The sequence below is a fragment of the Streptomyces sp. PKA51 genome (assembly GCF_057552455.1).
Genome location: NZ_BAAJPZ010000003.1, coordinates 56,575 through 171,917 on the forward strand (window position 1 = coordinate 56,575; position 115,343 = coordinate 171,917).

Annotated in this window: 99 protein-coding genes, 1 tRNA gene and 2 pseudogenes (1 of these 102 running past the window's edge); 62 read left to right on the forward strand and 40 right to left on the reverse strand. The window is 72.6% G+C overall.

Annotated elements, in window-relative coordinates:
• Positions 1–356: 356 nt before the first annotated feature.
• Positions 357–1,397 (reverse strand): YhgE/Pip domain-containing protein, encoded by a 1,041-nt coding sequence (locus AC27L3_RS05320; protein WP_487232859.1) that lies wholly within the window; start codon positions 1,395–1,397, stop codon positions 357–359.
• Positions 1,398–1,664: 267 nt separating this feature from the next.
• On the opposite strand from AC27L3_RS05320, the gene AC27L3_RS05325 reads away from it, so the two are divergent.
• From AC27L3_RS05325 to AC27L3_RS05385, 13 genes are all read left to right on the forward strand, one after another.
• On the forward strand, positions 1,665–5,090 hold the full coding sequence (locus AC27L3_RS05325; protein WP_487233167.1) for a DNA polymerase III subunit alpha: 3,426 nt from the start codon (positions 1,665–1,667) through the stop codon (positions 5,088–5,090).
• An 89-nt stretch (positions 5,091–5,179) separates the two neighbouring features.
• Positions 5,180–6,235 (forward strand): DNA polymerase Y family protein, encoded by a 1,056-nt coding sequence (locus AC27L3_RS05330; protein ID WP_487232860.1) that lies wholly within the window; start codon positions 5,180–5,182, stop codon positions 6,233–6,235.
• A gap of 181 nt (positions 6,236–6,416) precedes the next feature.
• Positions 6,417–7,316 (forward strand): esterase/lipase family protein, encoded by a 900-nt coding sequence (locus AC27L3_RS05335; RefSeq protein ID WP_487232861.1) that lies wholly within the window; start codon positions 6,417–6,419, stop codon positions 7,314–7,316.
• A 78-nt stretch (positions 7,317–7,394) separates the two neighbouring features.
• Positions 7,395–7,913, forward strand: coding sequence for a ribonuclease FAU-1 family protein (locus AC27L3_RS05340; protein WP_487232862.1), 519 nt, complete (start codon positions 7,395–7,397; stop codon positions 7,911–7,913).
• Positions 7,914–7,917: 4 nt separating this feature from the next.
• Positions 7,918–9,432, forward strand: coding sequence for a carboxyl transferase domain-containing protein (locus tag AC27L3_RS05345; protein ID WP_487232863.1), 1,515 nt, complete (start codon positions 7,918–7,920; stop codon positions 9,430–9,432).
• A 112-nt stretch (positions 9,433–9,544) separates the two neighbouring features.
• The gene (locus AC27L3_RS05350) at positions 9,545–10,765 is read left to right on the forward strand and encodes an ATP-grasp domain-containing protein (protein WP_487232864.1); all 1,221 of its coding nucleotides are present in this window, start codon (positions 9,545–9,547) and stop codon (positions 10,763–10,765) included.
• 173 nt (positions 10,766–10,938) lie between these two features.
• Positions 10,939–12,651: an IucA/IucC family protein gene (locus AC27L3_RS05355; RefSeq protein ID WP_487232865.1), complete on the forward strand. Its 1,713-nt coding sequence runs from the start codon at positions 10,939–10,941 to the stop codon at positions 12,649–12,651.
• Positions 12,648–13,799 (forward strand): type III PLP-dependent enzyme, encoded by a 1,152-nt coding sequence (locus AC27L3_RS05360; protein ID WP_487232866.1) that lies wholly within the window; start codon positions 12,648–12,650, stop codon positions 13,797–13,799. The genes AC27L3_RS05355 and AC27L3_RS05360 overlap by 4 nt, the downstream gene beginning before the upstream one ends.
• Before the next feature lie 96 nt (positions 13,800–13,895).
• A complete protein-coding gene (gene asnB, locus AC27L3_RS05365; protein ID WP_487232867.1) occupies positions 13,896–15,746 on the forward strand; it encodes an asparagine synthase (glutamine-hydrolyzing) in 1,851 nt (616 codons plus the stop codon).
• 9 nt (positions 15,747–15,755) lie between these two features.
• Positions 15,756–16,130, forward strand: a complete 375-nt coding sequence (locus AC27L3_RS05370; RefSeq protein ID WP_487232868.1) for a GntR family transcriptional regulator — start codon at positions 15,756–15,758, stop codon at positions 16,128–16,130.
• 97 nt (positions 16,131–16,227) lie between these two features.
• Positions 16,228–17,628: a xylan 1,4-beta-xylosidase gene (locus AC27L3_RS05375; RefSeq protein WP_487232869.1), complete on the forward strand. Its 1,401-nt coding sequence runs from the start codon at positions 16,228–16,230 to the stop codon at positions 17,626–17,628.
• An 84-nt stretch (positions 17,629–17,712) separates the two neighbouring features.
• Positions 17,713–17,967 carry a hypothetical protein gene (locus AC27L3_RS05380; RefSeq protein ID WP_365969716.1) on the forward strand — a complete coding sequence of 85 codons (255 nt, stop codon included), beginning with the start codon at positions 17,713–17,715 and terminating at the stop codon, positions 17,965–17,967.
• 1 nt (position 17,968) lies between these two features.
• Positions 17,969–18,616 (forward strand): hypothetical protein, encoded by a 648-nt coding sequence (locus tag AC27L3_RS05385; RefSeq protein WP_487232870.1) that lies wholly within the window; start codon positions 17,969–17,971, stop codon positions 18,614–18,616.
• 226 nt (positions 18,617–18,842) lie between these two features.
• Here AC27L3_RS05385 and AC27L3_RS05390 read toward each other — a convergent pair whose 3' ends face one another.
• The 6 genes from AC27L3_RS05390 to AC27L3_RS05415 form a co-directional block, all read right to left on the reverse strand.
• Positions 18,843–22,448, reverse strand: coding sequence for a lipopolysaccharide biosynthesis protein (locus AC27L3_RS05390; protein WP_487232871.1), 3,606 nt, complete (start codon positions 22,446–22,448; stop codon positions 18,843–18,845).
• Positions 22,441–23,301, reverse strand: a complete 861-nt coding sequence (locus AC27L3_RS05395) for a polysaccharide deacetylase family protein (RefSeq protein WP_487232872.1) — start codon at positions 23,299–23,301, stop codon at positions 22,441–22,443. Before AC27L3_RS05395 ends, AC27L3_RS05390 begins: the two co-directional genes overlap by 8 nt.
• Positions 23,298–24,374, reverse strand: coding sequence for a glycosyltransferase family 2 protein (locus tag AC27L3_RS05400; RefSeq protein WP_487232873.1), 1,077 nt, complete (start codon positions 24,372–24,374; stop codon positions 23,298–23,300). The genes AC27L3_RS05395 and AC27L3_RS05400 overlap by 4 nt, the downstream gene beginning before the upstream one ends.
• Complete coding sequence (locus AC27L3_RS05405) at positions 24,371–25,192, reverse strand: glycosyltransferase family 2 protein (RefSeq protein WP_344438016.1); 822 nt, start codon at positions 25,190–25,192, stop codon at positions 24,371–24,373. Before AC27L3_RS05405 ends, AC27L3_RS05400 begins: the two co-directional genes overlap by 4 nt.
• Before the next feature lie 418 nt (positions 25,193–25,610).
• A complete protein-coding gene (locus AC27L3_RS05410) occupies positions 25,611–26,705 on the reverse strand; it encodes a GNAT family N-acetyltransferase (protein WP_487233168.1) in 1,095 nt (364 codons plus the stop codon).
• Positions 26,706–26,707: 2 nt separating this feature from the next.
• Positions 26,708–27,160: a hypothetical protein gene (locus tag AC27L3_RS05415; RefSeq protein WP_487232874.1), complete on the reverse strand. Its 453-nt coding sequence runs from the start codon at positions 27,158–27,160 to the stop codon at positions 26,708–26,710.
• A gap of 316 nt (positions 27,161–27,476) precedes the next feature.
• On the opposite strand from AC27L3_RS05415, the gene AC27L3_RS05420 reads away from it, so the two are divergent.
• Together AC27L3_RS05420 and AC27L3_RS05425 are read left to right on the forward strand one after the other, a co-directional pair.
• A complete protein-coding gene (locus AC27L3_RS05420; protein WP_487232875.1) occupies positions 27,477–28,313 on the forward strand; it encodes an SGNH/GDSL hydrolase family protein in 837 nt (278 codons plus the stop codon).
• 218 nt (positions 28,314–28,531) lie between these two features.
• Entirely contained in the window at positions 28,532–28,822 is a 291-nt protein-coding gene (locus tag AC27L3_RS05425) for a hypothetical protein (RefSeq protein WP_487232876.1), read from the forward strand.
• An 81-nt stretch (positions 28,823–28,903) separates the two neighbouring features.
• Here AC27L3_RS05425 and AC27L3_RS05430 read toward each other — a convergent pair whose 3' ends face one another.
• From AC27L3_RS05430 to AC27L3_RS05440, 3 genes are read right to left on the reverse strand one after another with little or no spacing between them, the layout of a single operon-like run.
• Entirely contained in the window at positions 28,904–29,653 is a 750-nt protein-coding gene (locus AC27L3_RS05430) for a GntR family transcriptional regulator (protein WP_487232877.1), read from the reverse strand.
• A gap of 28 nt (positions 29,654–29,681) precedes the next feature.
• Positions 29,682–31,019: a homogentisate 1,2-dioxygenase gene (hmgA, locus tag AC27L3_RS05435; RefSeq protein WP_487232878.1), complete on the reverse strand. Its 1,338-nt coding sequence runs from the start codon at positions 31,017–31,019 to the stop codon at positions 29,682–29,684.
• 60 nt (positions 31,020–31,079) lie between these two features.
• Entirely contained in the window at positions 31,080–31,598 is a 519-nt protein-coding gene (locus AC27L3_RS05440; RefSeq protein WP_487232879.1) for a DUF2165 domain-containing protein, read from the reverse strand.
• Positions 31,599–31,720: 122 nt separating this feature from the next.
• On the opposite strand from AC27L3_RS05440, the gene AC27L3_RS05445 reads away from it, so the two are divergent.
• Both AC27L3_RS05445 and soxR read left to right on the forward strand, forming a co-directional pair.
• A complete protein-coding gene (locus tag AC27L3_RS05445; RefSeq protein WP_487232880.1) occupies positions 31,721–32,335 on the forward strand; it encodes a TetR/AcrR family transcriptional regulator in 615 nt (204 codons plus the stop codon).
• 15 nt (positions 32,336–32,350) lie between these two features.
• Positions 32,351–32,800, forward strand: coding sequence for a redox-sensitive transcriptional activator SoxR (gene soxR, locus AC27L3_RS05450; RefSeq protein WP_487232881.1), 450 nt, complete (start codon positions 32,351–32,353; stop codon positions 32,798–32,800).
• Between the two features lie 66 nt (positions 32,801–32,866).
• On the opposite strand, the gene AC27L3_RS05455 is transcribed toward soxR, so the two are convergent.
• Positions 32,867–33,478 carry a hypothetical protein gene (locus AC27L3_RS05455; protein WP_487232882.1) on the reverse strand — a complete coding sequence of 204 codons (612 nt, stop codon included), beginning with the start codon at positions 33,476–33,478 and terminating at the stop codon, positions 32,867–32,869.
• 180 nt (positions 33,479–33,658) lie between these two features.
• Positions 33,659–35,005 carry a serine-threonine protein kinase gene (locus AC27L3_RS05460; RefSeq protein WP_487232883.1) on the reverse strand — a complete coding sequence of 449 codons (1,347 nt, stop codon included), beginning with the start codon at positions 35,003–35,005 and terminating at the stop codon, positions 33,659–33,661.
• A gap of 238 nt (positions 35,006–35,243) precedes the next feature.
• On the opposite strand from AC27L3_RS05460, the gene AC27L3_RS05465 reads away from it, so the two are divergent.
• On the forward strand, positions 35,244–35,855 hold the full coding sequence (locus AC27L3_RS05465; protein WP_487232884.1) for a TetR/AcrR family transcriptional regulator: 612 nt from the start codon (positions 35,244–35,246) through the stop codon (positions 35,853–35,855).
• 4 nt (positions 35,856–35,859) lie between these two features.
• Here the strand turns inward: AC27L3_RS05465 and AC27L3_RS05470 are convergent, their stop codons facing one another.
• The 4 genes from AC27L3_RS05470 to AC27L3_RS05485 form a co-directional block, all read right to left on the reverse strand.
• Complete coding sequence (locus tag AC27L3_RS05470; protein WP_487232885.1) at positions 35,860–37,140, reverse strand: acyl-CoA dehydrogenase family protein; 1,281 nt, start codon at positions 37,138–37,140, stop codon at positions 35,860–35,862.
• A 9-nt stretch (positions 37,141–37,149) separates the two neighbouring features.
• Positions 37,150–38,178: a phosphotransferase family protein gene (locus AC27L3_RS05475; protein WP_487232886.1), complete on the reverse strand. Its 1,029-nt coding sequence runs from the start codon at positions 38,176–38,178 to the stop codon at positions 37,150–37,152.
• Positions 38,179–38,294: 116 nt separating this feature from the next.
• On the reverse strand, positions 38,295–39,236 hold the full coding sequence (locus tag AC27L3_RS05480) for an MBL fold metallo-hydrolase (RefSeq protein ID WP_487232887.1): 942 nt from the start codon (positions 39,234–39,236) through the stop codon (positions 38,295–38,297).
• A 91-nt stretch (positions 39,237–39,327) separates the two neighbouring features.
• Positions 39,328–39,780 (reverse strand): MarR family winged helix-turn-helix transcriptional regulator, encoded by a 453-nt coding sequence (locus AC27L3_RS05485; RefSeq protein ID WP_487232888.1) that lies wholly within the window; start codon positions 39,778–39,780, stop codon positions 39,328–39,330.
• Between the two features lie 139 nt (positions 39,781–39,919).
• Between AC27L3_RS05485 and AC27L3_RS05490 the strand changes: the two genes are divergently transcribed.
• Together AC27L3_RS05490 and AC27L3_RS05495 are read left to right on the forward strand one after the other, a co-directional pair.
• Positions 39,920–41,419: an MFS transporter gene (locus AC27L3_RS05490; protein WP_487232889.1), complete on the forward strand. Its 1,500-nt coding sequence runs from the start codon at positions 39,920–39,922 to the stop codon at positions 41,417–41,419.
• Positions 41,420–41,457: 38 nt separating this feature from the next.
• The gene (locus AC27L3_RS05495) at positions 41,458–42,384 is read left to right on the forward strand and encodes an NADP-dependent oxidoreductase (protein ID WP_487232890.1); all 927 of its coding nucleotides are present in this window, start codon (positions 41,458–41,460) and stop codon (positions 42,382–42,384) included.
• 138 nt (positions 42,385–42,522) lie between these two features.
• Here AC27L3_RS05495 and AC27L3_RS05500 read toward each other — a convergent pair whose 3' ends face one another.
• Both AC27L3_RS05500 and AC27L3_RS05505 read right to left on the reverse strand, forming a co-directional pair.
• On the reverse strand, positions 42,523–42,762 hold the full coding sequence (locus AC27L3_RS05500; RefSeq protein WP_487233169.1) for an Imm1 family immunity protein: 240 nt from the start codon (positions 42,760–42,762) through the stop codon (positions 42,523–42,525).
• A gap of 34 nt (positions 42,763–42,796) precedes the next feature.
• Positions 42,797–43,373: pseudogene (locus tag AC27L3_RS05505) on the reverse strand (transposase).
• Positions 43,374–43,460: 87 nt separating this feature from the next.
• Here AC27L3_RS05505 and AC27L3_RS05510 point away from each other — a divergent pair.
• Positions 43,461–43,949, forward strand: a complete 489-nt coding sequence (locus tag AC27L3_RS05510) for a hypothetical protein (RefSeq protein ID WP_487232891.1) — start codon at positions 43,461–43,463, stop codon at positions 43,947–43,949.
• A gap of 72 nt (positions 43,950–44,021) precedes the next feature.
• Here AC27L3_RS05510 and AC27L3_RS05515 read toward each other — a convergent pair whose 3' ends face one another.
• The 3 genes from AC27L3_RS05515 to AC27L3_RS05525 form a co-directional block, all read right to left on the reverse strand.
• Positions 44,022–44,351 carry a hypothetical protein gene (locus tag AC27L3_RS05515; protein WP_487232892.1) on the reverse strand — a complete coding sequence of 110 codons (330 nt, stop codon included), beginning with the start codon at positions 44,349–44,351 and terminating at the stop codon, positions 44,022–44,024.
• Between the two features lie 141 nt (positions 44,352–44,492).
• On the reverse strand, positions 44,493–45,014 hold the full coding sequence (locus AC27L3_RS05520) for an NUDIX domain-containing protein (protein WP_487232893.1): 522 nt from the start codon (positions 45,012–45,014) through the stop codon (positions 44,493–44,495).
• A gap of 38 nt (positions 45,015–45,052) precedes the next feature.
• Positions 45,053–45,937: a DMT family transporter gene (locus AC27L3_RS05525; RefSeq protein WP_487233170.1), complete on the reverse strand. Its 885-nt coding sequence runs from the start codon at positions 45,935–45,937 to the stop codon at positions 45,053–45,055.
• A gap of 350 nt (positions 45,938–46,287) precedes the next feature.
• On the opposite strand from AC27L3_RS05525, the gene AC27L3_RS05530 reads away from it, so the two are divergent.
• The 3 genes from AC27L3_RS05530 to AC27L3_RS05540 all read left to right on the forward strand — a co-directional run bounded on the left by AC27L3_RS05530 (position 46,288) and on the right by AC27L3_RS05540 (position 50,831).
• Entirely contained in the window at positions 46,288–47,262 is a 975-nt protein-coding gene (locus tag AC27L3_RS05530; protein ID WP_487232894.1) for a hypothetical protein, read from the forward strand.
• A 69-nt stretch (positions 47,263–47,331) separates the two neighbouring features.
• Positions 47,332–48,882 (forward strand): APC family permease, encoded by a 1,551-nt coding sequence (locus tag AC27L3_RS05535; protein WP_487232895.1) that lies wholly within the window; start codon positions 47,332–47,334, stop codon positions 48,880–48,882.
• Positions 48,879–50,831, forward strand: a complete 1,953-nt coding sequence (locus AC27L3_RS05540) for a primary-amine oxidase (RefSeq protein WP_487232896.1) — start codon at positions 48,879–48,881, stop codon at positions 50,829–50,831. Before AC27L3_RS05535 ends, AC27L3_RS05540 begins: the two co-directional genes overlap by 4 nt.
• A gap of 344 nt (positions 50,832–51,175) precedes the next feature.
• Here the strand turns inward: AC27L3_RS05540 and AC27L3_RS05545 are convergent, their stop codons facing one another.
• The 3 genes from AC27L3_RS05545 to AC27L3_RS05555 all read right to left on the reverse strand — a co-directional run bounded on the left by AC27L3_RS05545 (position 51,176) and on the right by AC27L3_RS05555 (position 53,253).
• On the reverse strand, positions 51,176–51,574 hold the full coding sequence (locus tag AC27L3_RS05545) for a (2Fe-2S) ferredoxin domain-containing protein (protein ID WP_487232897.1): 399 nt from the start codon (positions 51,572–51,574) through the stop codon (positions 51,176–51,178).
• A gap of 40 nt (positions 51,575–51,614) precedes the next feature.
• Entirely contained in the window at positions 51,615–53,075 is a 1,461-nt protein-coding gene (uriT, locus tag AC27L3_RS05550; protein ID WP_487232898.1) for a uridine transporter UriT, read from the reverse strand.
• Between the two features lie 93 nt (positions 53,076–53,168).
• Positions 53,169–53,253: transfer RNA gene (locus AC27L3_RS05555), tRNA-Leu, on the reverse strand.
• 236 nt (positions 53,254–53,489) lie between these two features.
• Here AC27L3_RS05555 and AC27L3_RS05560 point away from each other — a divergent pair.
• The 3 genes from AC27L3_RS05560 (at position 53,490) to AC27L3_RS05570 (ending at position 56,181) form a co-directional block, all read left to right on the forward strand.
• The gene (locus tag AC27L3_RS05560; protein WP_365983827.1) at positions 53,490–54,821 is read left to right on the forward strand and encodes a M20/M25/M40 family metallo-hydrolase; all 1,332 of its coding nucleotides are present in this window, start codon (positions 53,490–53,492) and stop codon (positions 54,819–54,821) included.
• Between the two features lie 141 nt (positions 54,822–54,962).
• Positions 54,963–55,196: a chaplin family protein gene (locus AC27L3_RS05565; protein WP_344437963.1), complete on the forward strand. Its 234-nt coding sequence runs from the start codon at positions 54,963–54,965 to the stop codon at positions 55,194–55,196.
• A 151-nt stretch (positions 55,197–55,347) separates the two neighbouring features.
• Positions 55,348–56,181, forward strand: a complete 834-nt coding sequence (locus tag AC27L3_RS05570; RefSeq protein ID WP_487232899.1) for a chaplin — start codon at positions 55,348–55,350, stop codon at positions 56,179–56,181.
• 168 nt (positions 56,182–56,349) lie between these two features.
• Here the strand turns inward: AC27L3_RS05570 and AC27L3_RS05575 are convergent, their stop codons facing one another.
• Entirely contained in the window at positions 56,350–56,538 is a 189-nt protein-coding gene (locus AC27L3_RS05575) for a DUF5703 family protein (RefSeq protein ID WP_487232900.1), read from the reverse strand.
• Positions 56,539–56,585: 47 nt separating this feature from the next.
• On the opposite strand from AC27L3_RS05575, the gene AC27L3_RS05580 reads away from it, so the two are divergent.
• Positions 56,586–57,323 carry a hypothetical protein gene (locus AC27L3_RS05580; RefSeq protein ID WP_487232901.1) on the forward strand — a complete coding sequence of 246 codons (738 nt, stop codon included), beginning with the start codon at positions 56,586–56,588 and terminating at the stop codon, positions 57,321–57,323.
• A gap of 31 nt (positions 57,324–57,354) precedes the next feature.
• Here the strand turns inward: AC27L3_RS05580 and AC27L3_RS05585 are convergent, their stop codons facing one another.
• Together AC27L3_RS05585 and AC27L3_RS05590 are read right to left on the reverse strand one after the other, a co-directional pair.
• Positions 57,355–59,601 carry a helix-hairpin-helix domain-containing protein gene (locus tag AC27L3_RS05585; protein ID WP_487232902.1) on the reverse strand — a complete coding sequence of 749 codons (2,247 nt, stop codon included), beginning with the start codon at positions 59,599–59,601 and terminating at the stop codon, positions 57,355–57,357.
• Positions 59,598–60,581 carry an aldo/keto reductase gene (locus AC27L3_RS05590; RefSeq protein WP_487232903.1) on the reverse strand — a complete coding sequence of 328 codons (984 nt, stop codon included), beginning with the start codon at positions 60,579–60,581 and terminating at the stop codon, positions 59,598–59,600. Before AC27L3_RS05590 ends, AC27L3_RS05585 begins: the two co-directional genes overlap by 4 nt.
• An 87-nt stretch (positions 60,582–60,668) precedes the next feature.
• On the opposite strand from AC27L3_RS05590, the gene AC27L3_RS05595 reads away from it, so the two are divergent.
• Both AC27L3_RS05595 and AC27L3_RS05600 read left to right on the forward strand, forming a co-directional pair.
• Positions 60,669–61,718: an LLM class F420-dependent oxidoreductase gene (locus AC27L3_RS05595; protein ID WP_487232904.1), complete on the forward strand. Its 1,050-nt coding sequence runs from the start codon at positions 60,669–60,671 to the stop codon at positions 61,716–61,718.
• A 233-nt stretch (positions 61,719–61,951) separates the two neighbouring features.
• A complete protein-coding gene (locus AC27L3_RS05600) occupies positions 61,952–62,740 on the forward strand; it encodes a ferritin-like domain-containing protein (protein WP_487232905.1) in 789 nt (262 codons plus the stop codon).
• 29 nt (positions 62,741–62,769) lie between these two features.
• On the opposite strand, the gene corA is transcribed toward AC27L3_RS05600, so the two are convergent.
• Positions 62,770–63,762: a magnesium/cobalt transporter CorA gene (gene corA, locus AC27L3_RS05605; RefSeq protein ID WP_487233171.1), complete on the reverse strand. Its 993-nt coding sequence runs from the start codon at positions 63,760–63,762 to the stop codon at positions 62,770–62,772.
• Between the two features lie 74 nt (positions 63,763–63,836).
• Here corA and AC27L3_RS05610 point away from each other — a divergent pair, with 74 nt between their 5' ends.
• The 5 genes and pseudogenes from AC27L3_RS05610 to AC27L3_RS05630 all read left to right on the forward strand — a co-directional run.
• Positions 63,837–64,535: a histidine phosphatase family protein gene (locus AC27L3_RS05610; protein WP_487232906.1), complete on the forward strand. Its 699-nt coding sequence runs from the start codon at positions 63,837–63,839 to the stop codon at positions 64,533–64,535.
• A gap of 100 nt (positions 64,536–64,635) precedes the next feature.
• Positions 64,636–65,226, forward strand: coding sequence for a DUF3090 domain-containing protein (locus AC27L3_RS05615; protein WP_365966362.1), 591 nt, complete (start codon positions 64,636–64,638; stop codon positions 65,224–65,226).
• Positions 65,190–66,017 (forward strand): SCO1664 family protein, encoded by an 828-nt coding sequence (locus AC27L3_RS05620; RefSeq protein WP_487232907.1) that lies wholly within the window; start codon positions 65,190–65,192, stop codon positions 66,015–66,017. Before AC27L3_RS05615 ends, AC27L3_RS05620 begins: the two co-directional genes overlap by 37 nt.
• Before the next feature lie 297 nt (positions 66,018–66,314).
• Positions 66,315–67,544 carry a cysteine--1-D-myo-inosityl 2-amino-2-deoxy-alpha-D-glucopyranoside ligase gene (gene mshC, locus AC27L3_RS05625; RefSeq protein ID WP_487232908.1) on the forward strand — a complete coding sequence of 410 codons (1,230 nt, stop codon included), beginning with the start codon at positions 66,315–66,317 and terminating at the stop codon, positions 67,542–67,544.
• Between the two features lie 132 nt (positions 67,545–67,676).
• A pseudogene (locus AC27L3_RS05630) lies at positions 67,677–69,959 on the forward strand (glycoside hydrolase family 31 protein); the annotation flags it as partial.
• 10 nt (positions 69,960–69,969) lie between these two features.
• Here the strand turns inward: AC27L3_RS05630 and AC27L3_RS05635 are convergent.
• The 6 genes from AC27L3_RS05635 to AC27L3_RS05660 form a co-directional block, all read right to left on the reverse strand.
• On the reverse strand, positions 69,970–71,319 hold the full coding sequence (locus AC27L3_RS05635) for a caspase family protein (RefSeq protein ID WP_487232909.1): 1,350 nt from the start codon (positions 71,317–71,319) through the stop codon (positions 69,970–69,972).
• A 9-nt stretch (positions 71,320–71,328) separates the two neighbouring features.
• Positions 71,329–71,664, reverse strand: a complete 336-nt coding sequence (locus tag AC27L3_RS05640) for a Pepco domain-containing protein (RefSeq protein WP_487232910.1) — start codon at positions 71,662–71,664, stop codon at positions 71,329–71,331.
• 179 nt (positions 71,665–71,843) lie between these two features.
• On the reverse strand, positions 71,844–72,428 hold the full coding sequence (locus tag AC27L3_RS05645; protein WP_487232911.1) for a hypothetical protein: 585 nt from the start codon (positions 72,426–72,428) through the stop codon (positions 71,844–71,846).
• Positions 72,429–72,542: 114 nt separating this feature from the next.
• Positions 72,543–72,974 (reverse strand): GNAT family N-acetyltransferase, encoded by a 432-nt coding sequence (locus AC27L3_RS05650; protein WP_487232912.1) that lies wholly within the window; start codon positions 72,972–72,974, stop codon positions 72,543–72,545.
• A 9-nt stretch (positions 72,975–72,983) separates the two neighbouring features.
• Entirely contained in the window at positions 72,984–73,439 is a 456-nt protein-coding gene (locus tag AC27L3_RS05655; RefSeq protein ID WP_487232913.1) for a hypothetical protein, read from the reverse strand.
• 100 nt (positions 73,440–73,539) lie between these two features.
• On the reverse strand, positions 73,540–74,790 hold the full coding sequence (locus AC27L3_RS05660) for a helix-turn-helix domain-containing protein (RefSeq protein ID WP_487232914.1): 1,251 nt from the start codon (positions 74,788–74,790) through the stop codon (positions 73,540–73,542).
• Between the two features lie 388 nt (positions 74,791–75,178).
• Between AC27L3_RS05660 and AC27L3_RS05665 the strand changes: the two genes are divergently transcribed.
• The 5 genes from AC27L3_RS05665 to AC27L3_RS05685 all read left to right on the forward strand — a co-directional run bounded on the left by AC27L3_RS05665 (position 75,179) and on the right by AC27L3_RS05685 (position 80,036).
• On the forward strand, positions 75,179–76,432 hold the full coding sequence (locus AC27L3_RS05665) for a globin domain-containing protein (protein ID WP_487232915.1): 1,254 nt from the start codon (positions 75,179–75,181) through the stop codon (positions 76,430–76,432).
• 60 nt (positions 76,433–76,492) lie between these two features.
• The gene (locus tag AC27L3_RS05670; RefSeq protein WP_487233172.1) at positions 76,493–77,080 is read left to right on the forward strand and encodes a pyridoxamine 5'-phosphate oxidase family protein; all 588 of its coding nucleotides are present in this window, start codon (positions 76,493–76,495) and stop codon (positions 77,078–77,080) included.
• A 146-nt stretch (positions 77,081–77,226) separates the two neighbouring features.
• Positions 77,227–77,832 carry a TetR family transcriptional regulator gene (locus tag AC27L3_RS05675; RefSeq protein ID WP_487232916.1) on the forward strand — a complete coding sequence of 202 codons (606 nt, stop codon included), beginning with the start codon at positions 77,227–77,229 and terminating at the stop codon, positions 77,830–77,832.
• A 36-nt stretch (positions 77,833–77,868) separates the two neighbouring features.
• Positions 77,869–78,537, forward strand: a complete 669-nt coding sequence (locus AC27L3_RS05680) for a VC0807 family protein (protein WP_487232917.1) — start codon at positions 77,869–77,871, stop codon at positions 78,535–78,537.
• Positions 78,538–78,563: 26 nt separating this feature from the next.
• On the forward strand, positions 78,564–80,036 hold the full coding sequence (locus tag AC27L3_RS05685; protein ID WP_487232918.1) for an FAD-dependent monooxygenase: 1,473 nt from the start codon (positions 78,564–78,566) through the stop codon (positions 80,034–80,036).
• A 15-nt stretch (positions 80,037–80,051) separates the two neighbouring features.
• On the opposite strand, the gene AC27L3_RS05690 is transcribed toward AC27L3_RS05685, so the two are convergent.
• On the reverse strand, positions 80,052–81,578 hold the full coding sequence (locus tag AC27L3_RS05690) for a N,N-dimethylformamidase beta subunit family domain-containing protein (protein WP_487232919.1): 1,527 nt from the start codon (positions 81,576–81,578) through the stop codon (positions 80,052–80,054).
• Between the two features lie 61 nt (positions 81,579–81,639).
• Positions 81,640–85,149, reverse strand: a complete 3,510-nt coding sequence (gene metH, locus AC27L3_RS05695) for a methionine synthase (protein ID WP_487232920.1) — start codon at positions 85,147–85,149, stop codon at positions 81,640–81,642.
• Between the two features lie 335 nt (positions 85,150–85,484).
• On the opposite strand from metH, the gene AC27L3_RS05700 reads away from it, so the two are divergent.
• The 9 genes from AC27L3_RS05700 to AC27L3_RS05740 all read left to right on the forward strand — a co-directional run bounded on the left by AC27L3_RS05700 (position 85,485) and on the right by AC27L3_RS05740 (position 97,605).
• The gene (locus tag AC27L3_RS05700) at positions 85,485–86,249 is read left to right on the forward strand and encodes an IclR family transcriptional regulator (RefSeq protein WP_344434273.1); all 765 of its coding nucleotides are present in this window, start codon (positions 85,485–85,487) and stop codon (positions 86,247–86,249) included.
• 359 nt (positions 86,250–86,608) lie between these two features.
• A complete protein-coding gene (locus AC27L3_RS05705) occupies positions 86,609–87,391 on the forward strand; it encodes an MIP/aquaporin family protein (protein ID WP_365966378.1) in 783 nt (260 codons plus the stop codon).
• A 43-nt stretch (positions 87,392–87,434) separates the two neighbouring features.
• Complete coding sequence (glpK, locus tag AC27L3_RS05710; RefSeq protein WP_487232921.1) at positions 87,435–88,961, forward strand: glycerol kinase GlpK; 1,527 nt, start codon at positions 87,435–87,437, stop codon at positions 88,959–88,961.
• A gap of 13 nt (positions 88,962–88,974) precedes the next feature.
• Positions 88,975–90,582, forward strand: a complete 1,608-nt coding sequence (locus AC27L3_RS05715) for a glycerol-3-phosphate dehydrogenase/oxidase (protein WP_487232922.1) — start codon at positions 88,975–88,977, stop codon at positions 90,580–90,582.
• Between the two features lie 146 nt (positions 90,583–90,728).
• Complete coding sequence (locus tag AC27L3_RS05720) at positions 90,729–91,769, forward strand: glycoside hydrolase family 18 protein (RefSeq protein ID WP_487232923.1); 1,041 nt, start codon at positions 90,729–90,731, stop codon at positions 91,767–91,769.
• 143 nt (positions 91,770–91,912) lie between these two features.
• Positions 91,913–92,971, forward strand: a complete 1,059-nt coding sequence (locus tag AC27L3_RS05725; protein WP_487232924.1) for a PAC2 family protein — start codon at positions 91,913–91,915, stop codon at positions 92,969–92,971.
• Between the two features lie 172 nt (positions 92,972–93,143).
• Positions 93,144–93,839, forward strand: coding sequence for an HAD family hydrolase (locus tag AC27L3_RS05730; RefSeq protein ID WP_487232925.1), 696 nt, complete (start codon positions 93,144–93,146; stop codon positions 93,837–93,839).
• A 436-nt stretch (positions 93,840–94,275) separates the two neighbouring features.
• Entirely contained in the window at positions 94,276–95,868 is a 1,593-nt protein-coding gene (locus AC27L3_RS05735) for an ABC transporter substrate-binding protein (protein ID WP_487232926.1), read from the forward strand.
• Positions 95,869–96,012: 144 nt separating this feature from the next.
• The gene (locus tag AC27L3_RS05740; protein ID WP_487232927.1) at positions 96,013–97,605 is read left to right on the forward strand and encodes an ABC transporter substrate-binding protein; all 1,593 of its coding nucleotides are present in this window, start codon (positions 96,013–96,015) and stop codon (positions 97,603–97,605) included.
• A gap of 86 nt (positions 97,606–97,691) precedes the next feature.
• On the opposite strand, the gene AC27L3_RS05745 is transcribed toward AC27L3_RS05740, so the two are convergent.
• Positions 97,692–98,363, reverse strand: a complete 672-nt coding sequence (locus AC27L3_RS05745) for a response regulator (RefSeq protein WP_344434263.1) — start codon at positions 98,361–98,363, stop codon at positions 97,692–97,694.
• Between the two features lie 15 nt (positions 98,364–98,378).
• Complete coding sequence (locus AC27L3_RS05750; protein WP_487232928.1) at positions 98,379–99,317, reverse strand: RecB family exonuclease; 939 nt, start codon at positions 99,315–99,317, stop codon at positions 98,379–98,381.
• 130 nt (positions 99,318–99,447) lie between these two features.
• Between AC27L3_RS05750 and AC27L3_RS05755 the strand changes: the two genes are divergently transcribed.
• The 3 genes from AC27L3_RS05755 (at position 99,448) to AC27L3_RS05765 (ending at position 102,545) form a co-directional block, all read left to right on the forward strand.
• Positions 99,448–100,677: a site-2 protease family protein gene (locus tag AC27L3_RS05755; protein WP_487232929.1), complete on the forward strand. Its 1,230-nt coding sequence runs from the start codon at positions 99,448–99,450 to the stop codon at positions 100,675–100,677.
• Positions 100,678–100,896: 219 nt separating this feature from the next.
• Positions 100,897–101,784, forward strand: coding sequence for a tRNA (adenine-N1)-methyltransferase (locus AC27L3_RS05760; protein WP_344434260.1), 888 nt, complete (start codon positions 100,897–100,899; stop codon positions 101,782–101,784).
• A gap of 185 nt (positions 101,785–101,969) precedes the next feature.
• Positions 101,970–102,545, forward strand: coding sequence for a hypothetical protein (locus tag AC27L3_RS05765; protein WP_487232930.1), 576 nt, complete (start codon positions 101,970–101,972; stop codon positions 102,543–102,545).
• Positions 102,546–102,580: 35 nt separating this feature from the next.
• Here the strand turns inward: AC27L3_RS05765 and AC27L3_RS05770 are convergent, their stop codons facing one another.
• On the reverse strand, positions 102,581–102,877 hold the full coding sequence (locus tag AC27L3_RS05770) for a ferredoxin (RefSeq protein WP_344434258.1): 297 nt from the start codon (positions 102,875–102,877) through the stop codon (positions 102,581–102,583).
• Between the two features lie 242 nt (positions 102,878–103,119).
• Between AC27L3_RS05770 and arc the strand changes: the two genes are divergently transcribed.
• From arc to prcA, 5 genes are all read left to right on the forward strand, one after another.
• Positions 103,120–104,886, forward strand: coding sequence for a proteasome ATPase (arc, locus tag AC27L3_RS05775; protein WP_344434257.1), 1,767 nt, complete (start codon positions 103,120–103,122; stop codon positions 104,884–104,886).
• A gap of 401 nt (positions 104,887–105,287) precedes the next feature.
• Positions 105,288–106,799, forward strand: a complete 1,512-nt coding sequence (gene dop / locus AC27L3_RS05780) for a depupylase/deamidase Dop (RefSeq protein WP_487232931.1) — start codon at positions 105,288–105,290, stop codon at positions 106,797–106,799.
• Positions 106,800–106,942: 143 nt separating this feature from the next.
• Complete coding sequence (locus AC27L3_RS05785) at positions 106,943–107,161, forward strand: ubiquitin-like protein Pup (protein ID WP_126913432.1); 219 nt, start codon at positions 106,943–106,945, stop codon at positions 107,159–107,161.
• Between the two features lie 103 nt (positions 107,162–107,264).
• Positions 107,265–108,107 (forward strand): proteasome subunit beta, encoded by an 843-nt coding sequence (gene prcB, locus AC27L3_RS05790; protein ID WP_487232932.1) that lies wholly within the window; start codon positions 107,265–107,267, stop codon positions 108,105–108,107.
• A 55-nt stretch (positions 108,108–108,162) separates the two neighbouring features.
• Complete coding sequence (prcA, locus tag AC27L3_RS05795; protein ID WP_487232933.1) at positions 108,163–108,897, forward strand: proteasome subunit alpha; 735 nt, start codon at positions 108,163–108,165, stop codon at positions 108,895–108,897.
• Between the two features lie 209 nt (positions 108,898–109,106).
• Here prcA and AC27L3_RS05800 read toward each other — a convergent pair whose 3' ends face one another.
• Complete coding sequence (locus AC27L3_RS05800) at positions 109,107–110,138, reverse strand: LacI family DNA-binding transcriptional regulator (RefSeq protein WP_487232934.1); 1,032 nt, start codon at positions 110,136–110,138, stop codon at positions 109,107–109,109.
• A gap of 124 nt (positions 110,139–110,262) precedes the next feature.
• On the opposite strand from AC27L3_RS05800, the gene AC27L3_RS05805 reads away from it, so the two are divergent.
• From AC27L3_RS05805 to AC27L3_RS05825, 5 genes are all read left to right on the forward strand, one after another.
• Positions 110,263–111,531: an MFS transporter gene (locus AC27L3_RS05805; protein WP_487232935.1), complete on the forward strand. Its 1,269-nt coding sequence runs from the start codon at positions 110,263–110,265 to the stop codon at positions 111,529–111,531.
• Between the two features lie 9 nt (positions 111,532–111,540).
• Positions 111,541–112,902 (forward strand): Pup--protein ligase, encoded by a 1,362-nt coding sequence (gene pafA, locus AC27L3_RS05810; RefSeq protein ID WP_344434250.1) that lies wholly within the window; start codon positions 111,541–111,543, stop codon positions 112,900–112,902.
• Positions 112,903–113,051: 149 nt separating this feature from the next.
• Entirely contained in the window at positions 113,052–114,044 is a 993-nt protein-coding gene (locus AC27L3_RS05815) for an FKBP-type peptidyl-prolyl cis-trans isomerase (protein ID WP_487232936.1), read from the forward strand.
• A 96-nt stretch (positions 114,045–114,140) separates the two neighbouring features.
• The gene (locus AC27L3_RS05820) at positions 114,141–114,515 is read left to right on the forward strand and encodes an FKBP-type peptidyl-prolyl cis-trans isomerase (protein WP_487232937.1); all 375 of its coding nucleotides are present in this window, start codon (positions 114,141–114,143) and stop codon (positions 114,513–114,515) included.
• Between the two features lie 117 nt (positions 114,516–114,632).
• Positions 114,633–115,343 carry the 5' portion of a helix-turn-helix transcriptional regulator gene (locus tag AC27L3_RS05825; protein WP_487232938.1) on the forward strand. The gene runs 267 nt beyond the window's last position, so 711 of the gene's 978 nt are visible here — the first part of the coding sequence; it begins with the start codon at positions 114,633–114,635; its stop codon lies beyond the right edge, outside the window.

Below are 115,343 nucleotides of genomic sequence, written 5' to 3' on the forward strand. Positions count from 1 at the left end.
GTCCGAGGACCCTGTGTAGTGGAGTGGCATGGCTGGATTCCTGCCCGCTCCTGTGGCCGGACGATCTCCCCGGGGCGTCGCGCGAGTGCTGGGGGTGCGCTCGCGCCCGGCTTGGGAGGGAAGCGGGGGAAGCAATGTTTCAGGCGTGTTGACCTGCAAGGATTCCTTGAAATCTCTGACGGATTATCAAATGAACCTGAGAAAACATGACTTCTGGCGGCGTTGACCATTGGATCCAAAGCTCTGCGCGTCGGCCCGCGGCGACCTCGCGCGCTCCGGCCGAAAAGGGCGCGCCCGGTTGCCCGTGCGACGGCCGGGGTGGTCGTGGCGTGCCCCAGCAATGACCGAAGACCGCTCTAACCGACCGTTCGGTCTGTCGTTCCGCGCGAGCGCCGCACGGCGAGGCCCAGGGCGACCAGCGTGCCCGCCACCGCCCATCCGGACAGCACCAGCAGCGGGCAGGTCAGCCCGTTGCCGTGGAAGTACGCGACGGAGCGCGCCGACCAGGTGCCGGCGCCCGGGGGCAGCGCCGGGCCGATGGCCCGCCAGAACGGCGGCAGCAGGGGGTAGGGGTAGGCGCCGCCCGCGCTGGGATTGCCCAGCACCACCACCAGCGCGATCGCCAGCCCGATGCCCACCACCCCCGCCAGTCCCTGCAGGGCGAGGGTGAGCGCACCGACCGCGAAGACCGTCAGGGCGCCCAGCCCCCACAGCCCCGGCAGGCTGCCGGGCAGCGCGTCCAGCACCGGCCCGGCGATCACCGCGCCCAGCAGCCCCGCCACGAGGGCGTAGAGGGCGAGGACGCCGAGCCGGATCAGTGCGCGGTGGGTGTTGGCGGGCCGCGCCCCGGCGCTGATGGCGAGGATCGCGGCGCACAGGTAGCCGCCCACGCACCAGCCCACCGCCAGGTAGAACGAGGTCAGCCCCCGGGCGTCGCCGGCCGCCGCCGGGGCCACGTCGACCACCTTCAGCGCGCGCTGCTGGGCCTGCTCGACCCGGGTGAGCACCGCCTCGGTGGCCTGGGCGAGCGAGGCCCCGGCCCCGCCGGCGACCAGGAGGGTGTCGGTGGTGCCGCGCGGTTCGACGACCAGCGCGGCGTCCAGCTCCCGCTCGCCGATCCGGCGGCGCGCCGTCGCCTCGTCGGGCACCGCGGTGGGCTCCAGCGGGTGTCCGGGCAGCGCCCCCAGCTGCTGCACCACCTGTGCCGCCACCGGGGCGGGCGCGACCACGCCGAGGGAGACGTCCGCCGGCTTCGGCCGGTGGAAGGCGCCGACGTAGGAGGCGATGAACGCCAGCTGCAGCACCAGGGTGCCGATCACCAGGGCGGCCGCCCGGCCCGTGACCGCGCTGCGGACCTCCCCGAGGAACCGGGGGGTGCCGCCGGGGTCGTGGACCATGCGCCGCTCCTTGCTCGCTGCCGTCGCTCCCGCCGCCCAGCCTGCGATCGCGGGCGGCCGTGCGCAGGCCGGGCGGGCCGTTCGGGTGGCCGGAGGCGGTCGAAGGCAGGCCGCACACGGGATTCGTACGAACGTTCGAGAAGTGGTTTATGGTGGTGACAGGGAGGGCGAAAGGATTCGGCCATGGAGTGAGCGCGAGCGGCAGGAGGTGCGACGGCTGTGGCGGTCCCCGCGTTCACACACCTGCACACCGCCTCGGGCTTCTCGATGCGCTACGGCGCCACCCACCCCGAGCGGCTGGCCGAGCGCGCCGCCGAGCGCGGCCTGGACGCGCTCGCCCTGACCGACCGCGACTCCCTGGCCGGCGCCGTGCGCTTCGCCCGGGCCGCGGCCCGGGCCGGGGTGCGCCCGCTGTTCGGCGTGGACCTCGCCGTACCCGACCCGCTGCCCGAGCCCGGACCGGCCGGAACGCGCCGCCGCACCCCCGCACGCGGCGGGGCCTTCGTCGACGAGTCCGCCCCCCGCGCCGTCTTCCTCGCCCGCGACGGCGCCCGCGGCTGGGCCGCCCTGTGCGGCCTGGTCTCCGCCGCCCACGCCGGCGCCGCCGAACGCCCCGCGCTGACCCGCACCGACCTGGCCGGCGCCGCCGCCGGCCTGCGCACCCCGCTGACCGTGCTGCTCGGCCCCGGCTCCGAGGTCGGCCGCGCCCTGGCCGCCGGCCGCCCCGACCGCGCCGCCCGGCTGCTCGCACCCTGGCGGGAAATGTTCGGTGACGCCCTGCGGCTGGAGGCCGTCTGGCACGGTCGCACCGGCACCGGCCCCGGCTCCCTGCGGCTCGCCGCCCGCACCGTCGGCTTCGCCGCCGACCAGGGGGTCCGCGCCGTCCTGACCAACGCCGTCCGCTACGCCGACCCCGGCCAGGGACCCGTCGCCGACGTCCTGGACTCCGCCCGCCTCCTGGTGCCCGTCGACCCCCGCCGGCCCGAGCACCACGACGGCGGCGAACGCTGGCTCAAGGACGGCGCCCGCATGGCCGACGTGGCCGTCCGCATCGCCGAGGCCGCCGGCCAGGGCCGCACCGGCGCCCACCGGCTGCTCGCCGCCACCGAGGAGAGCGCCGCCGCCTGCCTGGTCGACCCCGAGGACGACCTGGGCCTGGGCTCCGTCCACTTCCCCGAGCCCCACCTCGTCGGCGCCGACCGCCGCACCGCCGCCCGCGTGCTGCGCTCCCGCTGCGCCGCCGCCATGGTCCGCCGCGGCCATGACCGCGACCGCCGCTACTGGGACCGGCTGGAGGAGGAGCTCGCCATCATCGAGCAGCGCGGCTTCCCCTCGTACTTCCTGACCGTCGCCCGGGTCGTCGACGACACCCGCGCCCTCGGCATCCGCGTCACCGCGCGCGGCTCCGGCGCCGGCTCCCTCGTCAACCACCTGCTCGGCATCGCCCACGCCGACCCCGTCGCCCACCACCTGCTGATGGAGCGCTTCCTGTCCACCCGGCGGGCCGCGCTGCCCGACATCGACATCGACGTCGAGTCCGCCCGCCGCCTGGAGGTCTACCGCGCGATCTTCGAACGCTTCGGCGAGGACCGCGTCGCCACCGTCTCCATGCCCGAGACCTACCGCATCCGGCACGCGATCCGCGACGTCGGTGCGGCCCTCGGCATGGCGCCGGCCGAGGTCGACCGGCTCGCCAAGGCCTTCCCCCACATCCGCGCCCGCGACGCCCGCGCCGCCCTGGCCGAACTGCCCGAACTGCGCGCCGTCGCCGCCGAGGACCACGGGCGGCTGTGGGAACTCGTCGAGGCCCTCGACGGGCTGCCCCGCGGCATCGCCATGCACCCCTGCGGCGTTCTGCTCTCCGACGCCTCGCTGCGGGCCCGCACCCCCGTCGTGCCGACCAGCGGCGAGGGATTTGCGATGTCGCAGTTCGACAAGGACGACGTCGAGGACCTCGGACTGCTCAAGCTCGACGTCCTGGGCGTGCGGATGCAGTCCGCCATGGCCCACGCCGTCGCCGAGATCCACCGCGCCACCGGCCGCCGCATCGACCTCGACGACCCCGCGCAGGTGCCGCCGGGCGACCCGCGGACCTACCGGCTCATCCGCTCCGCCGAGACACTCGGCTGCTTCCAGATCGAATCGCCCGGCCAGCGGGACCTGATCGGCCGGCTCCAGCCCGAGAGCTTCCACGACCTCGTGGTCGACATCTCCCTCTTCCGGCCCGGCCCCGTCGCGGCCGACATGGTCCGCCCCTTCATCGCCGCCCGGCACGGCCGCGCCCCCGCCCGCTACCCGCACCCCGACCTCGCCGAGACCCTCGGCGAGACCCACGGCGTGGTCGTCTTCCACGAGCAGATCATCGAGATCCTGCGCATCATGACCGGCTGCGACCGCGGCTTCGCCGACGAGAGCCGCCGCGCCCTGTCCGACCCCCGTCTGCAGGGCCGGGTACGGGCCTGGTTCGAGGCCAGGGCCAAGGAGCGCGGCTACACCGACGAGGTCGTCCGGCGCACCTGGGAGATCGTCGAGGCGTTCGGGGCGTACGGCTTCTGCAAGGCCCACGCCGTGGCCTTCGCCGTGCCCACCTACCAGTCCGCCTGGCTCAAGGCCCACCACCCCGCGGCCTTCTACGCCGGACTGCTCACCCACGACCCCGGCATGTACCCCAAGCGGCTGCTGCTCGCCGACGCGCGGCGGCACGGAGTGCCGATCCTGCCGCTGGACGTGAACCGCTCGGGCACGGCCTATTCGATCGAACTGATGTCCGATGGGAAGTGGGGGCTCCGGCTCGCCCTGTCCGAGGTCCAGGGCATCGCCAAGGCCGAGGCCGAACGCATCGCGGCCGGCCGCCCCTACACCTCCCTGCCCGACCTGTGGCAACGGGCCCGGCCCGCCCGCCCCGTCGCCGAACGCCTCGCCCGCGTCGGCGCGCTCGACGCCTTCGGCACCAACCGGCGCGACCTGCTGCTGCACATCGCCGAACTCCACCACGGCGGACGGCACGCGGGCGCCGGCGCGGCCCAGCCCACCCTCGTCGACAGCGCCCGGGCCGAACCCATCGGCCTGCCCGACCTCGACGCCCGCGAACGCCTCGGCGCCGAACTCGACATCCTCGGCATGGACACCTCGCGCCACCTGATGACCGACCACCGGCAGTTCCTCACCGAGCTCGGCGTCACCCCGGCCCGACGGCTGCGCGACGCCCGCCACGGCGAAACCGTGCTGGTCGCCGGGGCCAAGGCCGCCACCCAGACCCCACCGGTACGCTCCGGCCGACGCGTCATCTTCACCACCCTCGACGACGGCACCGGCCTCGTCGACTGCGCCTTCTTCGACGACAGCCACGCGACGTGCGCCCACACCGTCTTCCACTCCTGGCTGCTGCTCGTCCGCGGCGTGGTGCAGCGGCGGGGACCGCGCAGCCTGAGCGTGGTGGGGGCGGCGGCGTGGGACCTCTCCGCGCTGCTGCGCGTGCGGAAGGAAGGGGGCCTGGGGGCGGTGGCCGAGCTCCTCGCCGCCCCCGCGGACGCCACGGACGAGGCCCGGGCCGCCGGGCGCGGATCCGAGCGGCGCATCGAGATGCCCACCGGCTACGAGATGCACCCGTGGGCCGACCTCCGCCCGCCGGGCGAAGGCGCGCCCACGGGGCGCAAGCTGTGGCATGCGAGCCAGGGGAGTGCGGGCCGATGACTGCGCGCCGGCTTTCCGTGGTCCCGGCTGCCGGCGCGGAGCCCCGGCAGCCGGGACCGGGGGCGAAGCTCCCCCCGCGGCGCAGCCGCATGCCGATACCGCCGGGAAGGGGCGGGGCGGGGGAGGAGACCGCCACCCCCACCACTCTCTACGTGCACTTCCACCCCGCCCGGGCCCGCAGCGTCCTCGACGAGGAGACGTTCGACGGGCTGGTCGGGCTGCTCGCCGAGGTCACGCCCGTCGTGCAGGTCGTGCCCCCCGACGCCGCCCTCATGGACGTCCGCGGCGCCGTGCGCTACTTCGGGCACGATCCGGTCGAGCTGGCCGATCTGGTGCGCGTGCGCACCCTCGCCCGTTACGGCGTCGACTGCACGATCGGCATCGCGGCCAACCCCATGCTCGCCCGCATGGCGGCGCAGGACGGCCCCGCGGGGGCCGTGCGCGCCCTTGCGGAGGGGGATGCGGCGGCCGCCGCGTTCCTGGCGGACAAGCCCGTCGCCGCCCTGTACGGCGTGGGCCCGGCCACCGCCCGTACCCTGCGCACGTACGGCCTGGACACGGTCGGCCGGGTCGCGGCCGCCCCGGTGTCCGCCCTGCAGCGCATCCTCGGCGCGGCCGCCGGGCGGCGGTTGCACGAGCGGGCGCGCGGCATCGATCCGACGCCCGTGACGCCCGACGCCCGTGCCGTCTCCCTCGGTGCCGAGCACCGTTTCCGCGCCGACGAGCTGGATCCGGAGCACCGGCGCCGTGCGCTGCTGGCGCTCGCGGACGGGCTGGGTGCCCGGATGCGGGCGGGCGGGCAGGTGGCGCGGGCCCTGAAGCTGACCGTGCGGTACGCGGACGGCTCGTCCAGCACGCGGTCCCGGGCGTTCGCCGAGCCGACCGCGCACGGTCCGGAGCTGATCGCCGCGGCGTACGCGCTGCACGAGGCGCTGGCCCTGCAGCGGGCCCGGGTGCGGGCGGTGGCGCTGCGGGCGGAGGGGGTGGGCGACGGGCGGTCGGCCGCGCATCAGCTGACGTTCGATCCGGCCGACGAGAAGGCGCGCCGGGTGGAGGCGGCGATGGACCGGGCGCGGGCGCGCTTCGGTGCGGGGGCGGTGGGGCCGGCCGCGGCGCTGGACGTGCGGGAGCCGGGCGCGGCGTAGCCGTTCCGGCAGGGCCGTCCTTTTCCGGCCATGGCCGGAAAAGATCAACTCCTGGGCCGATTGCTGGAATTCCTGTCCTTTTTCTTGACGTCCACGTGAACGGCCCGCACCCTACTCGAAAGTAAGTTTACGCCCCCGTAACTTAACGGGGGTAACTCCTCCTGCCGAAAAAGGAGTTCCCGTGCGCCTTCGCCATGCCCGATGGAGATGTGCCGCCCCCCTCCGGGCCCTTCTCGCCGCCCTCGCCCTGACCCTGGCCGTCGTCGCGACACCGCAGGTCGCAACGGCCGCCCCGGCCGGCACCCGCACGGCCGGCGCGGTCGGCAGCGGCTGGAACGACTACACGTGCAAACCGTCCGCCGCCCATCCCCGCCCCGTCGTCCTCTCCCACGGAACCCTCGGGAACTCCGTCGACAACTGGCTCGCGCTCGCCCCGTATCTGACCGCCCGGGGCTATTGCGTCTTCTCCCTCGACTACGGCCAGCTCCCCGGCGTCCCGCTCTTCCACGGCCTGGGCCCCGTCGCGGATTCGGCCGGTCAACTGGCCCGGTACGTCGACAAGGTGCTCGCCGCCACCGGCGCGAAGAAGGTCGACATCGTCGGCCACTCGCAGGGCGGCATGATGCCCCGCTACTACCTGAAGTTCCTCGGCGGCGCCCCCAAGGTCAATTCCCTGACCGCCGTGGCCCCCACCAACCACGGCACCACCCTCAGCGGCCTGACCAAGCTCATGGACGCCGTCCCCGGCGCCCGCGCCGCCATCGGCGGCACCGCACCGGGCCTGACCGACCAGGCCGTCGGCTCGGACTTCCTGCGCCGGCTCAACGAGGGCGGCGACACCGTCCCGGGCGTGCACTACACCGTCATCGCCACCCGCTACGACGAGGTCGTCACGCCCTACACCTCCGGCTTCCTCAGCGGCCCCGACGTGCGCAACGTGCTCCTGCAGGACCTGTGCCCGATCGACATCTCGATGCATGTGACCATCGGCACGATCGACCGGGTGGTCTTCCACGAGATCACCAACACCCTCGATCCCGCCCGTGCCACGCCCTCGACCTGCGCGTCGATGCTGAGCTGAGCACTGCTGACACGCCGGCGTAAATCGCTGGCCCCTTCGCCCGGCGCGGGAGAGGCTGCCCCCGTGAACACACCTCCCATGAACACGCACCCCTCTCTCGCCCCGGGCACCACCGCGACCATCGTGCTGACCAAGGCCGGCAAGGAGAAGGTCCGCTACCCGGCACAGGTCCTCCACGACGACGGCACCCATCTCGCCGTACGCGCCCCGTGGGCCGGGCCGCCCGTGCGGGACTTCGGCTTCGTCCGCTTCGAGCAGGGCGACGTCTTCACCGAGCACTACTGGCGCGACCGCTGGTTCTCCGTCAAGGAGGTGCGGCAGGCCGACGGCTCGCTCAAGGGCTGGTACTGCGACATCACGCGCCCCGCCGGCGTCACGGTCGGCCAGGTCGTCGTCGAGGACCTCGACCTGGACCTGTGGGTCTCCGCCGACCGGGCCACCGTACTGCGGCTGGACGAGGACGAGTTCGCCGCCAGCGGCCTGGCCGAGCGGGATCCGCAGGCGGCGGACGCGGCCGCGCGGACGCTGGACGAACTGGAGGCCCTGGTGCGCGCCGGCGACCTCGACGACCTGCTCGGCGGGCCCGTGGCAGGCTGACCGCATGACCGAGCGCAGCAGACCGGCACCCGTGCCCGCCCTCGACCTGATCCGCGCCGCCGTGGACCCCGGCAGCTGGCGGCCCTGGGACGAGCCCGTCGACGTCACCACCGAGGACCCCGCCTACCGCGCCGACCTGCTCGCCGCCCGCGAGCGCACCGGCCTGGACGAGTCCGTCGTCACCGGCGAGGGGCGGGTGCACGGCCGCCGGGTGGCCGTCGTGGCCTGCGAGTTCCGCTTCCTGGCGGGATCGATCGGGGTCGCGGCGGGGGAGCGGCTGGTACGGGCCGTGGAACGGGCGACGGCCGAGCGGCTGCCGCTGCTGGCCGCACCCGCCTCCGGCGGCACCCGCATGCAGGAGGGCACCGTCGCCTTCCTGCAGATGGTCAAGGTGGCCGCCGCCATCACCGACCACAAGGCCGCCGGGCTGCCCTACCTGGTCTACCTGCGCCACCCCACCACCGGCGGAGTGCTGGCCTCCTGGGGATCCCTCGGCCACCTCACCGCGGCCGAACCCGGCGCCCTCATCGGCTTCCTGGGCCCGCGGGTGCACCAGGCCCTGTACGGCGAGGAGTTCCCGCCCGGCGTGCAGGTCGCCGAGAACCTGCTGGCCAACGGCCTGGTGGACGCCGTGCTGCCGCCCGCGGAGCTGCCGGCGACCGCGGCCCGGGCCCTGGCCGTCCTGTGCGACCGGGACACCCCCGCCGTCACCGCGCCGCCCGCGGCGGCCGGCACCGGCGGCCCCGTCCCGTCCACCGAGGAGTCGATCCGGCGCTCGCGCGAGAGCGGGCGCCCCGGCGTACGGGAACTGCTGAAGGCCGCCGCCACCGACGTCACCCTGCTCAGCGGCACCGGAGCCGGGGAGCGCGACCCCGGCCTGCTGCTGGCCCTCGCCCGCATCGGCGGCACCCCCTGCGTCGTCCTCGGCCACGACCGCGGCACCCGCACCACCCCGACGGCCCCCGGGCAGGCCCTGGGCCCCGCCGGGCTGCGCGCCGCCCGGCGCGGCATGCGCATCGCCGCCGAACTCGACCTGCCCCTGCTCAGCGTCGTCGACACGGCCGGCGCCGCGCTGTCGAAGGAGGCCGAGGAGGGCGGGCTCGCCGGCGAGATCGCCCGCTGCCTGGCCGACCTGGTCAACCTCCCCGCACCCACCCTGTGCCTGCTGCTCGGCCAGGGCGCCGGCGGTGCCGCACTCGCCCTGCTGCCCGCCGACCGCGTGGTGGCCGCCCGGCACGCCTGGCTCTCGCCGCTGCCGCCCGAGGGCGCCTCGGCGATCCTGCACCGCACCACCGACCGGGCCCACGAGGTCGCCGCCCGCCAGGGCGTGCGCTCCGCGGACCTCTTGGCGAACGGGATCGTGGACCGCATCGTGGAGGAGGACGCAGAGGGCGCGGACTTCCTTTCGGACCTCGGCCGGGTGATCGGAGCGGACATGGCTGCTCTCAGGGCGGGCGACCGGCACGACCGGCTGCGGGCACGGCGCGCCCGCTACCGGCGGCTCGGCACCACCGGCTGACCCGCCGGGCCCCCGCCGCCCCGCCCCGCCGCGCGCCCGCGCACCCCGCCCCGCGCCGGCCCCTCGGACGTACGCGCCCTCGTACCCCGTCGGCCGACCGAAAGGTGCCCCCGTGCGGCTGCATCTTCTCGCGCTCAACCCCACCGACTCCGTCACCGAGGGCTACCTGCCCGCCGCCGCCCGCCTCGGGCTCGCCGTCACCGTGCTCACCGACCGGCCCGAGGCGCACCGGCGCGCCCACGCCCGGCACACGGCGGCGGGCCGCGCCCCGCTGCCCCCGCTCGACGTCCTCGCCTGCGACGTCACCGACTTCCGCGCCTGCATCGCGGCCATCGCCGCCCTCGGCCGGCCCGACGCCGTCTTCACCAACAGCGACCACCTCCAGGTGCAGGCCGCCCTCGCCGCCGCCTACTTCGGCCTGCCCGGCAAGGACTGGCGCGCCGCCCTGCGCGCCAAGAACAAGGCCGAGCTGCGCCGCGCCCTGGCCGCGGGCGGCCTGGACGCCGTCCGCTGCGCCGAACTGCCGCCCGGCCGGGACCCGCGCACGCTCACCGGCCTGCCCTTCCCCTGCGTGCTCAAGCCGCGCGAGGGCGTGGCCAGCGAGGACGTCGTCCTGGTGGGCGACGCCGCCGAACTGGCCGCCCGGGTGCACGAGATACGCGCCCGCCGCCCCGGGGACACCCTCGTCGCCGAGGAGTACCTGACCGGCCCCCTGCAGAGCCTGGAGACCCTCGGCGACGGCACCGCCCTGCACCTGCTCGCCGCCTTCCGCGCCACCCTCTCCCCGCCGCCCCACTTCGTCGAGGAGCGCATGGACCTGCTGCCGGCGCTCCCGCAGCCGCACAGCGCCCACGTCGCGGCGCAACTGCAGGCGCTGGGCATCGGCTTCGGCGCCTGCCACACCGAGTACGTCGCCCAGGGCGGGCGTGCCCGCATCATCGAGGTCAACTACCGCTCCATCGGCGACCATTGCGACCTCGCCCTCGCCGAGGCCCTCGACCTGCCCTACTTCGACCTCGTCCTGCGCGTGCATCTCGGCGAGATGCCGCCCCTGCCCGCGGGTGCGGCGGGGTGCGCAAGGCGGGTACGTATCGAGTACGTGTGCGCCGGGCGCGGCGGCACCCTCAAGGCCGCGCCCGGGCCGAGCGAGACCGAGCGCGACGGCGTCCGGCTGGTCTACCGGCCGCTGCGCGAGGTCGGCGAGGAGCACCCGCATCACCGCACGAACCGCGACTACCTGGGGGTGCTGCGGGCGACCGGTACCGACGAGGACCGGATCGACCGCGCCGTCGCGGCATTCCTGGCCGCACGGCGATGGGAGATCGTCCCATGAGCACCGCCACCACGCCCGCCCGGTGCACGGCCTGCGCCCTCGCCTTCGAACGCGCCCGCTTCGGCCGCGGAACGCCCGGCGGACGGCTCGGGCTCCTGCGCCCCGCCGCGCGCTGACCGCCCGCGCACCGACGGCCCGCCCCCGCACGTCCGCCACCTCCTGGAGTCGCCGAGATGACCTCAGCCCCCTACGCCGCCGCCTCCGCCGTGCCCGCGGCCGTCCCCGCCGCCCTGCCCGAGGCCGGCCACGTCGTCGCCCACACCCTGCTCAACTGCCTGCTGCGCGAGGTCTGCGGCCCCGGGCACCACACCGCCGTCAGCGACGGCCACCTGCTGCTGCGCCTGCCCCGCAGCGGGACCCTGCTGCGGGTCCGGCTGCGCCGCGCCTCCCTGATCGGCGCCCACCGCCTGGCCGGACCCGTCGCCGAGGAACGGGGCGGCACCTTCGGCGAGCTGTCCTGGCAGGGCCTGGCCGAGCGCATCCACCACGAACTGCTGCTGCGCACCGGGGTGCGCAACGACGAATTCCCCGAACAGGTCGCGGCCACCCACGCCGGCGTCCGCGCCGCCCTGGCCGCCCACCGGTCCGGCGCCGTCCCGGCGGCCGCCGCGGACCGCTACCGCAACTCCGAGCAGTCCCTGCTCTTCGGCCACCGCTTCCACCCCACCCCCAAGGCCCGCACCGGCTCCGGCGCCCACTGGGCCCGCTACGCCCCCGAGGCCGGCGCCCGCTTCGCCCTGCGCCACCTGGCCGTACGCCCCGAGCACATCCGCCAGGAGAGCACCGGAGCACACGCCCTGAGCGCCCTCGACCGGCTCGGCCGCGTACCGCCCGGCCACCTCCTGCTGCCCGTCCACCCCTGGCAGTACGCCATGCTGCGCCGCCACCCCGCCCTGCGGGCCGCACTGCGCCGCGGCGCCGTGCTCGACCTGGGGCCGCGCGGCCCGCGGTTCTGGCCGACCGCCTCGGTGCGCACGCTCTACGACGGCCGCGACTTCCTCAAGTGCAGCCTCAACATCCGCATCACCAACTGCCTGCGCAAGAACGCCGAGTACGAGCTGGCCGGCGCCGTCGCCCTCACCCGGCTGCTGGAGCCCGTGGCCGCCGACCTGACCGCCCGCTTCCCCGGCACGGTGCTGCTGCGCGAACCCGCCTACCGCACCCTCGACATCGGCAGCCGCGACCTCGCCGAGGGCTTCGGCGTCATCGTCCGCGAGGGCCTGGGCACCCGGCTCGCCCCGGGACTGACCGCCCTGCTGGCCGCCGCCGTCGCCGACGAGTACCCCACCGGGCCCGCCCAGCTCGACCACCTGCTCGCCGGCGCCGGCGAACAGCAGGCACTCACCTGGTGGGAGACCTACCTCCGGCTGCTCGTACCACCGGTCCTGGCCGCCTTCTTCGACCACGGCGTCGTCCTCGAACCGCACCTGCAGAACGTCGTCATCGGCGTCGACGCGGCCGGCACCCCCCGCCAGGTGCTGCTGCGCGACCTCGAAGGCACCAAACTCCTGGCCGGGCACCACGCCCGGGCCCTGGCCGCCCTGGATCCGGGCGTCGCCGGGCCGCTGACCTACGACGCCCGGCGCGGCTGGGACCGCGTCGTGTACTGCCTGGTCGTCAACCACCTCGCCGAGATGCTCGCCGCCCTCGCCGACCGCCACCCCCACCTGGAGGCGCGGCTGTGGTGCGCCGTGCGCCGCGCCCTCGCCGGCTGCGCCGCCGCCCACGGCCACCCCCGCCCGCTGCGCGCCCTGATCGCGGGCGCGCCCCTGCCGGCCAAGGCCAACCTGCTCACCCGCTGGGAGCGCAAGGCCGACCGGGACGCGGGCTACGTGCGCATCGGCTCGCCCCTGGGCTCCGGACTGCTCAAGGCCCTCTCGTCGTGACCACGCCGCTGATCACGCCACGCGCCGCGGCCTGCGCCGAGGCACTGCCGGACGACGCCCTGCCCGCCTACGTCCACGACGTCGCCGCTCTCGCCGACCACGTCCGGGCGGTGCGGGCGGCACTGCCGACGGACGTCGAGCTGTACTACGCGACCAAGGCCAACCCCGAGGCGGCCGTCCTGCGCACCCTCGCACCGCACGTCGACGGCTACGAGGTCTCCTCCGGCGGCGAACTCCTGCACGTCCGGCGCGTCCTGCCCGGACGGCCACGCCTGGCCTTCGGCGGCCCCGGAAAGACCCCCCAGGAACTGCACCTGGCCGTGAGCGAGGGCGTCGAACGCCTCCACGTCGAGAGCGAGCGGGAACTCGGCCTGCTCGCCACCACCGCCACCGACGTCCTGCTGCGGGTCAACCTGCCGGTGCGCGACGGCAGCCTGGGCGGCGCCGCCCTCGCCATGGGCGGCCGCCCCGGCCCCTTCGGCCTCGACCCCGCCGCGGCCGAACGCTGCATGACCCTGCTGCGCACCTCCCCCCTCCGGCTGCGCGGCCTCCACGCCCACCTGGCCAGCGGCCTCGACGCCCCCGCCCAGCTGGCCGTGGCGCAGCAGGTCGCCGCCTGGGCGGCCGCACGCCTGCCGGCCGGCGAACTCAACCTGGGCGGCGGCATGGCCGTCGACTACCGCCACCCCGAGGCACGCTTCGACTGGGCCGCGTACGGGGCCGGCCTGCGGCGGCTGTCACGGCAATACCCCTCCTTCACGCTGCGCGTGGAGCCGGGACGGGCGCTGGCGGCGTACTGCGGGTGGTACGTGACGGAGGTGCTGGACCTCAAGCGCAGCTACGGCGAGGCGTTCGCGGTGGTGCGCGGGGGCACGCACCACCTGCGCACACCGGTCACGAAGGGGCACGACCAGCCCTTCGTGGTCCTGCCGCGCGGGCGGGGGCCGGCGGTGGCCGACGAACCGGTGACGGTGGTCGGCCAACTGTGCACGCCGAAGGACGTCCTGGCGACGCGGGTGCGCGTCGAGCGGCTGGGGGTGGGGGACCGCATCGCTTTCGCGATGGCGGGGGCGTATGCGTGGAACATCTCGCACCACGACTTCCTGATGCATCCGAAGCCGACATTCCACGTGGTGGGCACCCCGTAGGGGCGCGGAGCCGGCCACCTTTGCCGAAAGTGGATGGTGCGTACACGCAACTGCGCGTAGCCTCGCACACGCCACCCCGACGAAGGGAGAAGCACCATGTGCGGTATCACCGGATGGGTCGCCTTCGACCACGACCTGACCACCCGTCGAGAGACCCTCGACACCATGACCGCCACCATGATCTGCCGCGGCCCCGACGCCGGCGGCGTCTGGATCGACGCGCACGCCGCGTTAGGGCACCGCCGGCTCGCCGTCATCGACATCGAGGGCGGCCGGCAGCCGATGCTGCTGGAGCGTGAGGGGCGTACGCTGCTCGCCCTGACCTACAGCGGCGAGGTGTACAACTACCGGGAGCTGCGGGCCGAGCTGGAGTCCCACGGTCACGCCTTCCGTACGAGCAGCGACACCGAGGTCGTGCTGCACGCCTACCTGCAGTGGGGCGAGGCGTTCACCGAGCGCCTGAACGGCATGTACGCCTTCGCCCTGTGGGACGCCCGTACCGAGGAACTCCTCCTCGTGCGCGACCGCATGGGCATCAAGCCGCTCTACTACTACCCGACCCCCGACGGCGTGCTCTTCGGTTCCGAGCCCAAGGCGATCCTCGCGCATCCCGCCGTGCGGGCCGTCGTGGACGCCGAGGGGCTCGCCGAGGCCCTGGCCTTCACCAAGACGCCGGGGCACGCCGTCTACAGGGGCATGTACGAGCTGCTGCCCGGGCACACCGCCCGCGTACGCCGTCAGGGACTGACCGTGCGCCGGTACTGGGGGCTGGAGGCCCGCGAGCACACCGACGACACCGACACCACCGTGCGGCACGTGCGCGAGCTGCTCGACGACATCGTCGCCCGCCAGCTCGTCGCCGACGTCCCGCTGTGCAGCCTGCTCTCCGGCGGCCTGGACTCCTCGGCGATCACCGCCCTGGCGGCCCGGGGGCTGGCGGAGGCGGGGCGCGGGCCGGTGCGGTCCTTCTCCGTCGACTTCGCCGGCCACACCGAGAACTTCACGCCGGACAGCCTGCGCGGCACGCCCGACGGCCCGTACGCCCACGCGCTGGCCGAGCACGTGCGCTCCGACCACCGCGACATCGTCCTGGACACCGCGGCCCTGATGGAGCGGGCCAACCGCGAGGCCGTGCTGCGGGCGCGCGACATGCCGACCGCCGGCTTCGGCGACGGCGACGTCTCGCTGTACCTGCTCTTCAAGGCCATTCGCGAGCAGTCGACGGTCGCCCTGTCGGGCGAGTCCGCGGACGAGGTCTTCGGCGGCTACCGCTGGTTCCACGACCCGCAGAGCGTGTGGGCCGACACCTTCCCCTGGATCGCCGCCGGCGTCGCCGACCAGTTCTCCGGGCCCGGCAGCGGCGGCCGCGTCGCCCTGCTCGACAAGGGGCTGCTCGCCAAGCTGGACCTGCCCGGCTACCAGCGGGCCCGCTACCAGGAGGCTCTGAGCCGGGTGCCGGTGCTGCCGGGGGAGAGCGGCCTGCAGCTGCGCATGCGCCAGATCAGCCACCTGCACCTGACCCACTTCGTGCAGCAGCTGCTCGACCGCAAGGACCGCATGAGCATGGCCGTCGGACTGGAGGTGCGCGTGCCCTTCTGCGACCACCGGCTCGTGGAGTACGTCTTCAACACGCCCTGGGAGATGAAGACCTTCGACGGGCGCGAGAAGTCCCTGCTGCGGGCCGCCGTGCGCGACGTGCTGCCCGACGCCGTCGCCGACCGCGTCAAGAGCCCCTACCCCAGCACCCAGGACCCCCGCTACGCCGCCGCCCTGCGCACCGCGCTGCAGGACCTGGGGGCCGACGCGCCGGTCCGGCCGCTGCTGGACTCCGCCGCGGTCGCCGAGGCCCTGGCCGAGGGCGCGGGCGAGTCCTTCCGCACCGCCACCGAGGTGGTCCTCAACCTCAACGGCTGGCTGGCCGGCCAAGGGGCCGAGCTCGCGCTCTAGCATGGGGTCATGGCCCTGCACCTGACCGTCGACCCCGACGCGCCCGAACCCCCGTACGAGCAGATCCGTGCCCGCATCGCCGAGCGCGCCCGCTCCGGTGCGCTGCCCGTCGGCTACAAGCTGCCCACCGTGCGCGGGTTCGCCGAGGAGCTGGGCCTGGCCGCCAACACGGTCGCCAAGGCGTACCGCGCCCTGGAGGCCGACGGGGTCGTCGAGACCCGCGGCCGCCACGGCACCTTCGTCGCCGCCCCCGGCGACACCGCCGAGCGCGAGACCGCGGCCGCCGCCCGGGCCTACGCCGAGCGGGCCCACCGCCTCGGCGCGGACCGCGCGGCGGCCCTGGCGGCCGTCACCGACGCCCTGCGAGCGGTCTACGGCGACTGAGGCGGTCCTTCGGGGCGGCCCCTGAGCCGGCCCTGTCCGCGCCGGCGTTGCCCCGAAGCCACCGCACTGCGTTTCCTCCCCGGTTACCCTTTCCGTGATGGGACGTCATCGTGGATGGCCCGCGCCGCCCCGGGCACGGTCGCGGGTACGGGGGTGGTGGTCGTGGCCGCCCCGGGGGCGCACGGCCGGACTGCTCGCCGGGGCGCTGCTCGCCCTCGCGGTCCTCGTGGCCGCGACGGTCGCGGCCTGGCAGTCGGGCGGCGGCCCGCCGGACAGGCCCGGCGGCGCGGCCGCCACCGTGGGATGGGGCTTCACCCACACCCAGTACAGCGCCGACCTCGGCCAGGACGGCGCCGTGAAGACGGCCGAACGGACCCTGGGCGCCGCCCCCCTCGCGCAGAACCAGCACATCATGGGCTGGGGCGTGGACAACCCCGAACCCCGCCCAGGGAAGTACAACTTCACCGACCTCGACCGCCGGATCGCCCTGATGCGCAGGACCGGCACCACGCCCGTGCTCACCCTGTGCTGCGCCCCCGACTGGATGAAGGGCGGCGGGGAGCGGACGGACTGGTCGCAGAAGGCCCTGGAGAAGGCCCCCGACCGCGCCCACTACAAGGACTTCGCCCGCCTCGCCGGCGTCATCGCCCAACGCTACCCGGACGTACGGCACTTCGTCGTGTGGAACGAGTTCAAGGGCTTCTACGACGAATCACGCAACCGCTGGGACTACGAGGGGTACACCGAGCTGTACAACCTCGTCTACAAGCAGATCAAGCAACACAACAGGAGAGCCCTCGTCGGCGGCCCCTACGTCGTCATGGACAGCGAGGCGCCGGGAACCGGTTCCTATGCCTCACGGGTGAGCGGCGACTGGGGCGCCGTGGACCAACGGGCCGTCGACGCCCTGGAGTACTGGGACAGGCACAAGGACGGAGCCGACTTCGTCGTCGTCGACGGCGCCAGCTACACCCGCACGGGCAACAGGTCCGTCCCCGACGAGTTCGGCGCCACCCGCAAGTTCGCCGACGTCACCGCCTGGCTGCAGCGCACGACCAGGCTGCCGGTGTGGTGGGCCGAGTGGTACGTCGAACCCGCCGACGAACACGACAGCCGCCGGACGTGGACCGAGGAGCACCGCCTCGCCGTCCAGGCGAGCGCCATGATGCAGCTGGCCGCCTCCGGCGTGGCCGGCGCCTTCTACTGGAACCCCGAGGAGGAGGGCGCCGACTGCCCCGGCTGCCTGTGGCGCAGCACCCAACTGGCCGACGGCGGAAGCGGCTTGCCCATGCTCGACCTCCTCACCCGCTTCGCCCGCGCCTTCCCGCCCGGCACCCCCCTGCGCACCCCCGACGTCGCCGAGCAGGACCGCGCACGCGTCAGGGTGCTCGCCGCCGGCTCCGCCGTGCTCGTCGTCAACACGCAGAACGTCCCGGTCACCGCCCACGTGGACGGCCGGGCCCTGGACCTGCGGCCTTACGAAGTGCGCTGGCTGTGACGGTTTCCCCGGTCACCGCGCGGCAACACTGCGAACAGGTGTCACCAGGACCCGAGTGTCGAACCCTGCGAAAGAAGGGCCACCATGCCCGAACACACCAGTCAGGCGCTGGTCATCGTCGATGCGGAGCACAACTACTACGTGCTGCCGCGGGAGGTCGTCGAGACCGCGAAGGCGGCGCCGGAGGCCAGAGCGGCCATCGAGGCCCACCTGGGCGGGGCCGCCCGCGTCCCCCTGGCCGGCGGATACTCCTTCGCCGGCGTGCTCAGCCTCGCGCCCGAAGCCGAACTGGCCCACTACACACCCGAGGTGTCCTGGCCCGCCCCCACCGCGACCTGAGATGAGCACGCGCCCCGCGCCGGACGCCCCGCCCCCGCTGCTGCGCACCACGGCCACCCGTGCCGAGCGCGGCTCCTTCGCCGCCCACGGCCACGCCCGGCTGCCCGGGCTGTGGGGCCACGCCCTGGCCGGGGGCCTGGCGGCCGAGGGCCGCGAGCAGTGGGCCCGGGCGGCGCCACCGCCCCGCGGGCCGCGCACACCCGTGCCGGCCGGCCGGCGCGCCCGCCGCGCCACCCCCGCCGCGGGCGGGCCGCTGCTGGCCCGGCTGCACCTGGCCCTGACGGGCCTGGGCCGGGGCCTGACCGGACGGCTGCTGGTGCCCACCTTCGCCGCGTACGGCTATTACGAGGACGACGACGAGGTGCTGCTGCACGTGGACACCGAGCAGTGCGACCTGACCCTGCTCACCACCGCGTTCGGCGCCGTCGGGCCGCTGCACGTCCACCCCGCCCTGCGGGGCAGCTCCATGGAGCGGCTCGGCGCGCTGGAGCGCGACCCGGCCTGGGACCGCGCCGGCGGGGTGCGGCTGACCTACCCGGCCACGGGCGTGGCCGCCCTCGACGGCCGGACCCTGCCGCACCACCGGCCCGCCGGACCGCTGCCGGGCCCCAGCGCGGTGGCGGCCCTGTGCTACCGGTCGCTGTTCTAGGCGGGTGCATTTTCGTCGCGGTGCGGTGCGTCGACTGCGGGCCGTCGGTGGCTGATCGCGCAGTTCCCCGCGCCCCTGACGGGGCACTGCACCAGCCCACGGCGCCCCGCAAGGGGCGCGGGGAACTGCGCGACAAGCCACGACGCGCCCGCAGACGGGGCGCCGTGTCGCGCCCACGTGGCGGCAGCGACACCGCCCCGCGCCCCTGACGGGGCGTACCCGTCGGTCAGGAGAGTGTCACCAGGCGCCACGCCAGGGATCCGGCGACCACCAGGAGCAGGGGCAGCGCGAACCAGAAGGAGCCCTGCAGCAGCCGCAGGTGCCGTACGCCGGGCGAGGCGCCCACCCGTACCAGCTCGCGCGCCGTCAGCAGCACCAGCAGGGCCAGCGCGGCCAGGGCGCCGACGACGGACACCGGTGTCCAGGTCACCCGGGGGCCCGGCGGGCCCGGTCGCGGGGCGGCGGCGGTGCCGGCGGGTTTGTCCTTCAGCTCGTACAGCACGGCGTCGTCGTTGGCCAGCACCCGGCGCAGCTCCGGCCGCCCGTCGAGGGTCCGCAGCAGCTGCTGCCGCCAGCCGGGGGCGTAACCCGCGCTGAGTTCGAGGTACTCCGACTGCCCGCGGCTGACGATCAGGTAGGCGTTGCCGCCGGCCGCGCCCAAGGCGCCCACGAGGTCGCCGGGCCGTGCCGGGTCGCGGGGGGCGAGCACCGGCTGGTACAGCACCCGCTCCATCTCGCGCGCCCCCCAGGGGATGGCGGGCGTGACGTCGTCGGCGGTGTTGCTGCTCGGCCACAGCAGGCGGACGGTCGGCGTGTCGTGCCGGTAGACGTAGTCCATGGCGGCGACCTCGCCGGGCCGTACGCGCTCGAAGGGCTCGTTGCCCCAGCGGGCCACCAGGAACCCCATGACCAGCACCAGCCCCGCCAACAGCGCCGCGAGCGGCCCGCGGTACCGGCGGGTGCCCGTCGCGTCCGGGCGCGGGAAGAGCGCGAGGGCGGCCAGGGCGCAGGCCCCCGGCAGGGCGAAGAGGAAGACGCGCAGGGCCACTTCGCCGCCGTAGGACTGCATGCCGAAGGCCAGGAAGGGCACGGCGGCCAGCACCGGCAGCACGACGTCGGCCAGGCCCGCGCGGCGCCGGCGCCACCAGCCGAGCGCGGCGCAGGCCAGTACCCCGGCCGCGAGGGCCACCCGGACGTAGAGCACCGCCTTGTGCGTGGCGCTGCCGCCCTGGATGCGGCCCGAGACGGAGGCGGAGACGTTGCCGCCGAGCGACCCCAGCCCGCCGAAGAGGTCGTCGAAGTGCCCGGACCAGTACGGCTCGGCCAGGAATCCCACCCACACCGCCAGCAGCACCGTGCACAGCAGCGGCAGTCCGGCCGGCGTGAGCCGGCGGGCCAGCACCAGCGCGGTGAGCACGCCGAGCATCACGAAGGGGGTGAGCTGGTGGCTGGCGACCGACGCGGCGAACAGGGCGATCACCAGGGCCAGCAGCGCCACCGAGGTGCCGCGCCCGGCCGGGGAGACCTCCTGCTCCCCGGGCAGGCGCTTGCCCCGCAGCTGCCCGGGCCAGCGGAACCACACCACCAGCACGGCGACGAAGAGCAGGTAGAAGAAGTAGTTCAGGGACTGCGGGGAGAAGTAGTCCTGCCCGACCCAGCCGCACAGGACGAACAGCCACAGGGCCGTCCACTTCGCCCGCCAGTCCGCCCGCACCGTGCGCACCAGCAGCACCAGCGGGGCCAGGTAGAGCAGCTGCACGGCGAGCGGCCACCAGCGCAGCACCTCGCCCAGGTCGCTCACGCCGCAGGCCCGCGCGGCGAAGGCGGCCAGCGCGAAGAAGCCCGGCCAGCTCCACCGGGCGTCGAGGTCGGGGGCGGCCACCCCCGTGCGGTCGATGAAGTCCAAAAAGCCCAGGTGCTGCCAGGCCGTGGCGAAGCGCGGCTGCTCCTCCAGCACGGCCGGCACCGCATGCAGGCAGATCACCGTCGCCACCAGCACCGCCGCCAGCAGCCACCGGTGCGGTCGGGTCAGGCACAGGGCGCAGGCGAAGGCGGCGATCAGCAGCCCCGCGCCCAGGAGGGTGGCCACCGGCAGCACGGACACCAGCCCGAAGCCGCCCATGCCGTCCAGGTCGATGTGGCCGAAGGCCGTCAGCGGCAGCCAGTACAGCGCCAGCGCCACCGCGAGCAGCCCCCATACGGCGGCCCCGGGGGTCCGCAGGCGGCGCATCGCGCCGGGCGCGGGAGGCGGGGCCGGCGCCTTGGGCGGTGCGCCCACCGGGCGTACGTCGGGGCGGCGCTCGGGGTGGTCCATGTCCAGGCGGACGCCGAGCGGCAGGGTGTCCGCGTCCAGCGCGGAGCGCAGCACGCGGCGGGCGCCGGTCAGCCGTCCCCGGCCGCCCTCGCCGGCTCCCTCGTCCCCGGGGTCGCTCTCGCCGCGGACGGGGAGGTCGGCCAGGTCCCCGTCGGGCGGTGCCGGCACCGGTGCGGCGGTGGAGGAGCCGGCCGGCGACGCCTTCAGCACGGTGCGCAGCCGTACCGCCGCGATGGCCGTGATCACCGTCAGGCTGCAGATCTCGGCGACGCCGGCGCCCGTGAGCCCCATGCGGGGGAGCAGCACCAGCGTCAGCCCCAGGACCAGCACGCACAGCAGCCCCTGCAGATAGGCGAGCCCGGCCGTGCGGCTCTGCGCGCGCAGCACCGCGAAGTAGACCTCCATCACCACCCGCAGCGCCGCGCCCACGGCGAACCAGCGCAGCAGGGGCGTGGCGGCCTCGGCGTACCCGCGGCCGAAGACGTGGAGGATGTACGGCGCGAGGGCGAACATCAGCACGCACACCGGCACCATGATCTTGGCCATGCGGCGCAGTGCGGCCCGGCAGTTGTCGGCCAGGCGGGCCGGGTCGTGCGAGCCCTCGACGGTCAGGGAGGCGCCCATGTTGATGGCGAGCAGGTTGACCGTGCCGCCGATGGTGGAGGTGATGTAGAAGTAGGCGTTGTCCGCCGAGTCCACCTGTGCCGCGACGATCACCGGCACCAGGTAGACCACGGCGAGCGAGAACAGTGATCCGGTGTAGTCCCCGGCGAGGAAGCGGCCGATCTCCCGGTACGAGGCCGGCTGCCCCCGGCCCTCGGTGGCTCTGACGTGCGCCGGCACCAGCCGGCGGAAGACGAGCCAGCCCAGCGGCAGCACCGATGCCGCGATCGAGACCACCCAGGAGACGAACACCCCGGACGCCGGCAGGGCCGCCGCCAGCCCCACCAGCAGCGCCAGTTTCACCGCGGAGAAGACGGTGTTGCCCACCGGCACCCACAAGGCGCTGCGCAGCCCGGTGAGCACGCCGTCCTGCAGGGTCAGCAGCGACCAGGCCACCACGGCGACCACGAAGCCCACTCCCGGCAGCAGCCCGTGCAGGAAGCGGTAGGAGGGGCCCCACAGGTCGAGGGTGAGCAGGAAGACGCCGGCGGCGACCGCGACGATCACCGAACTGCCCGCGTACGTCCGCAGGACCAGCGAGCCCGTCGTGCGGCCGGCGACGGGGATGAAGCGGGCCAGTGCCCCGGTGAGGGTGACGGCCGTCAGGCCGGCCAGGAGTTTCATCGCGGCGATCGCCGCCGAGCCCTGGCCGACCGACGTCTCGCTGTAGTAGTGGGCGGCCATCAGCCAGAAGCCCAGGCCGAGGACGGCGCTGATGCCGGTGTTGAGCATCAGCGCGAAGGCGTTGCGGAACAGCGGACTGCCGATGCCCCGCCCGGGTAGTCGCCGGCGGGGCATCGGCTCCACGCTTGCGTCCTCGGCTCGTTCCTCGGTCGGGGCGGTCGTGTCAGACACGGGCTTCGATCGCTTTCCTCGTGCCGCTGTTTCTGAGGGGACTGGTGCCGGGGAGGCCGCGGGCGAGGAGGCCGTGTGCGATGAGGCTCCGGCTCCGGCGGACGACGGCGTATCCCTTGGTCAGCACCCGGTCCCGGGCGAAGATCCGGCCGATGTCCCGTCCCTCGACGAGCCGTTCGAACTCCTCGATGCCCGTGGAGCGCCGCACCGTCACCCGCTCCAGGGCGTACGGCCCCTGGCGGCGCGCGGCCAGCGCATTGCCCACGGCCAGGGACACCGTGAACCCGGCCGCGCGCACCGTATCGCGCACCCGGCGGCTGGAGTAGCCGTAGGGATAGGCGAAGGACACGGGTGGGTGACCCAGTTCCTCTGCCAGCAGGTCACGGCAGTGCCCCACCTCGAACCACAGCCGCTCGTCCCCCAGCTGGTCGAGCTGGGGGTGGGTGTGGCTGTGGCCCCCGATCTCGAACCCGGCCGCGGCCAGCTCGCGCAGCTGGTCCCAGCTGAGCATCAGATCCAGGGCGCCCCCGGCGTCGTGCGCCCCCCGCAGCCAGCCGGTGGAGGCGAACAAGGTGGCGCTGAAGCCGTGTTCGACGAGGACGGGCAGGGCGTAGCGGTGCACGCCCTCGTAGCCGTCGTCGAAGGTGATCAGCACCGGTTTGGGGGGCAGCCGGTCGCCCCCGCGCCACGCCGCGGCCAGCTGCCCGGCCGTCACGGGGGTGAACCCGTGCCCGGCCAGCAGCCGCATCTGCTCCGCGAACGCGGCCGGGGCGACCGACAGCCCGTACGCCGCCCGGGCGGGGGCCTGCGCCACCGCGTGGTACATCAGGATCGGCACCGGACCGCCGCTCATGCGCCCGCCCCCTCGTACGGAGCGGGCGCCGCGGGCGCCCGCTCCACCGCCGGCTGCGGCGCCGCCACCGCGAAGCGCGCGCCGGCGGCGCGCGCCCGCAGACTGCCCAGCGCGTAGCCGCCGGTCGCCGCGAGGACGCCGGCCACGATCGCCCCGGCCCGGCCGGCCCCGCCGGGGCGGCCGAGCACGGCGTCCCGCAGCCCGCGCGCCACCCCGGCGGGCAGCACCCGCAGGGTGTAGCGGCGCTCGCTCGCCAGCCCCCGCTCCGTGCCCACGCTGCGCGCCACCAGGGCCTTGGACAGGCCCTCCGCGTACGCCCGGGTACGGAAGTAGGCGAAGCGCTCGCGGCCGGGCGGCACCCGGTGGTGGATCACCGCCCGGTCGTCGATGAGCAGCAGGGCCTGCGGCATGGCCCGGGTCAGGCGGATGCACAGCTCCGTCTCCTCGCCGCCCAGCGGCAGCCGGTGGCCGTCCCGGCCGATGCCGCCGGCGAAGCCGCCGACGGCCCGCAGCGCGGCGCGGCGGAAGGAGGCGTTGCCGCCCAGGACGTTGCGCACCACCACCTTGCCGGGCGGCAGGCCGCGGTAGGTGCAGCCCACCACCCAGTCGAACTCCTCCGGGAACCAGGCCGGCCGGCGCCGGGAGGACCACACGGGCTCCGTCCGGCCGCCCACCGCCATCACCCGCGGATCGGCGTAGGCGGCCGCGAAGTGCAGCAGCCAGTCCCGCTCGGCCACCGCGTCGTCGTCCAGGAAGGCGACGACCTCGCCGCCGGCCGCCGCCGTGCCCGTGTTGCGGCCGGCCGACAGGCCGCGGGGGCCGGTGTTGGCCAGCACCCGCACCGGCGGCAGACCGGCCCCCGCACCGTCGTCGCCGTACGCCTTGGCGAGCCGGCGCAGCAGCGCGGGGTTGTGGTCGACCACCAGGAGCGTCTCCAGGGCCGGGTAGGACTGGTCGTGCACCGAGGCCACCGCGGCGAGGATGTCGTCCCAGCGGTCCTCGGTGTAGACACAGATGACCACCGACACGCTCGGCGCACCGGCCCGGCCCGTTGCGTGGGGCGCGCTGCTCAAGAGACGTCCCCTCGGCCCGCGGCCGGTGCGATGGCCAGGGTGCGGCGGCGGCGCGAGGCGCGGGGCGTGCCCCGCTCGTTGAGAATGACCTTGAGCACGCGCAGCCCGTCGCGCACGGCACGCAGATTGCTCGTGCCGTGTATGCGCACGAACTCGTGGCTGGGAATCTCCTGGACCCGCAGGCCGGCCTTGACCACTCTGATGTTCATCAGGGTCTCGACCTCGAAGCCGGCGCAGTCCAGGGCGATCTCGTCCAGGCAGCGCTTCCAGAAGGCGTTGTAGCCGTAGCACAGGTCGGTGTAGCGGGCGCCGAACTTGTGGTTGACCAGGGATGTGAGGATCCGGTTGCCCAGCTTGCGGATCAGCGTCATGTCGTCGGTGCCGCCGCCGTTGGCGAAGCGGGAGCCCTTGGCGAAGTCCGCACCGCCGACCAGCGCGGAGACATAGCTGACGATCTCGCCGCCGTCGGCGGAGCCGTCGGCGTCGACCATGACGATGATCTCGCCGGTGCAGGCGGCGAAGCCCGTGATCAGGGCGTCGCCCTTGCCCTTGCCGAGCTGCTCGACGACCTTGACCTGCGGGTAGAGGTCCCGGGCGACCCGGACGGTGTCGTCGGTGGAGTTGCCGTCGACCAGAACCACCTCGTGGATCCAGTCGGGCAGAGTCTTGAACACGTACGGGAGATTCTCCGCCTCGTTCATGGCGGGAATGACCACGCTCACCGGTGGCGCTATCGCGAAGTGAGAGGTCACCGGACGGTAGCGACCGGATGTCTCGGGATCCTCTTCACTGGCCGCCGGGCGCAGGAACGCACTCATGGTTCGTTTTTCCCTCTCGTCCGGTGGACCGCCTGCCCCAGCGGTCCGATCGTGTGCCGGTTCGAAAAGGGGGTACTCGTCCTTTCCCGGACGGTAGGAATCACCGTACGGGCAGGGCGAGTTGGCAAATACATCGTGCCGCGCGGCGCGCGACTCGGCTCTCCACTGGACGGCCGAGCGCGGCACCCCCTGCCGCGCCCCGCGCCGGACACCATCGCGACGCTGTCAAGCCCTCCCCGGAGCCGCTGAGATACATGATGGGCCGATGCGGGTAGATGTACGACGGTATTGAAGCTTGAGAGAGTATGGCAAGAGGTGGGTTGGAGACTCCTCCTTTGGTGTTATTTGCGCCTATGCATCCATCCACCGCCGTCCGGCTCTTGACGCCGCATCGGCCGGGATGCTTGACCGCGGCCGGTCAGCCGCGCTCCCGTATCCGGCCCACGCGCTTGAGCAGCCGGTCGGCGTGCTCGAACAGCTCCGGCCGGGACTGCACGGTGTTGCGCAGCGCCCGCACCGGCGCCCGCCGCGCCCGGTAGCCCAGCGCCACCGGATGCCGCCGGGTCACCCAGCCCTCCGAGACGCTGAGCTCACGGGTCTTGAGCGAGTCCTTGTACGCCTTGTCGCCCCGCCCCAGGTCCAGGTACGCCAGCCCCTCGGCCGCCGCCCCCTCGGCCATCCGCAGGTGCAGCACCAGGCCGGGGGAGTACTTGGCGAAGTCCGGGTCGTACGCCGGGAACCAGCAGGCCAGCACCGTCGGCGAGCGCAGCCCGAAGTGGGCCGCGACCGGCCGCCCGGCCGCGTAGAGCACCGACAGCAGCCCGCTGAAGGACGGCGTACGGGTGTGGAAGAGCTGCTCGACGAGATGGGCTATCCACGGGCGCGCAAACCGGTCCGCGCGCCCCGTTCTTCGGTACTGTGCCGACTTCCAGTTGGTCAGCACGCGCAGCATCGCCGGATCGCGCTCGTCGTGCACGTACCGGACCTCGCCCACGTCCCGCCCCAGCCGGCGCTCCTTGGCCAAGGTGGTGCGCGTGAACTTCGGCGACTGCTTGCGCAGCGCCGCCAGGTACCGCTCGAAGCCCTGGTCGACGTCGATCACGGGCGAGGCGTACGACCCGGAGGCCGTCACCTCGAACGGCTTCTGCCCCTCGATCAGGTGGTCGAACTCCCACAGGGAGAGCCCGCAGGCCGCGAGCAGCTCGCGGGTGTCCCACTGGAAGCCCGGCCGGTGCACCAGGCCCTGGGCGTCCGAGACGCCCAGCCCGATCGCCTGGCCCACCCCCATCGAGGTGCGCTGGAAGGGGAAGAAGGCCACCGCCTCGCCGTCCTCCCGCACGACCGCTATCCGCGCCCCGCGCCGGCAGCGCCCCACGGCCAGGGCGAACTCCGGCGCGAGGAAAGGATTCGCGAGCTGCGGCGAGCCGTCCTCCACGGCCCTGGCCTGCAGGGCCGACCACGCCGCCCGGTCGGCCGCGGTGAGCTCGCCGGGCCGGTACACGCTGATGTCCACGGTCACGACGCCCGACTTCTCGAGGCGCGCCCCCGATGGCGCCGCGCCTGTGCCAGCAGGAAGAGCAGCAGGCTCATGCCCGCCACCGCGGCCACACCGCCGCGCACCGACCAGGCGTGCAGGGCGAGCATCACCTGGGCCACCAGCAGGTCGGCCGCCAGGGCCCCGCCCGTGGCCACCACGGCCCGGCTCAGCGGGTCCAGCCCGTCCAGCAGCGCCGCCACGGCGCACGCCGGCGCCACGATCAGATAGAACAGGGTGAACGGCGCCCGCAGCGGAGAGGCGATGTCCGCGAGGGCGAGGGCCCCGCCCACCGCGGCGACCACCGCCGCCGCGCCCGCGGTGACCGGCAGCGAGTCCGCGGCCGGCATCCTCCGGCAGCGGCCGGGCCCCGGGCGCGCACCACCCGGCTCCGTCGAGTCGTCCAGACCGGTGAGATCAGTGAAGCTCTGCATTGGCGACTTTGCCCCCCGAAGCGCCGGATGCCGGGCTTCAATGTCGCGCAGCGGACAAAGGCCCGTCAAGATGTGAAGGCTGTGCGAACGGGTGTTGCCGAACGGCTCCGGCGGCGTGCCACCACAACCGGAAGATGTCCGTCGAATGAACAGTATGCCCATCTGACGCTCAGTCAGTCCGGCCGTTTTGTGAGCAAATTCGTTTGGTTGATCGATCGACGGGTGTCGTCCGATACAAAAATTGTCATGGACACTTCCAGCGACACCGGGGCGCTGCTACCACGGTGAGGGCGATGACCCCTGCTAGGGAGGTTCCATGAAACTGATCCGCCTCGCCGGCGCGCTCTCCGCGCTGGCCCTCACCGTCACCCTCACCGCCGGCGGCGCCGCCACGGCGCAGGCCGCCGAACAGACCTCAACCCCCGCCTACGCGGCCCTCGGTGACTCCTATTCCGCCGGCCTGGGGGCGGGCGGCTACGACTCGGCGAGCGGCGACTGCAAGAGAAGCGCGAGAGCGTACCCCGCCCTGTGGGCGGCCGCGCACGCCCCCGCGCGCTTCTCCTTCGCCGCCTGTTCGGGGGCCCGTACGGGTGATGTGCTCGACGAACAGCTCTCCTCGCTCTCCAGCGCCACCGGGCTGGTGAGCATCAGCATCGGCGGCAACGACGCCGGCTTCGCCGACACCATGTCCACCTGTGTCTTCAACGGCGACGGCCCGTGCCTGGACCGCATCGCCAAGGCGCGCTCCTTCATCCAGAACGAGCTGCCCGCCAAGCTCGACAGCGTCTACTCGGCCATCAGCTCCCGAGCCCCCCGCGCCCAGGTGGTCGTGCTCGGCTACCCCCGCTTCTACCGGACCGGCGGCACCTGCGTGGGGCTGAGCGACACCAAGAGAAAGGCGATCAACGCCGCCGCCGATCTCATCAACGCCGTCACCGCCAAGCGCGCCGCGGACCACGGATTCCGCTTCGGTGACGTCAATACGACTTTCGCCGGACACGAGCTGTGCTCCGGCAGCGCGTGGCTGAACAGCGTCACGCTCCCGGTGGACGAGTCCTACCACCCCACCGCCTCCGGCCAGTCCCGCGGCTACCTTCCGGTCTTCTCCTCGGCGGCCGTCCCGGGCGCCCAGCCGGCCCACCGTCGGCACTGAGAGTGATTTAGGGTGAATCTATCGGAATGTAGCGTGATTGTCCCCCCTTCCGTGGCGTATTGTCCCGGGCAACAACCGCTCGGTAACGGCAGGTTCACGTCAGCCCTGTCAACGCCCTTGACGGGGTGGTGAATCGGCCCCGCGAATGCGCGGGTGACGCGATGGGGCGATAGGGTTACCCTGCCTGGGCCGGGTGCCTCGTACGGGTGGGGAGTCTCATGGATCAGATAGCTATGCGCAGCAGGGCGCGTGTGCCTGCCATCAGTTACGGGAGCAGTGCGTCCAGTGCACGGCTGGAGCGCCACCTCGCGGTGCTGTCCGGGCCCGCCCTGCCGCAGCGCGACGTCGAGGGCGCCACGGTGCTGATGCGGGAGATCACCTCCCGTGACCAGGCCCGTGGCGGCCAGGAGCGCAGCAGCCAGAGCCGTACGGCCAAGGTCTCCCTGCTCGCCCCGCTGCGGCGGCTGCGCCGCACGCTCTTCGGCAGCCGCAGCGGCTCCCACGCCTGACCCGCACCCCCGGCGTCCTGCTCCCGTACGGCCCGCCCCTTTCCCCGGGGGCGGGCCGCCCGGCCCCGGCATCCCGGCCGGTCAGTGGGCTTCGAGGGTGACGGTGAAGGAGAAGCGGTCGCCGCGATAGCGGATGCGCGCGACGTCGACGACGCGGCCCGCGTCGTCGTAGGTGATCCCGGTGTAGTGCAGGATCGGGCTGAGCAGCGGCACCTGGAGCAGGCGGGCCGTCTCCGGGTCCGCCAGCCGTGCCTCCACGGTGTCGGTGATACGGCTGATCGTCACGCCCACGGCGTCGCGCAGCACCTTGGTCATCGGCCAGCGGACGAGGTCGGCGACGTCGATGCGGCGGGCGAGGTCGGGGCGCACCACGTTCTCCGCCCAGTTCGTCGGCTCGCCACTGGCCCCGTCGCGGCGCAGCCGCCGGTAGGCCACCGCCTCGGTGAGGTCCGGGAAGTGCTCGGCCAGGTCGGGCGGGACGGGCACCGGGCCATGGTCGAGCAGGTCGGTGCGCTCGCCGGACTGCTGGGCGACGATGGTGTCCACCGAGCCCAGCAGCCGTACCGGCGCGCCGCGCCGGGCGCTGGGCTCGATGAACGTGCCGCGCCGGCGGTGCCGGCTGATGAGCCCCTCCGCCTCCAGCTCCTTCAGCGCCTGCCGCATGGTCAGCACGCTCACGCCGTAGTGCTCGGCCAGGGCGTCCTCGGTGGGCAGGCGCAGCGGGTCCTCCGGGCGCCGGCCGAGTATGGAGGCGCGCAGCGACTGCGAGACCTGGTACCACAGGGGCAGCTTGCGGTTGAGGGCGAGGGAGTCGGGGGCGAAGAGGGTCACGGCGGCTCCGACAGGCAGGAGGGCGGGTCTACGGGTGGCGGAAGTGGCGCTCCAGACCCTGCCACACCCCGTCGTAGCCCCGCTGCAGGTGGTCGGCGCCCGCCGCCTGCTCGGTGAGGGTCACCGGCCAGCGGGTCTCGAACATGAAGGCCAGGCCGTCGTCGATCTTCTGGGGCACCAGCTCGGCGGCGCTCGCCTTGTCGAAGGTCGCCCGGTCGGGGCCGTGCGCCGACATCATGTTGTGCAGGGAGCCGCCGCCGGGCACGAAGCCGCCCTTGCCGGCGCTCTTGGCGTCGTACGCGCCCTCGATCAGGCCCATGTACTCGCTCATCACGTTGCGGTGGAAGTACGGCGGCCGGAAGGTGTCCTCGCCCACGAGCCAGCGCGGCGCGAAGACCACGAAGTCGACGCCGGCCAGGCCCGGGGTGTCGGAGGGCGAGGTGAGCACCGTGAAGATCGACGGGTCCGGGTGGTCGTAGCTGATGCTGCCGATGACGTTGAAGCGGCGCAGGTCGTAGACGTAGGGCACATGGTTGCCGTGCCAGGCGACGACGTCCAGCGGGGAGTGGTCGTAGGTGGCGCTCCAGAGGTTGCCGCAGAACTTGTTGACGACCTCGACCGGGCCCGGGGCGTCCTCGTAGGCGGCCACCGGGGCCAGGAAGTCGCGGGCGTTGGCCAGGCCGTTGGCGCCGATCGGGCCGAGGTCGGGCAGGACGAAGGGCTGGCCGTAGTTCTCGCAGACGTACCCGCGGGCGGTGGCGTCGAGCAGTTCGACCCGGAAGCGCACGCCGCGCGGGATCAGTGCCACGTGTCCCGGCTCCGCCCGCAGCAGGCCGAACTCCGTGCGCAGCAGCAGGGCGCCCTGCTGGGGGACGACGAGCAGCTCGCCGTCGGCGTCACTGAAGACGCGGTCGTGCATGGAGGCGTTGGCGGCGTAGAGGTGGACGGCCATGCCCGTGCGCTGGGTCGCGTCGCCGTTGCCGCCCAGGGTCCACAGGCCGGCGAGGAAGTCGGTGCCCTCGGCGGGCTCGGGCAGCGGATCCCAGCGCAGCCGGTTGGGGTCGGGCACGGTCTCGGTGAAGGGCGCCCCGCGCAGCGCGCCGTTCGCGACGCGGGTGAAGGGCGGGTGGACGGCGGAGGGGCGGATCCGGTACAGCCAGGAGCGGCGGTTGTGCCGGCGGGGCTCGGTGAAGGCGCTGCCGCTCAGCTGCTCGGCGTACAGCCCCAGCGGCGCCCGCTGCGGCGAGTTGCGGCCGTGCGGCAGGGCGCCGGGAACCGCCTCGCTGCTGTGCTCGTTGCCGAAGCCCGGGAGGTAGGACAGCGCCTCCGCGGTCTTCCGGGCCTGCTCGTTGTCGGTACCGCTCATCGCGTGCTCCCACTGCCGACGGATTCCTATGGACGACCGTAGGATTAGTGGGCGGGCACGTCAATGGATGTCCCGGCCGTGCCACTGCGGCGAGGGCAGCTGGATCAGCAGCAGGGTCAGGCCCGCGAGGAGGACGTTGCGGGTGGCGGCCTGCAGTCCGTTCCACTTCGTCGACTGCCACATCGCGAACCACTCCCCGCCTATGGCGAGGAATCCCAGCCCGAACAGCAGCAGGAGCATCACCAGCCCCACGGTGGTCAGCCGCCGCGCCGGACCGTAGCCGGACCGGTGCGCCAGGGCCCGCAGCCACAGCGCCGTGGCCGCCAGCAGGACCAGCGCCGCCACCGTCTCCCAGACGATGACGGCCACGTAGGCGGCGTCCTGCAGCGTGCGGTCGGTGATCGCCCGCCACATCAGATCGGGATCCTCGAAGGTGGTGTCCATGGCCAGCACGTGCCGGACGAATTCCTGGTTGGTGCCGAAGTCGGTGATGTTGCCGAAGGCGACGAGCGCGATGTGGACCGCCACCGTGGCGGTCAGCGCCGTGGCCGCCCCCGCGAGGGTGCGCCCGGTGGTCATGGGGGCATGCTGCCCGCCGCGGCCCCCCGGCATGCCGCCCGGCCGCCGGGCCCGCCCCTGAGCGAGCGCTCAGGGGCGGGTATGGTGGCCGGACGTCTCGTCGCCGAGGAGGGGGCACCGCCATGGGCGCGCAGGCACGACCGACCGGGGAATGGGCCGACGTCACGCCGGACGCGGCCCGCCGGCTGCTCACCGCCGCCGTGCAGTCGTTCGCCGAGCGCGGCTACCACGCCACCACCACCCGCGACATCGCCGGCCGGGCCGGCATGAGCCCCGCCGCGCTCTACATCCACTACCGCACCAAGGAAGAACTCCTCTACCGCATCAGCAGCGTCGGGCACCGCCTCGCCCTCGACGTCCTGCGCCGCGCCCACGACACCCCCGGCACCCCCGCCGAGCGCCTGGCCGAGGCCGTGCGCCGCTTCGTGCGCTGGCACGCCGAGCACCACACCACCGCCCGCGTCGTGCAGTACGAGCTCGGCGCGCTCGGCGAGCAGCACCATGCCGAGATCCTCGCCCTGCGCCGGGAGACCGACGCCGTCGTGCGCACCATCATCGAGGACGGCGTCGCGGCGGGCGACTTCGACGTCCCCGACGTGCGCGGCACCACGCTCGCCGTGCTCTCCCTGTGCGTCGACGTCGCCCGCTGGTTCACCACCGACGGCAGGCGCACCCCGGCCGAGGTCGGCGACCTGTACGCGGACCTGGTCCTGCGCATGGTCGGCTGCCGCACCTGACATACAGTCGGGCACGTGCCGCAGATATCCCGACAGATCCACGAGCTCACGGTGGGGCAGCTCTCCGCACGCAGCGGCGTCGCGGTCTCCGCCCTGCACTTCTACGAGTCCAAGAAGCTCATCACCAGCCGGCGCACCGCCGGCAACCAGCGCCGCTACACCAGGGACGCGCTGCGCCGGGTGGCCTTCATCCGCGCCTCCCAGCGCGTGGGCATCCCGCTGGCCACCATCGCCGAGGCCCTGGCGACCCTGCCCGACGGCCGCACCCCCAACCGGGCCGACTGGGCCCGGCTGTCGGAGGAGTGGCGGACCGAGCTGGAGCAACGCATCGCCCAGCTGACCAAGTTGCGCGACCACCTCGACAACTGCATCGGCTGCGGCTGCCTGTCGCTGGACGCGTGCGCGCTGTCCAACCCCGACGACCGCTTCGGCACGCTGGGCGGCAGCGGCTCGCTGCTCACCTGATGCGCCGGCGGCCCCGCTCCGCCGGCCCGGTGGTTCCTGCGCTCCCCGGCGGTCCGGGGAGCGCGCTCATACCGCCGCGTACTGCTCGGCCAGGGCGAACCTGCGGGTCGCCGACAGTGCCGCGGGTGTGAGCACGGACGTCGGCACCACGATGCCGCAGTCCGTGCAGACGGGACCTTCGAGGGGGTAGCGCTCCAGGTCGGTGCGCCACTCGATGCGCTCCTGCGCGCAGACCGGGCAGGAGCGCCCCGGTGCGGACTCCATTGCGGCTATGACCCTGCGCAGGACGTCCGCCAGGCGGGCGTCCGGGGTGACGTCGGGCGAGGCGCAGGGCACGATGTCGCACCCGCCCCAGGTGTTGCGGTGCCAGTCGTCCACCGCGCTGGGCTGGCGGATTCCCTCGTGCTTCTCACGGCGGCGCCGGCCGGCGAACTCCACCTCGTACGCCAGCCAGACCTCCCGCGCCTCCTCCAGCTCCGCCAGGGCCGCGATCAGCCGGGCGGGGTCGGGGGCGCGGTCGTCCGGGGCGATGCCGGCACGGGCGCACAGATGGCGCCAGGTCGCCCGGTGCCCGTACGGGGCGAACCGCTCCAGGCACTTGCGCAGGGACGTCCTGCGCAGGGCGATGCTGTTCCGCGGATTGCGCACCTCTCGTGCCAGTGCTCTGAAACCTGCCACTGCATCCCACCTCCGGCGGCGCGGACTCGGATCGACATGGAAGGGACGTAACTCGTCGCCGATCGGATCCCTTCGGGGAACCGGGCCGGCCCCGCGGGCCCGCCCGGCTGCAGGCTCTGCTACCCCGGCAGCGCCCCTCGATGTGGCCCCGCCGCGAAGACGGCCGCTTCGCGCCCGTTGTCAGCGCATCACGCGCCCCGCCAGAAGGGCCAGGCGGGCCAGTTCGGCGTGGCAGATGTCGCTGTGCGCGCCCGAGGGCGGGCCCCCGAGCCGTACGACCGCGGCGGCGTCGACGTTCACGCAGCCCGTGGCCGGCAGCGGCCCGGCCAGGGCCTCGGCCAGGGACATGTGGGCCGTTCCGGCCACGGCCTGCACGCCGTCGTGGCCCATCGCGCCCCAGCGGGCCGCGTCCACGCCCAGCAGGGTCTCCGGGCGTACGGAGTCGGCGTCGCCGGAGATGAGCGAGGCCAGCGGGTAGAGCACGCCCAGCGCCGTGTCCAGGCGCGAATGGCAGCACACCACCGGGCCGTCCACGCGCGCCTGCAGCTCCTTGAGCGCGCCTGCCTTGCCCGAGTCGAACGGCAGCCGCGAGGCGAACGCGTAGTGCGAGAAGGCGCCTTGGAGGAGCGTGAGGGAGCCCACGCACCGCGCGCCCTCCGGCAGCCCGCGCAACGCGAACGCCACGAGCCGTGCCCCGAAGCTGTGCCCCACCAGGTGCACCCGCACGCCGGGGCAGCGCGTCGCCAGCGCCCCCAGCGCCGGGCCCAGGCCCGCCTGCCCGACGACGCCCGCCCGGCGCTTCATCTCCCAGTACGCCGCCTGCCGCAGCAGCTCCAGCGCCCCGGCCCACAGCCGCCGCACCGCACCGAACAGGTCGGTGCGCGCCACGCCCGCGAGCGCGAGGGCCTCGGCGAAGGCCGCGCACACCCGCTCGGGGTCGCCGGCGAACATCATGGGCTCCGCCGGCTCGCCCGCGCCCTCCTCCAGGTCGTAGGACCAGGCCGCGGAGCCCGCGCCGCCGTCCGCGGCGCCCTGCCGGCCGGCGGTCGTCAGCCGGTGCGCGAGCCCCACGAACTCCGCCAGCCGCACCGGGTCGTCCGGGCGCCGCTCCAGCAGCTCCGCCAGCCGGTCCAGCAGTGCCTCGCTGCCGGGGAACACCCGCGCCAGCGCCTGCAGCGTGGCCGGCTCCAGCACGGGCCACGCGGCCTGCGGCGCGGTCGCCGGCGGTGCCGGGAAGTCGGGGACCGGCTCGTCGGTGAAGCGCATGGACGGCCAGATCACACCCGTGTAGCCGAGGCCGCCGGGGTGCGCGGCACCGGCGAGGAGGGTGGGGAAGGGGGCGAAGAAGCGGCGGTAGAGGGCGGTGGCCGAGGCGCGGGTGTTGTTCCACCCGTGCGAGAAGACCACCAGATCGCTGAGCCCGTTCTGCGCGACGCCCCCGAGCAGGGCGTCCCGTTCGCCGGGGTCGCAACGGCCCTCGGCGTCGAAGGTCAGCTCCCAGTACGGCCGCACGCCTATGTCCGACATCCCGTCCCCCAAGTCGCCGCTCGTTCGGGGCGCATCGTCCTGCCGTCAAGAGGGGGTGTCCAGCCGTTCCGGCGGCCCTTCACCCATTGGTGAGCAGCGGTACGAGCCCTTGTGCTACGGGCAGTTGAACGGATGCGGCCGAAGCCCCGGCGCGACCGCCGGTCGCAGTGGCAAGATCCTGAGCGTGAGCCGCGCACCCGGCGCGGCCGCCCCGCGGACGGAAGGCAGGTGGCGGCGGATGAGCAGCAGAACGGCGACGGCCGGAGCGACGGAGAACGACGGCAGACCGGTGCCCCAGCGCCTGCTGGCCGCCGCCACCCGCCTCTTCGCCGAGCGCGGTTACGACCGCACGTCCGTGCAGGAGATCGTGGAGGCCGCGGGCGTCACCAAGGGCGCCCTGTACCACTACTTCGGCTCCAAGGACGACCTGCTGCACGAGGTCTACGGGCGCGTCCTGCGCCTGCAGCAGGAGCGGCTCGACGGGTTCGCGGGCGCCGACGCGCCCGTCGAGCGGCGGCTGCGCGAGGCGGCGGCCGACGTCGTGGTGACCACGATAGAGAACCTCGACGACACGAAGATCTTCTTCCGCTCCATGCACCACCTCTCGCCCGAGAAGCTCAAGCAGGTGCGCGCCGAGCGCCGCCGCTACCACGAGCGGTTCCGGGCCCTGGTGGAGGAGGGTCAGCGCACCGGGGTCTTCAGCCGGGCCACGCCCGCCGACCTGGTGGTGGACTACCACTTCGGCTCCGTCCACCACCTGGGCAGCTGGTACCGGCCGGACGGGGCGCTGACCCCCCGCCAGGTGGCCGACCACCTGGCGGATCTGCTGATGCGCGCCCTGCGCCCGTGAGGGGTCAGGGCCGCCGGGGCCGGTAGCGGGCCAGCTCCCGGCGGGCCAGCGACCGCTGGTGGACCTCGTCGGGCCCGTCCGCCAGGCGCAGCGTCCGGGCGGCGGCCCACAGTTCCGCCAGCGGGAAGTCCTGCCCCACCCCGCCCGCGCCGTGCAGCTGCACGGCCCGGTCGACGATGTCCGCCACCGTCCGCGGCGTGGCGATCTTGATGGCCTGGATCTCGGTGTGCGCCCCGCGGTTGCCGACGGTGTCCATCAGCCATGCGGTCTTCAGCACCAGCAGGCGCAGCTGCTCGATCGCCACCCGCGCGTCGGCGATCCACTGCTGCACCACGCCCTGGTCCGCCAGCGGCCCGCCGAAGGCGGTGCGCTCCACCGCGCGCCGGCACATCAGCTCCATGGCCCGCTCGGCCATGCCGATCAGGCGCATGCAGTGGTGGATGCGGCCCGGCCCGAGCCGGGCCTGGGCGATGGCGAAGCCCCCGCCCTCCTCGCCCACGAGGTTGGCCACCGGTACCCGTACGCGGTCCAGGACCACCTCGGCGTGGCCCCCGTGGTAGTGGTCCTCGTAGCCGTAGACGTGCATCGCGCGCCGCACCTCCACGCCCGGGGTGTCGCGCGGCACCAGGACCATCGACTGCCTGCGGCGCACGTCCGCGGCGCCGGGGTCCGTCACGCCCATGACGATCAGGATGCGGCAATCGGGGTGCAGGGCGCCGGAGATGTACCACTTGCGGCCGGTGATGACGTACGCGTCGCCGTCGCGCTCGATGCGGGTGGCGATGTTCGTCGCGTCGGAGGAGGCGACGTCCGGCTCGGTCATGGCGAACGCCGAGCGCATCTCGCCGGCCAGCAGCGGCAGCAGCCACCGTTCGCGCTGTTCGGGGGTGCCGAACTGGGCGAGCAGTTCCATGTTCCCGGTGTCGGGCGCCGCGCAGTTCACGGCGGTGGGGGCCAGCTGGGGGCTGCGGCCGGTGATCTCGGCGAGCGGCGCGTACTGCAGGTTGGTCAGCCCGGCGCCGTACTGCTCATCGGGCGCGCCGTGTTCGTCGGTGAAGCTGTGACCGTTTGTGAAGCTGTGTTCGTTTGTGAAGAAGAGGTTCCACAGCCCGCGGCGGCGGGCCTCGGCCTTGAGTTCCTCGACCACCGGCGGCACGTCCCAGGGCGAGGCGAGCGCGGCCCGCTGGGCCGCGGCGGTGGCCTCCGCCGGGTACACGCACTCCTCCATGAAGGCCAGCAGTCTCTCGCGCAGCTCCTCGGTGCGCGCGTCGAACGCGAAGTCCACGTGGCCTCCTCAGCCCGTACGCAGGGTGGTCAGTCCGCCCTCGATGAACTGCGGGACGAGCTCGCCGATGCGGTCGAAGCCCGTACCGACGGTCTGCCCGAGGGTGTAGCGGTAGTGGATGCCCTCCAGGATGACGGCCAGCTTGAAGTAGGCGAAGGCCGTGTACCAGGGCAGCGCGCCGATGTCCCGGCCGGAGCGGTCCGCGTAGCGCCGGGCGATCTCGGCGGGGGAGGGGTGGCCGGGGGCGTCGCGGGTGGTGCTCACCGGCGAGCCCGGCACCGCCGTGAGGCTGCTGTACATCATCAGCAGGCCCAGGTCGGCCAGCGGGTCGCCGAGCGTGGACATCTCCCAGTCCAGCACGGCCCGTACGGTGTCGTCGTCGCCGACGAGCACGTTGTCCAGGCGGTAGTCGCCGTGCACCACGGCCGGTGCGCCGGACGCCGGCAGGGCGGCGGCCAGCGCCGTGTGCAGCTCGTCGAAGCCGGCCAGCTCCCGGCTGCGGGACGCCTCCAACTGGGCGCCCCAGCGCCGCAACTGCCGCTGCAGGAAGCCCTCCGGCCGCCCGAAGTCCGCGAGCCCGACCGCCGCCGGGTCCACGGCGTGCAGGGCGACGAGGGTGTCGGTCAGGTGCAGCACCACGGCGCGGGTGCGCTGCGGCCCGATGGCCGAGAGCTGCCGTGCCGAGCGGTACGGCGTGCCCGGCACGAACTCCATGACGTAGAACGGCGCCCCGAGCACGTCCTCGTCCTCGCACAGCAGCACCGGCGCGGGCACCGGCACGTCCGTGCCGCGCAGGGCGCTGATGACGCGGTGCTCGCGCCGCATGTCGTGGGCGGTGGCGAGCACGTGCCCCAGCGGCGGCCGGCGCACCACCCAGCATCCGCCGGCGTCGTCGGCGACGCGGTAGGTGAGGTTGGAGCGCCCTCCCTCGATCAGCTCGGCCCGCAGCAGCCCGGCGACCAGCCCGGGCCGCTGTCGGTCCAGGTACGCCCGCAACCGCTCGGGGTCCAGGCCCGGTGGTGCACCGGCACGGCTCATCGCGCGCTCCTTCACGGGGGTTGCCCTCGGGTGACGCCGATCATGATGCCGACCAGTCGGTATGGCGTCCAGAGGTCGACGGGGCCGACGAGGCCGACGGGGCCGCGGGGCGCGGCCTACAGGTGGCAGGCGACCGGCTTGCCGCCGTTGAGCTGGGCCATGTCGCCGAAGACGGTGGGCACGTCGAGGGGCGAGCCCGGGGGCAGGCCGTCGAGTTCGGCGTAGGCGCGGTGGAGGTTGGCGACCAGGCGCTCGCTCTCCTGCAGGGCGGCGAACTCGCCGAGGTCGGCCTCGCGGGCCGCTTCCAGCGGGGTACGGCCGGCCGCGCGGGCGGTGCGGGCCAGCTCCTGGACCCGGCGCAGGTACGCCTCGACGGTGTCGTACGCACTCGGGTCGGTGACGCGGCCGTGGCCGGGGACGACCACACGGGCGTCGAGGCCCCGCAGCACGTCCAGGGCCCGCAGCCAGCCGCTGATCGAACCCATCATGGCGAAGGGCGTGCCGCCGTTGAAGACCAGGTCGCCGGTGAAGACCACGCCGTGCTGCGGGAGGTGGACGATGGTGTCGCCGATGGTGTGGGCGGGCCCCGGGTGGATCAGGCGCACCTCCGTCCCGCCCAGGTGCAGGGTCATCGCACCGGTGTAGGTGACGTCCGGCGCGGTGACCTCGACGTGCCCGTAGTCGATCTGCGGCCAGGCGGCGTGCAGTTGCAGCCCGGCCGCCAGGGTCTCGCTGCGGCAGGCGGTGTGGCCGACGACGGTGGCCGCCGGGGCGAAGACGCAGTTGCCGTAGGTGTGGTCGCCGTGGTGGTGGGTGTTGACCACCGTGGTCGGCAGGGGCGCGCCGCTCGCCAGCACGGCGTCGCGCAGCAGCAGGGCGCGGCGCTCGGTGGCGGCCGTGTCGATCAGCAGGGTGCGCCCGCCGTCGGTGACGAAGCCCGCGTTGTTCAGGCACCAGCCGCCGTCGGGCTGTACGTAGGCCGTGACGCCGGGCGCGAGCGGGACCGTGTACGGCTCGGTTGCGTGCTCCCCGTCCCGGGGCGTGGTCGTGCTGGTCATCGGCGCCTCCCTGGGTCGTCCGCCGCGGGGTGGGGCGGATGCGGCCGCCCGCCAGGATACGGGCGGGCGGCGGGCGGCAGGTGACCGGTCGTCAGGCGCGGCGCTCCCGGCCGGTGGGCTCCAGGCCTGGGCGCAGCCGCTCCAGCAGCCCGTAGAGCACCGTGCGCTCCTGCTCGTCGAGGGTGTCGAGGGCGCTGTGGGTGGCCTGCATCTCGGCGCGCACCCGGCGGATGGTCTCCCGGCCCTCGTCGGTGGCGACCACGTTCTTCACCCGGCGGTCGCAGGGGTCGGGCTCGCGGCGCACCAGGCCGCGGGCCTCCAGCCGGTCGACGATGCCGGTGACGTTGGAGGCGTCGCAGACCAGCACGGTGGCCAGGCCGCGCATCGGCACCGGCCCCTTGAGCTGGGCCAGCAGCTTGGCCTGGACGGAGGTCAGGCCGTGCCGGGCCGCGGCGGCGGCGAAGTCCTGCCACTGGGCGGTGCCGAGCGCCGCCACGAGCTCGAGGAGCTGGGCCTTCGACGGGGGCGCGGGGGGAGTGCTCATGCCCTGGAGTCTACTCAAGAGGTTGAGTTCTTAAATCATTAACTTGACTATCTGAAGTATCCGGGCGTACGGTTCCCGGGTTGCTTGACGATTTCAAGCATCCATGTCGTGAAGTAACACGAAGGAACCCCGCGTACCCATGTCCTCCGACTCCCGCGCCACGTCGTCCGCCGGCAGCAGGGCCGAGACCAGAGTCGTCTTCGCCCTGAGCCTGGCCGCCATGGTCGTCTCGATGATGCAGACGCTCGTCGTGCCGATCCTCGGCCTCATCCAGAACGACCTGCACACCAGCTCCGCCAACGTCAGCTGGGTCACCACCGCCACCCTGCTCTCGGCCGCCGTCTTCACCCCCCTGCTGGGCCGCTTCGGCGACCAGCACGGCAAGAAGCAGACCCTGGTCGGCGTGCTGATCGTCATGGTCGCCGGCTCCGTCCTGGCCGCCGTCACGCACTCCCTGCCCTGGCTGATCACCGGCCGGGTGCTGCAGGGCGCCGCCACCGCGATCTTCCCGCTCGCCCTGTCCGTGCTGCGCGAGGAGGTCCGCCCGGCGAAGCTGCCCGGCGCCATGGCCATGGTCAGCGGCACCCTCGCCTTCGGCAGCGGCCTGGCCCTCGTCGCCACCGGCCTGCTCACCTCCGGTGACCACCCCGACTACCGCAGCGCCTTCTGGCTGGCCACCGGCCTGGCCGCGCTCGCCCTGATCGCCGTCGTCACCCTGGTGCCCGCCACCCGCGAGACCACCGGCGGCCGCACCGACGTCCTGGGCGCGCTGACCCTGGCCGCGACCCTCATCCTGCTCCTGCTGCCCATCACCCAGGGCCACGAGTGGGGCTGGTCCTCCACCCGGACGATCGGCTGCTTCGCCGGCGCCGCCGCCATGGCCGCCGTGTGGACGCTGGTCGAGCTGAAGGTGCGCGAGCCGCTCGTCGACATGCGCATGTTCGCCCACCGCCCGGTGCTCTTCGCCAACCTCGCCGGCCTGCTCGTCGGCTTCGGCTCCTTCGCCCTGTTCATCGGCGTCTCCTACCTCGTCCAGATGCCGTCGAAGGTCACCGGCTACGGCTTCGACGCCAGCGTCCTGCGCGCCTCCGTCGAGTACCTGCTGCCCTCCACGATCGTCTCGCTGCTCGCCGCCCCCGTCGGCGGCCAGCTCGTCCGGCACAAGGGCCCGCGCCTGGTCCTGCTGCTGGCCTCCCTCGTCGGCACCGCCGGCTTCGCCTGGATCGCCCTCGACCACGACCACGCGTACTCCGTCATCGCCGCGGGCATGTTCGTCGGCGCGGCCATCAGCCTCGGCTACGCCGCCATGCCGGCCGTCATCGTCGCCAGCGTGCCGCACCACCAGACCGGCATAGCCAACGGCATCAACTCCATCTCCCGCTCCACCGGCAGCGCCATCGGCAGTGCGATGATCACCACGGTCCTCGCCTCCAAGAGCATCGAGCACCTGCCGCCGGGCGTGCCCAAGCTGCCGGCCGAGAGCCAGTTCGGGCTGACGTTCGTCATCGCGGGCGCCGCCTTCCTGCTGGTCTCGCTGGTGGCCTGGCTGGGCCTGCGCACCCTGGCCACCCGGCGGCCGGCCGCGGTGGCGGACGCCGGCGAGGCCACGGAGGCTGAAGCCGTGCCCGCGACCCGCTGAACCACGGCCCGCTGTCCCCCTCTGGAAGGAGTCACCCCATGAAGGCAGTCAGCTACCGCGCCTACGGCGGCCCCGAGGCCCTCGAGTACGGCGAGCTGCCCCGCCCCAAGGTCGCCCCCGACTCGGTGCTCATCGAGGTCAGGGCCGCGGCGGTCAACCCCGTCGACTGGAAGGCCCAGGCCGGCTACCTCGACCCCCTCCTGGACGCCGTCTTCCCCGTCGTCCCCGGCTGGGACGTCGCCGGCGTCGTCGTCGAGCAGGGCGTGGACGCCCCCGAGTTCGCGGTGGGCGACGAGGTCATCGGCTACGTCCGCAAGGACGTCCTCTCCGGCGGCACCTTCGCCGAGTACGTGGCCGCGCCCGTGCGCACGCTCGCCCGCAAGCCGGCCAACCTGACCTTCGAACAGGCCGCCGGCCTGCCGCTGGCCGGGCTGACCGCCTACCAGGCGCTGCGCGCCGCGGACGTCGGCGAGGGCGACACCGTCCTCGTCCACGCCGCCGCCGGCGGCGTCGGCTCCCTGGGCGTCCAGCTCGCCCGCCACCTCGGCGCCCGCGTCATCGGCACGGCCAGCGAGCGCAACCACGACTACCTGCGCTCCCTCGGCGCCGAACCCGTCACCTACGGCGACGGCCTGGCCGACCGGGTCCGCGCCCTCGCGCCCGAGGGCGTGCACGCGGTCATGGACTTCGTCGGCGACGGTGCCGCCGCCACCACGCCGCAGGTCGCGGCCGAGGGCGGAGCCCGCCTGGTCTCCATCGCCGACCCGAAGACCACCACGGCCCTGGGCGGCCGCCTGCTGTGGGTCCGCCCGGACGCCGCCGACCTCACCGCCCTCGCCCACCTGGCGGAAGCGGGCGTCCTGACGGTCGAGGTGGCCGAGGTCTTCCCCCTGGAGAAGACGGCGGACGCACAGCGCCTGAGCGCCCAGGGCCACACACGCGGCAAGATCGTGGTGCGGGTGTAGCCCTGCGGGACTCGCCGTTCCGGACGGTGGGCAGGTGGAGAACCACGAAGCACCTGCCCACCGGGCCGCACTGCCCGAGGTCGGGATGGGTACTGCCATGGAATGCCGCACGCCCACTGATCTGCAGGAGGCTGCTCATTACTTCAGGAGATCCCAGTCGATTTCCGGGTCTTCGGTGAAATCTACGATAGACGGCCGGTCGAGGCGCTGTCCGTTTGCGTGGCCCTCGGTCCAGGTAATGCATTCTGGTCGATCCCCTGAGCGGGCGTGGCAGAATTCTTCCAATGCCGCGCGAATCCGGGAAATCGGCAGCGTGCTGGCGGGGTCGTGGAAGAGTGGGTATCCCGGATCCGAGACGACCCGCGGGTGCCGAATTATTGAACCAGACCTTCATTCGTAGCCCTTGCAACGGCTAACACAATGAGCTGAGTTGTCGGTGGGCGGTCAGACAGCAGGCGAGTTTCAGGAAGGCTTCGTGGACGTCGGCCCGACGTTCCCAGCGGGCCCGCAGACGTCGGAAACCATGCAGCCACGCGAAACTCCGCTCGATGACCCACCGGTAGGTACCCAGCCCCGTGCCATGCCGGGCCCCGCGTCGGGCGATCGCGGGCACGATGCCGCGAGCGTGGACCTGGTCGCGATAGACGTCGTGGTCGTAGCCGCGATCGGCGAAGAGCGAGTCGGGCTTGCGGCGCGGCCGGCCCACCCGGCCGTGGACCGGCGGGATCGAGTCGAGCAGGGGAAGTATCTGGGCGACGTCGTTCCAGTCGCCCAGCCTGCGCCAGCAGGTCATGCCTGAGCCGAAGCCCAGCTCTTGGGGCAGGTACTTCCACTGGACGCCGGTGTGCAGCACGTACAGGAGTCCGCACAGCACGTCCCGGTCAGGCAGCGGCTTGCGCCCGGGGTACCGGGACCGCCTCTCTCCTCGGCAACAGCGGTTCGATCCGCTCCCACGGCTCATCTGACACGACCCACGGCGACGCCCCCATGCCCTGACCAACCAGCAACGGTCGGGCTGGGACACGATGACCGGTTCGGATACCGTCCTCGCGAGCGAGTTCACCAGGGGGAGATGAATGAAGGCAGAGACCGTCACGGCGATATGCGCAGTCGTGATCGCTGTCGCGTCACTAGGCGTCTCGGTCTACCAGACGCACGCCATGCGGCAGCACAACCGCCACTCGGTGCGCCCGATACTCCAACTACACCGCGGCTGGGCAGTGGGCGGCAGGGCAGGGATCCGGCTCATCAACTCGGGACTCGGACCAGCGGTGATCGTCGACAGCACGCTCATCGTCGATGACGAAGTGATCGGCGCCTGGAACAAACTCAGTGTCGACGGCGTCCGCGACCGCCTGTCGGTGCGCCCATCCGCTGTGACTTTCAACAACGGAGAGGTCATCGCCACCGACTACGAACAGTACTTGTTGAGTGTCGTGAGCTATGACCCGCAGAACGACGCCGAAGTCAAGGACCTGATCGATCGACGGCTCACGCTCACGATCCGCTACGAATCCCTGTACGGCGGAGAGAACTACACAGCCGTCCTACGCCCCGTCCCTTGAGGGGCCACCCCGCGCCGTGCCACAGATCATTCTGTTAGCGGCTGTCAGAGCGCCCAGCGCAATGAGGTGGTGCTACCAGCAAGCGACGCACTTGCTGAGGTCTTCCGAGAGGAAGAGGAGGAAACGCCTCTGCGGTCCGGTGATGGTCGCCATATGGACCCGGGCCATTCCTGCGGCTCGGAGTCTTTCGACAGCTTCGGCCAATCCGGGCCGGGAAGGCGCGATGCCCATCTCGCGCATGGATTCCTGCCGCGCTGACCAGTTGGCCCAGAGCAGGCTGGCGGAAGCTGTTGTGTTCAGATGGACTTCGAAGCCGGCGCCTGCCTCCAGCTCGGCAAGGGCTGCACATGCGGAGACGCTGCCGTCGCGAGCCAGTATGGAGCGCAGGGTGTCGCGGCTCATTCGATCAGTGTGCCGGACCCGCATCCGGGCGTGAGGCGATGCCGGTCACTCGGAGACAGCACTTGTCGGTGGGTAATCAGGTCTCGCGGGGATCCTCTTGCTGTCCGGCTGTCGGTAGTCGGCGAAAGGACGGGACCGGGGCTAGCCCGCCTCCCGGAAGCGGCGGAGCCGGGCGTATGCCTCGTAGCCGTCCGGGACCCATCGCCAGTCGTCCAGCCGGGCGGCGACCTCCTCCTCGGGGAGGAAGTCCCACCAGGCCACCTCCTCCGCCTGCGGCCTGACCGGCAGGTCGCACCGCACCTCGTACACCGCCGACCACCACCCCCCGTGGCCCTCGGCCGAGGTGTACAGGAAGCGGAAGAGCGGGCGGGGGGCCGCAAGGCCGGTGACGCCGAGTTCCTCCTCGGCCTCGCGCAGCGCCGCCGCGTCGTACGTCTCGCCCGCGCCCACGACGCCGCCGACGAACATGTCGTACATCGACGGGAAGACCAGCTTGGTCGCCGTGCGGCGGTGCACGAAGATCCGGCCGTGGGCGTCGCGTGCCTGGACGAAGACGCAGCGGTGCAGGAGCCCCTTCGCGTACACCTCGCCGCGCGGTGCGCGGCCGATCACCCGGTCGTGTTCGTCGACGACGTCCAGCACCTCGTTGGCAGGGTCGGTCATGCCCGGCAGCCTACGGTGCCCCGCAAGGGGCACAGCCCCTAGTGCGGCTGGAGGTCCCGTATCCGGCCCTCCTCCTTCATGCCCGACGGCATGGCCGGGTGCCGGCCGATGAGGACGATGCCGCAGACGATGGCCGCCAGGCCCGCCGCCTGGACGGCCAGGGCGGCCGGTGTGGTGCGCAGCTGGTCGCCGAGGAAGCCGATGCCGCAGGCGATGCCGGCCAGGGGCTGGGCCGCGGTCAGGGCGGGCAGGGACATCCGCAGGGGTGCCGTCTCGAAGGCGCTCTGGACCAGGACGAGCCCGGTCAGGCCGAGGGCCAGGACGGCGTACGGTTGCCAGCCGGTGACGAGTTCGGCCCAGCCGCCGTGGGAGAAGCGTTCGCCGCTGACCCGGGTGAGGGCGTCCTGCACGCCGTACAGCAGGCCGGCGGCCACGGCCAGCAGGGCGGCCTCGGTGCTCATGCGCACCCGTTTGGAGGCCGCGGCGAGCAGCAGGGCCGTGCCGACCATGATGCCGAAGACGAGCCAGTGCCGCAGCGGGTCGGTGACCGCGTGGCCGCCGTGCGGGCGGCCGGCGATGATGAACGCGGCCACGCCGCCGGCCAGCAGCCACAGCCCGCACCAGCCGTCGCGGCCGAGGGGCTGTCTGGTCTGCCAGCGGGAGAGGGCCATCGCGAAGAGCAGGTTGGTCGCCATCAGGGGGTCGACCAGGGAGACCTCGCCGCGGCTGAGGGCGACGGCGCCGAGTCCCATGCCGCAGACCATCAGTCCGATGCCGGCCAGCCAGCGCGGCATGCGGGCGAGGTCGAGCAGCAGTCGCAGGGACAGGAAGTCGCTCATGGGGGCCCGCTGGGCGGCGTTCTGCTGCAGGACGAACCCCACGCCCAGGCAGCAGGCCGCGGCCAGGGCGAGTGCGAAGACCATCACGTCGTGCACCTCAAGACCGTGCGGTCGTAGGAGACTTGACAACAAGACGATAGCCGCACCAGGAGTGGTGCCCCGGCCGGGTACCCGCGTTTCGGCCGTTCATCCGGACATGCGAGAGGCATGCGAGAAAACGGACAAAGGTTCGTCGTTCGTGTGTGCGGTCGCGGAGGGTCGTATTGGCTGCCCGAGGTAACGATCCACTGCACAGTCCCGGCGGGACGGGGGACGGCAACGGGCCGTCCCGCTAGCTTACTTGACGTCACTTCAGCACCAAGATCCACCCTTGACGCGGAGCCGTGACTACCGGTTTGCTGTGCGTGACCGTACGCCGTGGAGGAAGCCCGCAGATGACGCCCCCACCCCCCTTGGGCCGCCACCGGAACAAGGACGGGCTGACCTTCGACCCCGCCCTCGACGACACCGAGCTGGCCGGCGCCCGCGACGCGCTGGCCCGCGGACGCTGGAGCGAGACCCGCCGGCTGATCGCCCGCACCGGGGACGACTGGGACCGCCGCGGCCACCGCCTCCTCGTCCTGGCCGAGGGCGCCACCAGCGCCGTCTGGGCCCGGGAGTGGCAGCTCGCCGAGCCCGACAGCGCGGACGCCGCCCTCCTGCTCGCCTGCGCCTCGGTCTTCCGCGCCCTGGACGGCAAGGAGCCGCCAGAGACCGCCCGCGCCCTGTGCCTGGCGGCCGCCAGGACCACGCCCCGCGACCCCACCCCCTGGCTCGGCCTGCTCGTCCTCGCCCGCCGCACCGGCACCGACGACGAGTGCGTCCGCGCCTTCGACCAGGTGCGCGCCCGGCACCGCGACCACCATCACGCCCACCACCTGATGGCGGCCCGCCTGGCCGAGCACCAGAAGGGCGACCGCGACGACCCGCTGCACGAGGTCTACGACTTCGCCGCGTGGGCCGCCGAGCAGGCACCGGCCGACTCGCCGCTGGCCGTCCTGCCCGTCGTCGCGCACGCCGAGCGCTACCGGGTCCTGGCGGGCGCCGGGCTGGAGCCGGCCGACCCGGCCCGCTCCGGACACTGGACCACCCGCCGGGCCCGGCAGGTGATGAAGGCCGCCTTCGACTGGTGGCTGGAGTGGGACACCGACGAGGGCGCCGGCGCCGGGGCCTCCGCCGCCCACCCACGGCGCAAGGTCGACCTGAACTTCCTGGCCCACGCCAAGTTCCACGAGGGCCGCCCCGCCGAGGCCGCCGCCCTGCTCACCCGCATCGGGCCGCACGCCACGCACGCCCCCTGGGCCTACCCCGACCGGGACCCCCGCACGGCGCTGCGCACCGTGCGCCGGGCCGCGCTCGGCATCGCCTGACCCCGCCCCCACGGCCCGAGCCCCGGGCCGCCCACGCCTGTGCATCCCCACGGGAAGGACCACCCCGCCATGTCGACGGGCACCACCAGTGAGATCAGTACGTTCAAGGGCGTCGCCGGACGGCTGAGCGCCGGCCGCATAGGAGTGGCCGGCCTGCTGCTGGCCGTCGTGGCCGCCAGCGCCCCGCTGATGGTCACGGCCGGCGTCATGCCCAGCATCTACGGCGTCATGGGCATCACCGGCCAGCCCCTGCTCTTCGTCATCCTCGGGGTCGTGCTGATCCTGTTCAGCTTCGGCTACGCCGAGATGAGCCGCCACGTCCACAACGCCGGCGCCTTCTACGCCTACATCGCCCGCGGCCTGGGCGGCACCGCCGGCGCCGCCGCCTCCGTCGTGGCCCTCGTCGCGTACAGCGCCATGCAGGTCGGCATCTACGGCATCTTCGGCCACGAGATGTCCGGGCTGCTCAAGGCCCACCTGGGTCTGACGGTCGCCTGGTGGGTGCCGGCCACGGCGGCCGTCGCCCTCGTCGCCGCCCTCGGCTGGCTGAAGGTCGACCTCAACGTCAAGGTCCTCGGCGTGCTGCTGCTCGTCGAGTGCCTCATGGTCGGTGCCTTCGACCTCGCCGCCGTCGCCGACCCCGGACCGGACGGGCTCTCCCTGCACGCCTTCGACCCCGCCACCCTGGCCGGCGCGGGGCTCGGCACCGCCCTGTCCTTCACCATCGCCTCGTTCGTCGGCTTCGAGCAGGCCGCCGTCTACGCCGAGGAGACCAGCCGCCCGCACGTCGTCGTCGCCCGCGTCACCTTCCTCGCCGTCGGCTTCGTGGCCCTCTTCTTCGCCCTCGGCTCCTGGGCGCTGAGCGTGGCCGGCGGACCCACCGAGATCACTCGACTGGCCGGCGAAAAGGGCCCCGACCTGCTGTTCGACCTCACCCGGGCCCGGCTGGGCGCCACGTTCACCACCGTCATGCACGTCTTCTACGTCACCGGCATGTTCGCGGCCATGCTCAGCTTCCACAACGTCGTCGCCCGCTACGCCTTCGCCATGGGCCGCGAGGGCCTGCTGCCCGCCGCCCTCGGCCGCACCTCCGCCACCAGCGGCGCACCCGCCTACGGCTCGCTGCTGCAGAGCACCGTCTCCCTGCTCGCCGTCGTCCTCTTCGCCGTCACCGACGACCGGCCCGCGGGCGACCCCACCGCACCCGTCCAGCGGCTGTTCACCTGGATGGGCAACGTCGGCGCGCTCGGCGTCATCCTGCTGATGGCCACCGCCAGCGCCGCCGTCATCGTCTTCTTCGTACGCCGCGGCGCCGCCCGCGCCCAGGCCGCCCGGCTCGTCGCCGCGGCGGCGGCCGGGCTGGCCCTGCTGGTCATCGCCGGCTACGCGGTCAAGGACTTCCATGTGCTCGTCGGCACCGGCCCCGGCTCGGCCCTGGGCTGGGTGCTGCCCGGCGTCATCGGCGCCGCCGTGGTCCTGGGCGTCGTCTACGGACTCGTGCTCAAGGCGGTGCGCCCCGGGATCCACGCCCGGATCGGGCTGGGCAACGAGGCGTTCCAGCTGGAGAAGGCCGCGGCCACCGCCGGGGCCCCCACCGTTCAGCGAAAGGTTTCACCATGACCTGCTGCCACCCGGCCGCCCCGCAGCCGCAGGGCACCGACACCGTCCCCCACCCCCTGGACCCGCTCGGCGCCGAAGAGATCACCACCGCCCGCCGGATCCTGCAGGAGGCCGGCAAGGTGACGCCCACCACGCGCTTCCCGATGGTCCTGCTGGAGGAGCCCGACCGGCACACGGCCGCCGCCCACCGCCCCGGCGACCCCGTCGTGCGCCGGCTGCGCGTCACCCTGCACGACACGGCCACCGGCGCCTCCGCCGAGGCGGTCGTCGACGCCGGCGCCAGCCTGCTGCTGTCGTACCGCACACTGGACCCGGCCACCGAGGGCCAGCCGCAGGTGATGTTCGAGGAGTACGTCCTCGTCGACGCGCTGGTCAAGGCCGACCCGGCCTGGCGCAAGGCCATGGCCGAGCGGGGGATCGAGGACACCTCGCTCGCCGTCTGCGCCCCGCTCGCCGCGGGCGGCCTCGTGCTCGACCGGCCCGGCCGCCGGCTGCTGCGCTGCCTGACGTGGCTGCGCTGCGACGCCACCGACAACGCCTGGGCGCACCCCGTGGGCGGTCTGGTCGCCGACGTCGACGTCACCGAGCGCACGGTCGTACGGATCGTCGACACCGGCCCCGTCCCCGTGCCGGCCGAGTGCGGGCGCTACGAGGCGGAGTTCACCGGCCCGCCCCGCACCGACCTGCGGCCGCTGGAGATCACCCAGAGCCAGGGGCCCTCCTTCCGGCTCGACGGGCCGCAGCTGACCTGGCTGAACTGGAGCTTCCGCATCGACTTCAATGCGCGCGAGGGCCTGGTCCTGCACCGGATCACCCACCGCGACGGCGACCGCGAGCGGTCCGTGCTCCACCGCGCCTCCCTCGCCGAGATGGCCGTCGCCTACGGCGAGAGCGAGGAGTCCCGCAACTGGGTGGCCTTCCTCGACGCCGGCGAGTACTCCCTGGGCCGCAACGCCAACGCGCTGCGCCTGGGCTGCGACTGCCTGGGCGAGATCCGCTACCTCGACGCCGTCCTCGCCGACGAGGCCGGCGACCCGCTGACGCTGCCGAACGCCATCTGCATCCACGAAGAGGACCACGGCCTGCTGTGGAAGCACACCGATGTCTTCAACGACATGGCCGTGGAGTCCCGCCGCGCCCGCCGCCTGGTCGTCTCCTACATCGCCACCGTCGGCAACTACGACTACGGCTTCTACTGGTACTTCCACCAGGACGGCACGATCGCCTTCGAGGCCAAGTCCACCGGCATGGTGCAGACCTCGGCGATCGAGCCCGGCACCGGCTCGCCGCACGGCACCGAGGTGGCCCCCGGCCTGCTGGCCCCGTACCACCAGCACCTGTTCTGCGTACGCCTCGATGTGGCGGTCGACGGCCTGCACAACACCGTCGAGGAGGTCGACGTCGTCCCCGTGCCGGCCGGCCCCGACAACCCCAACGGCAACGCCTTCACCACCCGGACCACGGTCGTCGCCGACAGCGCCGACGGCGGGCGGCTCGCCGACCCCGCGACGGGCCGACGCTGGCGGATCACCAACCCCGCCTCCCGCAACCGCATGGGACAGCCCGTCGCGTACACCCTCGTACCGCAGCCCGGGCCCGTCCTGCTCGCCCGGCCCGGCTCGCCGGTCGCCCGGCGCATGGCGTACGGCACCAAGCACCTGTGGGTCACCCGGCACCGCGCCGACCGCCGCTACCCGGCCGGGGAGTACCCCAACCAGCACCCCGGCGACGGCGGCCTGCCGCAGTGGACCACCGGCGGAGAGTCCCTGGAGAACACCGAGCTGACCGTCTGGCACACCTTCGGCCCCACCCACCTGCCGCGGCTGGAGGAATGGCCGGTGATGCCGGTCGAACCCACCGGCTTCACCCTCAAGCCCACCGGCTTCTTCGACCGCAACCCGGCCCTGGACCTCCCCCGCGAAACCCCCGGCGGCCACTGCGCCCCGTAGGGGCGCGGGGCGTTGTCGATCTGCGGCTGCCGCCGCGCGGGCGCGATCGGCCACGACGCCCCCGCAGTCGGCGCGCCGGCCCGGGGCCAGGGCGGAGCACGCCCCCTGTCTGCGGGCGCGTGGTGGCTTGTCGCGCAGTTCCCCGCGCCCCTTACGGGGCACCATGCGCGCCCCGTAAGGGGCGCGGGGAACTGCGCGATCAGCCCGCGACGGCCCGCAGTCGACGCGCCACCCCGGGGCCCGGGCACGGCAGCCCGTCTGCGGGCGCGCGGTGGCCGATCGCGCCCACGCGGCGGCAGCCGCATCGGCACAGCCCCGCGCCCCTACGGGGCGCCGCGCGCGGCCTAGTCGGCCAGGGCCTTGCCGACCCGCCGGGAGACCGTGAACGCGTACAGGTCCAGCACGCCCGGCGGCTCGGCCAGGCCCGGTCCGCCGGCGCGGACCCAGGCGGCTATGTCCTCCAGCGCCCCGTCGTCGTTGACCAGTCCCAGCCACACCGGCCTGCCGCCCGCGGCCCGGCCGGCGGCCGACGGCTGGACGACGACCACGTTGGCCTGTTCGCACACGTCCAGGCACTCCGACGCCCGCACCGGGGCCGCGCCGTCCAGGGCGGCCCGCAGGCGGGCGATCTGCCCGGCGTGGTCGACGCCGGGCACCTTGGACTCCACACCGCAGCAGCAGCCGCGGCAGACCGTGATCCGGCAGGGGGCGGGCGCGGGGCGACGAGCGCCGTCAGTGATCATTGGGCGATCATACGGAAGCGCCCGCCGCCTGCGGGAGCCCTCAGTGCTGCTCTTCGGCCGCCACCGGCTTGGGGATGAGGAAGGACGTGGCCAGGGCCGCGACCATGATCGCCACACCGGCCACCATGCCGGCCACGTAGCCGCCGGCCGAGGAGGCGTCCGAGGGCACCAGCGCCGTCTTGACCGCGTACAGCGCGGCGAAGCTCAGCCCCGCGCCCAGGTTGAAGGCACCGGCGTTCAGGCCGGGCAGGAAGCCCGGGTTGTCCTTCGGGGAGTGCACCACGCCCAGGCCGTTGAGCACGATGTTGGCCACGCCCGCGTAGGTGATGCCGACCAGGACCGAGGTCACCAGCAGCAGCACGCGCGAGTGCGCCGGGATCGTGACGATCATCAGCACGACGGAGGCCGCGGAGCCGACCAGGCCCAGGCGCAGCACGCGCCCGTACCCGAAGGTCGCCGCCAGCCGGCCGGCGACCGGGCCCATGGCCAGACCGGCGAGCGCGTAGGGGGTCAGCGTCCACCAGGCCGACTGCTCGGCGGACATGCCCAGACCCGCCTGCGCGTCCTGCGCGAACGCCGGGATCAGGCCGTTCATGACGGCGAACACGCCCGTCATGGTCAGCACGGTGGTCAGCAGCGTCGCCCAGGTGGCGCGGCGCCGCAGGTGCGCGGTGGCCACCAGCGGGTGCGTCGAGCGGTCCTCGGTACGCCAGAACAGGCCGAAGGCGATCGCGGCGATCGCGGTCAGGCCGCCCACCAGCGCCCAGTTCGCGGCACCGAGCTTGCCGGCCTCGTTGAGCGCCACGAGCAGGGCGCCGACCGAGACCACCAGCAGGGCGACGCCCGGCCAGTCCATGCGGTGCGAGCCGGCGACCTTCGACTCCGGGGTGAGGAACGCCACCAGGGCGGTCGCGATCACGGCGACCGCGGCCATGGCCCAGAAGACGGCCTGGAAGCCGTGCTTGTCGGCCAGGAAGCCGCCGGCCAGCGAGTCCACGCCGGCCACGCCGCCGTTGACCGCGGTGATCACGCCCAGCAGCGTGCCGTAGCGCTTGGGCTCTTTGATCTCGACGCGCAGCATGATCAGGCACAGCGGTACGACCGGGCCGGAGGCGCCCTGGATCACCCGGCCGGCGAAGAGCATCGGCACGCTGGTCGCGAACGCGGCCACGACGCAGCCGACCGCCATCAGGGCCAGCATGCCGGTGAGCACCTTGCGGCGGCCGACGAGGTCGCCCAGGCGCGGCAGGAAGAGGGAGAACAGGGCCGCCGACGTGAAGAACGCGGTCTGGGTCAGACCGATCTCGGCGGAGCTCGCGCCCAGCTCGTCCTCGATGCTCTTCAGCGCGGGGCTGAGCATGCTGGCGTTGAGCTGGAAGGCGACACAGGCCGCGAGGAGGGCGGTGACCAGCACGCCGACCCGGACGGGACGGCGGTCGGACAGGGGGCGGAGCGGAGTGCGCTCGGAGTGCTCGGAGCGCTCGGAGAGAGAAACGTTCATGCCTTGACGTGCGGTGTGGGGGATTGCCGAAGGACGCGGCGCACGACCGCGCACACACAGAAAAACCCCAGCTCAGCTGGGGTTTTCAGTGAGTGTCCGAGGGGGGACTTGAACCCCCACGCCCGATAAAGGGCACTAGCACCTCAAGCTAGCGCGTCTGCCATTCCGCCACCCGGACCAGGTGTCTGTCTCTGCGGGGTGTTCCCCGCGGCGACATGGAAAACAATACCAAACATTCGCGGGTGCCCGATCACCCCTCCTGCCCAGTGATCGTTCCGCTGATCGTTGCGGGCGCATGTCGGGCTCATTGCGGCCTTGGGCGCGAGCGGCCAGCGAGGGAGGATGGCCGGTGCACCCATGCCGGCGCCCCGGCCACGAGCGCGCGGCGCCGGACGCGAACCACGAGGAGGCAGCGTGAGCCAGTCGAAGCCGGCCGCGGGGGCGGCGATCCGCGGCGAGGACGAGGTCGTCGACCTGTGCCGGGATTTGATCCGGATCGACACCAGCAACTACGGCGACCACTCCGGTCCCGGCGAGCGGCGCGCGGCGGAGTACGTGGCCGAGAAGCTCGCCGAGGTCGGGCTGGAGCCGCAGATCATCGAGTCCCACCCCGGCCGGGCCTCCACCGTCGCGCGCATCGAGGGCACCGACCCCTCGCGGCCCGCCCTGCTCATCCACGGCCACACCGACGTCGTGCCCGCCGACGCGGGCGACTGGACCCACCACCCCTTCTCCGGCGAGATCGCCGACGGCTGCGTGTGGGGGCGCGGCGCGGTCGACATGAAGGACATGGACGCCATGACCCTCGCCGTCGTCCGCGACCGCCTGCGCTCCGGGCGCCGGCCCTCCCGCGACATCGTGCTCGCCTTCCTCGCCGACGAGGAGGCCGGCGGCGTCTTCGGCGCCCGGCACCTGGTCGACAACCACCGCGACCTCTTCGACGGGGTGACCGAGGCGATCGGCGAGGTCGGCGGCTTCTCCTTCACGGTCAACGAGGACCTGCGGCTGTACCTGATCGAGACCGCCCAGAAGGGCATGCACTGGATGCGGCTGACCGTGGACGGCACCGCCGGCCACGGCTCGATGACCAACAAGGACAACGCGATCACCGAGCTGTGCGAGGCCGTCGCCCGGCTGGGCCGGCACGAGTTCCCCGTGCGCGTGACCAAGACCGTACGGGCGTTCCTCGACGAGCTCTCCGACGCGCTCGGCATCCCGCTCGACCCCGAGGACATGGAGACCACGCTCGCCACGCTCGGCGGCATCGCCAAGATGATCGGCACCACGCTGCGCAACAGCGCGGCCCCGACGATGCTGGGCGCCGGCTACAAGGTCAACGTCATCCCCGGGCAGGCCACGGCCCACGTCGACGGCCGGTTCCTGCCGGGCTACGAGGAGGAGTTCCTCGCCGACCTCGACCGCATCCTCGGCCCCCGCGTCCGGCGCGAGGACGTGCACGCCGACAAGGCGCTGGAGACCAGCTTCGACGGCCGGCTCGTCGAGGCCATGCAGTCCTCGCTGCGGGCCGAGGACCCCATCGCCCGCGCCGTGCCCTACATGCTCTCCGGCGGCACGGACGCCAAGTCCTTCGACGACCTGGGCATTCGCTGCTTCGGCTTCGCGCCGCTGCAGCTGCCGCCCGAGCTCGACTTCGCCGGAATGTTCCACGGCGTCGACGAGCGCGTGCCCGTCGACGGCCTGAAATTCGGGGTGCGCGTGCTCGACCGGTTCCTCGACGCGTGCTGAAATCCCTCGCGTTCGCCCACCCTTGGCGCTTTCTTAACCGGAAAGAGTGAACGCCCGGGCGCGTACGTAGCCGGATTACCTCCTCATCGTTACAGGTGTGCGGTCCGCGGCTGGGATCGCATTGCCAACAAGGAGGAATCCATGCTCAAGAAGGTCGTCGCCGCTGCGGCTGCCACCAGTGGTCTCGTTCTCGCCGGCGCGGGTGTTGCCGCCGCCAGCAGCGGGGCCCAGGCGGTGTCCACGCACAACCCCGGCGTCGTCTCGGGCAACGTCGTGCAGGTCCCGGTCGAGGTCCCGGTGAACGTGTGCGGCAACACGATCAACGTCGTCGGGCTGCTGAACCCCGCCACCGGCAACGTCTGCGTCAACAAGTGACGTCCCTGTCGGAATCGACGCGGGATTGAACCAGGGTGGCTCCGGAGCGCACGGCTGGTGCTTCGGAGCCACCGGGCTTTTCGACTGGGCATTCCGTTGCGCGGGTAGGGATCGGCGCAATGGAGGCAAAAACAAAAGGGGCAAGACGACAATGCGACAGGTCACCAAGAAGGGCCTGATCACGGCTGCGGCGGCGAGCGGGGTCCTCGCCGCAGTGACCGGCAGCTACGCGCAGGCGGACTCGGGTGCGGGCGCCGTGGCGACGCACAACCCGGGTATCGCGTCCGGGAACACGGTGCAGGTGCCGGTCACGGTTCCGGTCAACGCCTGCGGCAACACCGTCAACGTGGTGGGGCTGCTGAACTCGGCGACGGGCAACACCTGTGTCAACGGCGGGGGCGGCCACGCCACCCACGGCGGTCACGGCGGCGGCCACGGCAGCGGTCACGGCGGGGCGCAGGCGGGCGCGAAGAACACCGACTCGCCCGGCATCGGCTCCGGCAACACCGTGCAGGCGCCGATCAGCATCCCGGTGAACGCCTGCGGCAACAGCGTGGACGTGGTGGGCATCGGCAACCCGGCCAGCGGCAACACCTGCGTCAACGACGGCCACGGCGGCGGGCACGACCACCAGCCGCCGCACGGCGACAAGCCCGGTCACCCGGGCGGGCGCCACCCCGGCGGTCACCACAACCCGCCCGGCGAGAAGCCCGGTCACAAGCCGCCGGCCGGTGGCGAGCACCACGGCCCCGGCGGGCACCCGCAGAAGCCGGGCGGCCACATGGGCACCCCGGGGACGGAGGTGAAGGACGCCCACCGCGCCACGGAGGTCCTCGCCGAGCACCGCCCGGCGACGGTCGCCCAGCAGGCCGCCGAGCTCGCGCACACCGGTGCGGGCCAGATCGGCGCGGCCGCCGCGGCCAGCGCGGCGCTGCTGGCCGGCGGCGCGGTGCTCTACCGCCGCGCCCGCGGCTCCCAGGGCTGACGGCCCCGGAGCAGGGTCGCACGGACGCACAAAGGAGCGGGCCCCGCCGCCGCGGGGCCCGCTCCACTGTCGTGCCGTCGACTCGTCCCCCGGTCGCCCCCTGTCGTCACTCGTCCGTCGTCGCCCGTCCGTCGTCGGTCGGTGCGGATGCGGTCCTTCACCGGTCCTTTACCAGGTGGCACGGATCTGGCGGATGATCCGGCGCCGCAGCCGCACCCGTCGGCTGCCGTCCGGATACAGGCGTAGTCGGTCCAACTCCCAGTGTCCGTACTCGGCATGGTCCGTCAGCAGGCGTGTGGCGGCCCGGCGGGTGACCCCCCGGGGCACATACACATCGCAGAATTCGTATTCCGGCATCGCATCTATTGTGCGGGAACGGGCCCGGTGCGGATAGCGTCTGCACTATGTCTGATGCTGCGCAGCCGACCGCTGCCGAGGTACGCGCCGCCGCCGAGGCGGTCAAAGCCGCTCTGGACCGTCACCTCGAGGCCATCGAACGCCGATCGGGGGAGGACGACCCGGCCGTCTACGCCGCGTTCAACGAGCTGGCCGCGACAGCCGAGGCGTACGACGAGCTGCTCTACGACGCCTACGACGAGGTCACCCCCTTCGAGATCCCCGGCGACGAGGCCCTGCCCGCCTACGCCGGCCCCGAGGAGCCCAGCGCGCTCAGCGTGCTCATCCGCAGGGACTACGCGGTGGTCGAGCCGCAGCGGCTGCTGGCCCAGGCCCGGCGCGTCGCCGACCTCGACCCCGACGCCGGCGAGGACGTGAGCCGGGGCGCGGCCGCCGCCGGAACCACGGCGGACCTGGTCGGCAGCAGCGTGCACGCGGCCCTGGGAGTGATCTTCGGCGAGTACGAGCCGGACGAAATCGCCTCCCGGCACAAGGAATTCGGCCTGGAGGAGGGCGACTCCACGCTCTGGGTCGCGGCCGCCGACGAACCCAGCGACCCGGGGGAGTGGCTCTCGGCGCCGTTCGACGAGGCCGACCCGCAGCGGGTCGTGTGCCGCTTCGACGTCAGCGCCGTCTTCGACGAGGAACCCGACGGCGAGGACGACGACACCGAGGGGCGCGACGAGGACGAGGGCGGCGACGACGGGGACGACGACCTGGAGGTCGTGCGCGGGAAGGGGCGCTGAGCCCCTTCCCCCGCCCGCCGGCCGGGCAGGATCACCCGGCGGTGCGCGTCTGCGCCTCCAGCAGCCCCCGCAGCCGGGTGGTCCGCTCCTTCGCCGGCACCTCCGCCACCGCCCGGGGCAGCGCCTGATCCACTCCGTGCACCACCGACAGGTGCCGCTCCCCGCGGCCGAAGGCCGTGTACACCCAGGACCGGGTCAGGCCCTGCGCCGCATCACCCGGCAGCACGACCACGGCCGCGGGCCAGCGCGCACCGGCCGCCTGGTGGGCGGTCACGGCCCAGCCGTGCCGCACCTCCTCGGCCACCCGCCCGGGCGGTACGACCACGGGCGCCCCGCCGCACTCCAGCCGCAGGCCGTCCGCATCCGCCCCGACCACGGTGCCGGGCACCATGCGGCCGGGCGCCGGCACGTACGCGACGCGGTCGCCGGGGTCGAAACCGCCGAAACGGCCCGGCCCGGGGTTCAGCCGCTCCTTCAGCGCCGCGTTGAGCGCCCGGGTGCCGGCCGGGCCGCCGTGGCCCGGCGTGATCACCTGGGTGTGCTCCGGGGACACGCCGATCGCCCGCGGGATCGAGTCCGCCACGAGCTGCACCGTACGGTGCACGGCCTCCGCCGGCTCGCGCACGGGCACGATCACGACCTCCTTGCCGGGCGCCTCCACCTGGGCGAGCTCACCCACACCGATGCCCGAGACCAGCTCCCCGAGCGGGCCCGGATCGGGCGTGCGCGAGACCACCGCCGGACAGGCGCGGGCCGCCACGACATCCGCGAAGACCCGGCCGGGGCCCGCCGACCACAGCACGCCGGGATCACCGCTGAGCACCAGACGGGTGCCGTCCGCCAGCGACTCCACCAGCAGGGCGGCCGTCTCCACGTCCAGCTGCGGGGCGTCCAGCACGGCCAGGACGTCCAGGGCGAGCGCACCGTCCTCGTCCCGGCCGGGCCCCTCCTGACCGGACAGCAGCCCGGCCACGGTCACGGCACCGGCCACGCCCAGGTCGGCGAGCCGGCGGCGGCCGTCCTCGGTGTGCGCCGCCGCCCAGGCCCGCAGGCCCAGGCCGGCCGCGGCCGCGACCAGCGCCGCGGGCTCGGCCCGGGCGGCCTCCCCGCCGCTGTGCGTCACCAGGCCGTGGCCGGCCGCCGCACGGATCAGCTCCGCCGCGGAGGGCGAGGGAGCGGCGGCCGCCGCGGCCTCCCAGTCGCCCTCCGCCTCGGCGGGGGCGGCCGTGACCAGCCGGGCCAGCCCGTCGGCGAGGCTCTCCTCCGCCATCGCGTACCGGTCCAGCCCGAGGAGCAGCCGTACGGGCGCGTCCTGCGCCTCCTCCTCTTCGTCCCCCTCCCGGAACACCAGGACGGTGCCCTCGGCAACGGCACTCTGCAGCGCCGCGTCCACGTCCGGGACGGACCGCTTGGCCAGCTCGGCGCGCAGCGCCGAGGACTCGAGCGCGGTGTGCCCGGCCAGAGCGGCACGCTCCAGCAGCCACACGACCAGGGCCCGGGCGCGCCGCTCGTCGTCGGGCCCGCACGCGTCGCCCAGCAGCGCCCGGGCGAACCCGTCCGCCTGCTCGGGCCGCACGCCCGGCACGGCGAGCAGCCGCCAGGGGTCCTCGCGCAGCTCCTCGGCGGCCTGCTCGCCGAGGGCCTCGGCCACGGCCCCCGCCAGCTGCGCCGGCGCCCCACCGGCGGCGAGCACCTCGGCGAGCCCGGCACTCGGCACGATCCGCGGCGCGGCGGGCGCGGGCCGCGGCGCGGTGGGTACGGCGGGCGCGGCGGCGCGGGGCTGGGGCTTGGGCCGGGGCGCGGCCTTGCGCTCGGTGAAGAACGAATCGGCGGACCGCTCCCCGCTCTCCACGGCCCGCACGGCGGCGGCAAGCGCCTCGGCCACGGCCGACCGCTTGGACGCGCCGGCGCCCTGCGCCTCGCCGGGGGCCGCACCCGCCGCCGTACGCGGCGCTGCGGTCTCGTCGGGGCGTGCACCCGGCGCGTGTTGCGCGGCCTGCTCCCCCTCGGCGCCCCCGGCACTGCCGCGCGAGGGGTCACCCGGCACCGGATCGACGACGTCGGGGCCGGGCCCCGCGTCCGGCTCGGCATCCGGCCCCGTCGGGCCGTCGGCCGGCTCGGCGCCGGTCTCGGCCGGCATCGCGCTGCCCGCGGCGGGCTCCGTGGCGGGCCCCGCATCGGGCTCCGGCGGCGGCGTCGCTTCCGTGTCCGGGGGTCCGGGGTCTGCCGGGGCCCCCGCCGGGGGCGCCGTGGCGTCGGGCGTGCGGGGGTCGGTCACAGCGTGCTCCAGTCCTGGTCCGGGTAGCGGTGCACGGGCGCCGACACGTCGTCGAGCGCCTGGCAGATCTCGTGCGGAAGCGTAAGGGTCTCCACTGACAATGCCGCCCTGAGCTGCTGCGCCGTGCGGGCGCCGACGATGGGGGCGACGACTCCGGGCCGGTCGCGCACCCAGGCCAGGGCGACCTCCAGGCAGGTCGTGGCGAGGCCGTCGGCCGCGGTCCGGACGGCGTCCACGACGCCGCGCGCCGTCTCGTCGAGGTACGGGGCGACGAACGGCGCCAGGCGTTCGGAGGCGCCGCGCGAGTCGGGGGGCGTCGTGTGCCGGTACTTGCCGGTGAGCACGCCGCGCCCGAGCGGGGAGGAGGGCAGGAGGCCCACGCCGAGGTCGAGCGCGGCCGGCAGTACTTCGCGTTCGATGCCGCGTTGCAGCAGGGAGTACTCCATCTGCGTACAGGCCAGCCGGGTGCGCCCGCCGGGTGCGGCCAGCTGCCAGGTGGCGGCCTTGGCGAGCTGCCAGCCGCAGAAGTTGGAGACGCCCGCGTAGCGGGCCCGTCCGCTGGCGACCGCGAGGTCGACGGCGTGCAGCGTCTCCTCCAGCGGGGTGTGCGGGTCGAAGGCGTGGACCTGCCATATGTCCACGTAGTCGGTGCCGAGCCGGGCCAGGGAGGCGTCGAGGGCCGCGAGCAGGTGGCCGCGGGAGCAGTCCACGGGCCGCCGGGGGTCCGGTACGCTGCCGGCCTTGGTGGCGATGACCACGTCGTCGCGGGGCACGAGGTCGCCGAGGAGCCGGCCGAGGAGGAGTTCGGCGCGCCCGTCGGCGTAGACGTCCGCGGTGTCGACGAGGCTGCCGCCGGCCTCCCAGAACGTCCGCAGTTGCTCGGCCGCGTCGTGTTCGCCCGTGTCCCGGCCCCAGGTGAGCGTGCCGAGCCCGAGCCGGGAGACCCGTAGCCCCGTACGGCCGAGGTGCCTGTGTTCCATGACCGCCGAGAGTATCGGTGACGTACCAGGGGTCGGCGCGCTAGAGTCCGCCCGACAACGACGTTACTGACGAGTAAGGGGTGCGGCATGCGGCTCGGTATCAACCTCGGTTACTGGGGAGCCGGGATGGACGCGGACAACCTCGCGGTCGCCCGCGAGGCCGACCGGCTGGGCTACGCGGTGTGCTGGGCCGCCGAGGCCTACGGCTCGGACGCCGCCACCGTGCTGGCCTGGGTCGCCGCGCAGACCGAGCGCATCGACGTCGGCTCGGCCATCTTCCAGATCCCGGCCCGCACGCCGACCATGACGGCGATGACGGCCGCCACGCTCGACTCGCTCTCCGGCGGCCGCTTCCGGCTGGGCCTCGGCGTGTCGGGGCCGCAGGTCTCCGAGGGCTGGTACGGGGTGAAGTTCGACAAGCCGCTCGCCCGCACCCGCGAGTACGTCGAGATCATCCGCAAGGCCATGTCGCGCGAGCGCCTGACCCACGACGGCGACCACTGGACCCTGCCCCTGCCCGGCGGTCCCGGCAAGCCCATCAAGCTCACCGTGCACCCGGTGCGCGAGCACATCCCGCTGTACATCGCCGCCATCGGCCCGAAGAACCTGGAGCAGACCGGCGAGATCGCCGACGGCGCCCTCGTGATCTTCTACGCCCCCGAGCACGCCGAGGAGACCACCCTCGCCCCGCTGCGCGCGGGCCGCGAGAAGGCCGGCAAGTCGATGGAGGGCTTCGACGTCGTGCCGACCGTCCCCATCGCCCTCGGCGACGACGTCGACGCCCTGGCCGACCTGTTCCGTCCGTACACCGCCCTGTACGTCGGCGGCATGGGCAGCCCCAAGCAGAACTTCTACAACAAGCTGGCGAGCCGCATGGGCTACGAGAAGGAGGCCACGGAGATCCAGCAGAAGTACCTCTCCGGCGACAAGCGGGGCGCCGCCGCGGCCGTGCCGCGCTCGCTCATCGACTCCACCACCCTGCTCGGCTCCGTCGAGCGGATCGCGGAGCGCATGCAGGCCTACGCGGACGCCGGCGTGACCACGCTCTCCCTCGCGCCCGCCGGTCTGACCCTGGACGAGCGCCTGGCCACCCTGCGCGCCGGCGTCCAGGCCCTGGAGCTGGCCGGTCTGGCCTAAAGCCGGACGGCGGATGCGCCGATAGGGAATTCTGCGGCCGTGGTGGGGGCTCGGGGGTCTGTCTCCCCGCCACGGCCGACACCGAGCACAACGCCCGTGCGCTGTCATGGTTACGCGCCGGGCGCACCGCAAATCCCCGCACGGGATTCCTCCGTTCGGCCCAGCGCTTCCGGTCGTCTGATTGCCGCCCGCCGACAGGGGCACTTGACTTTGTGCCTACGGAGGTGACGGCCATGCTCACGGCCAGGAGTCTGTTCCAGGAGATCCTCGACGACGACGAGGCCTACCGTCTCTTCTGCTCCCTCGCGGCCAGCGGCGAAGCCCAGGGAGGGTGGGAGAACGGCCGGATCGCCGCCCTCGTGCCGCCCGCCCTGCAGCACCTCGCGCCGAAGATCGCCCGGCACGGCGCCGACGAGGACAAGCACGGCCGCATCTTCCGGGCGCTGCTGCACCGGCGCGGCCTGGAGCCGGCCGACGTGCCGCCCGAGGCCGACTACACCATGATCCTCATGCGCCGCGGCATCGGCCTGCCCCACGACAAGCTCCGCGCCGACGTCCCGCTCACCGAGCGCGACATCCTCTCCTACCTCGCCCACAGCCGCGTCACCGAACAGCGCGCCGGCGAACAGATGGACCTGCTCGCCCGGCACTTCGGCGACCACCCCGAGGTCGGCAGGGCCATCCGGATGATCTGCGCCGACGAGACCAACCACCTCGCCTACTGCCACGAGGAACTGCTGCGCCTGGCCGCCCTCGGCCACGGCCGTGCCATTCGGGACCTGCTGCGCGAGAGCGCCCTGGCCGAGATCGCCGTCCACCGCGACGTCAGCCTGGCCGTGATGGGCTGCATGGCCCGCATCCTGCGCTGGTCGCGGGCCAAGTCGGCCGCACTGACGGCCGGCATCCACGCCCTGTACGCGTACGAGCGGGCCGGCGGATGGCGCCGCATGACCACCCTGCGCATGCCCGAGCGCCGAGGCGCCCTCGACGGCCCGGCGACCACGGCCCCCGAGTTCGTCTGAAGGCCCGGCGGCCGGAGGGGCCCGGAGGGTCACAGCCAGCCGCGGCGCTTGAACATCCGGTACAGCCAGTACACCAGCCCCGCCATCAGGGTCACCGCCGCCGGGTAGCCCCAGGGCTCGCGCAGTTCGGGCATGTGGGTGAAGTTCATCCCGTACACCCCGGCGATCATCGTCGGCACCGCCGCCATCGCCGCATAGGCCGAGATCTTGCGCATGTCGTCGTTCTGCTGCACGCCCATCTGGGCCAGGTGGGCCGAGAGGATGTCCGACAACAGCCGGTCCAGGCCCTCGATCGACTCGTTCGCCCGGATCAGGTGGTCGCTGACGTCGCGGAAGAAGGGCCAGGACTTCTCGTCGACGAACGGCAGCCGCGTCGTCGACAGGCGCGCCACCGGCTCGCTCAGCGGCAGGGTCGCCCGCCGGAACTCCACCACCTGGCGCTTGAAGGAGTAGATGCGCGAGGCGGTGTGCCGCACGTCCTCGCCCAGCGGCGCGAACACCTCCGCCTCCAGCTCGTCGAGGTCCGCGTGCAGCATGACGGCCACCTCGGTGTAGTGGTCCACGACGGCGTCGCACACCGCGTACAACACCGCCGTCGGGCCGTGCCGCAGTATGTCCGGATCCCGCTCCAGCCTCTTGCGCACCTCGCCCAGGGGGCTGCCCTCGCCGTGGCGCACGCTCACCACGAAGCAGTTGCCGACGAACAGCATGAGCTCGTCGGTGGTGACGGAGTCCCGCAGGTCGTCGTAGACCACGGGTTTGAGCACCATGAACAGCGAGTCGTCGTAGACCTCCAGCTTCGGCCGCTGATGGGCGTTGAGCGCGTCCTCCACCGCCAGCGGGTGCAGGCCGAACTCGTTGGTGACCAGGTCGAACTCCTCCTGGGTGGGCTCGTACAGCCCGATCCACACGAAGGACTCCCCCTCGGCCCGGGCGACCTCCAGCGCGTGTGCGAGCTCGGCGGGCCCCTCCGTACGGTGTCCGTGCCGGTAGATGGCGCAGTCCACGATCATGCAAGGGATTCTTCCGCTCCGACGTGCGCCGTACACCCGACCGGGCCCGCCGCACACCGGACGGCGGTCGTAGGCTGGCCACCATGCCCACGCTGATCCTGCTCAGGCACGGCCGGTCCACCGCCAACACCTCCGGGGTGCTGGCCGGGTGGACCCCGGGAGTGGCCCTCGACGAGCGCGGCGCCGCCCAGGCCGCCGCCTTGCCGCAGCGGCTCGCCGGCGTCCCGCTCGCCGCGGCCGTCACCAGCCCCCTGCAGCGCTGCCGCGAGACCCTCGCACCGCTGCTCGCCGCCCGGCCCGAGCTGCCCCTGCACACCGACGAGCGCATCGGCGAGTGCCACTACGGCGACTGGTCCGGCCGCAAGCTCGCCGAACTCGCCGACGAGCCCCTGTGGGAGGTCGTCCAGCGGCACCCCTCCGCCGCCGCCTTCCCCGGCGGGGAGTCGATGCGCGCCCTGCAGGCCCGCGCCGTCGACGCCGTGCACGAGTGGAACGGGCGGATGGCAGCGGAGCACGGCGAGAACGCCGTCTTCTTGATGTGCACCCACGGCGACCTGATCAAGGCCGTCGTCGCCGACGCCCTCGGCCTGCACCTGGACCACTTCCAGCGCATCACCGCCGACCCCTGCTCCCTGACCGCCGTCCGCTACACCCGGCTGCGGCCCTACCTGCTGCGGCTCGGCGACACCGGCGACCTCGCCGGGCTCGTCCCCCGCGAGGACGCCGCCGGCGCGGGCGGCAGCCCGGATGCGGCGGTGGGGGGCGGCGCGGGAGCCCCGTGATCGTCCCGCGCAGTAGGGTGGGGACCCGGGCCGCCGCCACCGGCACCCGTCATCCCTCATCCGGACCATTCGAAGCCTTCGAACCCAATGGAGCAGGACGTTGTCCCGTCAGGTGTTCCTCTATGACCCGCCGGACCGCTTCGTCGCCGGTACGGTCGGGCTGCCGGGCCGCCGCACTTTCTTCCTCCAGGCCAGCGCCGGCGGCCGCACCACCAGCGTGGCGCTGGAGAAGGCCCAGGTGGAGGCGCTCGCCCAGCGCATCGACGAACTGCTCGACGAGGTCGTGCGCCGCACCGGCGGCAGTGCCCCCGTGCCCGCCATGGCCCCCGTCGAGCTCTCCGACACCGCGCCCCTCGACACCCCCGTCGAGGAGGAGTTCCGGGTCGGCACCATGGCCCTGGCCTGGGACGGCGACAGCCAGCGCATGGTCGTCGAGGCCCAGGCGCTCGTCGAGCTGGAGGCCGACACCGACGAGGACCTCGCCGCGGCCGAGGAGCGGCTGCTGCAGGACGAGCTGAACGGCCCGCCCATGCTGCGCGTGCGCATCACCGGCACCATGGCCCGGGCCTTCGCCAAGCGCGCCCTGGAAGTCGTCAACGCCGGCCGGCCGCCGTGCCCCCTGTGCAGCCTGCCGCTCGACCCGGAGGGACACGTATGTCCGCGCCAGAACGGATACCGCCGCGGAGCGTGACCCCGCACGAGCTGCTGGCCAAGGGTGAGCTGACGGTCCGTGGCCGCATCCGCGAGGCCTCCAACGCGGTGCTGTACTGCACGGTCGAGTACGAGGGCGTCAGCGCCGCCTGCGTCTACAAGCCCGTCGCCGGGGAACGGCCCCTGTGGGACTTCCCCGACGGCACCCTCGCCCAGCGCGAGGTCGCCGCCTACGAGCTGTCCGAGGCCATGGGCTGGGGGCTCGTCCCGCCCACCGTGCTGCGCGACGGACCGTACGGCGAGGGCATGTGCCAGCTGTGGATAGAGGCCACCGAGGAGGAGGACGGCCGCGCCCTCCTCGCCCTCGTCGAGGGCGACGACCCCGGCCCCGGCTGGAAGGCCGTCGGCTACGCGGACGTCGGCGAGGACCGCACCGCCCTCCTCGTGCACGCCGACGACGAGCGGCTGCGCCGGCTCGCCGTCCTCGACGCCGTGATCAACAACGGGGATCGCAAGGGCGGCCACCTGCTGCCCGCCGCCGACGGGCGGCTCTACGCCATCGACCACGGCGTGACCTTCAACGCCGACGACAAGCTGCGCACGCTGCTGTGGGGGTGGGCGGGGGAGCCGCTGACCGACGAGGCGCTCCAGGCGCTGCAGCGCCTCGCCGCCGACCTGGCCGAGGGGCGGCCGCTGGCCGCCCGCCTGGCCGAACTGATCACTCCGGCGGAGATCGACGCGCTGCGCTCCCGGGTGGCGGAACTGTTGCGCACGGGCCGCCACCGCGAACCGAGCGGGCAGTGGCCCGCGATCCCCTGGCCCCCGGTCTAGGCAACGGCCCCCTGGCCGAGGGTCTGCGGGCGCGTCGTGGCTTGGCGCGCCCACGCGGCGGCAGCCGCAGATCGACACCGCCCCGCGCCCCTATGGGGCGCCGTGGGCTGATGCAGTGCCCCGTAAGGGGCGCGGGGAACTGCGCGATCGGCCACCGACGGCCCGCAGTCGACGTGCCGGCCCGAGGCCCGAACGAGGGCCCCTGCACATGCACCGCTCACTGCGCAAGAACGTGTTTTCGGCCAACCGTAGGGTCTGGGTTCGTATCCGGACGCCCCGTCCGGTTACGCTCAGGACATGCATGCCTGGCCCGCTTCAGAGGTTCCCGCCCTGCCCGGCAGTGGCCGCGACCTCCGGATCCACGACACCGCGACCGGTGAGCGAGTGACCCTCGCGCCCGGTCCCGTCGCCCGTATCTACGTCTGCGGCATCACGCCGTACGACGCCACCCACATGGGGCACGCGGCGACCTACAACGCGTTCGACCTCGTGCAGCGCGTGTGGCTCGACACCAAGCGGCAGGTTCACTACGTCCAGAACGTCACGGACGTCGACGATCCCCTCCTGGAGCGCGCCGTCGCCAACGGCGACGACTGGACCGAGCTCGCCGAGCGCGAGACGGCCCTGTTCCGCGAGGACATGACCGCCCTGCGAATGCTCCCGCCGCGCCACTACGTCGGCGCCGTGGAGTCGATACCCAAGATCGTCCCGTTGGTGGAGCGGCTGCGCGACGCCGGTGCCGCCTACGAGCTCGAGGGCGACATCTACTTCTCCGTCGCCTCCGACCCCGCCTTCGGCGGCGTCTCGCACCTCGACGCCGAGGCCATGCGCCTGCTGTCGGCGGAGCGCGGCGGCGACCCGGACCGCCCGGGCAAGAAGAACCCCCTCGACCCGATGCTGTGGATGGCCGCCCGCCCGGGCGAGCCCAGCTGGGACGGGGCCTCGCTGGGCCCCGGCCGCCCCGGCTGGCACATCGAGTGCGTCGCCATCGCCCTGGAGCACTTGGGCATGGGCTTCGACGTCCAGGGCGGCGGCTCCGACCTGGTCTTCCCGCACCACGAGATGGGCGCCTCGCACGCCCAGGCGCTGACCGGCGAGCACCCCTTCGCCAAGACGTACGTCCACGCCGGCATGGTCGCCCTGCACGGCGAGAAGATGTCCAAGTCCAAGGGCAACCTCGTCTTCGTCTCCGCGCTGCGCCGTGAGGGCGTCGACCCGGCCGCCATCCGCCTGTCCCTGCTGGCCCACCACTACCGGGCCGACTGGGAGTGGACGGACGCCGTCCTGGAGGAGGCCGTGCAGCGGCTGGACCGCTGGCGCGCCGCCGTCTCGCGCCCGGACGGCCCGCCCGCCGAGGCGCTGCTGGAGGAGATCCGCGCGGCCCTCGCCGACGACCTCGACACCCCGGCCGCCTTGGCCGCCGTCGACCGCTGGGCCGCCGCCCAGGCCGCCGGGGGCGGCACGGACATCGGTGCCCCGGGCCTGGTCTCCCGGGCCGTCGACGCGCTGATGGGCGTCGCGCTCTAGGACCGCAGTACAGGGCGCGCTTCCCCGCCGGGGGAGCGCGCCCTTCGCGTATGTGCGCGTACACGACAAGTCCATGAGCATCGCGCACGAGTCCATGGTCACCGGGCCGCCGGCTGCGCTATCCACGCGCTCATGAGACCGCGAACACGACTGAGGACACGTACGAGGACACGTACGAGGACACGCCTGAGAACGGTCGTCGTCACTGCGCTCCTCGCCCTGGCCGCCACCCTCGTGGCCCCGGCGGGCAGCGCGCGGGCCGAGGCCGCCCAGGAGACCGTGGGCGACGTGACCGGCTTCGCCACGGCCGGACCCGCCTTCCACCTGCAGGCCGGGACGGCGAAGGCACGGGTGCGCTTCGTGACCGCCCGCAGCTTCCGGCTGGAGCTCGCGCCGGACGGGCGGTTCACGGAGGCCACCGGCAAGGACATCGTGCTGCCGCAGGGCGGCCCGCCCCCGGCCACCCGCTGGCGCGATGCGGGCGACCGGTACGAGATGAGCACGTCGGCGATCACCCTGCGCGCGTACAAGAAGCCCCTGCGCTTCGCCCTGCACCGGGCCGACGGCAGCCGCATCTGGGCCGAGACCAAGGGGCTGACCTGGGGCACGGACGCGGCCGGCAAGGAGCGCACCGTGCAGACCCTGACCCGGGGCGCGAACGAGCAGTTCTACGGCGCGGGGATGCAGAACGGGCGCGGCAACACCTCGCACCGCGGGAAGACCGTCGAGGTCGGCGTCGACTACAACTGGGACGACGGCGGCCACCCCAACTCGGTGCCGTACTACCTCTCCACCGCCGGCTACGGCGTCTACCGCAACACGTACGCGCCGGGCACCTACACCTTCGGCGACCCGGTGACGGCCGGCGCGCAGGAGCGGCGCTTCGACGCGTACTACTTCGCCGGGGAGACGGCCAAGGACGTCATCGGGCAGTACACCGCGCTCACCGGCCGGCCCTTCCTGCCGCCGCTGTACGGCCTGGAGATCGGCGACTCCGACTGCTACCTGCACAACAAGAACCGCGGGGAGCGGCACACCCTCGACGCCCTGAAGATCGCCGACGGCTACGTCGCCCACGATCTGCCCCTGGGCTGGATGCTCGTCAACGACGGCTACGGCTGCGGCTACGAGAACCTGGCCGAGGCCGGCAAGGGCCTGGCCGACCGCGGGATGAAGATGGGCCTGTGGACCGAGGACGGCCTCGGCAAGCTCGCCGACCAGGTCAAGGCCGGCCAGCGGGTCGCCAAGCTGGACGTCGCCTGGGTCGGCGACGGCTACAAGTTCGCCCTCGACGGCTGCAAGGACGCCTACAAGGGCATCGAGGACAACAGCGACGCCCGCGGCTTCACGTGGGCTCCCGAGAGCTGGTCCGGCGCGCAGCGCTGCGGGGTGCAGTGGTCCGGCGACCAGAAGGGCTCCTGGGAGTACATCCGCTGGCAGATCCCCACCTACGCCGGCGCCACGATGTCGGGCCTGGCCTACACCACGGGCGACGTCGACGGCATCTTCGGCGGCAGCCCCCGGACGTACGTGCGCGACCTGCAGTGGAAGGCGTTCCTGCCGGCCGTCATGACCATGGACGGCTGGGCGCCCAGCGACAAGCAGCCCTGGCGGTACGGGGAGCCGTACACGTCCATCAACCGCACGTACTTGAAGCTCAAGGAAGCGCTGCTGCCGTACATGTACAGCTACGCGGCCGAGGCCACGCGCACCGGCGTCGGCCCGGTGCGGCCCCTGGCGCTGGAGTACCCCGACGACCCCGCCGCCGCGACCGAGGCGGCGAAGTACGAGTTCCTCAGCGGCGAGTACTTCCTCGTGGCCCCCGTCTACGAGGACACCGACGTCCGCAACGGCATCTACCTGCCCAAGGGCACCTGGACCGACTACTGGACGGGCCGCACGTACCAGGGCCCGACCACCCTCGACGGCTACCACGCGCCCCTGGAGACGCTGCCGCTGTTCGTCAAGGCCGGCGCGGCCGTGCCGATGTGGCCGGGTATCCGCTCGTACGAGGACCGCACGGCCGACTCCCCGGTGGCCTGGGACGTCTACCCGAAGGGCACGTCGTCGTTCACGCTGTACGAGGACGACGGCGTCACCCGCGCCCACCGCAGCGGCGCCCACGCCGAACAGAAACTCACCGTCACCGCCCGCGGCGGCGCCGACGTGCGCCTGTCGCTGAGCCCCCTGCAGGGCGACTACCGCGGCAAGCAGACGGCCCGGCCGACGCACTTCACGGTCCACACGGGCACGGCGCCGGCCGCGGCCACCGTCAACGGCGGCGAGCTGCCGCACCTGGACTCGCCCGACGCGGCGGACGAGGGCTGGTGGTACGACGCGTCCGACCGCGGCGGCGTCGTCCACGTCAAGACGGCGACTCGCCCGACGGACCGGCCGCTGTCGGTGGAACTGAGGGGGTGAACGCTTACTGTGCGACCGCGGAGCACTGTGGGGCCAGCTTCTCTTCTGCCTCGGTCAGCGTGGGCGAGGAGGTGCCTGATTTCTTGCGCTCCGCATCCTTCTTGCAGGCGCCCGCAAGAGTGCTTAGCTCTCGGGCTTTCAGCAGTGCCTGGTCACGGCTGTCGACGGCGATCGTGGCCATGACCCGGCTGCGCTGGTCAACCGGGAGGTACTTGAGCTCGATCTCGGGGTGGTCTTGGTACAGCCTGCTCAGGCTGATCCATGCGAGGTCCTGGTTGACACCTTGATAAACGGCTACGTGGTCGCTGTCCTTCACGCCCACGTAGTACTGGGACTGGGTCCATTGGTAGCCCTCGTAAAGACCGAGGGCTACCAATGCGATCAAGGCACTCCCCAACGCGCTGTACCTGGCCCAGTGCTTCCGTTGACGGGTGGTAGGGAGCACCGGGGGGAGCGTGGGTCTCGGTGGTCTGAAGGGTTTCGGCGGAACAGCTACGGAGGCGCGCAGCACAGGGGGCGCAGACAGCGGAGTGGGAGTCGCGCCTGTTCTGGACTGGGTGACCGCACGTGGCAGTACGGTGAACTCTTCCGCTGGGATGTCGGTGACCACGCGCAGTAGCTGGGGGGCACCTTTCTTGTGGTATGCCCGGTGCAGTTCGGTCACCCGGTCCTGCACTCTGTCCCGAAACTCGCCGAGCGAGGGGGTGCCGGAAGAGTTGACCACGACGTCCCGCACTGCCCGGGAGAAGAGGCTGAAGGATTCCCCGGGCCGAGTACCGCAAGCGCTCCCGACGGTCGCGGACTCATGAGGGCCTACGAACAAGGAGAGTTGTCCCGGAGAACATGCGTACACGTAAGCGAGCTTGCGGCGCAGCGTTGCCTGGACTCTTTGCAGGCCCCATTGCCTGACGTCGGCCACACCCATGACATCCTGCTCGATCCCTTCACGGCAGGCATCGATCAGGATGACGACGCGTTCGGCGAGGGTCCGGTCCAGCTGCGGCCCCCAGTCGATGGCGACGCAGCCCGAGACGAAGGGGTCGGTGTCTTCGTCGATGTCCTCGGGAATCAGATAGTCCCGTCCGTTCGCGTGCACACCATAGCCACTGAGCAGGATGAAGAGGACATCTCCCGTACGGGCTCGTCGTAGAAAGCCGCTCACCCGGGCGTTGATGAAATTCGCCGAGATCTGCTTGCCGCCCTCCCGTTTGCAGACCACTTCCACGTCACTGAACCCGCGTCCTCTGAGGGCCGACCCCAAGCGCATCAGGTCGTGAGGAACGAAGGGTAGCCGGTGAATCCCTCGGGCCTCGTATGCACTTGCTCCGACGAGCAGGGCTCGGTATTGGGCCACGGCTGTCGATCACTGCTTGAAGACAAGGGTTATGCCGCGCGCGGACTGCATCTGCGCCGTCCCGATGAGCTGTACCCCGCCGTTCGCCGTGACCTGGAACGAAAGCTGAGCCTCGCGGAGGGGCAACACCCCGCCGCGCTCGGCGATGTCCGTGAACAGGAGTTGCAGCGCTTCGACAGTGTCCGCGAGGTTCTGGCGGAGAGGGCCCAGGGGGACGTGGCGCAGGGCCGGTTCACCCCTGCGGCCGAACAACCCCATGGAGTCGGCCTGCTCCTCGTCGTCCTGATCGGCGCCGACCCAGAACGGCAGCGTCGGCTCCCCGGGGCGTGGCTCCTCCGTATGCATCACGCTCTCCTCGACCTCGTACCGACGGATGGCGTCGGGCGGTGGCACAACTGTAGGAGCGTGGAGGAGTGCTTTTCCCTGGACAAGCACAAAATGGTGCCGGTGGTGCGTGTGAGCAGCTCTGGCCAGGGCGGGATGCGCCGCACTCCCCTGCGATGCGGCGCGCCCTGCCGGTGGTCTCAGTGCTTTCTCTGCGGCAGCCAGTGGTGCACGGTGAAGTCCCCCTTGGCGAGGGTCTCGATCGGAGCCGAGCTCTGGCAGAGATCGACACCGGTCGTCGGCAGGCCCTGCGCGGCCCAGCTGTAGCCGAGCCGGTCCTTTTTGCCGCCCTTGCCGCCGTCCAGGACGGTGAAGCCGAACCGCTTGCCCTTGAGGTCCCCGAGCTGCGGAGTGCCCGGCTTGCCCTCGAAGTGGGCCTCCGTGACGACGCCCGTCGCCACGGCGACCGGGCCGCCGGTCAGCAGGCAGTCGATGCGGCCCTTGAAGTATCCGCCCCACACGTCGTCGATGTGGTGGCTGACGAAGAAGCTGCCGCGGGCCTTGTCCCCGAGGCCGTGGGCGTCGATGGCGAAGTGCACGTTGTCGCCCGGGCGCCGGTCGAGCTTGCCGGCACCGGTGAGCGAGGGCTCGTCGTTGGTGACCGCTGCGGCCTCGGCCGCGGTGGCCGGACCGCTCGCCCCCAGGGCGACGGCGGTGCCGGCACACAACGTCAGGGCGGTGACGGCGGCGACGAAGGGACGGCTCGGGCGGCGATTTCGTGGCATGTTTCCTCCTCGGATCGCCTCCAACGGTGCCGGTGGGCGGCCGTACGGCACATCGCACCAGAGGACGGGGGCTCTCCCCCGTGCGGGGGAGGGCGATGGTCCCCGGAGCGGACCTCAGTCCAGCGGCTTGCTGAAGTGGAAGGCGACGATGGACATCCGCTCGCGCAGATAGAAGCGGTGGGCGTCGGTGCGGTGCGTGCCCGAGTCCAGGGTGAACTGCAGGCAGCCCTCCTCCCGCGCCCGCTCCTGCAGGTACGTCAGCAGCGCCTTGCCCACGCCACCGGACCGCGCGTCCGCATCGGTGACGAGGTCGTCGACGTACAGCGAGCGCAGGGTGCTGGTGTTGACGACGATCCGCCACCCGGCGACACCGACGCACCGGCCGTCCGCGTCGTACGCCCCGGAGAACCGCAGCCCGCGGTCGTGACCCTCGGCGTACAGCTCCGGGTAGGTCTCCTCGGTGAGGTGCGGGCGCAGCTGGCGCAGGACGGGCAGGAAGTCGGTGACGAGCCGCTCGTCACCCGGGGCCAGGTCGATGATCTTCATGGCCGCACCCTAGGCGAGCCGGCCGGCGGTGACGGGAGAGTGTGACGAGCCCAACGTTTGCCGAACGGCGCCGAGCAGTTCTGCGGGCGAGGTGAGGGCCGGGGGCTGCCCTTCGGGGAAGACCCAGACGCGATTGCCGACGTACTTGGTGGGTGGCGGCGAGAGCAGCGCCCAGCCACCGGGATGGACGGCGACCCCGCCCTCCCCGGCGAACCGGTACCCCGTCCCGAGCGGCAGCAGCCACCACGTGGCACGCTCGGCGTCGCTCATCAGGTAGGGCCCCACGTGCCGGCCCGCACCCTTCAACTGCCGCACGGCGGCGACGGCCAACGCGAAGTCGACCCGCACGACATCCCACTCCCGCCCGGCGAGCAGCGGCGCGGTGCACCCGAGCCGCCACAGGTCCAAGGTCGCGGCGGGAACGATTGAGGCCCGGGCGAGCCAGGCGGTACGGGAGGCGGACACGGTACTCCTTCGGGGCGTGCGGGACGGGGTCCGAAGGGGGCCGTAGGCGTGGTGCGGGCGCGGAGGGGGCACAGTTCGTACCCCCCTCGGGGGAAGCGGCCTAGGCGGCCAGCAGGCCGACCTTCACCGCGAGTTCCGATGCGCGGCGACGGCGGTGCGGGCTCCTCGCCTCGGACTCGGCCAGGATGATCGTCCTGGCGTGGCCGTTGTAGCGGATCGTCTCCGGGGCCGTCTCGAAGGCCCTCCCCAGGGCGGCGAGGGCGGTCTCGGGCTGGCCGTCGAGGTGGTAGCCGCGGGCCTCCTCGATGCGGTGGCGCGCCCGGCGCGGACGGGAGGGGATGGCCAGCGCGTCCGCGGCGGCCGCCTGCCGCACCGACTCGCCGCCCGCGTGCAGCTCGACGGCCACGGTGACGGCGTGCGCGCCCATCACGGCGCGGGAGAACGAGGTGACCGGGTGGAAGTAGTCCTCGGGAAGCCGGTCGGCCACGGCCCGGGCCGCGTCCCAGTGGAGCCACGCCGTGCCGCTGTCGCCCCGGCGGGCGGCGGTGTAACCGGCCTCGAAGCGCAGGGCTCCGGCAATGGCGAGGACGTCGTCCGCCGCGTCGGGCAGCAGGGGGGCCAGGTAGCGCAGGGTGTCCCGCGTGACCGCGTCGGCGGCGTCGAAGTGTGCGGGACCGCTGTCACGGTGGGCCTGTGCGGCCAGCCAGGCGGCGACCCCGATGGTGTGCGCGTCCTCGGACTGCTGTGCGGCGACCATGCCGCGCTCGGCCACACGCCACAGGAGCGAGGCCTCCGGTTGGTACGCCAGGAAGAACTGGCTCAGGCTGTAGATCTCCGACAGCGCCGCTTGCGCGGCCCGCCGGTCTGCCGCCCGGTCGGCCTGCTGGACGGCCAGTTGCCCGTCGCGGATGAGGTCCGGCAGCAGCGCGCCGATGACGTCGCGGTGGTTGGCCGAGGAATGCCTGGCCCGCCAGGCGGCGGCCAGCCGCACCCGCAGCTGCGCGACCGGTGGGGCCTGCCCCGAGAGGGCGCAGGGGAAGGCGTCGACGGCGGCACGGACGGCCGGCAGCCGGGCGTGGCCCGGGCCGGCGAAGAGCTCCACGCGCAGGCCCTGGTCACCGGTGAGCTCGGACAGCTCGCGCACGCGGAGGATCTCCGCGACCCGCAGGATCACCTCCAGCTTCGGCGTCTTGAGCCGGCCGCACTCCACGGCCTTCACCCACGACGGTGACCGGCCGAGCAACCCGGCGAGGACGGTCCGGCTCATCCCGCGGCGCGTGCGCAGCACCTGCAGCCGCTGCCCGAACGCCAGAGGGTCGGCGTACGGCTCGTTGATGGCATCCGATGGCACGATCTGTGGCCCTTCTGCGGACGGCGCGTCACGACCAGAGTATGGCGGGAGCTGTCCGCCGAGCGCGTGCCGTTGGACCGGATCCGTACGGAGGCGCGACGCCCCGGTGGTACCGGCGGGTCAATATGTGGCCTAAATCGTCACATCGACAAGGCTGGGTCGGGGTCATTCGACAAGATGTCGTCCCCACTTCTAGCGGATACGGCCCTTCCCTACTCTCCGGTCCTCATCGACTATCGAATGCCACCCGGAAGCACTCCGTCCGCTTCGCGGACTCCGTACTCCAGTGAGGAATTGCGTTGGCCCGGTCCGCTTTCCCTGCCGCTCATGCCGAATGGGTACTCAGACGTGCTTTGGGCGATTTCCTCTCCGGGGGAGTGCTGAGCCCTTGAAGTTCTGGATCAGTCGTTCCGGCAGGGGCTCCGAGCGCCCGTCCCCGTCCGATTCGGCGCCCGACCAGGCCGCCGCGCCCGACGGGCGGCCGGCGGAGACCGCCGAAGCGCCTTTGTCCCCGCACGAGATAGAACTCATCAGGGCTTCCCTGGCCGTGGTCGAGCCCTTCGCAGGGGAAATAACCGTCTACTTCTACGCCATCCTCTTCGCCCGTTATCCCGAAGTCCGTCCGATGTTTCCGCAGGGGATGGACGCCCAACGTGATCGCCTTCTGCGCGCGCTGCTGCGCATCGTGGACCTGGTCGACGACGCCGAGAACCTCATCCGTTTCTGCGCGCACCTCGGGCGCGACCACCGCAAGTTCGGCGCCCTTCCCGCCCATTTCCCGGCCGTCGGCGAGTGCCTTCTCGACACCCTGGCCCGGTACGCCGGGTCCGCCTGGACCCCGGAGATCGCCGCGGCCTGGACGAAGGCGTACGGCACCGTCGCCCAGGTCATGATCAGTGCGGCGGAGCAGGACGAGGCGGTGCGGCCCGCCGCGTGGACCGCCACCGTCGTGCACCGCCTTCCACGAGGCAACGGCATCACCGAAATCACCGTACGACCCGACGGCGCCTACGCCTACGCCTACGCCGCGGGCCAGTACGTGAGCGTCGAGACCCCGTGGTGGCCGAAGCGCTGGCGCTACTACTCCGTCGCCAACGCGCCCCGCCAGGACGGCACGCTCACCTTTCACGTCCGCGAAGTGCCCGGTGGCTCGGTCAGTCACGCGCTCGTGCACCGTGCGGCGGTGGGCGACGTCGTCCGGTTGGGCCCGCCGATGGGGGACATGATCCTGGACGCGGCCGAGCACCGCGAGCTGCTCCTCGTGGCCGGCGGTACCGGCCTCGCCCCGATCCGCGCCCTGGTCGAGGAGGTCGCCCGCCGGGGCGGGGGCCACCAGGTGAGCCTCTTCCTCGGCGCCCGGACCGGCGCCGAGCTGTACGGGATGGACGACATGCTTCGGATGGCGCAACGCCATCACTGGCTGACGGTCAAGGCCGCGGTGTCCGACGAGTACAGCTTCGGCATTCGCGGGTCCCTGCCGGAGGTTCTGGCCGAGTATGGGCCGTGGTACGAGCACGACGCCTTCCTCAGCGGCCCGGTGCAGATGGTCGCCTCCGCAAAGGAGGCGCTCGCCCTCCACGGCATGCCGCATTCCCGCATCCACCACGACCCGTTCGAAACGCCGGTCCTTTCCACTCCCTGAACCGTCCCGCCAGGAGAACTCTTCGTGACATCAGCAGGTGAACTCCGGCTGCAGCAGCACATGGGCACCGCCGACCGCGCCGCCCGGTTCTACGACCAGCAGGTCCGGGACCATCTCACCCCCGAAATGCGGGACTTCATCGGCCGCCAGGCCATGGTCTTCCTGGCCACCGCCGACGCGAACGGCGCATGCGACGCCAGCTTCCGGGCCGGCCCGCCCGGATTCGTCCACGTGACGGACGACCGCGGGCTCGCCTATCCGGAATTCCGTGGGAACGGGGTGATGGCCAGCGCCGGCAACATCCTCGAAAACCCTCATCTCGGCATGCTCTTCGTCGACTTCACCCACCATCACGTGGGACTGCACGTCAACGGCGTGGCCCGCCTCTACTACGACCACGACCTGCGCCGCATTCACCCCGACCTGCCCACGGACGTCGCCCCGGGGCGCAGCCCGGAAATGTGGGTGCACCTCGCCGTGGAGGAGGCCTACATCCACTGCTCCAAGTACATACCCCACCTGATCCCGGCCCCCCGCCCGGCGGGCCGCGACGCCTCCCGCCCGAAGGACGCCGAGTACTTCACCGGTCCCCGGCAGTCGGCGTACGACGGGAACTGGGCCGAGTCGTCCTGCAGGCCGCCGCATTAGGGCCTGTCCGGCAGATCCGGGTCGACACTGCCCCGCGCCCCTGACGGGGCGCTGCGTGATCCTCCGGGCAGGCCCTCGTGCCGAAGGTTCAGCTTGGCTGCGCAACCTCTTGCGCGGCCAAGCAAACGACCGCTACCGTCTTGCTCATGCAAGCAAACAACCGCACGGCCGAGCAGGAGCGCACGTTCACGGAGGCCGCTCGGCGGGCGCAGATCGTGGGGGCGGCGATCGAGGTGATCGCCGATCTCGGGTACGGCAAGGCCACGTTCGCGCGGATCGCGGAGCGTGCGGGGCTGAGCAGCACCGGGATGATCTCGTACCACTTCAAGGGGAAGGACGACCTCATGCGCGAGGTCGTCGGCGAGGTGATGCGCGTCGTCGGCGCGTACATGCTGCCGCGCATCGAGGCCGAGTCGACGGCGCGGGGGCGGCTGCGGGCGCACATCGAGTCCAACATCGCGGCGCTCGGCGAGTACCCCAAGCACCTGCCGGCCGTCGTGGAGGTGCTGACCAACACCCGCATGCCGGAGTTCGACGCCTCCATGGACGCCTTCCTGCACGACATCGCCGACAGGCTGAGAGCGGCTCAGGCGGCCGGTGAATTCGGCGAGTTCGACCCGTGGGTGATGGCCCTGGCCATCCGCAGCGCGATCGACGCCGTCGTCAGCCGGGCGGCCACCGACCCCGGGCTCGACATCGCCCGGTGCGGGCGGGAGCTCGCGGACCTCTTCGACCGGGCGACACGCAAGTAACACCACGACAAGAACGACAAGACGGGGGGAACGACAGTGACCGAAACGACGACCGGGGTGACCCCGGTGAGGACGCGGGCCGAGAAGGCCGCCGCCGTCCGCCGCTACGCGCTCAAGCAGCTGCTGTTCGAGCTGGGGCTGCCGCTCGCCTGCTACTACGGGCTGCGGGCTGCCGGCGTGGGCCAGTGGGTCGCGCTCCTGGCCGGCAGCCTGCTGCTCGTGCCGTGGATCGGGTACGGGATGGTGCGTCGGCGCAGGATCGAGGGGATGGCGGTGTTCGCCCTCGCCGTGCTGGTCATCGGGTCGGTGATGACGCTCGTGACCGGCGATCCGCGCACACTCCTGGTCAGGGACAGCTGGCTCGCCGCGCTCGTCGGCCTGTGGGTACTGGGCACGCTGCCGACGCGCAGCCCCTTCATGCTGACGGCGTTCCGGCCCCTGATCGTGGCCAAGGTGGGCGAGGACGGCTTCCGGCAGTGGCGGGCGCAGTGGGAGGCGAACCCCCTGTTCCGGCGGCGCATCAGGGTGATCACGGCGGTGTGGGGGGTGGTGCTCACGCTGGACGCCGGCGTGCGTGTCGTGCTGGCGTTGACGCTGCCGGTCGATCTCGTCCCGACCGTGAGCACCGCGCAGTGGCTCGTGGTGCTGGCGGGACTGATTTGGTTCCACAAGTGGTACGTCACCCGTAGCGGGCTCGAAGCGTGACGCGAAGCGTGAGAGGGGTGGCCGCCATGGACACGGACTTGGACACGGGCACGGGCACGGATACCGGCACGGACACTGTCGACACCGACGTCATCGTCGTCGGGGGTGGCCCCACCGGGCTGACCCTCGCGGGCGAGCTCGGACTCGCCGGCGTGCGCGTCGTCGTCCTGGAGCGGCAACCGGTGCGCTCCGGGCAGTCCAAGGCGCTCAACCTGCAGCCGCGCACCGCCGAGATGCTCGACATGCGCGGCTGGCTGGAGCCGGTGCTCGACCGGGCGCTCACCACCGTGCCCACCGGCCACTTCGCCGGCATCCCGCTCGACTACGACGTCTTCGACACCGCCTTCCCGTACCAGGTCGGCATCCCGCAGGCGCGCGTGGAGGAGTTCCTGGAGGACAACCTCGCTGCGTACGACGTCCCCGTGCTGCGCGGGCACGAACTGACCGGGCTAGTGCAGGATGCGGACGGCGTGACCGCGACCGTCACCACCCCGGACGGTACGACGCGCCGGTTGCGTGCGGCGTACGCCGTGGGCGCGGACGGCGCGCGCAGCCACGTGCGCAAGGAGGCGCGCATCGCCTTCCCCGGGCGCGACGGCCGCCTGTCGATGGTGGTCGCCGACGTCGTCCTGGCGGACAACGGCACGCTGCCCACACAGTGGTCGCTGCCGCGCTACGACGCCCGCGAGGACCAGCCGTTCCTCATCCCCCTCGGCGAGGGTGTCTTCCGCTTTCTCTTCGGCGGCCCCGAGCAGCAGGAACGGGACCGGGACGCGCCGGTGACGGACGACGAGGTACGGGCGGCGCTGCGACCGGCGGGCGGGGCAGGGCCGGAACTGGTCGAGGTGCGGTGGGCGTCGCGGTTCACCGACGCCGCCCGCCAGGCGGAGCGGTACCGCGCGGGGCGGGTGCTGCTGGCCGGGGACGCCGCCCACATCCACTTGCCGGCCGGCGGCCAGGGCCTCAACCTCGGGGTGCAGGACGCCTTCAACCTCGGCTGGAAGCTCGCCGCGGTCGTCACCGGCCGGGCCGCAGCGGATCTGCTGGACACCTACCACGCCGAGCGGCACCCCGTCGGCGCCGGTGTCCTGCGCAACACGCGGGCGCAGGGCGTCCTGGGGTTTCCCGACGAGGACGTGTACGTCCTGCGGGACTTCGTGGCCGAGGTGCTCGCCCAGCCCGACGCCAACCGGTACGTCGCCGGGCTCGTCTCCGGCCTCGGCATCCGCTACCCCATGCCCGACGCCCCGCCGCACCCGCTGCTCGGCGCCCGCATGCCCGGCGTACGCCTTCCCGACGGCCGCGGCCGGCTGCTGGCCCCGCCCCGGGCCCCCGAGGACCTGCTCGGCCCGTGGCGCGAGCGCGTGGGCCTCGTCGCGGACGCCGCGACCGGGGCCGACGCCGTGCTCGTACGGCCCGACGGGTACGTGTGCTGGGCCGGGCCGCCGCAGGACGGGTCGCTGCGGGCGGCCCTGGAACGCTGGTTCGGCCGCCCGTGAGCGTCCGGCCTCGTCTCACCACAGATCGCGGTGGGCCTGGATGGGATCGCCCGCGTACGGGTGGTGGGCGTCGACATTGTCCTGCGCCGGATGCGCACGGCCCGCCGGACCGGCGGCGAAGGCGCGCAGGACATTGGCGGTCACCCGGCCGGTGAAGCGCGCCGTGGCCGGCGGAATGCCGTGGCCGCCGTCGCCGGTCAGCGACTCGACCCAGCGCATCGTGCCGGTGTTGAAGACGCCCGCACCGCTCGCGGTCGTGTAGTAGCCGGAATTCGCGAAGGACCGCACCCCGCGGCACACCAGGGGGGAATGGGCGAGGATCTGCAGCGGACGCGGAGTGCCGGGACCTGCGTCCACCCGGTCGTACTCGGTGCCGACCAGGTTCGGGAAGGCGGTGCCGCGCCCCGCACCGGTGCCCTCGAAGACCCAGTGGCCGGGCTCGGTCACCACGTAGTCGGCGGACGTCGGATTGGACTCGTAGAGCGTGCCGGTGAGGGAGTTCTCCGGATCCGGGTGCGGCGGCTCGCGCCAGTCGGTCGTCACGGCCGCGTCGTCGCTGCCGGCGAGCGGGTCGAGGTGCCAGTCGGTCTTGTAGCAGACGACCAGGCGGCGCTCCAGCCGGATGCGGCGGAAGCAGGCGTTGGCACCGAGAAAGGCGACGTTCGTACCGGCGTCGCGGGCGGCGGTGACGGCGCGCCGCATGGCCGGCGTCCAGTACTCGTCGTGGCCGAGGGAGACCACGCCGTGCGCGCCGTGCAGCAGCGCCGGCTCACGGTCCAGATCCATCGACGTGACGTACGCCAGCGGCAGCCCCAGCCGCTCGGCCAGTGCCACCGCCGGCTGCTCGTACGTCGTGAACAACGGCGCACCGTCCCGGTCGTAGGGGCGGTCGCAACTGACCGCGAGCGAACGGGAGGCGTAGTCGCCCTTGCCACCGGGACCGTAGTACAGGCTGTGGCCGCCCCACGTGTTGTACGCCTGCCAGGTGCCCGTCGCGTTCACCAGCACCAGCCGGCCGGATGTACGGGCCGATCGGACCGTCAGGGGTACGTAGCGCTGCTCACCGGAATCGGCGGTGAGGCGGACGAGGTAGGAGCCTTCCGGCCAGCCGTGCGTGGCCACCTCGGTGGTGGCCGGCCAGTCCGCGGAGACCGTGCGGGTGGGGCCGGTGGGGCGGGGGAGAGGCTGCGGGCCGGCCGGGATGCGCTCCGACGCCCACACGCGGCGGGCCTGGGCCCCGCCGTACCAGCCCATGCGGAACGCCTCCGCGCGGAAGCCCCTGGCGCCGGGGGCGCCGACGGAGACGTGCAGCCGGAACGATTCACCCGGCAGGACGCTCACCCGGTCGGCGTAGCCCTCGACGGCGCGGTCGGCGCCGCGGTGGGTCAGGCGCCAGTCGGGGGTGCCGGGGCGCTCGTTCTCGGCGGGAGCGCCACCGGCGGCGGGGGTGCCGCCGCCGGGCGCGCAGGCCGAGGCGAACGCGGCCGCCGCCCCGGCGGTGGTGCCGAGGAAGCGGCGACGGTTCCAGGCGTGCTCGTCCATCTCCGTACCCATTGGGCGGGTCCGGACGCGGGACGGCAACCGGAGGGCTGCCGCCCCGCCGTTACCGTGCGTTGAAGTACTTCGCCTCCGGGTGGTGGATCACGATCGCGTCCGTCGACTGTTCCGGGTGCAGCTGGAACTCCTCCGAGAGGTGGACGCCGATCCGTTCCGGCTGCAGCAGGTCCGCGATCTTGGCGCGGTCCTCCAGGTTGGGGCAGGCGCCGTAGCCGAGGGAGAAGCGGGCTCCGCGGTACTTGAGGGCGAACATGTCCTCCACGTCCGCGGGGTCCTCGCCCGCGAAGCCGAGTTCGGCGCGGACGCGGGCGTGCCAGTACTCGGCGAGGGCTTCGGCCAGTTGGACGGACAGGCCGTGCAGTTCCAGGTAGTCGCGGTAGGAGTTGCCGGCGAAGAGTTCGGCCGTGGCCTCGCCGATGCGGGAGCCGACGGTGACGACCTGCAGGCCGACGACGTCGGTCTCGCCGGAGTCCTCGGGGCGGAAGAAGTCCGCCAGGCACAGCCGGCGGCCGCGCCGCTGGCGGGGGAAGGAGAAGCGGGTGCGTTCGGTGCCGTCCTCGTTGAGGATGATGAGGTCGTCGCCCTTGCTGACGCAGGGGAAGTAGCCGTGGACGACGGCGGCTTCGAGGAGGTTCTCCGTGTGGAGCTTGTCGAGCCAGCCGCGCAGCCGCGGGCGGCCCTCGGTCTCGACGAGCTCCTCGTACGTGGGGCCGCCGGTGCGGGCCTGCTTCAGGCCCCACTGGCCCTTGAAGAGGGCGCCCTCGTCGAGCCAGGACGCGTAGTCCTTCAGGGGGATGCCCTTGATGACGCGCGTGCCCCAGAACGGCGGCGTCGGGACGGGGTTGTCGACGGCGACGTCGGAGCGTGCGGCGCCGTCGGGCTGCTCGTCGGGCTCGGGCAGGGCCGCCTCGCGCCTGGGGACGCGGCGCTGCTTGAGTTCCGGCAGTGCCGCGCCCGGCACACCGCGCTTGACGGCGATGAGGGCGTCCATCAGGCGCAGGCCCTCGAAGGCGTCGCGGGCGTAGCGCACTTCGCCCTCGTAGATCTCGTGCAGGTCCTGTTCGACGTAGGCGCGGGTGAGGGCGGCGCCGCCGAGGATGACCGGGTAGGTGGCGGCCAGCTTGCGCTGGTTGAGCTCCTCCAGGTTCTCCTTCATGATCACGGTGGATTTCACCAGGAGGCCGGACATGCCGATGACGTCGGCCCGGTGTTCCTCGGCGGCCTCGACGATCGCGGAGACCGGCTGCTTGATGCCGAGGTTGACGACGTTGTAGCCGTTGTTGGACAGGATGATGTCGACGAGGTTCTTGCCGATGTCGTGGACGTCGCCGCGCACGGTGGCCAGCACGATGGTGCCCTTGCCCTCGGCGTCGGACTTCTCCATGTGCGGTTCGAGGTGGGCGACCGCGCTCTTCATCACCTCGGCGGACTGCAGGACGAACGGCAGCTGCATCTGTCCGGAGCCGAAGAGCTCGCCGACGACCTTCATGCCGTCCAGGAGGGTGTCGTTGACGATGTCGAGGGCCTTGCGGGTGCGCAGGGCCTCGTCGAGGTCGGCCTCCAGGCCGTTGCGCTCGCCGTCGATGATGCGCCGCTTGAGGCGCTCGTCCAGCGGCAGGGCGGCCAGTTCCTCGGCCTTGGACGCCTTGAGGGACGTGGTGGTGGCGCCCTCGAAGAGGGCCATGAGCTTCTGCAGCGGGTCGTAGCCCTCGCTGCGGCGGTCGTAGATGAGGTCGAGGGCGGTGGTGACCTGTTCGTCGTTGAAGCGGGCGATCGGAAGGATCTTGGCGGCGTGCACGATGGCCGAGTCCAGGCCGGCCTTGACGCACTCGTCGAGGAAGACGGAGTTGAGCAGGATGCGGGCGGCCGGGTTCAGGCCGAAGGAGATGTTGGACAGGCCGAGGGTCGTCTGCACCTCGGGGTGGCGGCGCTTGAGCTCGCGGATGGCTTCGATGGTGGCGATGCCGTCGCGCCGGGATTCCTCCTGGCCGGTGCAGATGGTGAAGGTGAGGGTGTCGATGAGGATGTCGCACTCATGGATGCCCCAGTTGCCGGTGAGGTCGGCGATCAGCCGTTCGGCGATGGCGACCTTCTTCTCCGCCGTGCGGGCCTGGCCCTCCTCGTCGATGGTCAGCGCGATGAGGGCGGCCCCGTGCTCCCGGGCGAGGGCGGTGACCTTGGCGAAGCGCGAGTCGGGGCCGTCGCCGTCCTCGTAGTTGACGGAGTTGATCACCGCGCGGCCGCCGAGCTTCTCCAGCCCGGCGCGGATGACCTCGACCTCGGTGGAGTCCAGCACGATCGGCAGCGTGGAGGCGGTGGCGAAGCGGCCGGCCAGCTCCTCCATGTCGGCCACGCCGTCCCGGCCGACGTAGTCCACGCACAGGTCGAGCATGTGCGCGCCCTCGCGGATCTGCTCGCGGGCCATCTCCACGCAGTCGTCCCAGCGGGCCTGGAGCATGGCCTCGCGGAACTTCTTCGACCCGTTGGCGTTGGTGCGCTCGCCGATGGCCAGGTAGGAGGTGTCCTGGCGGAAGGGGACGGTCTGGTACAGCGATGCCGCGCCCGGCTCGGGCTGGGGCCGGCGCTCGGCGGGCGCGAGGGCGCGGACCCGCTCGACGACCTGCCGCAGGTGCTCCGGCGTCGTACCGCAGCAGCCGCCGACCAGGGACAGGCCGTAGTCCCGGACGAAGTTCTCCTGGGCGTCGGCCAGGCCCTCGGGGCCGAGCGGGAAGTGGGCGCCGTCCTTGGTGAGGATCGGCAGGCCGGCGTTCGGCATGCACAGCAGCGGGATGCGCGAGTGGCGCGTCAGGTAGCGCAGGTGCTCGCTCATCTCGGCGGGGCCGGTGGAGCAGTTCAGCCCGATCATGTCGATGCCGAGCGGCTCCAGCGCGGTCAGGGCGGCGCCGATCTCGGAGCCGAGCAGCATGGTGCCGGTGGTCTCGAAGGCCATCGAGCACAGCAGGGGCACCTCGATGCCGGTCGCCTCCATGGCCCGGCGGGCGCCCACGATGGAGGCCTTCGACTGCAGCAGGTCCTGGGTGGTCTCCACGATCAGCGCGTCGGCGCCGCCCGCGAGCAGGCCCTCGGCGTTCTGCTGGAAGCCGTCGCGGATCGTGGTGAAAGGGACGTGGCCGAGCGTCGGCAGCTTGGTGCCCGGGCCGATCGAGCCCAGCACCCAGCGGGTGCGGCCGTCCCGGGCGGTGTGGGCGTCGGCGACCTCGCGGGCGATCCGGGCGCCCGCCTCGGACAGCTCGTACACCCGGTGGGCGATGTCGTACTCGGCCATGGCCGCGTGGTTGGCGCCGAAGGTGTTGGTCTCGACGCAGTCCACGCCCGCGTCGAAGTACGCCTCGTGCACGGAGCGCACGATGTCCGGCCGGGTGACGTTGAGGACCTCGTTGCAGCCTTCGAGCTGCTGGAAGTCCTCCAGGGTGGGCTCCTGCGCCTGGAGCATCGTCCCCATCGCCCCGTCGGCCACCACCACGCGGGTGGCGAGCGCCTCGCGCAGGTGCGCGACTCGGGCTGGGCGGGCGGGCGATGGCGTGTACGAGGCCATGGGTGTGCTCCCGGGTGTGCGACGGCTGTCGGCTTTGCGCCCTCCCTACGGTGGGCGCACGCCGCAAGCGTATCCGCAGGGCGGCCGGGCAACAGGGGCGTCCCACGGTTCGGACGGGCGTCCCGGACACTGCGGGGAGGGGGCATATCGCCGCCATCCGGGACGGAAGCCCCCGGGGGCGGGGAGCGGGCGGGTGGCCGGTTTCGGACCGGCGCCCGACCTCGGTGATCATGGTGAAGCCCTGCTGTCGGGTATCCCCTGGTCGGCAACGGCCGATAGTGTTCAGCAATGCCGAACGGGGAAAGTGCCGGTCGGCAGGTGAGGGAGGTTGCTCGATGGCACGGACCATCCAGTCGCTGGAGCGGGCGGCGGCGATGCTGCGGCTGCTCGCCGGCGGTGAGCGGCGGCTCGGGCTGTCCGACGTCGCCTCGGCCCTGGGCCTGGCGAAGGGTACCGCGCACGGCATCCTGCGCACCCTGCAGCAGGAGGGCTTCGTCGAGCAGGACCCGGCCTCCGGCCGCTACCAGCTGGGCGCCGAGCTGCTGCGCCTGGGCAACAGCTACCTGGACGTCCACGAGCTGCGCGCCCGCGCCCTGGTCTGGGCGGACGACCTGGCCCGCTCCAGCGGCGAGAGCGTGTACCTGGGCGTGCTGCACCAGCAGGGCGTCCTGATCGTCCACCACGTCTTCCGGCCCGACGACAGCCGCCAGGTGCTGGAGGTCGGCGCGATGCAGCCGCTGCACAGCACGGCCCTGGGCAAGGTGCTGTGCGCCTACGACCCCGTGGCCCACGCCGAGGTGGCCGACGCCGAGCGCGAGGCGTTCACCCCGCGGACGGTCACGGCGCTGCCCGAGCTGGAATCCGTCCTGGACCTCACGCGCGCCCGCGGCTGGGCGGCGGACGTGGAGGAGACCTGGGCGGGGCTGGCCTCCATCGCCGCCCCCATCCACGACCGGCGGCGGATGCCGGTCGGCGCGGTCGGCATCACGGGCGCCGTCGAGCGGGTGTGCGAGGACGGCGAGCTGCGGGCGCGCCTGGTGGCCGCCGTGCGCGACTGTGCCCGCGCGGTCTCCCGCGACCTGGGCGCCGGACGCTTCTAGGGCGCGCTCGGCGGATCGTGCGGCGCCCCCGTCGGGTGGCTTCCGGGGCCGCGCGCGGTAGAGGGGGCGGGCTTCGGGGAAGGGGTACCGGCAGGCGTCGAGACCAGCTCGTTACCCGTCGGTATCCGAACGTAGATTTCTGGCCAGTTGGCCGAGAGTTTCCGGTCACACAAGCCTTGACGTGCCCTTAACCGTCCAGAAAACTGCCGTGCATCGGTCGGCATTGTCGAACACCTACCGACAATATTCGCTATGGTGTGCAGTGCCGCGGGACCGATCACCGCCCTCTCGGAGGGCGCGGACCACCGGAGGGACCCGGGGTTCGCCTTCCCCCTGGACGAAGGACAAAGGAGTCGCGGGTGTCCAGCTCCGACATCTTCACCGGCGAGACCATCGGTACCGCCGTACTGATCCTGCTCGGCGGCGGCGTGTGCGCCGCCGTCACCCTGAAGCGCTCGAAGGCGCAGAACGCGGGCTGGCTCGCCATCACGTTCGGCTGGGGCTTCGCGGTGCTCGCCGGTGCCTACATCGGCACCAAGTCCGGCGCGCACCTGAACCCGGCCGTCACCATCGGTCTCGCCCTCGACGGCGCGGTCGACTGGAGCGACGTACCGCTCTACATCGGCTCCCAGCTGCTGGGCGCGATGATCGGCGCGACGCTGGTGTGGCTCGCCTACTACGGCCAGTTCAAGGCCCACCTGACCGACCCGGAGATCGTCGCGAGCCTCAACCCGCACGAGGGCATGGTCGACCAGACGGCCGAGCCGCAGGCCGGCCCCGTGCTGGGCATCTTCTCCACCGGTCCCGAGGTCCGCAACGCGGTCCAGAACCTGGTCACCGAGATCATCGCCACCGCGGCGCTGGTGCTCTTCATCCTCACCATGGGCCTGACGAAGGGCCTCGCCACCAGCGGCACGGGCACCCTCATGGTCGCCTTCGTCGTCGTCGGCATCGGCCTCTCCCTCGGCGGCCCCACCGGATACGCCATCAACCCCGCCCGCGACCTCGGTCCGCGCATCGTGCACGCACTGCTCCCGCTGCCCAACAAGGGCGGTTCCGACTGGGGCTACGCGTGGGTGCCGGTGGTCGGCCCGATCATCGGCGCCGCCCTCGCCGCAGGCATCCACAAGATCGCGTTCTGACCCCCGCCCGCCGAGACCACCACGACTTCAGGAGAGCCACCCCATGACCGACACCCACGGCCAGGGCCCGTTCATCGCGGCCATCGACCAGGGCACCACCTCCTCGCGCTGCATCGTCTTCGACCGCGACGGGCGCATCGTCTCCGTCGACCAGAAGGAGCACGAGCAGATCTTCCCCAAGCCGGGCTGGGTCGAGCACGACGCGATGGAGATCTGGACCAACGTCCAGGAGGTCGTCGCCGGCGCCGTCGAGAAGGCGGGCATCACCGCCGCCGACGTCAAGGCCATCGGCATCACCAACCAGCGCGAGACCACGCTGCTGTGGGACAAGAACACCGGCCGTCCGGTGTACAACGCCATCGTCTGGCAGGACACCCGTACCGACGCCCTGTGCAAGGAGCTCGGCCGCAACGTCGGCCAGGACCGCTTCCGCCGCGAGACGGGCCTGCCGCTGGCCTCCTACTTCTCCGGCCCCAAGGTCCGCTGGCTGCTGGACAACGTCGAGGGCCTGCGCGAGAAGGCCGAGGCCGGCGACATCCTCTTCGGCACCATGGACTCCTGGGTCATCTGGAACCTGACCGGCGGCGTCGACGGCGGCGTGCACGTCACCGACGTCACCAACGCCTCGCGCACCATGCTGATGAACCTGCGCAGCCTGGCCTGGGACGAGCGCATCCTGTCCTCCATGGAGATCCCGGCCGCCGTGCTGCCGGAGATCCGTTCCTCCGCCGAGGTCTACGGCACCGCCAAGGGCGGCGCCCTGGCCGGCGTGCCCGTCGCCTCCGCGCTCGGCGACCAGCAGGCGGCCCTCTTCGGCCAGACCTGCTTCGACCAGGGCGAGGCCAAGTCCACCTACGGCACCGGCACGTTCATGCTCATGAACACCGGCGACGAGCCCGTCCAGTCCTACAACGGCCTGCTGACCACCGTCGGCTACCGCATCGGCGACCAGAAGCCCGTCTACGCCCTCGAGGGCTCCATCGCCGTCACCGGCTCCCTGGTGCAGTGGATGCGCGACCAGATGGGCCTGATCAAGAGCGCGGCCGAGATCGAGACGCTCGCCAGCTCCGTCGAGGACAACGGCGGCGCCTACTTCGTGCCGGCCTTCTCCGGCCTGTTCGCCCCCTACTGGCGCTCCGATGCGCGCGGCGTGATCGCGGGCCTGACCCGCTACGTCACCAAGGCGCACATCGCCCGCGCCGTGCTCGAGGCCACCGCCTGGCAGACCCGCGAGATCACCGACGCCATGACCAAGGACTCCGGCGTCGAGCTGACCGCCCTGAAGGTCGACGGCGGCATGACCTCCAACAACTTGCTGATGCAGACCCTCTCGGACTTCCTGGACGCACCCGTGGTGCGCCCGATGGTCGCCGAGACGACCTGCCTCGGCGCCGCCTACGCCGCCGGCCTGGCCGTCGGCTTCTGGCCGGACACCGACGCCCTGCGCGCCAACTGGCGCCGGGCCGCCGAGTGGACCCCCCGCATGGACGCGGACACGCGTGACCGCGAGTACAAGAACTGGCTCAAGGCCGTCGAGCGGACCATGGGCTGGATCGACGACGAGAGCTGACGAGGAGCAACTCATGACTACCCCGCAGAGCGTCCCCACCCTGGGTACGCACCCGGCCGCCGGCGTCAACCCGGGTCGAGCCGAGACCCGGGAGAGACTGTCCAACGCCACGTACGACCTCCTGGTCATCGGCGGCGGCATCCTGGGCACCTCGGTCGCCTGGCACGCCGCGCAGTCCGGGCTGCGGGTCGCCATGGTGGACGCCGGCGACTTCGCCGGCGCCACCTCCTCCGCGTCCTCCAAGCTCGTCCACGGCGGTCTGCGCTACCTGCAGACCGGCGCGGTCAAGCTGGTCGCGGAGAACCACCACGAGCGCCGGGTGCTGGCCAAGGACGTGGCCCCGCACCTGGTCAACCCGCTCACCTTCTACCTGCCCGTCTACAAGGGCGGCCCGGTGGGCGCGGCCAAGCTCGGCGCCGGTGTGTTCGCCTACTCGGCGCTCTCCGCCTTCGGCGACGGCGTCGGCAAGGTCATCTCCCCGGCCCGCGCCAAGGCCGACAACCCCGGTCTGCGCACGGACGACCTCAAGGCCGTGGCGGTCTACTACGACCACCAGATGAACGACTCGCGCGTGGCCGTCATGACCGTGCGCGCGGCCGTCGAGTCCGGCGCGGTCGTCCTCAACCACGCCGAGGTCCAGGGCCTGCGCTTCACGCACGGCAAGGTCACCGGCGCCGAGATCAAGGACCGCATCGACGGCACCGAGTTCGGCATCGACGCGCGCGTCGTCCTCAACGCCACCGGCCCGTGGGTGGACCACCTGCGCAAGCTGGAAGACAAGGGCGCCGCGCCGTCGATCCGCCTGTCCAAGGGCGCGCACATCGTCATGAAGCGCAAGTCGCCCTGGAAGGCCGCCATGGCCACCCCGATCGACAAGTACCGCATCACCTTCGCCCTGCCGTGGGAGGACCAGCTCCTGCTGGGCACCACCGACACCCAGTACGAGGGCGACCCGGCGGACGTGCGCGCCACCGAGGAGGACATCCAGCAGATCCTCGACGAGGCCGCGTTCTCCATCCAGGACGCCGACCTCGACCGCGACCTGATGACGTACGCCTTCGCCGGCCTGCGCGTGCTGCCCGGCGGCCCCGGCGACGTCGCCCAGGCCAAGCGCGAGACGGTCGTCAGCGAGGGCAAGGGCGGCATGCTGTCGGTCGCCGGCGGCAAGTGGACCACCTACCGCCACATCGGCCGCACCGTGATGAAGAAGCTCGCCCAGGTGCCGGGCAGCCCGCTCACCGAGGACATGGAGCCCGTCTCCAGCCTGGTGCGCCGCACCCCGCTGCCGGGCGTGGCCAACCCCAACGCGGTCGCCCACCGCCTGCTCGTCGACCGCGAGCCGGGCAGCCGCATGGACCCGCTGACCGCCCGTCACCTCGCCACCCACTACGGCTCGCTGTCCTTCGACATCGCCCGCATGGTCAACGAGAACCCCGAGCTCGGCGAGCGGATCCACCCCGACGGCCCGGAGATCTGGGCCCAGGTCGTCTACGCCCGCGACCACGAGTGGGCCGAGACGGTCGACGACGTCCTGCGCCGCCGCACCACCCTGACGATCCGCGGCCTGGACACCGAGGACGTCCGCACCCGCGTCAAGGACATCCTCGGCGACAAGCACTGACGCCCCGCTGCCCGGTGCAGTGACCGGTGCAGTGACGGTGCAGTGAAGGGGAGGGACACCCCGAGCGTCCCTCCCCTTCCGCATGCCCGCACCACGCAACCGTCCCGCGCTCGAACACGTCCCTCGAAAAGAACGAGGGGGACGCGATGGAACGGTCGCACACCGGCCGCAGGGCACTGCTCAAACGGATCGCACTGCGCCTGGCGGTCGCCGTGGCACTGCTGGTGCTGGTGCCGGTCGTCACGGCCGGCAGCGCGCTGCGGGCCTCGTACGCCGGTTCGCCCGCGCAGGACGCCGTCACCCGGGGCAGGGACGCCCTCTGGCTCGGCCACGCCTGGGTGGACGGCCGCAAGGGCGACGCGGACCTCGCCGCGCTCAAGCAGAAGATCGCCGGCACCGGCATCCACGACCTGTACGTGCACGCGGGCCCCCTGGAGCACGACGGCAGCCTGCCGGACTCCGCGTACCGGGGCGCCGGCCGGCTGCTGGCGGCCGTGCACCGCGAGCTGCCCGGGGTACGGGTGCAGGCATGGCTGGGCGACAAGCTGACCGGCCGCGGCCGGGGCGGCGGCCTGTGGCTGGGCTCGCCCATCGCCCGCGGGAACGTCGTCGCCAGTGCCCGGCAGGTGATGCGCGCCGGCTTCGAGGGCGTGCACCTGGACGTCGAACCGGTGCGCACCGGGGATCGCGACTACCTCGCACTGCTGGACGCCCTGCGCCCGGCCGTACGGGCCGAGGGCGGGCCGCTGTCGGTGGCGGCCCAGCAGATCGACCCGCTGCCCTCCATGCACACGGCCTCCGGGGCGCTGGGCAGCCCCAAGTGGTGGACGCAGTCCTACTTCGGCCGGGTGGCCCGGCGCGTGGACCAGATCGCCGTCATGTCGTACGACACGGGGCTGCCGTGGGAGAACCTCTACGGCGGCTACGTGGCCCAGCAGACCCGGCTCGCCCTGCAGGTCACGCCCGCCGGAACCGACCTGTTGATGGGCGTGCCCTTCTACCACACCGACAGCTGGGGCCATCAGAGCCGTGCGGAGACCGCGGCGGCCGCCGTGCGCGGCACCCGGCTGGGCCTGACCCGCGAGGACCGCCACCGCCGCACCTTCGGCCTCGCGCTGTACGTGGACTTCGCGGCCACCGAGGCGGACTGGCGCGCCTACCGGGCCGGATGGGGCATGCGTGGCTGAAAGTGCCTCCCCCTTGGGGGCTGCGAAGGGGGGTCGCCGAAGTCGTAGGCTTGGGGCACACGCAAGACGACGGCAATGGCACGAACGGCAACCGGCGGTGGCGCGGCAACGGGCCGCGCGCCCCGGTCGGAAGGAGGCGCTGGGTGATCGAGCTTGAGGGGGTTCCCGAGCTGATCGACCCGGTCATGATCTGTGCCTTCGAGGGCTGGAACGACGCCGGTGACGCCGCCTCCGGCGCGGTGGCACACCTCGACCGGGAGTGGAAGGGCGAGGTCTTCGCCGCGCTCGACGCGGAGGACTACTACGACTTCCAGGTCAACCGGCCGACCGTCTGGCTGGACGGCGGAGTCCGCAGGATCACCTGGCCGACCACCCGGCTGTCCGTGGTGCGCGCCCAGGACGCCGGCGGCGGCAGCCCGCGCGACCTCGTCCTGGTGCGCGGCATCGAACCCAGCATGCGCTGGCGGTCGTTCTGCAACGAGATCCTGGGCTTCGCGCACGAACTGGGCGTGGAGATGGTGGTGATCCTCGGTTCGCTGCTCGGGGACACCCCGCACACCCGGCCGGTGCCGGTCAGCGGTGTGACCTCCGACCCGGACCTGGCCCGCACCATGGATCTGGAGGAGTCCCGCTACGAGGGCCCGACCGGCATCGTCGGCATTCTCCAGGAGGCGTGCACGCACGCCGGGGTCCCGGCGGTGAGCCTGTGGGCCGCGGTGCCGCACTACGTCTCCCAGCCGCCGAACCCGAAGGCGACCCTGGCCCTGCTCAACCGCCTGGAGGACCTGATCGACCTGCGCATCCCGCAGGGCGAGCTGCCCGAGGACGCGCGCGCCTGGCAGCGCGGCGTGGACCAGCTGGCGGCGGAGGACAGCGAGGTCGCCGAGTACGTCCAGTCGCTGGAGGAGGCCCGGGACACCGCGGACCTGCCCGAGGCGTCCGGGGAGGCCATCGCCCGCGAGTTCGAGCGGTACCTGCGCCGCCGGGACGGCCAGCCGGGGCAGCCGGGCCAGCCCGGGACGCCGGGCGGGCTGGCCGCCGAGCCGGGGCTCGGCGAGGGCGGCAAGGACTCCTCGTACCTGCGGGACACCGCCAGCGGCCGCACGCGGCCCTCGCGGCCGCCGGCCAAGGACGACGAGGGCGAGTCCGCGGGGCCCGAGGAGGGCCCGGAGGGGCGGGGCAAGGGCCGGGGCGAGGACTGACCGCACGGCCCCGCTGCGCGGCCGTACAGGGCGTCGCAGGTGGTCCCGGTCGTGCAAATAACGACGGGACGCGCCGAGGGGGGCCGCCGTACACTTGTCTGCCCGGTGAAGGCCGGTTCGTCACCCGATGCGGGTGGGGGGCCGGCCTTCTGGCCCCTCAGGAGGTGTGCGGATGACCAGCAGCATTCCCGCAGTGGACACTCGTTCGACGACCCCCGCCCTGCAGGCCGTCCTGCTCGACATGGACGGCACGCTGGTCGACACCGAAGGCTTCTGGTGGGAGGTGGAGGTCGCCGTTTTCGAGGAGCTGGGGCACCAGCTGCTGGAGGAGTGGCGGGAAGTGGTCGTCGGCGGGCCGATGGACCGCAGCGCCGCCTTCCTGATCAAGGCGACGGGCGCCCGGATCGCCCTGGCCGAGCTCAGCGCGCTGTTGAACACCCGTTTCTCCCAGATGATCGGGCGGGGCGTGCCCATGATGCCCGGCGCCCGCCGGCTGCTGGCCGAGCTGGCCGCCCACCAGGTGCCCACGGCCCTGGTCTCGGCCTCCCACCGGCACATCATCGACCGCGTGCTGGCGACCCTGGGCCCCGAGCACTTCACGCTGACGGTGGCGGGCGACGAGATGACCCGCACCAAGCCGCACCCCGACCCCTATCTTCTGGCCGCCGCCCGGCTCGGGGCGGACCCGGCTCGGTGCGCGGTCATCGAGGACACGATGACCGGGGTCACCGCGGCGGAGGCGGCGGGCTGCCGGGTGGTGGCGGTGCCCTCGGTGGCGCCCATCCCGCCGGCGACCGGGCGCACCGTCGTCGGTTCGCTCGAGGAAGTCGATCTCTCTTTTCTCCGGGGTCTGATCACCGCCGGTTGATCGACGGCTGCTTGATCACTTGCCGGCTTGATCATCGAGCGCCGCGGAGAAACTCTGGGCGTTTGAACGAGTGTTTTCCGTGACGAATGTGCTGGCTGAATTCCCGCGGCCGGTGAAGGGCCCCGCGGCGTGACGTTCGTCACCGCCCGCGGGGGCGGCGCGGCGCCTTGCGCGGGTGCGGGTGGGGTATCACGGGGCTTTTGGTGAGCCCTTCTGTCCCAATTGATCATCCAGTGCCGGAATCGTTCCACCGTCCGGATATCGGACATCCCTCGGGTGTTATCAGTGCGTGATATTGCATCAACTTCACCGTGTTCCGGATGCAGTGGCCATGCGCACTAATCTCTTCGCGAGAACTTCACGGCTGCCCGTTTGACCGGCACTCCGCAATCGGTAGGGTCCGGGCACCGAACGCACCACAGGGAGAACCCCGACAATGAACCGCAAGACGCTGGTCCTGCCGACCGTGGCAGGCCTGCTGGCACCCGTACTCGTCGCCTGTGGCGGGACAGGAGCCGGTAAGGACAACGCCATCGTCATCGGCACGACCGACCGGTTCGAGGAGACCACGGACGCGCCCGCGCCCTTCGACCCGGCCGCCGCGTACGACATCGGCGCCTGGAACGTGCTCCACAGCACCTTCCAGACGCTGCTGCGGCTGCCGCGCTCGGGCACCGCGCCCATCGCCGACGCCGCCGAGAAGTGTGCCTTCGGCGACCGCAACAGCGAGCAGTTCCGCTGCACCCTGCGCGAGGGCCTGAAGTTCACCAACGGCCACGCGCTCACCGCCGAGGACGTCAAGTTCTCCATCGACCGCGCCCGGGCCATCAACTTCGAGAACGGCCCCGTCTCCCTGCTGAGCAACATCGACAAGGTGGAGACCCCCAGCGAGCGCGAGGTCGTCTTCCACCTCAAGTCGCCGGACGCCACCTTCCCGCAGAAGATAGCCACCCCGGCCGCCGCCATCGTCGACAGCGAGTCCTACGCGAAGGACAAGCTCGGCAACGGCTTCAAGACCGTCGGCTCCGGCCCGTACAGCCTGAAGACCGACGTCAAGGACGACCGCGTCGTCAAGGCCACCCTGACGAGGAACCCGGACTACAAGGGCCCGCTGAAGCTGCAGAACGACAAGGTCGAGCTGCGCTTCTACGACGACTCCAAGGCCATGGAGAAGGCGCTGAAGTCCGGTGAGATCGACATGATGAACCGGGCCCTGCTGCCCGAGCAGATCGGCCGCCTGCGCGCCGGCAACGACAAGAGCGTCCGCCTGCTGGAGTCGCCCGGCCAGGAGATCAGCTACCTGGCGTTCAACACCGACGACTCCTCGGTCAAGAACAAGGCCGTGCGGCAGGCCGTCGCCCAGCTGATCGACCGCCAGGCGCTGACCCGCGACGACTACGACCGCACCAGCGAGCCGCTGTACTCGGTGGTGCCCATGGGCCTCACCGGCCACCAGAACTCGTTCTCCAACAAGTACGGCGAGCCCAGCGCGGCCAAGGCGCGCGCCATCCTGCAGAGCGCGAACATCACCACCCCGGTGCCGCTGACGCTCACCTACACCACCGACCACTACGGCGAGACGACGGAGAAGTCGTTCAAGACGCTGCAGAAGCAGCTGAACGGCAGCGGCCTGTTCGACGCCAAGCTGCAGGGCGTGAAGTGGGCCGACTTCCGGCCGGAGGCCGCCAAGGGCAAGTACGCCGTCTACGGCATGGGCTGGTTCCCCGACTTCCCGGACCCCGACAACTACGTCGACCCCTTCGTCGGCAAGAACAACTTCCTCGGGTCCAGCTACAAGAACCCGAAGATCATCAACGACCTGATCCCCCAGTCGCGGCTGTCCTCGCAGCGCGACGCCGCCGCCCGCATCTTCCAGCAGGTCCAGGACATCGTCGCCGACGACGTCCCGGTGCTGCCGCTGTGGCAGGGCAAGCAGTACGTGGCCGTGGGGAAGAAGGTCACCGGGGCGGAGTGGGCGCTCAACGCCGCCTCCGAGCTGCAGCCGTGGGAGCTCGGCAGCGGTTCCTGACCCCGTAACACCCGCGTATCACCCGACACGCACCCGCACCACCGCAACACCCGCACCACCGCAACACCAGCTCCACACGCTTTACAGCTCAACACCGTTCAAGACCGTCTCTTCAGCGAACAAAGAACTGTGAGGAACGTGCACGTGAGGAAACGTGACCAGTGGCTCGCCGCCCCGCTCACCGCGGGGCTCGCCGCCGCCCTGCTCAGCGGGTGCGGATCGGAGGACGGCAAGGCGGCCGGCACCGGGGAGTCGGTGGTCATGGGGATGTCGGACGAGGTGCTCGCCACCGACCCGGCCTCCGGTTACGACCCGGGATCCTGGCTGCTGTTCAACAACGTCTTCCAGTCACTGATGAGCTTCCCCAAGGGCAGCACCACGCCCCAGCCGGACGCCGCCAAGCAGTGCAAGTTCAAGGACGAGGGCAGCACCGTCTACCAGTGCACCCTCCAGGACGGTCTGAAGTTCAGCAACGGCCACCCCCTCACCTCCGAGGACGTCGCCTTCTCCTTCCGCCGCACGCTGAAGATCAACGACAAGGACGGTCCGGCGGGTCCGATGCTCTCCTCCATCGGGGACATCCAGACGCCGGACAAGTCCACCGTCGTCTTCAAGCTCAAGCGCTCGGACGCCACCTTCCCCCAGAAGATCGCCTCCGGTGCCGGCTCGATCGTCGACCACACCGAGTACCCGGCCGACAAGCTGCGCACCGACGGCAAGGCCGTGGGCTCCGGGGTCTACACGCTGTCCTCCTTCGACAAGTCGAAGGCCGTCTTCAAGGTCAACGGCTCCTACAAGGGCCCGGCCACCGTGCAGAACAAGGGCATGACTCTCAAGTTCTTCCACGGCGACCAGGGCTCCTTGAAGTCCGCCGTGCAGAAGGGCGACGTCGACCTCGCCTACCGAGGTCTGGCCATGAAGGACCTCGCCGACCTGGAGACCACCTCCGGCGCCAAGGGCGCCCTGACGGTCGTCGAGGGCAACAGCGCCGAGGTCCAGCACCTGGTCTTCAACCTCAAGGACCCGGTCGTCGGCAAGGCCGGCGTGCGCAAGGCCATCGCCTACCTCATCGACCGCAGCGCCCTGGTGCGCGACGTCTACAAGCGCACCGCCGAGCCGCTGTACTCGGTGGTCCCCAGCGGCATCACCGGCCACAAGACGCCGTTCTTCGACATCTACGGCGACCGGCCGCAGCCCGCGAAGGCCGCCGAAGCCCTGCACTCGGCGGGCATCAGCGGCAAGGTCAAGCTCACCCTGTGGGCCACCCCGGTCCGTTACGGCCCGGCCACCGTCGCGGAGTTCCAGGAGATAGCCAAGCAGCTCAACGCGAGCGGCCTGTTCGAGGCGGACGTCCAGAGCGCCCCCATCGACCAGTACGAGAAGGACATCGCGGCCGGCAAGTACGCCGTCTACGTCAAGGGCTGGGTGCCCGACTTCCCGGACCCCGACAACTTCACCGCACCGTTCTTCGGCGACGACAACGTCCTCGCCAACAACTACCAGTCGAAGGACATCGCGGCGATCCTGCCGGCCACCGCCGCCCAGGGCAGCCGCGCCGCCACCGTCGGCGACTTCGCCAAGCTGCAGACCACCGTCGCCCAGGACCTGCCGATCCTCCCGCTGTGGCAGGGCAAGCAGTACGCGGTGGCCAACGAGAACGTCTCCGGCCTGCAGTGGACCCTCGACGCCTCGACCGTCTTCCGGTTCTGGGAGATCAGCAAGTCCAAGAAGGGCTGAGCGGGGCCGGCACGCACCACGCCGGCACAGCACGAAGGGCGGGCCCCGACGGGGGCCCGCCCTTCGCGCGTTCGCAGCGTGGCGGCTCACTGCGCGCCGGGGCGCACCAGACCGCTCTCGTAGGCGTACACCGCCGCCTGCACCCGGTCGCGCAGGCCCAGCTTCGTCAGCACGTGCCCCACGTGCGTCTTGACCGTGGTCTCGCTCACGAACAGATCCGCGGCGATCTCCGCGTTCGACAGGCCGCGGGCCACCAGCTTGAGCACCTCGACCTCGCGCTCGGTGAGCGTGCCCAGGTTGTCCGGCAGCGGTTCCTCGCCCGACGGCAGGTGACCGGCGTACTTGTCCAGCAGCCGCCGCGTGATGCTCGGCGCCAGCATCGCCTCGCCGCCCGCCACCACCCGGATCGCCTGCACCAGCTCATGGGCGGGGGCGTCCTTGAGCAGGAAGCCGCTCGCGCCCGCGCGCAGCGCCTCCACCACGTACTCGTCCAGGTCGAACGTGGTCAGCACCAGCACCTTCGCCGGGCCCTTGCGGTCCGGCCCGGTGATCTGACGGGTGGCCTCCACACCGTCCATGCGGGGCATCCGGATGTCCATCAGCACCACGTCCGGCTGCAGCGCGCGGACCTGGTCCAGCGCCTGCAGGCCGTCGCCGGCCTCGCCGACCACGACCAGATCCTGCTCGGCCTCCAGGATCATGCGGAAGCCGGTGCGCAGCAGCGGCTGGTCGTCGACCAATAGGACCCGGATCGCCACAGGAACACTCCTTCGCTAGACCGCGTCCATTCTGCCCTGACCGTCCCCGGCCGGGGCAGCCGGTCCGTCCTCGCCCGCCGGGCGCTGCGCCGGCAGCGGCAGCGGGTACGGCGGGGGAGTGCCGCCGAACTCCGGGCAGTGCGCCTGGTGGTCGCACCAGCCGCACAGCTTCGTCGGCCGCGGCCGCCAGTCGCCCGTCTCGGTCGCCAGCGAGATGGCCTCCCACAGGGCGCGCAGCTTGCGCTCCACCGCCAGCAGCTCCGCCTCGACCGGGTCGTACGTCAGCACGTCCCCGCTGCCCAGGTAGACCAGCTGCAGCCGGCGCGGCACCCGGCCGCCGGTGCGCCACATCACCAGCGCGTAGAACTTCATCTGGAACAGCGGCTCGGCCCGGTACTGCGGCCCGGGCGCCTTGCCCGTCTTGTAGTCGACGATGCGCACGTCGCCGCTCGGCGCCACGTCCACCCGGTCGACGATGCCGCGCAGCGTCAGCCCCGCCTCCCCGACATCCGGCAGCACCGTCTCCACGTACAGCTCCCGCTCGGCGGGCTCCAGCCGGGTCGGGTCCTCCAGGGTGAACCACCGCTCGACCAGGCGACCGGCCTCCGCCAGCCACCCGGCCAGCCGCTCGGGGTCGTGGGCCCCGTCCTCGCCGAGGAAGAGCTCCGCCAGCTCCGGCCGGGCCGCCAGCAGCTTCTCCCACTCGCCCGGCAGCAGGCCCTGCGCCCGCTCCGGCGTCCGCTCGGCGGCCGGTGCATCGAACAGTCGTTCAAGCACGGCGTGCACCACCGTGCCCCGCGTGGCCGCGGCGCTCGGCTTCTCCGGCAACCGGTCGATCACCCGGAAGCGGTACAGCAGCGGGCACCGCATGAAATCGGCCGCGCGCGACGGCGACAGCGCGGCCGTACGCCCACTGCGGGCGGGGGCGGCGGAAGGGTCGGTGGCGCTCTCCATGACAGAGAACCCTACGGCCCACCGGCGGCTGCAGTCCGCATACCATCGACCGTAGGCGTCCGAAGACTGCATGATGATCTTGAAAGCGCCCGGGACGGGCGGCGGGAGCCGGACGGAACGAGGGGACACCGTGGACAACAGCGGCCAGGGGCGCAGCGGCGGCGAAGAAGCCGGCCGACCGGCCGGGCCCGAGGACCCCAAACCGCCTCGCCCCCGCGAGAGCGGCGGCGGCATCCTCATGGGCCGGCCCTTCGGTGTGCCCGTCTACGTCGCGCCCAGCTGGTTCCTGGTCGCCGCCCTGATCACCTGGGTCTTCGGCGGCCAGCTCGAACGCGTGCTGCCCGACCTCGGCGCGATCCGCTACCTGGTCGCCCTCTTCTTCGCCGTCGCCTTCTACGCCTCCGTCCTCGTCCACGAGCTCGCCCACACCGTCGCCGCCCTCTGCTTCAAACTGCCGGTGCGCCGCATCAAGCTGCAGTTCTTCGGCGGCGTCTCCGAGATCGAGAAGGAGAGCGAGAGCCCCGGCCGCGAATTCGTCCTCGCCTTCGTCGGCCCCCTGCTCTCCCTCGCCCTCGCCGGCCTGTTCTACCTCGGCATGCGCGCCGTCGAGGCCGGCACCGTCCCCGGCGTGCTGCTCGGCGGCCTGATGATCTCCAACCTCCTCGTCGCCGCCTTCAACCTGCTGCCCGGCCTGCCGCTCGACGGCGGCCGCATGCTGCGCGCCGTCGTGTGGAAGATCAGCGGCCGCCCCATGACCGGCACCGTCGCCGCCGCCTGGGTCGGCCGCGCGCTCGCCGTCGCCGTCCTCATAGGGCTGCCCCTGCTCACCCGCGGCGGCGACACCGAGAACCTCCGCGGCGTCGACGCGCTCACCGACGCCATGCTCGCCGCCATCCTCGCCGCGATCATCTGGACCGGCGCCGGCAACAGCCTGCGCATGGCCCGCCTGCGCGAACACCTGCCCGGACTGCGCGCCCGCACCCTGACCCGGCGCGCCGTGCCCGTCACCGCCGCCACGCCGCTGTCGGAGGCCCTGCGCCGGGCCCACGAGGCGGGGGCCCGCGCACTGGTCGTCGTCGACGGGCAGGGCACCCCCACCGCCATCGTCCGCGAGGCCGCCATCGGCGGCGTCCCCGAGCACCGGCGCCCGTGGGTGGAGTCCGGCTCCCTCGCCCAGGAGATCACCGACGGCATGCGCCTGCCGGCCGCCCTGGCGGGCGAGGACCTGCTCGACGCGCTGCGGACGGTGCCGGCGACGGAGTACCTGGTGGTGGAGGAGAGCGGCGAGGTGTACGGCGTGCTGTCCACGACGGACGTCGAACGCGCCTTCGTGGCAGCAATGGCCCGCCCGTCGTCCTAGGGTCGTGTCCGGCGCCCCCTAGGGGCGCGGGGCGTTGTCGATCTGCGGCTGCCGCCGCGTGGGCGCGATCGGCCACCGACGGCCCGCAGTCGACGTGCCACCCCGGGCTCCGGGAAATCTGCGGGCGCGTCGTGGCTTGTCGCGCAGTTCCCCGCGCCCCTACGGGGCGCAGGGCCCCGTGTGGTCGGCTGCTCGCAGAGCACCCGGTAGGCTGGTCACATGTCCGAACCGACCGGTGCCGCCCGCCGTCGCGGGCCCTTCCAGGTCGGGGACCAGGTCCAGCTCACCGACCCCAAGGGACGCCACTACACGTTCACGCTCGAGGCCGGGAAGAACTTCCACACCCACAAGGGTTCCTTCCCCCACGACGAGCTGATCGGCGCGCCCGAGGGCAGTGTTGTCCGCACCACGGGGAACGTCGCGTACCTCGCGCTGCGTCCCCTGCTCCCCGACTACGTCCTGTCCATGCCCCGCGGTGCCGCCGTGGTCTACCCGAAGGACGCGGGGCAGATCCTGGCCTTCGCCGACATCTTCCCCGGCGCGCGCGTCGTCGAGGCCGGAGTGGGCTCCGGCTCGCTGTCGAGCTTCCTGCTGCGCGCCATCGGCGACCAGGGCATGCTGCACTCCTACGAGCGCCGTGCCGACTTCGCCGAGATCGCCCAGGCGAACGTGGAGCGCTACTTCGGCGGCCCGCACCCCGCCTGGCAGCTGACCGTCGGCGATCTGCAGGACAACCTGTCGGACACCGACGTCGACCGCGTGATCCTCGACATGCTCGCCCCCTGGGAGTGCCTGGAGGCCGTCTCCAAGGCGCTGGTCCCCGGCGGCATCCTGTGCTGCTACGTGGCCACGACCACGCAGCTGGCGCGGACGGTGGAGTCCATCCGGGAGATCGGCTGCTTCGCCGAGCCGCAGCCCTGGGAATCCATGATCCGCAACTGGCACGTCGAGGGTCTGGCCGTGCGCCCCGACCACCGCATGATCGGCCACACCGGCTTCCTGGTCACCGCCCGTCGCCTGGCCGACGGCGTGGAGCCCCCGATGCGCCGCCGCCGGCCCGCCAAGGGCGCCTACGGCGAGGACTACGAGGGCCCGAACAAGGGCTGACGTCCACCACGGCACGCACGACACGCGCCGCCGCCGGGTACCGCGCACCGCGGAACTCGGCGGCGGCGCGCGTACGTTGGGCGGCACGCGGGCCCGGGCCCGCTGCTTTCGTACCGCGGGCCCGTGTGGCACGATGCGGAAGATTTCCGTCCTTGCAGTCCCCGCCTCATCAGGAGTCAGCGCGCGTGCAGCCGTCGGCGTCCCTCCCGCACACCCGCTCCCGGCCCGTGCACTGGGTGGTCACCGCGGCCGCGGTGGCCGGCACCGTCCTCGGCGCCGCGCTGGTCGGGCCCGCCGAGGACCGCGCAGAGCCCGTCGCGACCGCAAAGGCGCCCGTCGCGCCGGCGCCGCTGCCGGCCCCCGATCCGGCCGCCGCCCGCTATCCGCTGCAGTGCGGGCCGGCGGGCGTGGAGGTGACCGGCAGGGCCGAGGCCGACCTGGACCGGGACGGGCGGCCGGAGACGGCCGTGGCGGTGCGCTGCCACTCGGGCGCGGGCACCCCGCCCAGCGGGGTGTACGTCCTGGGGGCGCCGCAGGCGCCCGGTGGCGCGCCCCGGGTGCTGGCCACCTTGGTGGACCCCCGGCAGCGGATGAGCGTGACGGCCCTGCAGGCGGCCGCGGGGACGGTTTCGGCCACCCTGCTCGGCTACTCCTCGGCCGGGGTGCCGCGCTGCTGCCCGGATCTGCGCCGGGCGGTCAAGTGGCACTGGCGCGGTGGGAAGTTCGTCCTGGGCGCCCTGCCGGCGCCCGAGGCCGTCTGAACGGTCACCGACCGTCACGCGCGAGCGGTGCCCGGCTACGGAGCGTCGGGCCCGTACACCTCGACCTTGTCGGCGACGCGGCGGACGTGGATGCAGTCGCCGGGGCACTCCTTCGCCGAGTCGCGCACGTCGTTCAGCAGCGGCAGCGGGACGGGCGTGGTGGCACCCTTGTCCTGGAGCAGCTCGTCGTCGGGGCTCTTCACATAGGCCAGCCCGTCGATGTCGAGCTCGAAGATCTCGGGGGCGTACTGCGCGCAGATACCGTCGCCGGTGCACAGGTCCTGGTCGATCCAGACCTCGAGCTCGTCGAGTCCGTCGTCCCGCACAGTCATCTCGCCTGCCGTTTCCTGCATTCGTGAACCAATTGGAGCCAGCCCTGACGGGTGTTGACCGAGTCGACGATACAACCGCCCGCTTTCCGATGTTGATGGGTGGGTATTCCCCTCACGTGAGGACGTGCGCAAGGGTGAAGATCGGACACACTCCTACCGGGTTTGTGATCTAGGGGTTTCAACCTGCACCGGCCCAGGTAGGGTCTGGAAGCGTCCAGCTCCCCTTGGAGGAGGTGAGGACCGTGGCAGCCCACGACGACGACATCAACCGCGGCATCCGGCCGGGGCGGGGGTCCGACGACCCCGCGGGCCAGGTTGCCTATCTCGAGCAGGAGATCGCCGTCCTGCGACGCAAGCTCGCCGACTCTCCGCGTCACACGAGGATTCTCGAGGAGCGGATCGTCGAGCTCCAGACCAACCTGGCCGGCGTCTCCGCTCAGAACGAACGGCTCGCGAACACGCTCCGTGAGGCCCGCGACCAGATCGTGGCCCTCAAGGAGGAGGTCGACCGGCTCGCCCAGCCGCCGGCCGGCTTCGGCGTCTTCCTGACGGCCAACGAGGACGGCACCGCCGACGTCTTCACCGGGGGCCGCAAGCTCCGGGTGAACGTCAGTCCCAGTGTCGAGGCGGAGGACCTGCGCCCCGGCCAGGAGGTCATGCTCAACGAGGCGCTCAACGTGGTCGAGGCCATGGCGTTCGAGCGGCACGGCGACATCGTCACCCTCAAGGAGGTCCTCGAGGACGGCGAACGCGCCCTGGTGATAGGGCACACCGACGAGGAGCGGGTGGTGCGGCTCGCCGAGCCGCTGCTGGACACCACCATCCGCCCCGGCGACGCCCTGCTGCTGGAGCCCCGTTCCGGCTACGTCTACGAGGTCATCCCCAAGAGCGAGGTCGAGGAACTCGTCCTCGAAGAGGTCCCGGACATCGACTACAGCAAGATCGGCGGTCTGGGCAACCAGATCGAGCTGATCCGCGACGCGGTCGAGCTCCCGTACCTCTACCCGGACCTGTTCAAGGAGCACGAACTGCGGCCGCCCAAGGGCGTGCTGCTGTACGGGCCGCCCGGCTGCGGCAAGACGCTCATCGCCAAGGCCGTGGCCAACTCCCTTGCCAAGAAGGTCGCGGAGGTCACCGGCAAGCCCGCGGGGAAGAGCTTCTTCCTGAACATCAAGGGCCCCGAGCTGCTCAACAAGTACGTCGGCGAGACCGAGCGGCACATCCGGCTGATCTTCCAGCGCGCCCGGGAGAAGGCCAGCGAGGGCACGCCCGTGATCGTCTTCTTCGACGAGATGGACTCCCTCTTCCGCACCCGCGGCTCCGGGGTCAGCTCGGACGTGGAGAACACCATCGTCCCCCAGCTGCTCTCCGAGATCGACGGCGTGGAGGGCCTGGAGAACGTGATCGTGATCGGCGCCTCCAACCGGGAGGACATGATCGATCCGGCCATCCTGCGCCCCGGCCGGCTCGACGTGAAGATCAAGATCGAGCGCCCGGACGCCGAGGCCGCCAAGGACATCTTCTCGAAGTACCTGACCGAGACCCTGCCCCTGCACGCCGACGACCTCGCCGAGCACGGCGGGGACGCCAGGGCCACCATCGAGGGCATGATCCAGTCGGTCGTCGAGCAGATGTACGCCGAGTCCGAGGAGAACCGCTTCCTGGAGGTCACCTACGCCAACGGTGACAAGGAAGTCCTCTACTTCAAGGACTTCAACTCCGGCGCGATGATCCAGAACATCGTCGACCGGGCCAAGAAGATGGCGATCAAGGCGTTCCTGGACCACAACCAGAAGGGCCTGCGCGTCTCCCACCTGCTCGCCGCCTGCGTGGACGAGTTCAAGGAGAACGAGGACCTGCCGAACACCACCAACCCGGACGACTGGGCCCGCATCTCCGGAAAGAAGGGCGAGCGGATCGTCTTCATCCGCACCCTGGTCACCGGCAAGCAGGGCGCGGACACCGGCCGCTCCATCGACACCGTGGCCAGTACCGGCCAGTACCTGTAACACCGCCGTCCGGCTGCGGATGTCCCTGTTGTTCCTCCTTCCCCCGCCCCCGGTGGGGGAAGGGCCAGGGCGTCCGCAGCCGGATGTGTTTTGCACCGGGATCTCCACCGGGATCTCCCCGGGGTTCCGCACCGGGATCCACCGGGATCCGCCGGGATCCTCCCGGGGGTCCCCGCACGCTCCTGCACCACCTGCGGGACGCGCACGGCACCGCCGCCCGCGCGCCGCGCGAACCGCAGCAATGACTGTAATGATCTCCCCAGCGCCGCAAACCCGTTCTAGGCTCTTCGGTACCGCCGCAGAAGCGCCGTGGGGGGATCGGGGACCGTACACGGACCGGAAGCGCAGCGGTACTTGAGCGCCGACCCCACCGGGGGGCGCCGCCGGGCAAGGAGGGCCGCATGACCGTACGGCGAGTAATGGGCATCGAGACGGAGTACGGGATCTCCGTCCCCGGTCACCCGAACGCCAATGCCATGCTCACCTCGTCCCAGATCGTCAACGCCTACGCGGCCGCGATGCACCGGGCACGCCGTGCCCGCTGGGACTTCGAGGAGGAGAACCCGCTGCGGGACGCCCGCGGCTTCGACCTCGCCCGCGAGGCCGCGGACGCCAGCCAGCTCACCGACGAGGACATCGGCCTGGCCAATGTCATCCTCACCAACGGCGCCCGGCTCTACGTGGACCACGCCCACCCCGAGTACAGCTCGCCCGAGGTCACCAACCCCCGCGACGCCGTCCTGTGGGACAAGGCAGGCGAACGGATCATGGCCGAGGCCGCCGAGCGGGCCGCCCAGCTGCCCGGCGCCCAGCCGATCCACCTCTACAAGAACAACACCGACAACAAGGGCGCCTCCTACGGCACGCACGAGAACTACCTGATGAAGCGGGAGACCCCCTTCTCGGACATCGTGCGCCACCTGACCCCCTTCTTCGTCTCCCGCCAGGTCGTGGCCGGCGCGGGCCGGGTCGGCATCGGCCAGGACGGCCACGAGCACGGCTTCCAGATCAGCCAGCGCGCCGACTACTTCGAGGTCGAGGTGGGCCTGGAGACCACCCTCAAGCGGCCCATCATCAACACCCGCGACGAGCCGCACGCCGACGCCGAGAAGTACCGCCGGCTGCACGTGATCATCGGGGACGCCAACCTCTCCGAGATCTCCACCTACCTCAAGCTCGGCACCACCGCCCTGGTGCTCTCCATGATCGAGGACGGCTTCATCACCACCGACCTCGCCGTCGAGCAGCCCGTGCGCACCCTCCACCAGATCAGCCACGACCCCTCGCTGCGCCGCCTGGTCACGCTCCGCAGCGGCCGGACGCTCACGGCCGTACAACTGCAGATGGAGTACTACGAGCTGGCCCGCAAGTACGTCCAGGACCGCTTCGGGGCGGACGCCGACGAGCAGACCAAGGACGTGCTCGGCCGCTGGGAGGACGTCCTCGGCCGCCTGGAGCGCGACCCGATGAGCCTGGCCGGCGAGCTGGACTGGGTGGCCAAGCTGGAGCTGCTGGAGGGCTACCGCCGGCGCGACGGCCTGGACTGGGACGCGGCCCGGCTGCACCTGGTGGACCTGCAGTACGCCGACGTGCGCGCCGACAAGGGCCTGTACAACCGCCTGGCGGCCCGGGGCAAGGTCCGGCGCCTGGTGGACGAGGCCGAGGTGGCCCGGGCCCGTACGGCCCCCCCGGAGGACACCCGCGCCTACTTCCGCGGCCGCTGCCTGGAGCAGTACGCCGACGACGTGGCCGCGGCCTCCTGGGATTCGGTGATCTTCGACCTCCCGGGCCGGGACTCCCTGCAGCGGGTGCCCACCCTGGAGCCGCTGCGGGGCACCCGCAACCACGTCAAGGAGCTGCTGGACCGCTGCCGCACCGCCGAGGACCTGGTCCGGGTGCTCTCCGGCGGCTGAGCGGGGTCTGAGGACCGGGGGAAACGGGAATCATCCCGGTGGCTCCGGGACGTTGTAGGAAGTGCAGGGCCGATCCCGGGCCCTGCTTGTAGGGTCTGATCTTGAACGTCTCGTGCACGTATCGACCGAGCGGGGTGAGGGGTATGGCGACCAAGGACACCGGCGGCGGACAGCAGAAGGCCACGCGTGCGACGGAGGAGGTCGAGGAGCAGGCGCAGGACGCGCAGGTTTCGGAGGACCTCAAGGAGCGCCAGGAGAAGCTGTCGGACGACGTGGACTCCGTGCTGGACGAAATCGATGATGTGCTCGAAGAGAACGCCGAGGACTTCGTTCGATCCTTTGTGCAAAAGGGCGGACAGTAGAGCGGGCCTGCCGTCCCGTGCCCCCCACGGGGCACGGGACGGCCGCCTTGCGACCCGGCGATAGGGTCCCTGCAGAATTTCAAGATCTCTTCGAAGGATTCGTGTGGAAGCCAATTTCTCCAGTAACGGGCGCCTGCCGGCCGCCTTCCTGACGCCGGGCTCCTCGTCCTTCATGGACTTCCTCGCCCAGCACCGGCCCGAGCTGCTGCCCCGCAACCGTCAGCTGCCCGCCCAAGGGGTGATCGAGGCCCCGCACGGCACGACCATCGTCGCCGCGTCCTTCCCCGGCGGGGTCGTCCTCGCGGGTGACCGGCGGGCCACCATGGGCAATGTGATCGCGCAGCGCGACATCGAGAAGGTCTTCCCCGCCGACGAGTACTCGGCGGTGGGCATCGCCGGCACCGCCGGCCTGGCCGTGGAGATGGTCAAGCTCTTCCAGCTGGAACTCGAGCACTTCGAGAAGGTCGAGGGCGTCCAGCTCTCGCTGGAGGGCAAGGCCAACCGCCTGTCGACCATGATCCGCAGCAACCTCGGCATGGCCATGCAGGGCCTGGCCGTGGTGCCGCTGTTCGCCGGCTGGGACGTGGACCGGGAGAAGGGCCGCATCTTCTCCTACGACGTCACCGGCGGCCGCTCCGAGGAGCACGGCTACGCCGCCACGGGATCCGGCTCGCTGTTCGCCCGTGGCGCGCTCAAGAAGCTCTACCGCGACGACCTCACCGAGCAGCAGGCCACCACGCTCGTCGTCCAGGCGCTCTACGACGCCGCCGACGACGACTCCGCCACCGGCGGGCCCGACCTCGCCCGCCGCATCTACCCGATCGTCACCGTGATCACCGACGAGGGCTTCCGCAGGCTCACCGAGGGCCAGAGCGCCGACATCGTCCGCGCCGTCCACGAGCGGCGGCTCGAGGAACCGGACGGCCCGCGCGCCGCCCTGCTGTAGCCGCCGCGGTACCTTTCGTGATCGCTCCTCCACTGACAGAAAGGGACGGATAGCGGTGTCGACGCCGTTCTATGTCTCACCCCAGCAGGCCATGGCCGATCGCGCCGAGTACGCCCGCAAGGGCATCGCGCGCGGCCGCAGCGTCGTGGTCCTCCAGTACAACGACGGTGTCCTCTTCGTCGCCGAGAACCCGTCCCGGGCCCTGCACAAGGTCAGCGAGATCTACGACCGCATCGCGTTTGCGGCGGTCGGCAAATACAACGAGTTCGAGAACCTGCGCATCGGCGGCGTCCGCTACGCCGACCTGCGCGGCTACACCTACGACCGGGGCGACGTCACCGCCCGCGGCCTGGCCAACGTCTACGCCCAGACCCTGGGCACCATCTTCTCCAGCGCCGGCGAGAAGCCGTACGAGGTGGAGCTGATCGTCGCCGAGGTGGGGGCCGCCCCCGAGGACGACCAGATCTACCGCCTGCCGCACGACGGTTCCATCGTCGACGAGCACGGCTCGGTCGCGGTCGGCGGCAACGCCGACCAGATCAGCAACTACCTCGACCAGCGGCACCGCGACGGCATGACGCTCGCCGAGGCCCTGAAGCTGGCGGTCGAGTCGCTGGCACGCGACACGAACGGCAGTGAGCGCACGCTCACCGCCGAGCAGCTGGAGGTCGCGATCCTGGACCGCACGCGTCCCCAGACGCGCAAGTTCAAGCGCCTGCTGGGCCGCCAGCTCACGCGCCTGCTGGAGGGCGACACGACGGCCGCGGCGGCGGAGGCCGAGGAGGAGTAGCTTCTTTGCGGCCGGCGGCCGTGAAGCGGCCACCTGGCCGCACCCCCCCCGGCGCGCCCGGCCTGGTCCGGTGGACCTTCGCCCCGTAGGGGCGCGGGGAACTGCGCGACAAGCCGCGATGCACCCGCAGGTCGGGAAGCACCTCGGCTGCGGGCCGTCGATGGCCGATCGCGCAGTTCCCCGCGCCCCTGCGGGGCGCCGCCCACGTTCTAACCGGCGGCCGCCGCCGACGACGCGCGCGGTACCAGTCGCACCGGCAGTGTCTCCGGGGCCGCTGCGCGGCCCTCCAGCAGCGCCACCAGCGCCCGCAGGCCCGCCTCGCCCACCCGCTCCGCGGGCAGCCGTACCGTCGTCAGCTCGGGCTCGACCGCCCGGGCCAGGGCCAGGTCGTCGAAGCCGGTCACCGAGACGTCGGCGGGCACGCGCAGGCCGAGCCGCCGGGCGGCCTTGCACGCGCCCGCCGCGAGTACGTCCCCGTCGCACACCAGGGCCGTCGGCCCCGCGGCCAGGGCGCGCTCGGCGGCCGCCCGGCCCGCGTCGACCTCCAGGGGCGCCCGCTCGGTCCGTACGATCTCGGCGCCGGCCGCGCCCACGCGTTCGGCCAGGGCCCGGGCCCGTACCCGGAAGGTCCAGGAGTCCACGTCGGCCGCGATGTGGGCGAAGCGCCGGTGTCTCAGGGCCAGCAGGTGGTCGGCCACCTGGTGCATGCCGTCGGCGATGTCGGGGTTGACGGTCGCGGCGGCCTCCGGCCGGGAGGGGTCGCTGTCGAGCATGACCAGCGGCAGCCCGCCCTCGCGCAGGTCGGTCAGCGCCTCGGCCGCCATGGAGGAGGCGATCACCCCGTCCAGGGCGGCCCGCGCGGAGGCGAAGGGGTCACGGGCCCTGCCGGTACCCTCGGGGGAGGGGTAGAGCACCACGCCGATGCCGTGTTCGGCGGCGGCCCGTGCCGCCCCGGCGTGGACGCGGGCGAAGAATTCGTTGGTCAGGGCCGGCACCACCAGCAACGCGGTGCGGGTGCGGCCCAGGCGCAGGTTGCGGGCGGCGAGGTTGGGCCGGTAGCCGAGTGCGCGGGCGGCGTCGCGCACGGCCCCGGCGGTGCGCTCGGAGACCCGGCCGCGCCATTTGTCGCCCATCACCAGCGAGACGGTCGCCTGGGAGACCCCGGCGGCCCGTGCCACGTCCCGGCTGGTGGTGCGGGTGACCCCCGCCTGCCGGCCCCGTCCCGTGTCGACGTCCGTCACCGGTGCTGCGCCCCTCTCGCTGCTGCCGTGCCGCGGCGCGGTTGGACCCGCGGACGGGCATCATGGTACGTATAACCAGTCTAGTTATACGTAAAACGAGAACGATCAAGACGAAAGGCGGACCATGGCGGCGGCGGGCGGCGGTTACGTCGACATGCTCAAGACGCGGCACGCGGCGCGACTGCTCACCGGCACCCTCGTGGGCCGGCTCCCGAACGCCACGGCGGCGCTCGCGATCGTGCTGTTCGTGCGCGCCGAGGGCGGCAGCTACACCCTCGCCAGCGTCCTGTCGGCCGTCTACGGCGTGGCCAACGCCGTCGGCCAGCCCCTGCTCGGCCGGGCCGTCGACCTGTACGGCCAGCCCCGCGTCCTGCTGCCCTCGGCCCTGCTGGCCGCGCTCGGCATGTCGGCCTTCGCCGCCGTCGGCCTGGAGCCGCTGCCCGTGGTCTACGCGGCCGTGATCGTCGCCGGCTTCTTCACGCCGCCCCTGGAGGGCGGCCTGCGGGCCCTGTGGCCGTCCGTCCTCAAGAGCCAGGACCGCATCCACGCCGCGTACTCCCTCGACGCCATCGCCCAGGAAGTGATGTACGTCGTCGGGCCGCTGCTGATCACCTGGCTGGTCTCCTGCTGGTCCGAGGCCGGCGCGCTGTACGTGATCAACGCGCTCGGCGCCCTGGGCGCGCTCGCCGTCGTCACGTCGCCGCCCTCGCGGCAGTGGCGCAGCGAGCCCCGCGACGCCCACTGGCTGGGCGCCCTGCGCTCGCGCGGGCTGCTGGTGCTGCTGGGCACCTTCTTCTTCATCGGCTCCGCGCTCGGTTCCATCGCGGTGGCCGCCGTGGCCTACGGCGACGCCCACCACAACGGCGACGCCGCCGGCTGGATCCTCTCCGCGCTGGGCGTGGGCGCCCTGATCGGCGGCACCGTCTACGGCGCCCGCGAGTGGCCCGGCAGCCCCGAGCAGCGGCTGCGGGTGCTGGTCACCGGCCTCGCCGTGGGGTACGTCCCGCTGCTGCTGATGCCGGGCGTCTGGCCGATGGTCGTGCTCGCCGGTGTCGCCGGCGTCTTCCTGGCGCCCTGTCTGGCCTGCGCCTTCGTGGTGGTCGACCGGCACGCGCTGCGCGGCACCGTGACGGAGGCGTTCTCCTGGCTGGTCACCTCCTTCGGTGTGGGCGCGGCCATCGGCACCGCCGTCGCCGGCCCGGTGCTGCAGCACGCCGGGGTCCGCTCGGGCTTCCTGGTCGCCGTCGGCGGCGGGGCCGCCGCCCTGCTGGTGCTGCTCGCCGCCCGGCGCTCCCTGCGGGCTCCCGAGGTGCCCTCGACCGTCGTCGCACGGTCGGAAAATGATCGGAACGGTGCGGTCGAACCCGGTTTCAGCGCAGGGCATCAGGCGTAATGTTCAGGCATGGACCGCCGCATTTTCGGGCTGGAGAACGAGTACGGCGTCACGTGCACCTTCAGAGGACAGCGCCGACTGTCCCCTGACGAAGTGGCGCGGTACCTCTTCCGTCGTGTCGTTTCCTGGGGCCGCAGCAGCAATGTCTTCCTGCGCAACGGCGCCCGTCTCTACCTGGATGTGGGATCGCACCCGGAATATGCCACTCCGGAATGCGACAACGTGATCGAGCTGGTCACCCACGACAAGGCGGGCGAGCGCATCCTCGAAGGCCTCCTCGTCGACGCCGAACGCCGCCTGCACGAGGAAGGGATCGCGGGCGACGTCTATCTCTTCAAGAACAACACCGACTCCGCCGGGAACTCCTACGGCTGCCACGAGAACTACCTCGTCGCGCGGCACGGGGAGTTCTCCCGTCTGGCGGACATCCTCATCCCGTTCCTGGTCACCCGGCAGCTGCTGTGCGGCGCGGGCAAGGTGCTGCAGACCCCGCGCGGTGCGGTCTACTGCGTCAGCCAGCGCGCCGAGCACATCTGGGAAGGCGTCAGCTCCGCCACCACCCGCTCCCGGCCGATCATCAACACGCGCGACGAGCCGCACGCCGACGCCGAGCGCTACCGCCGGCTGCACGTGATCGTCGGCGACTCCAACATGTCCGAGACGACCATGCTGCTCAAGGTGGGCGCCACGGACCTGGTGCTGCGCATGATCGAGGCGGGCACCGTGATGCGCGACCTGACGCTGGAGAACCCGATCCGGGCCATCCGCGAGGTCAGCCACGACATCACCGGGCGCCGCAAGGTCCGCCTGGCCAGCGGCCGGGAGGCCTCCGCGCTGGAGGTCCAGCAGGAGTACTACGAGAAGGCCGTCGACTTCTGCGAGCGCCGCGGCATCCGCACCGGCACCGTCGAGCGGGTGCTGGAGCTGTGGGGGCGCTCGCTGGAGGCCATTCGCGACGAGCAGCTCGACCGCATCGCCACCGAGATCGACTGGGTGATGAAGTACCAGCTCATCGAGCGCTACCGCACCAAGAACAACATCACCATGTCGCATCCGAGGGTGGCCCAGATAGACCTCGCGTACCACGACATCCACCGCCGCCGGGGGCTGTACTACCTGCTGGAGAAGCGCGGCCAGGCGGCGCGGGTGTGCAACGACGTCCGCATCTTCGAGGGCAAGTCGGTGCCCCCGCAGACCACCCGGGCCCGGCTGCGCGGCGACTTCATCCGCCGGGCCCAGGAGCAGCGCCGGGACTTCACGGTCGACTGGGTGCATCTGAAACTCAACGACCAGGCCCAGCGCACGGTGCTGTGCAAGGACCCGTTCCGTTCCGTCGACGACCGGGTGGAGAAGCTCATCGCCGGAATGTGAGGGTCCGATCTGCCGTAAAGGGCACGCGTGTGCGCCGGGTTCACCGGACCCGGCGCACATCCGTGTCGGACGGGGTTGATCGGCGGCGGGCAGGCCGTAGAGTGACGGCACATTGCCCGACCGACCCCTATCAGCCCGAGTTGGACTTCATGAACCACACGAAGAACGCGCGTCGCCTCGCCGCGGCGTTGGCCGTCCCCGTCCTGCTGCTGACCGCCGCGGCGTGCGGGTCGGAGGACAAGTCCTCCGACGCCAAGGTGACGGTCCAGGGGAAGTTCGGGGAGAAGCCCGAGATCTCCGTTCCCAAGGACGCCAAGCCGTCCGACAAGATGGTCGTCACGGTCCTCACCGAGGGCTCGGGCGCGACGGCGGAGAAGGGCTCCTTCGTCCGGCTCGACTTCGCCGGGCAGACCATGAAGGACAACAAGCCCCTCGGCGGCACCTGGGCCACCCAGGAGAAGTCCGGGGCGAGCGCGAGCGCCGCCCCCGGCCCGCGCCGCCAGCTGGTGACGCAGCTGGGCCAGCCCAGCCAGGAGATGCCCGCCAAGGTGCTGGAGGCCGTGGTCGGCAAGAAGGCCGGCTCGCGCATCGAGGTCGAGGGCACCGCCAAGGCGCTCATCGGCGACCAGCTCAACCCGCAGTCCGGGGTCAGCCCCGAGGACGGCCTGGTGTGGGTCATCGACGTGGTCGGCGCGCAGAAGGTGGACACCAAGAGCGAGGCCAAGGGCGAGCAGGCCAAGCCCGAGGCCGGCATGCCCGAGGTCAAGGCGGAGCCGCAGAAGGCCGCGACCATCACCATCCCCTCGGGCGAGAAGCCGCCCACGGACCTCAAGGAGCAGGTGCTGATCAAGGGCACCGGCCCGGAGATCAAGGCCGGGGACGGCCTGATCGCCCAGTACACGGGCGTGAAGTGGGAGGACGGCAAGAAGTTCGACTCCTCCTGGGACCACGCGGGTGCCACGGCCTTCCAGATCGGCACCGGCTCTGTGGTGCAGGGCTGGGACAAGGGCCTGGTGGGCAAGCACGTGGGGGACCGGGTCGAGCTGGTGATCCCGCCGAAGTTCGGCTACGAGGGTCAGCCGCAGTCCGGCCTGGACAAGAACACCCTCGTCTTCGTGGTCGACATCGTCGGCAAGGTCTGAGGCCACGCCGCCCGGCGGCGCAGGGTTTCGGCCTTCCGATCGGCATCTGCCAGAATTGCGCGGTTGCCAGCAAGAATCCTTCGTAGGAGCACATTCGTGAACATCGACAAGCCCGAGATCGACTTCCCCGAGGGTCCGGTTCCGACCGACCTGGAGATCACCGAGATCTGGGAGGGCGACGGTGCGGTCGCCAAGGCCGGCGACTTCGTCAAGGTCCACTACGTGGGCGTGGCCTGGTCCACCGGCGAGGAGTTCGACGCGAGCTGGAACCGCGGTCGCCCGCTGGAGTTCAAGCTGGGCGCCGGCCAGGTCATCGACGGCTGGGACAAGGGCATCCAGGGCATGAAGGTCGGTGGCCGCCGCAAGCTGGTCATCCCCGCCCACCTCGCCTACGGCGACCGCGGCGCCGGCGCCGGCGTGATCGCCCCGGGCGAGACGCTGATCTTCGTTTGCGACCTGATGGGCGTCTGAGGACACCACTGACGAAGGCCGAGGGCCCGTGCCTGCCTGGCACGGGCCCTCGGCTTTTGTCGTACGAGCCGCGAGCGGTACGGTCAACGGTTGAGAGAACAAGTAGAGAGGGCGTCGATGGCGATTGCCAAGGCCGAGCGGTTGATGAGCCTGGCGCTGTGCCTGCTGGGCGCGCGCCGCCCGCTCACCAAGGCGGAGTTGCGCGGCTCGATCGAGGCGTACATCCTCGCCGGCGGCGAGGCCGCCGGGGGCGGGGCCGCGGGCGACGACGCCTTCAACCGCATGTTCGAGCGGGACAAGGACGACCTGCGCGAGCTGGGACTGATCATCGACACCGTCGAGGGCCTCGACGGCGAGATCGGCTACCTCGCCCGCCGCGACAGCAACCGCCTGCCCCCCATCACCCTCGATGTCGAGGAGGCCGCCGCCCTGGGGCTGGCCGCCAAGGTGTGGCAGCAGGCCCGGCTGGCCGGCGCCGCCAGCGGTGCGCTGCAGAAGCTGCGTGCGGCCGGCATGCCGCTGGCCGAGGACCCGGTGGGCGCAGGTGCCCTGGAGACCCGCATCCCGGTGCACGAGGCCGCGTTCGAGCCGCTGATGCTCGCCGCCCGGGACCGCCGCGTCGTCGTCTTCGACTACCGCAAGGCCAACGCCGCCCGCCCCGAGCAGCGGCAGGTCGAGCCGTGGGCGCTGGAGTGCTGGCGCGGCCACTGGTACCTGGCCGGCTACGACCGCGACCGGGGGGCCGAGCGCGTCTTCCGGCTCTCGCGCATCACCGGCCGGGTGCGCTCGCGCGCCCTGCCCTTCACCGCGCCGGTGCCCGACCACGTC

Coding starts and splice junctions, on each gene's coding strand:
- AC27L3_RS05580 (WP_487232901.1), top strand. CDS start 56,586: ATGTCTGATGCTGCGCAGCCGACCGCTGCCGAGGTACGCGCCGCCGCC.
- AC27L3_RS05420 (WP_487232875.1), top strand. CDS start 27,477: ATGAAACTGATCCGCCTCGCCGGCGCGCTCTCCGCGCTGGCCCTCACC.
- AC27L3_RS05520 (WP_487232893.1), bottom strand. CDS start 45,014: ATGACCGACCCTGCCAACGAGGTGCTGGACGTCGTCGACGAACACGAC.
- AC27L3_RS05670 (WP_487233172.1), top strand. CDS start 76,493: ATGGGCACCGCCGACCGCGCCGCCCGGTTCTACGACCAGCAGGTCCGG.
- AC27L3_RS05460 (WP_487232883.1), bottom strand. CDS start 35,005: ATGTCGGACATAGGCGTGCGGCCGTACTGGGAGCTGACCTTCGACGCC.
- AC27L3_RS05345 (WP_487232863.1), top strand. CDS start 7,918: ATGACCGAGCGCAGCAGACCGGCACCCGTGCCCGCCCTCGACCTGATC.
- AC27L3_RS05515 (WP_487232892.1), bottom strand. CDS start 44,351: ATGAGCCGCGACACCCTGCGCTCCATACTGGCTCGCGACGGCAGCGTC.
- AC27L3_RS05590 (WP_487232903.1), bottom strand. CDS start 60,581: ATGGAACACAGGCACCTCGGCCGTACGGGGCTACGGGTCTCCCGGCTC.
- AC27L3_RS05465 (WP_487232884.1), top strand. CDS start 35,244: ATGAGCAGCAGAACGGCGACGGCCGGAGCGACGGAGAACGACGGCAGA.
- AC27L3_RS05480 (WP_487232887.1), bottom strand. CDS start 39,236: ATGACCAGCACGACCACGCCCCGGGACGGGGAGCACGCAACCGAGCCG.
- AC27L3_RS05565 (WP_344437963.1), top strand. CDS start 54,963: ATGCTCAAGAAGGTCGTCGCCGCTGCGGCTGCCACCAGTGGTCTCGTT.
- AC27L3_RS05525 (WP_487233170.1), bottom strand. CDS start 45,937: ATGGTCTTCGCACTCGCCCTGGCCGCGGCCTGCTGCCTGGGCGTGGGG.
- AC27L3_RS05570 (WP_487232899.1), top strand. CDS start 55,348: ATGCGACAGGTCACCAAGAAGGGCCTGATCACGGCTGCGGCGGCGAGC.
- AC27L3_RS05595 (WP_487232904.1), top strand. CDS start 60,669: ATGCGGCTCGGTATCAACCTCGGTTACTGGGGAGCCGGGATGGACGCG.
- AC27L3_RS05690 (WP_487232919.1), bottom strand. CDS start 81,578: ATGGACGAGCACGCCTGGAACCGTCGCCGCTTCCTCGGCACCACCGCC.
- AC27L3_RS05380 (WP_365969716.1), top strand. CDS start 17,713: ATGCCCGAACACACCAGTCAGGCGCTGGTCATCGTCGATGCGGAGCAC.
- AC27L3_RS05610 (WP_487232906.1), top strand. CDS start 63,837: ATGCCCACGCTGATCCTGCTCAGGCACGGCCGGTCCACCGCCAACACC.
- AC27L3_RS05375 (WP_487232869.1), top strand. CDS start 16,228: ATGGGACGTCATCGTGGATGGCCCGCGCCGCCCCGGGCACGGTCGCGG.
- AC27L3_RS05495 (WP_487232890.1), top strand. CDS start 41,458: ATGAAGGCAGTCAGCTACCGCGCCTACGGCGGCCCCGAGGCCCTCGAG.
- AC27L3_RS05325 (WP_487233167.1), top strand. CDS start 1,665: ATGCGCTACGGCGCCACCCACCCCGAGCGGCTGGCCGAGCGCGCCGCC.
- AC27L3_RS05815 (WP_487232936.1), top strand. CDS start 113,052: ATGAACCACACGAAGAACGCGCGTCGCCTCGCCGCGGCGTTGGCCGTC.
- dop (WP_487232931.1), top strand. CDS start 105,288: ATGACCGTACGGCGAGTAATGGGCATCGAGACGGAGTACGGGATCTCC.
- AC27L3_RS05600 (WP_487232905.1), top strand. CDS start 61,952: ATGCTCACGGCCAGGAGTCTGTTCCAGGAGATCCTCGACGACGACGAG.
- AC27L3_RS05735 (WP_487232926.1), top strand. CDS start 94,276: ATGAACCGCAAGACGCTGGTCCTGCCGACCGTGGCAGGCCTGCTGGCA.
- AC27L3_RS05475 (WP_487232886.1), bottom strand. CDS start 38,178: ATGAGCCGTGCCGGTGCACCACCGGGCCTGGACCCCGAGCGGTTGCGG.
- AC27L3_RS05340 (WP_487232862.1), top strand. CDS start 7,395: ATGAACACGCACCCCTCTCTCGCCCCGGGCACCACCGCGACCATCGTG.
- AC27L3_RS05530 (WP_487232894.1), top strand. CDS start 46,288: ATGACGCCCCCACCCCCCTTGGGCCGCCACCGGAACAAGGACGGGCTG.
- AC27L3_RS05490 (WP_487232889.1), top strand. CDS start 39,920: ATGTCCTCCGACTCCCGCGCCACGTCGTCCGCCGGCAGCAGGGCCGAG.
- AC27L3_RS05440 (WP_487232879.1), bottom strand. CDS start 31,598: ATGACCACCGGGCGCACCCTCGCGGGGGCGGCCACGGCGCTGACCGCC.
- AC27L3_RS05575 (WP_487232900.1), bottom strand. CDS start 56,538: ATGCCGGAATACGAATTCTGCGATGTGTATGTGCCCCGGGGGGTCACC.
- AC27L3_RS05320 (WP_487232859.1), bottom strand. CDS start 1,397: ATGGTCCACGACCCCGGCGGCACCCCCCGGTTCCTCGGGGAGGTCCGC.
- AC27L3_RS05330 (WP_487232860.1), top strand. CDS start 5,180: ATGCCGATACCGCCGGGAAGGGGCGGGGCGGGGGAGGAGACCGCCACC.
- AC27L3_RS05510 (WP_487232891.1), top strand. CDS start 43,461: ATGAAGGCAGAGACCGTCACGGCGATATGCGCAGTCGTGATCGCTGTC.
- metH (WP_487232920.1), bottom strand. CDS start 85,149: ATGGCCTCGTACACGCCATCGCCCGCCCGCCCAGCCCGAGTCGCGCAC.
- AC27L3_RS05535 (WP_487232895.1), top strand. CDS start 47,332: ATGTCGACGGGCACCACCAGTGAGATCAGTACGTTCAAGGGCGTCGCC.
- AC27L3_RS05805 (WP_487232935.1), top strand. CDS start 110,263: ATGGCGGCGGCGGGCGGCGGTTACGTCGACATGCTCAAGACGCGGCAC.
- AC27L3_RS05700 (WP_344434273.1), top strand. CDS start 85,485: ATGGCACGGACCATCCAGTCGCTGGAGCGGGCGGCGGCGATGCTGCGG.
- AC27L3_RS05545 (WP_487232897.1), bottom strand. CDS start 51,574: ATGATCACTGACGGCGCTCGTCGCCCCGCGCCCGCCCCCTGCCGGATC.
- AC27L3_RS05685 (WP_487232918.1), top strand. CDS start 78,564: ATGGACACGGACTTGGACACGGGCACGGGCACGGATACCGGCACGGAC.
- AC27L3_RS05405 (WP_344438016.1), bottom strand. CDS start 25,192: ATGAGTGCGTTCCTGCGCCCGGCGGCCAGTGAAGAGGATCCCGAGACA.
- AC27L3_RS05370 (WP_487232868.1), top strand. CDS start 15,756: ATGGCCCTGCACCTGACCGTCGACCCCGACGCGCCCGAACCCCCGTAC.
- AC27L3_RS05750 (WP_487232928.1), bottom strand. CDS start 99,317: ATGGAGAGCGCCACCGACCCTTCCGCCGCCCCCGCCCGCAGTGGGCGT.
- AC27L3_RS05485 (WP_487232888.1), bottom strand. CDS start 39,780: ATGAGCACTCCCCCCGCGCCCCCGTCGAAGGCCCAGCTCCTCGAGCTC.
- AC27L3_RS05785 (WP_126913432.1), top strand. CDS start 106,943: ATGGCGACCAAGGACACCGGCGGCGGACAGCAGAAGGCCACGCGTGCG.
- AC27L3_RS05640 (WP_487232910.1), bottom strand. CDS start 71,664: ATGCATACGGAGGAGCCACGCCCCGGGGAGCCGACGCTGCCGTTCTGG.
- AC27L3_RS05730 (WP_487232925.1), top strand. CDS start 93,144: ATGACCAGCAGCATTCCCGCAGTGGACACTCGTTCGACGACCCCCGCC.
- AC27L3_RS05650 (WP_487232912.1), bottom strand. CDS start 72,974: ATGAAGATCATCGACCTGGCCCCGGGTGACGAGCGGCTCGTCACCGAC.
- pafA (WP_344434250.1), top strand. CDS start 111,541: ATGGACCGCCGCATTTTCGGGCTGGAGAACGAGTACGGCGTCACGTGC.
- AC27L3_RS05720 (WP_487232923.1), top strand. CDS start 90,729: ATGGAACGGTCGCACACCGGCCGCAGGGCACTGCTCAAACGGATCGCA.
- AC27L3_RS05645 (WP_487232911.1), bottom strand. CDS start 72,428: ATGCCACGAAATCGCCGCCCGAGCCGTCCCTTCGTCGCCGCCGTCACC.
- AC27L3_RS05620 (WP_487232907.1), top strand. CDS start 65,190: ATGTCCGCGCCAGAACGGATACCGCCGCGGAGCGTGACCCCGCACGAG.
- AC27L3_RS05425 (WP_487232876.1), top strand. CDS start 28,532: ATGGATCAGATAGCTATGCGCAGCAGGGCGCGTGTGCCTGCCATCAGT.
- AC27L3_RS05445 (WP_487232880.1), top strand. CDS start 31,721: ATGGGCGCGCAGGCACGACCGACCGGGGAATGGGCCGACGTCACGCCG.
- AC27L3_RS05760 (WP_344434260.1), top strand. CDS start 100,897: ATGTCCGAACCGACCGGTGCCGCCCGCCGTCGCGGGCCCTTCCAGGTC.
- mshC (WP_487232908.1), top strand. CDS start 66,315: ATGCATGCCTGGCCCGCTTCAGAGGTTCCCGCCCTGCCCGGCAGTGGC.
- AC27L3_RS05770 (WP_344434258.1), bottom strand. CDS start 102,877: ATGACTGTGCGGGACGACGGACTCGACGAGCTCGAGGTCTGGATCGAC.
- AC27L3_RS05355 (WP_487232865.1), top strand. CDS start 10,939: ATGACCTCAGCCCCCTACGCCGCCGCCTCCGCCGTGCCCGCGGCCGTC.
- asnB (WP_487232867.1), top strand. CDS start 13,896: ATGTGCGGTATCACCGGATGGGTCGCCTTCGACCACGACCTGACCACC.
- AC27L3_RS05540 (WP_487232896.1), top strand. CDS start 48,879: ATGACCTGCTGCCACCCGGCCGCCCCGCAGCCGCAGGGCACCGACACC.
- AC27L3_RS05395 (WP_487232872.1), bottom strand. CDS start 23,301: ATGAGCGGCGGTCCGGTGCCGATCCTGATGTACCACGCGGTGGCGCAG.
- glpK (WP_487232921.1), top strand. CDS start 87,435: ATGACCGACACCCACGGCCAGGGCCCGTTCATCGCGGCCATCGACCAG.
- AC27L3_RS05415 (WP_487232874.1), bottom strand. CDS start 27,160: ATGCAGAGCTTCACTGATCTCACCGGTCTGGACGACTCGACGGAGCCG.
- hmgA (WP_487232878.1), bottom strand. CDS start 31,019: ATGAGCGGTACCGACAACGAGCAGGCCCGGAAGACCGCGGAGGCGCTG.
- AC27L3_RS05715 (WP_487232922.1), top strand. CDS start 88,975: ATGACTACCCCGCAGAGCGTCCCCACCCTGGGTACGCACCCGGCCGCC.
- AC27L3_RS05385 (WP_487232870.1), top strand. CDS start 17,969: ATGAGCACGCGCCCCGCGCCGGACGCCCCGCCCCCGCTGCTGCGCACC.
- AC27L3_RS05675 (WP_487232916.1), top strand. CDS start 77,227: ATGCAAGCAAACAACCGCACGGCCGAGCAGGAGCGCACGTTCACGGAG.
- uriT (WP_487232898.1), bottom strand. CDS start 53,075: ATGAACGTTTCTCTCTCCGAGCGCTCCGAGCACTCCGAGCGCACTCCG.